This window comes from Mesorhizobium sp. M0601, assembly GCF_040320845.1.
GTDB lineage: Bacteria > Pseudomonadota > Alphaproteobacteria > Rhizobiales > Rhizobiaceae > Mesorhizobium.
Window position 1 is genome coordinate 1 of record NZ_JAMYQK010000028.1, and the last position, 84,645, is coordinate 84,645.

Sequence of the window (84,645 nt, forward strand, 5' to 3'; positions counted from 1 at the left end):
CATCGACTCAATCTCCTCTTACGACGAAGATTGAATCAGTGCTTCAGGACTGCTGCAACCCGGACTTTTTCAACACTATCGGTCGATTCGAGCCGTTGCGCGAAGGGCAGCTTTTGAGAAGCGCCATGAATGTCGCGATATTGGCGCTACCTACTCGTTCCCATCGACGAGACGAATGGCAGCATCCACCCTTCCCCCGGTCCTCGGCGGCGGACGCGATGAACGGCTCGATTGAGCCCGAAACGAACTTCTGTCACATCAGTAACCTGCCGCCACCTCCTCAAATTGCCGGCGAGCTCGGTTTGAGCCAGCGGACGGTAGACCGTCACGTTAGCGATCTCCTGACGCGGCTGAACGTGCGCACGCGCACGGCAGCCACCGCCTTTGCGGTCGAGCACGGCCTGATCGGCATGGGCGTATCTGGGTAATCTTACCCAAGCCAAAATTTCTCGCTGCGTGGGTATTTACGCCGAAGCGGGCAACCGTGGCGCGGGTCTAAACTTCGTGGCGTGGTAAAGGCCACAGGAGGTTTTCCCGATGCAAACGAATGATAACAGCATGAGCGGGCCGGGCGGTGTCTGGCTCGCCACCGGAACGCTGCTGCTGGCGGCTGCGCTCGTCTTTCACGGGCCACCGGACGCGGATTTGTCTGTTCAGATGCAGAATATCGCCGAGGGCCATGGGCGATGGGCTACGGTCCATTGGACGGCGGCAGCGGCGCTGTTCCTGATCGCCGGCGCTTCGTTCCTGAACCTGGCACTCAACCGCCGGGTCCGGCGTTCGCCGATGCTGAGTTCCGCCTGGATGGTGATGGCTCTCGGCGCCCTGACCACGTTCTCCACCGCAGTCGCCGAGGCATCGGTGGTCGCGGTCGCGGCCGACCGGGGTGACACCAACGCCTTCATGACCTGGTGGGCGTTTTCCGGCGGCATGGGTAACGGATTCTGGGCGCTCGCCCTGGCGACAGCGCTTGTCGCGTATCACGATGCCCGCGACAACGTTGGGATACTGCCCCGATGGGCCGCGATCGTCGGCTCGGCGTTCGGTATCCTTTCAGCAACCGGGTGGACACTCGGTGAGCAGCTCGGGATCGGCATCGGGGGTCCGATCTGGCTGATTTCCTCGCTTCTCATGTGCCTGTGGCTCGCGTGGTACGGGCTGTCCTCAAGCAGCGTCCGGTCGGGGCAAGCCACGGCGTAAAGCGCCTAATCCAGCATCATCTTGAGACAGGAGGAAAAAATGTCCCTTCAAACGAATGAAATCGAGGCGACGATCCACGACATCCACGAATTCTTCACCGACTGGGTGGCGGGCCGATGCCCTGGCGACGACGCGACGTTCAAGAAGAACGCGCTCGACCGGATCAGCGACGATCTGGTCGCCATCATGCCGGGCGGCAGGGCGTTCGGGAAAAATGATTTCGCAGGTTACATGAAGAGCATCTACGGATCGAATCCGGCCTTCCGTATCAAAATACGCGACATCCGGATCAGCCATCAAAGCGCCGACCTAGCGGTCGTGAACTACCACGAATGGCAACGCGACGCGAAGGACTCTGATCAACCGAACAATGGCCGGGTCACGACGATGGTGATCCGCGATCGCGGCTACAGCCGGGGGCCCGAGATCTTGCAAGTTCATGAAACCTGGCTCCCAGCCGATGTCGTTCAGTCCGCGGATTTCGCGTTCTGAGAAGCGTCGGTCCGAAACGGGCAGAGAAAGGAATTGCGCTGGAGGGACCATCGGCTCTGCCGGCGTCATGGAGCCAGAACTGTGCTTCTTTTCAGCCCGAATTGATCCACATTCAACGTCCGGCTAGCCCAGCGCAATCCGGCCATTCCATGTGTTCGCGTGGAGCGTCGGTTCGCCACCTATTGCTGCCGCTTGGTCGGCTGAACGCTTCGGCAGATCTTAGGCCCAGAGCGGACGCTAACCCGGCGCAAGATTTGGTCGCGAACAGCGCGGCCACGTCCGCAGGAGCCACGAAAGGAACCAGATCGGCGCTCTGGGGCAGGGATTTGGAAAGTATAATTACCTAAGTTTCTGGTACTTTGAGGAAGTTCGGATAGATCATCTGCGGGACATTCAACCGCAACCGGCCGGCAGGCTTTTCGGCAAAGCTTCCCGCATCCCTCATTGCGGCAAGGATGAGCTCCAGCGCCGGTCCTGCCTGGCTCAAAACCTCTCGCCGGCTTCAGTCAGGCTCGTCGCCCTCGTGGTCCGCGTCAGAAGGGTCGCGCTAAGCCGCGCTTGCAGTTGCCTGATCATCTTGCTGATCGCCGACGGCGAGACCCGAAGTGTCTTGGCCGCGGCCGTGAAGTTGGCCGGCGCCGCTGGTTCGCATGTTTCTTTGCGAACAGACGCCCGAAGCAGCGTTGGCCGCAGCCGACGATCCCGTCCCGGTCCCGGCCAAGAAACGCGGAAATCTATGCGAGGCCAATCTCTATGTCGCGGAGTTTTTACCGGCTCGACGGCCGTGACGATGAAGCCTTGCGGCGGTACCGGCTTGCGGAACGCGACTGCCCCCACGACTTCATCGAATATGTCGCAGCAGGCAATGCACTGCGCGCGCTCGGTGTGTCGCCATAGTGCGCCGCTGCGGATGATCCATTGTAGGCTCGAGCGCAACCTCGGCGCAAAGGCGACGGCAGGTTCGGTGCGTATTGTCGCTGCTGTCAATGCCGCAGGATCTTGCTCAGAAAAGCGCGGCTGCGGTCGGTCTTCGGGTTGGAGAAGAACTCATCCGGCGTGCCGCTCTCGACGATGGCGCCGGCGTCCATGAACACGACGCGCTGGGCGACCTTGCGGGCAAAGCCCATCTCGTGCGTCACCACCATCATGGTCATGCCTTCCTCGGCCACCGCGACCATGACGTCGAGCACTTCCGAGATCATCTCGGGGTCGAGCGCCGAGGTTGGCTCGTCGAACAGCATGATCTTGGGGCGCATGCCGAGGCAGCGCGCGATCGCCACGCGCTGCTGCTGGCCACCAGACAGCTGCGCCGGATAGGCGTTCACCTTGTCGGCGAGGCCGACCTTGGCGAGCAATTCGCGCCCGGCCTTCTCGGCTTCAGCGCGCGGGATCTTGCGGACATGGATCGGCGCCAGGGTGACGTTCTCGAGCGCCGTCTTGTGCGGGTAGAGGTTGAACGACTGGAAGACGAAGCCGATCTCGGTGCGCAGCCGCGTCATGTTGGTGGCGGGGTCGCCGAGGCGCTGGCCGTCGACCGTCAGGTCGCCGTCGCGGATCGTCTCCAGCCCATTGATGCAGCGGATCAGGGTGCTCTTGCCCGAGCCGCTCGGGCCGCAGACGACGACCACTTCGCGCGGCTCGACGCTGAGCTTGATGTCCTTCAGCACGTTGAGCGTGCCGAACCATTTGTTGACGCCGCGAAATTCGATCATGCCGGTTTGGTCATATTGCCGGACCCTTGAGGTTCGATGTCACAACTGCACCTCGCCATGCGCCGCGCCCATGCGTTGCTCCAGCCGGCGGGCCAGCATGATCAGGGGGTAACAGACGATGAAGTAACCGAGCCCGACCAGGAAGAAGACCAGCAGCCCATTGGGTACACGCTGCACCACCAGCCAGCCGACGCGGGTGAGGTCGGTGAGGCCGATGGCCGAGACGACCGAGGAATCCTTGATCAGCAGCACATATTGCCCGACCAGCGGCGGCAGCACGATGCGCATCGCCTGCGGCAGCACTACCTGGCGCATGCGCTGCCAGCGCGACAGGCCGGACGCAAGCGCTGCCTCGACCTGGCCGGTCGGCACCGAGCGGATGCCGGCGACGACGATCTCGCAGATGAAGCAGGCGGCCAGGTTGGTCAGCGCGATGATGCCGGCGGTGAAGGCGTCGAGCTCGATGCCGAGTTCCGGCAGGATGAAGAAGATCAGGAAGATCTGCACCAGGAACGGCGTGCCGCGGATCAGGTCGACCCAGGCGCCGATCGCGCCGCTGATCAACCGGTTGCCGCCGGTGCGCAGGATGCCGAGGCCGAAGCCGAGCAAGGTGCCCAGCACCAGGCTGATCAACGACAGCACCACGGTCATGCCGAGGCCGCGCAGCGCGAGAGGATAGCTGCCGGCGACGCTTTGCAGCTGCTGCCAGATCATGTCCGTGCCCCCGCGAGGCCGAGCCAGCGCCCGGAGAGCGCCGCCAACCCCTTCAGCCCGTAATAGAGCAGGAGGTAGAAGGCGGCGATGGTGATGAAACCTTCGGCCGGCATGAAGCGGTCGGAGGCGAGCAATTGTCCGGCGCGCGTCAATTCGGCGACCGAGATCAGCGACAGCAGGGCGGAATCCTTGACCAGCACGATCGCCTGTCCGAGCAGCGGCGGGATCGTCACCTTGAACGCCTGCGGCAGGATGACGAGGCGCATGCGCTGGACATAGGTCATGCCCGAGGCGACGCCGGCCTCGACCTGGCCGCGCGGGATCGACAGGATGCCGGCGCGGATGATCTCGGCGACATAGGCGCCGCTGTTCAGCGACAAAGCGAGAATGCCGACGACGAACTCGGGCAGGACGAAGCCGAGCCGCGGCAGGCCGAAATAGAGGAAATAAAGCTGCGCCAGCAGCGGCGTGGCGCGCACCGCGTCGATATAGGCCTTGGCCGGGACGCGGAACAGCCGGCCGCGCTGCAGGTTCATGGCGGCGAGCACGATGCCGACGGCGAGCGCGCCGGCAAAGGAGAGCACAGACAGCCACACGGTCGTGACGAGGCCCTGCCCGAACAGGGGCAGATATTCGACGATGGTGCGGAAGCTGAAGTTTTCGAGCATTTTGGACGGTGAATGGTGAATAGTGAATAGGGAATAGTGAATAGGGAATTGGGAATAGGAGCAGCAAGTAGCGAGTAGCGAGTAGCGAGTAGCGCTTTACTACTCCCTACTCCCTACTCCCTATTCACACTACTCAGTGATCCTTCTTCCAGGCGTCGGAATTGACCCAGTAATCGAGGTTCTTCTGCAGGCGGCCGTCGAGGCTGACCTGGTCGAGGAACAGGTTCATCCAGACCAGCAGGTCCTGCTCGTCATAGCGTGTGGCGAAGGCCAGCGGCTCTTTCGACAGCATGTCCGGCATGATGATGAAGCTGTCGGCGGGGTAAGCGGTCGACTGGCCCTTGACCGCCGAGACGTCGTTGACGCCGCAATCGGCCTGGCCGTTGTTGACGGCGTCGAGCAGCAGCGGGCCGCCGCCCTTGTAGCTCTTGATATCGGCGTCGGGGAAGGCGGCCTTGGCTTCCTTCTCGCCGGTGGCGCCGAGCAGCACGGCGATCTTGGTGCCCTTGGCCTTGCAGTCCTCGGTGGACTTGAAGGCGGTCCCAGCCTTGGTGAAGACTGTGCTGCCCGTGTACATGTAAGGCTTGGTGAAGGCGACCTTCATGCCACGCGCCAGTGTCGGGGTCATGTCGGCGACCAGAAGATCGGCCTTGCCCGACAGCAGCGCCGGGATCAGGCCGTCCCAGTCGAAGTCGAGGAAGGTGATCTTGACGCCCATTTCCTTGGCCATCAGTTCGGCGAGTTCGACCGAACTGCCGGTGCGTTCGCCGGCAGCACCCACCAGCGAGAAGGGCGGTCCCTGCGTCTGCACGGCGACGCGCAACTCACCGCGCTTGGTGATCTCGTCGAGCGTTCCCGCACTGGCGGCAGCGGTAAGGCCAGCGAGCGCAAGGCCGGCGATGAAAAGCTTGGCAATCTTCATTTGGGCATTCCTCCTTGTTTCGTTTGTTGTTCCACTTGTTATTTCACCCCATCGAGGTGCTTTTTGAGCGGCAGCGCCGTTGCCGGCGGCGACCACCGTTCGAAAATCCTTCAGTCCCAGCTCACCGTTTCGGCAACCTTGATGCCGCGCTTGGCCAGCTCATCGAGGAAGCGGCCATCGGGAACATGCAGCAGCGGGTTGAGCAGGCCGGGCGCGGCGATCTCGCGCCGTGCCAGCATCTGCGCCACAATGCTGGCGGGATAGCCGACGCCGAGGCTCATGCCGAATAGGCCCGAGGCGAGGTCGCGTTCGATGACCAGCTCCGAGGTCACCGTCTTGCGGCGGTCGCCTTCGCTGCCGACAAAGACGTTGCGCATCACGCAAAGGTCCTTTTCGTCGGCGCCATATTGCAGTTGCGGGCCAAGCAGCCGGCCGAGGAATTCGCGTGGGCTGGCACCGGTGCTTTGCACCTTGTCCTCGGACAGGAAGCCGAGCTGCTTCAGCGGCGCCCAGAACGCCGACCAGCCGGGCCAGCGAAGCGAATAGCGGCCGGAGCGCTGCAGCCCCTTAGCGGCGGCGAGCATGCCGGCATAATGCGGCGCGTCGCCATTGGGGAAGGCTTCGAGCCTGCCCAGTCCCGCCACCTCGATCTCGTGGATGAAACGATTGTCGTGCTGGCGGGCGGCCGGCACATCGACCCGTTTGCCGTCCTCGACCAGCACGCTGTCGCGGTTCTGGCTGACCAGAACCATGTCGAAATTCCAGCTCACCTTGTAGCGCAGCGGCTCGACCACCGCCTTCGGCTCGGGAATGCCGCCGCAGTAGGAATCGATCGCGGTGATGGTGTCGAACTGGCTGGCGGCGCGCGCGTAGAGCACCAGGTCGATGCCGGGGTCGAGCCCGCATTCGGTCACGATCGACACGCCGGCCTTTTCGGCCTCGGGAGCGAGATCGGCGATGGCCTTGCCGTAATTGGTGGTGACCAGCGGCGTGCGCGTCGCGATCGCCGCCTGCACCGCGTCGCGCATCAGCGGCTGCGGCAACAGGTCGATGACCGCATCGACGTCCTTCATCACCTCGGCCAGCGCCGGACCGATCGCGCCCTCCGGCACTACAAAACGCACGCGGGCAAGGTCGGTCAGGCCGCCGAGCCGCGCAGTGCCGCCGGTTGCAGTGTCGACGCAGACCACTTGCTCGACGCCGTCGCTGGCAACGAGGTCGGCGATAGCCGCCCGGCCTTGCAGGCCGAGCCCGCCGAGAACCGCGATCTTCATGCCATTTCCTTCCGCGTCTCGTCCGACCAGCAACCTTCCGGCAGGCTGACCCATTTGTTGCAGGACGCCATGACGACGAAAGTCTCGCTGCGCACGACCTCGCCCGGCTCGCCGGCGCCGGGGATCAGCTCGCTGGTGACGCGGTAGAGATCGGCGACATCGCCGGCCACGGTCACGTCGACGATGATGTCGAAGCGCCCGGTGACGACGGCGGCCGAGTTCACGAAAGGCAATTCGGAGATGCGCTGCGCCAGTTCCCGGGCCCGGCCGCGCCCTTGCGCGTTGATGCCGACGATGGCCGAGATCAGTTCGGGGCGCTCGGTCAGGTTGAGCAGCCCAACGATCTTGAGCAGGTTGCGGTCGAGCAGGTTGCGCAGCCGCATGCGCACCGTCGGCACCGAGATCGCCATCTTCTCAGCAAGGCGGTTGACGCCAAGCTGCGCGTCCTGCGACAGCAGCTTGACCAGTCGCCGGTCGGTCTGATCGAGATGTTCCCGCAAACGCTCAGGCTTTCATAAAAGGAAAGAAACAATTGGATTTTCTTTCAGATATGAAAATACCTTATGAGAGATTTTTAACAACGGCAAGAGCCATGTCATCCGCCATGGCTCTGTGCCTGTCGCAATTTTCGTCGAGTGCGCCACATTTTGTTCTTGCTTTGTGCCGGCAGCTATGCTATTAATTTGGATATGGCGCCAATTTGGCTCCAACGACCCGTCCTCCCGAGGCGGGTTTTTGTTTCCGGATCTTTTGAAGGTTCAGCGCCGCCGGTCTAAGATTGGCGGGACAGCGTGGTTCCGCGGAGCGCAGCCGCAACTCATGCCTTCACGTGACGGGCGGAAAGGCTCATCCGCGAAATGGCCAAAATCGGCTTTTCAACAAAACTGTAGCTGGCCAGGGAGACGGCAATGCAGGCGGTGACAATAACCATGCCAGCAAGCCATGGTGATACGCTGACGCTTGCAACGACAGGAGCGGTCGCAAGCAGCACGATAGGATGCGTCAGATAGAGAGAGTAGGAGGCATCGCCCAACCTTGCCAGCAGGCGAGGACCAAAAAGCCGGAAATAGCTTTCCAGGCTGATGCAACCGGCGACAAGGATCAAGGCCGGGATTCCCTGAGCAAGGGTTCGCGGCAAGTTGAAGCCAAGTACCATCACCAGCATGGACACGATGGCGAACACGAGCGCCGAGACACCCAGGACGGTAGGCAAACGCGCCAGTCTGCCGACCAGGTGGCCGAGCGCCATGCCGGCAAGGAACTCAAACAGGATTGGCGTGGTATAGAAAAACAGCACAGTGTCGGCGGCGGGTTTGAAGACGATGCGCGCCGCTACGGCGATTGCAAAGACAACGCCGACCATGGCCATTTGCGTCAGCGTGCCGAAACGCATAGTCGCTGCGAACAGAATGTAAAACAGGATTTCCAGATTGAGCGTCCAACCCACGCCAAGCACCGGTTGGACATAGCCTGTGACCGTATCGAGATAGGCTATGAAAAGCAGGCTATTGGTGATCTGCTCAAGAAACACTGCACGACTGGCAAACAACCAAAGTGCGGTGACCATGAGGAAGGTCATAACCCAATAGAAGGGAACGACGCGCGTGAAGCGCTGCATCAAAAAAGCACGGTGGTCGGCGCGTCTGTTCTCTGTCGAGAGAACCATTACAAAACCACTAATGACGAAAAACAGGTCGACGCCGCTGTTTAGAACGGGAATACGCAGATCGAGCATGCCCAGCGCGGCCGGAAGATGATAGATAACAACCATGAGAGCTGCTAGCCCCCGCAGTACCTGTATCGATGTATACTGTTGAATCCGACGCGGCGGAGCGTGATCATTCTGTGGAATGATGTTCATCAAAAAATGGTCCCCGGTGCAGGAGAGCATTAACATACGTGATCGTTGATGTGCCGATTAATTGTTGGTTTAATTAACACGTAAAGTTTTAGATACGTTTTATTGATATAGCGTGCCGCGACACTTATGCTCGGCCGACTTTGGCCTGCCTCGTTGCCAAACTTGGCATCTCCCCAGTGAAGAGGAGATTGGCCGTTCCCGCGTTAACGGCTGGACTCGAAGATAGCGACGGCTGCCGCTGTCAGCGCAGCGTTACTAGATGCTACTGTTCCATCAGGGAGCTCCTTGCCGTCTTCCAGTCCGACGCGCGTCGACCAACGGCGTTCCGCCGCCCGGTGCACGAAAGGCCAGACCGTGGCGTCGGCGCCGTGCAGCAGGATTGCCCGGCGCATTCCGGCGCCGTCGAGCACGGCGGCGATATCGTCGCTGATCTCCAGCGCAGCATCCGGCTCCTGCTCGGAGATTTCGATCAGGATCCGCAGCACGCGTTTGCCATGGTCGAGGCTCACCAGGCGTTCGGCGTCGGCGACGGAGGCAAGCCCCGCCTCGATGCCAATGCCGCGCTGGCGCAGACGCTCCATGATAGCGGGCGCGGCGTCTTCGCTGAGATTGACCGAGGCATAGTCGGGCAGCTCGCTCCAAGCGGCGATCGCGGCCAGCGTCCGCTCGTCGTCATTCTCGATCCAGGCGCCGGTCGACACGCCGATCAGCGTTCCAGGGCAGGCGCGACGAAGCGCTAGCACAGTCTGGTCCATCGCCGCCGGAGCCAGGCTTTCGCGACCGTCCAGCCCGCGGGCATGGACATGCAGTTCGGCCGCACCGGCGGCGACGCAGGTCGCACCGTCGCGCGCCATGGCTTCGGGATCAAGCGGCAGTCGCGGGTGAAAATCGGCGCTGCGCGCGCCATTGATGCAGGTCTGGACGATCATGCCGGGGGCAGTCCGGTTGCGGTTGCTGCCAGTCTAGCGCGGGCCAGTGAAAACCGGAATCGCGCTGGCGAAGGCTCCTGACATATGGACGCCGGCCGGCTTGGATCAGTCTGGCAGAATGCACCTCTATCGTGTTCGGATCAGTCTTCTTAGCAAACGAACATCCGTCGGGCAGAGTTACGGCGAAACACCCAACTCGCGTAATGCAGCGTTGGCGGCACGGTATTCGATAAAATTCTTTGGACAATGGCTGATGGTATGCCTGTAAAGCGATAGTGCCTGATCGCGTTGCCCTTTGAGCCGGCTGAGTTCCGCGTTGTAGAAACCGATCTCGCAAAACTTGCCGTGTTTCTTGGTTGGATCCGAGTCATCGGCGTCGTTCAATGTCGCGGTGGGCGTCTTTTCGCCAAGCAGCATTCGAACCACGGGCGCCGGCCACTTCGTCATGTCGAGTTTGGAAGCTGCCTCCCGCAAATGGCTCGCCGCGCCGTTGCGTCGCTCAACAATATCCAGCCATATGGCAAAATAGGCGTAGTCGGGCTCGAGAGCGGCCGCCTTTTCAAAGTCAGCCTGCGCCTTCGCCAGCGAGCCGGAATAGAAATAAAGAACACCCCTGTTTGAGTAGCTGTACGGATAATTCGGATCGAGCAGGATCGCCTGGTCGAAGTCAGCAATGGCTCGACCGTCGTCTGCCTTTCCCATCCAGGCAATGCCGCGGTTGTGGTAAATTCTTGGATTTTTCGGATCGAGACCAATCGCCCGGTCGTATTCGGCGATGGCCCGATCGGACTCACCTCGCTTGTTCCAGAGAAAGCCTCGGTTGTTGTAGGCGATGGCAAGTGTTGGGTCGATATCGATTGCGCGACTGTAGTCCGCGAAGGCGCGAATATCGTTCCCCTTTGCCACCCAGGCCAAGCCACGATTATTATATGCGAGGGCTTGTTTCGGGTCGAGCTTGATTACCTGGTCGTAGTCGGCGATGGCGCGATCATTGTCTCCCTTGCTAGCCCAGGCGATACCTCGATTGAAGTACGCGTTGGGGTCTTTCGGATCGAGGCTGATTGCCTTGTCGTAGTCGGCGATGGCGCGGTCATTGTCGCTCTTGCCTGACCAGGCCACCCCTCTGTTGTACCAGATGCTCTCATCGTTCGGATCGAGGCTGATCACTTGGCTGTAGTCGGTGATGGCACCGCCAAAATCGCCGCCCGTCAGCCGGGCGTTGCCGCGCCGGTAGTAGGCATGTGCGTTTTTCGGATCGAGGCTGATCACCTTGTCATAGTCGGCCAGCGCGCGCTCCTCTTCGCCCCTGCTGGTCAACGCATCGGCTCGGCCATTCAGGGAACCGACGTCGTTCGGGTTGAGCCTGATGGCCCGGTCGAAGTCGGCTATCGCGCGGTCGTCATCGCCTTTGCGTGACCAGATCAGCCCACGATTGTGGTAATTTCTGCCGTCTCCCGGATTGAGGCTGATTGCCCTGTCATAGTCGGCCAAAGCCCGGTCGTTCTCGCCCTTGAAGGTCCACGCGACGCCGCGGTTGTAGTAGGCATCGCCATATTTCGGGTCCAGGCTGATCGCCTTGTCCAGATCGGCGATTCCCTTGTCGTAGTCGCCCTTGAAGACCCAGCTGATGCCCCGGTTGTAGTAGCCGCTGGCGACGGTCGGTGCGATGCCGATGAACGCGCTGTAGTCGGCGATCGCGCGGTCATAGTCGCCTCGTTCCGTCAGGGCATTGCCGCGCTTGAAATAGGCAATACCGCGGTTTTCGAGGGGCTCTGTCGCATCCTCGATCATGCGCGTACAGGCGGCGATCCGCGTGCTTGCCTCGACCTCGTCGTCGCTGACGCAGTCGCTGCTGGCGGACAAGGCCGGGAGCGCCGAGACCAGCATGACGACGAGGCAAACGAGGAATTGCCGGACTGCCCCGTCCCCTTGTCGAACCCGTCCGATCAAATCGCCCCCCATCGCGGCAAGCCCCGCTGCATTGTATTCAACGAAATCCCCGAGACAATCGCTAACGAGTTACCCGGCAAGAAACGGGTGGTCCGCGCGCGCCGTTTCACCCATCTCAATGACAGAGAAGCTACAGGAGGCGAAAGCCATGACAATCCATTCGATAGGCGCGAAGGCGGCGGTGAAATCGGCGGAGCTGCGTGTTGCCGGATATGATTGGCGGGCGCTGGCCGATGAGCTGAGCGGCTATGGCTGCGCGGTGATGGAAAAGCTGCTGACGCCGCAGGAGTGCCGGCAGATTGCCGAACTTTATTCGGACGAGAGCCATTTCCGCAGCCATGTCCACATGGCGCGGCACGGCTTCGGCAAGGGCGAGTACCGCTATTTCCGTTATCCCTTGCCCGACTTGATCGGCGGCTTGCGCACCGCGCTCTATCCGCGCCTGGCTGCGGTCGCCAACGACTGGAACGAGCGCATGGGTATCGCGCAGCGCTATCCCGACGAACACGCCGCGTTCCTCGAGCAATGCCACGAGCAGGGCCAGACGCGGCCGACGCCGCTCCTGCTGCAATATGTTCCCGGCGACTTCAACTGCTTGCATCAGGATCTCTACGGCGATCTGGCGTTTCCGCTGCAGGTGGCGATCCTGTTGTCCGAACCCGGCAAGGATTTCACCGGTGGCGAGTTCGTGCTGACCGAGCAGCGTCCGCGCATGCAAAGCCGCGCCGAAGTGGTGCCGCTGCGCCAGGGCGATGCAGTCGCCTTCGCGGTCCACAATCGACCGGTCCAGGGCACACGAGGCAATTACCGGGTCAATCTCAGGCACGGCGTCAGCCGGCTCCGTTCCGGCATGCGCCACACCGTCGGCATCATCTTCCACGACGCCAAGTAACCGGGCCGCCCGGTCAAGCCCTGGCGACGATTACCTCGAAAAATCGCTGCGCACGATGCCGTGGCGCTGGAGCTTGTCGTAGAAAGTCTTGCGCGGAATCCCCAGCGCCTCGATCGTGCGCCTGACGTCGCCCTCGTTGCGGCCAAGCGTCTCGCGGATGATGTCGGCCTCGTAGCGCTCCAGCCGCTCCGGCAGCTTCATGGCGGTGTTCGACTGGGTCGGGGCAGGGGGTTGTGCTTCGGCGCCTTCCTCCAACCCAAGCACGAACCGCTCGGCGAAATGCGCCAGTTCGCGCACATTGCCCGGCCAGTCATGGTCGCTGAGATGGCGATGCACCGAAGCCGGCACTGCCGGCACCTGGCGGTGGAAACGGGCGGCGGCGCGCTCGGCGAAATAGAAGAACAGCAGGGCGACATCGTCGCGGCGTTCGCGCAGCGGCGGGATCGAGATCGTCACCACGTTGAGCCGATAATAGAGATCCTCGCGGAAAGCGCCGCGCTGGCGCGGATCACCGAGATCGACCTTGGCGGCGGCGACGACGCGCAGATCGACCGGCCGCACCTCGTTGGTGCCGAGCGGGGTGACCTCGCGCATCTCCAGCACGCGCAGCATCTGCACCTGCGTCGAGACCGGCATGCTTTCGATCTCGTCGAGGAACAGCGTGCCGCCGCTGGCGTGCTCGATGCGGCCGATCCGTTTCTTCTGCGCGCCGGTGAAGGCGCCGGCCTCATGGCCGAACAACTCGCTCTCGATGACGGTCTCCGGCAGCGTGCCGCAATTCAGCGCGACGAAATTGCCCTTGGCGCGGCGGCTCCAGCGATGCAGAAGGCTTGCCACCACCTCCTTGCCGGAGCCGGTCTCGCCGGTCACCAGCACATCGACGTCGGTGTCGGCGATCTGGCGTAGTGTGCGGCGCAGCCTGTCCATCGCCGGCGTCTGGCCGATCAGCGGCAGGCCGTCCTGCGCCTCTCCGGCCGCCTCGCGCAAGGCCCGGTTCTCCATCACCAGGCGGCGCTTTTCCGCTGCGCGGCGCACGCTCTGTACCAGCCGGTCGGCGGCGAAGGGCTTTGTGATGAAGTCGTAGGCGCCGTCCTTGATCGCCTTGACGGCCATGGCGATGTCGCCGTGGCCGGTGACGAGAATGACGGGAATGTCGGCATCCAGCCGCAGGATGCGGTTGAAAAGCTGCAAGCCGTCGATCTGAGGCATGCGGATGTCCGACACCACGACGCCGGCAAAACCGGCGTCGAGCCCGGCCAGCGCCTCAGCCGCCACCGCAAAGGCCGAGACCGAGAAGCCGGCAAGCTCCAGCGTCTGCACGGTGGCCTTGAGGAGATCGCGGTCGTCGTCGATCAGGATCACCGGCGCGGCATTGTCGTTCGTCATGATGGGTTACGCTGCTGTCTGGAGATGAATGGTGAAGCGGGTGCCGCTGTCGTCGCTCGAAACTTCGATGCGGCCGCCATAATCGGCGACGATGTCCTTCGAGATGACGAGGCCAAGGCCAAGGCCTTTTTCCTTGGAGGTGTTAAACGGCGTGAACAGCGATTTGAGGATCGCGGGTGGAATGCCCGGTCCGTTATCGGACACGCCGACCGTCACGCCGTCCGCGGTCTCCTCGACCGACACCTGCACACGAGCGTCGTCGCGGCCGTCGAGTGCTTCGAGCGCGTTCTGGAAGAGGTTGATCAGCACCTGTTCGAGCCGCACCCGATTGCCCATGACCTTGAGGCTCGGCGGCGGCAGGTCGATGGCCAATGCGTCGAGCCGGCCGGCAAAGCGGCTTCTCAACAGCATGACGGCGCCTTCGATAACACCACGTAATTCGACAGGCTCGGCGGCGGTGCGGCCCTTGCGGGCAAATGCCTTCAACTCCTCGGTGATTGAGCCGATGCGTTCGGTAAGGGCTGCGATAGCGCCGAGGTTTTCCTCGGCCGGCCCGGTCTGCTTGCGGTCGAGGAAGGTGCGGGCATTGTCGGCATAGGCGCGTATGGTGGCGACCGGCTGGTTGATCTCATGGGCGACGCCGGCAGCGACCTGGCCGAGGATGGCGAGGCGGTTGGCCTGGACCAGATCCTGCTGCACGATTTGGAGCTTGGCTTCCGTGCTGCGGTGGCCTGCTATCTCGGCCTGCAGCCGGTCGCGGGCGCGGCTCAAATCCTCGGTCCGTTCGACGACGCGGCGTTCGAGTTCGGTGCGGGCCGCCTGTTCGGCGGCAATCCGCATCTGCGCCGACTGCCGGCGCCACAACAGATACGCGGCAAGGCCGAGCAGCGGGACGACGACGCCGAGCGCCAGAAGCCGCATTTCGCGGACCGCGGCGGCGATCGGCGCTTCAGCCGGAATCAGATAGTCGAGCCGCCAGGGGGTCGAAGGGATCGGTGTTGAAAGGCTGAGATACTCCGCGTCGCTGCCGCCGGGCGTTACTGCGTGGACGATCGACACATCCGGGCTGAGCGCCTGCGCGTGCATGATCGGCAACGGCACAAGCGGCGCGTCGCCGAACTGTTGGCTGTCGCGGATCGCGGCTTGCTTAGGTGCGGCCAGCGGTGCGGTTGTCATGAAACGCCAGGACGGCACGCTGGTGATCAGCACGACGCCATTCTCGTCGCTGACATAAGCCGGGCGGTTCGCCTCGCGCCAGTCGGCTTCGAGCTGGTCGAACTCCATCTTGACGACGACGACGCCGAGCGGTGCGTCTGTGTCGCCGACGCGCCGCGAAATGTAGAGGCCGGGGCGCTTGCTGACATTGCCGAGTGCAAAATACTCGGCGGTTCCGGCCTGCATCGCGCCGGAGAAATAGTCGCGGAAACGGTAGTCATTGCCGACGAAGCTGATCGGCTCGCGCCAGTTGCTGGAGGCGACCGCCAGTCCATCGGTGCCGACGACATAGAGTACCGACGCCTTGGTGCCGGAGACCAGCCCCTCGAGCTTGCGGTTCAGCACATCGATTGCCGCGGCATTTTTCTGCGACAGCGCGTCACGCACTTGCTGGTCTGCGGACAAAAGCAGCGGCAGGGCGCGCGGGCTTTCGAGCACCGCGCGCAGCAGCGCGACCTTCAGATTGGCGTCGGTACGCCCCTGCGCCGCCAGGGTCCCGACCTCGGCGGTGCGGCCGTAAAGGCCGGCGCCGTAGAGCGCTGCCGTGACGATCAAAAGCGCGATGGCCGCAAACAGCAGCCAGGCTCGGCGCGCCCGCCTGGCGAGTTGCTCGGGCGTCGAAGACAAGGCACCGGCGGGGCGTTGCAGCATCGCCCATTTGTGCATGAATTCGCACAAAGCACAATTCGACCTATGCGGAGATTCGCACCTATCCATGCGTCCAGCACAGCGGACGTTTGCGAATGCTCAACAAAATCAATGATGAAAAGCTCTTCTGCGTATCTGGCACGACTGTTGCAAACACGAATTCAGCAGTCGCGAGGCTGCTGGTCTCAAAACAACTGCCCCGGGGAGTCGAGCTTTCGATCGGGGCGCCATGGAGGACGTTATGCAGACAGCAATCGCTGCCGCCGAGCCGCGCGGCAAACTTCCCTTATACCGGCATCTTTATGTGCAGGTGCTCGCGGCGATCGCCGCCGGCGTGCTGCTCGGCCATTTCTATCCCGAAACCGGCGAGGCGATGAAGCCGTTCGGCGACGCCTTCATCAAGCTGGTGAAGATGGTCATCGCGCCGGTGATCTTCCTGACCGTGGCGACCGGTATCGCCGGTGTCTCCGACCTGCAGAAGGTCGGCCGCGTCGCCGGCAAGGCGATGATCTATTTCCTGGTGTTCTCGACGCTGGCGCTGGTCGTCGGCCTGGTCGTCTCCAATGTCGTCCAGCCCGGCGCCGGCATGCACATCAATCCAGCGACGCTCGATACCGCCAAGGTGGCGGCCTATGCCGAGAAGGCGCACGACACTACCATCGTCGGCTTCCTGATGAACATCATCCCCGACACCATCACCGGCGCCTTCGCGCAGGGCGACATCCTGCAGGTGCTGTTCTTCTCGGTGCTGTTCGGTGTCGCCCTGGCGCTGGTCGGCGATCGCGGCCGTCCGGTCGTCGATTTCCTGCAGGCGCTGACCACGCCGATCTTCCGCCTCGTCGCCATCCTGATGAAGGCCGCACCGATCGGCGCGTTTGGCGCCATGGCCTTCACGATCGGCAAATACGGCATCGGCTCGATCGCCAACCTCGCCATGCTGATCGGCACGTTCTACCTGACCGCGCTGCTGTTCGTGCTGGTGGTGCTCGGCACTGTCGCCCGCTACAACGGCTTCTCGATCCTGGCGCTGATCCGCTACATCAAGGAAGAGCTGCTGCTGGTGCTCGGCACCTCGTCCTCGGAAGCGGCATTGCCGGGCCTCATGGCCAAGATGGAGCGCGCCGGCTGCAACCGCTCGGTGGTCGGCCTGGTCATCCCGACCGGCTATTCCTTCAACCTCGACGGCACCAACATCTACATGACGCTGGCGGCGCTGTTCATCGCGCAGGCGACCGACACGCCACTCACCTACGGCGACCAGATCCTGCTGCTCGCCGTCGCCATGCTGAGCTCCAAGGGTGCCGCCGGCATCACCGGCGCCGGCTTCATCACCCTGGCGGCAACGCTTTCGGTCGTCCCCACCGTGCCGGTCGCCGGCATGGCGCTGATCCTCGGTGTCGACCGATTCATGTCGGAATGCCGGGCGCTGACCAATTTCATCGGCAATGCGGTGGCGACAGTGGTGGTGGCACGCTGGGAGGGAGAACTCGACCAGACGAAGTTTGCCGCCGCCATGGCCGGCGACTTGCCGGAGGAAGTCGACCTGTCGCTGCCGGGTTTGCAGGCCGCCTGACCGTCCAGGCCACATGACCACAAGGCCCCGGAGGCGGTTCGCCGGCTTCGGGGCGACAGCGGCGGCGGTCGCGGCATGCCGCCTGAAACGCAACCTGAAGTGGCGCTATTTTCGACGCGGGGCTTGTTCCAGCCGCATTTGCAGGCCAGTATCCGCCGTGCCTTCATGGCACCGTCCGCTTCGCTCCCGACCTGATTGCGAGGCGAGACATTTCCGTCGGGCTCGGTTGCGACCCACCTTGGCCGAACGTCGGCGCTTTTGCTGCCGCCGACCCTGACCATGGCAGCAGCCTCGAAGGCAATGGCGGCCTCAGTACGAAGTCGCAACGCGAAACGTGACCCGTCTCCTCGTGGGAAGCGCAGGCTTTCTCCCAGGGAACTCGTTGCGCGCCAAGAGGGGCGCTTGAAGAGGGGGGCGGGCCCATGAGCGGGCCTTTGCCGAACCAAAGCAAGATGCGAGGTCAAACGCGATGCAGTCTGTCCAAAACAGGATTCCGGTATCCATCATCATCCCGAATTACAACTACGCGCGGTTCCTCAAACGCAGCATCGACAGCGCTCTCGAGCAGGACTACGCGGATGTCGAGGTCATCGTCGTCGACGATGCATCGCAGGACAATTCCACGACAATCATGGAATCTTATCGCGACGAGATCCTCGCATGCCCGCGAGCGCAAAATGGCGGACACGCGGCGGCATTCAACACCGGCTTCGCAGCGAGCTCGGGCAAGATCGTCCTGTTCCTCGACGCCGACGATTATCTCTATCCGACCGCCGTCTCCACCATTGTCGAAACCTGGGACGAGGCAACCGCCCAGGTCCAGTCCAGACTGCATATCGTCGACGAAGGACAGCGCATCAAGGATGTCTTTCCGCCGCCCGAATTGCCTTTCGACAGCGGCGACGTCATGCCGAAACTACTGCACAAGGGCCGCTATCAGACGACCGTGACCAGCGGGCTGGCCTTTGACCGCGCAACGCTCGAATCGATCATGCCGATACCGGAGCCGGAGTTCCGCCAGGGCGCCGACGGCTATCTGGCAACGCTGGCGCCGATGTACGGGCACGTCCAGTCCATCGACGAATGCCTCGGCGCCTACCGGATCCATGGCGCCAACCATTCAGTCTTCGGTGAAAAGCTCGCCGAGCGGGCACGCTGGCGGGTAACCCACGATTTCCGCCGCATGCAGGCGCTGTCGGACCAGGCTTCCGGGATCGGCCTGACCATCGTGCCGTCGGATGCTGTCCGCCACGATCCGGTCCACCTGGAAGAGCGGCTGGCGTCGCTTTGCACGGACAGAGACCGACATCCCGTGGCCGACGATTCCCGGCTGGCGCTCGGGGCGGCCGGCGCCGTCGCCAGCCTCGAAATGACCGCATCCCTACGGCGGCGCGCGATCCTTGCCGCCTGGTTCCTGTCGGTCGGGGTATTGCCGCGGAAAATGGCGACGGCGGTGCTGTCGTGGAAGCTTGATGCGTCGTCGAGGCCGGCATTTTTGAGCCGCCTGTCCAAGACCATCCGCCACGCCATGGGATAGTGGGTGGCGCTGTGCCACAACTCCGCCAGGTTTTCGGGAGGTCTGGCAACCCGGGTAGATTTCGAACAATATCATTATGGGTACGTGGCGCCCCAAGCGAAAGGACAACCAGCCCATGACCTCTTATGAGCCGATGCGTCCGATGGAGCGCTGCCCATCCCACCCTGGAGCGCTGCTTGACGACATTATCCCGGCAACCGGAAAGACCAAGGTGGAGATCGCCAATCTGCTCGGAATCTCGCGCCAGCAGCTTTATGACATCATCCGCGAAAAGAAGCCGGTGTCGCCGGCTGTCGCTGCCCGTCTTGGAAAGATGTTCGGCGACGGCGCCGCGATCTGGCTCAGGATGCAGGCCGCCTATGATGCGTGGCACGCGGAACGCGAGGTTGACGTCAGCGCCATTCCAAGGCTGCATGCTGCCTGAGATGCAATAGATCGGCCGAACCACCGAGGCTCTCACAAATCGATCACGGTCCTGCCTGCCTGGACCGGTTCTCCGGTTCGACGGCGCGCTCGACCAGGACATGCGCCGCCCGCGCGGCCTCGACGAACGCGTCCCTGGCGGCTTCGGTCCAGCGATCGTCGCTCATGGCGCGGCGGCATGTGCGCAGTGCCAAGCCGTGTTTGGCGCTGCCGGCGTCACGCCAGTGGGCTTCCAGCAACTCGACAGCCTGCCGTGCGTTGGAAATGTTGCGGATATCTCCCACGATGCCGACCGCAACCGCAACCGGCTTGGAAAACCATCCTTGGGTCATGGCGGAGCCTTCGACGTGTTGAACTACTTATAACGAAAATCGTAGCGCAAGGTTTCATTTGCGCCAGTCACCACGGCGTGAGGCGGCCCTCACTGCGCCGCGCGCAGCCTGACCACGACGCTGCGCGCCACAAGCACCAGCACGGTGATGACGATCAGGATCACCGAGAGTGCGGCGATCGCCGGGTCGATGTTGTCGCGCAGGCCCATCCACATCAAGCGCGGCAGCGTGATGGCGTTGACCGAGGTGATAAACAGGGTGACGCCGATCTCCTCCCAGGACAGCACGAAAGACAACAACGCCGCGGTGACGATGCCGAACTTGATGTTGGGCATGATGATGCGGGTGGCGCGCTCCCACACGGTGGCGCCGAGGCCGCGGGCGGCGAGGTCGATGCGGCGGTCGAGCTGGCTGAGCGACACCAGGATCAGCACCGTGGCGAAGGGCACCGTCATCACCGCATGCGCCATGACGACACCCAGCCAGGTGTCATAGCCGAAGAACGACGAGAACCCGGAGATCGAGGTCAGCAGGAAGTAGAGCGTGATTGCCGAGACCACCGGCGGCACCACCATCGGCAGCAGCACGAAACCGACCAATGCTGCCGTGAAGCGCGGCTGGAACATCCAGATGCCGAGGCTGAAGCAGAGCGCCAGCACGGTGGAAAAGGCGCTGCTGACGATGCCGATCCTGATCGAGAGCAGGATCGAATTGATCCAGCGCGGATCCTCGATCAGCGCCCGGTAATGGCGCAGCGACAATTCGCCCGACGGCATCGCCAGCATGCGGCTCGGCGTCAGCGATACCGGGATGACGGCGAGCAGCGGCAGCAGCAGGAACAGCGCGACGAGGGCGGCGAGGACCAGCGAGACGGGACCGGGGCGGTAGGTCGGCATCGCGCTACACCAGTTGCTTGGGTCTGATATAGCGGAACAGCAGCGCCATCAGCGCGCCGACAAACAGCACCAGCACGACACTGATTGCGGCGCCCAGGCCCCAGTCCGGGCTCTGGAAGATGCGAAGGTAGATCAGCTCGGCGATCATCACGCTGCGGCCGCCGCCGAGGATCGCCGGCGTGACGAAGAAGCCGAGCGAAAAGACGAAGACGATCAGCGCCGAGCCGATGATGCCGGAGCTGGTCATCGGCACGAATACCGACCAAAAGGTGCGCATACGGCTGGAGCCGAGGCCGCGCGCCGCCAGCAGCACACGGTCGTCGAGGCTGCGCATCGATGAGGCCAGCGGAAACACGGCGAAGGGAATGAGGAAATGCGTCATGCCGACGATAACGCCGAACTCGTTGCGCACCAGCGCCAGCGGCTCTGAGATGAAGCCGACCGCCTGCAGCCAGGTGTTGATCAGGCCGCGATTGGACAAAAGCGCCACCCAGCCGAAGGCGCGCGTCAGCACCGAGATCCAGAACGGCACCAGGATGCAGAACTCGGCCACGACGCGCTGCACCGGCGTGCCGCGTACCCAGACAACGGTGATGGCGTAGGCGGCGGCGACCGAAACGATCGTCACGATCGCGGCGATACGCAGCGTGCGGATGAAAACCGACTGCACCAACTGATCCGTGAGCAGCGCATTGTATTGGCCCAGCCCCGGCGTGGGCAGCGTAAAACTCCATTTAACCACGCCAAGGAATGGCCAGGCGTAAGCCAGCACAAGAAAGAGGAGCAGCGGCGCCATCAACAGCGCCGCGCCCATCCTGTCGGAGAGGTATGCTCTCATCCGGTTATCCCGGCTTATCAGGCGGAGATGATCTTCGTGTATTCGTCGAGTGCCGCCCCGTAGTTCTTGGCATACCAATCCATGTCGAGCGGGATCTGCTTCTTCATGTTCTCGGGATCGACCGGATTGATGCGCTTCTTGTCGGCGGGGATCAGCGCATCGGTGGCCGGGTTGGCCGGACCCTGGCCGAGCTTGTCGAACATGATGAGTTCCTTCTCCGGGTCCTGGGTGCTGGCGATGAACTTCATCGCCGCGTCCTTGCCGCCGGGATTGCCCTTGAGCACGGCGAGCGCGCCGGGCGAGATCAGGCCCTGGTCCCAGATGAACTTGATCTTGCCGCCGGAATCCTGCTCGATGAGCGAAGCCCGGGTCGACCAGACGATCGCCATCGAGGCCTCGCCATTGAGCAGCACGCTCTGGCTTTCGGCGCCGCCACCCCAATAGGCGACGACGTTTTCCTTGAAGGCGGCGATCTTGTCATGCGCGCGCTTGAGGTCGAGCGGGTAGAGCGATGCCGGTGCGATGCCGTCGGCGAGCAGTGCCGCTTCCCAGCTCGACACGCCCCATTTGTAGAGCGAGCGCTTGCCGGGGAATTTTGCCACGTTGAAGAAGTCGGCCATGCCGGTTGGTGCCTGGCTGCCGTATTTCTCGGCATCATAGGCGATGACATAGGAGAAGAAATAGGTCGAGGCGGCGTATTCCCAGCCGAAGCCCGGCCGCATCTTCTTCTTGTCGACGACCGCATAATCGATCGGCTCGAGCATGCCTTGGGCGCCGAGCGTGATGGCCGAGAACGGATCGACGTCGACCAGGTCCCAGGTCGGGGCGCCGCTCTTGAACTGCGCCGCGATCGCGCCTTCGGTCGGGCCGGAGCCGTCCATCTTAACGACAATGCCGGTTTCCTTGGTGAAGGCCTGGCCGTAAGCCGCGTCATAGGCGGTAATGGCGTCGCCGCCCCAGTTGACGAGCACCAGTTCCTTAGCCGCGGCAAAGGCGCCGGTCGAGCGCAGCAGCATCGGCGTGCCGGCCAGCACCAGTGCGGCCAGCTGCGTAAACTGCCGGCGCGAGATCTCGCCGCGCACTGCCCTGGCGGATAGCGCCTCGATGGAATTTTTCTTGGTTTGGTTTGTCATGTCAGTTCCCCTTTTTTGTCATTGATATTTCCTGAAAGTCAGCTTGGCGAATTCGCCGCGCCGATCGTCATTGTCCTCCGTTCGGAAGGAGGAAGCCTTTCTCCGCTGGCCAGGTCAGCCAGACGGAATTGCCCTTGCTGAGCGCGGAAGCGGCGACCTCGTTCGGCACAGAGATCGTCACCTTGGCGCCTTGCCGCGTCGTCAGATCGAGCCGCGTCGCAGCGCCGAGATAGGTCGAGGCGACGGCAGTCGCGGCAATGCCGTTCTCGCCTGTCGCGGCTTCGCGGGCGATCGACATGTATTCGGGCCGGATCGCCAGGATGGCGTCGCCCCGGACCTTCTCGGCCTTGCAGCGCATGCTGATCGCGCGGTCTTCGCAGAGGCCCGTCGAGCCATTGTTGGCCGGGCGTACGCCCTTCAGCGGCAGCATGTTGATTTCGCCCAGGAACTCGGCGACGAAGCGGTTGTCCGGCCGGTCGTAGACCTCGTCCGGCGCGCCGACCTGCAGCAATTTGCCGTGGTTGAAGATGGCGACGCGAGATGACAACGCTAGCGCCTCGCTCTGGTCATGGGTGACGAAGACGAAGGTGGTGCCGGTCTCCTGGTGCAACCGCTTCATCTCGGCCTGCATCTGGCCGCGCAGGCCCTTGTCGAGTGCTGAAAACGGCTCATCGAGCAAAAGTACGCCCGGCTCGAACACCAGCGCCCGCGCCAGTGCGACCCGCTGCTGCTGGCCACCGGACAATTGCGACGGCAGTTTCTTTTCGTGGCCCTTGAGCCCGACGCGCTCGATCATTTCGCCGACGCGGCGTTTGATCTCGGCCGCCGGTTTCTTTCGCACCTTGAGCGGAAAGGCGATGTTGGCCTCGACGCTCATATGCGGGAACAGCGCATAGCCCTGGAACACCATGCCGGCGGCACGCTGCTCGGCCGGCCGCTCGGTGATGTCGACGCCGTCGCTGTAAAGGCGACCGTCGGTCGGCTGAATGAAGCCGGCAAGGATCATCAGGAAGGTGGTCTTGCCGGAACCGGAGGGGCCGAGCAGGGTGAGGAACTCGCCACGGCCGATATCGAGCGTCAGATCGTCCAGCGCACGGAACGAGCCGAAGCTCTTGCCGATCCCGATTGCCTTGATCTCTGCGGCCCGGCCGGGTTGCTGCATCCTGCCCTTTCCTTAGCGTAGCCGAAATCGTAGGCAGGGCGGCGGCTCACCGCAACCGAATAGTTTTCGCCTGATCGGCAAATTTGATTCATCTATGCGCCAATCTCCCCCTCGAGGGGGAGATTAACGCTGGTTCTCCGACAGCTTCGACCGCAGCCACCGCCCAAACGCCTCCAGCACCGGATGCGCCGCCTTGGCGTGCTCGGAAACCAGAAAATACGAGCGCGGTGAATTGATCGCTATGTCGAAGGGGCGGACCAGCCGGCCTTCGCTCAGTGCCCGGCCGCTGGTCAGCTCGTCGCCCATGGCGATGCCCTGGCCGGCGATCGCCGCCGAAAAGACCAGGTTCATGTCGGAAAAGAAGATGCCGCCTTCCGGGTCGGGGTTCTCGACCTTGGACAGCGCCAGCCAGCGCGCCCAGTCCTCGGTATCGCCGAGATGCAGGAGATTGGCGCGCAGCACGTCGGCCGGCTTGGAGAAGCCGCCGATCTTGTTGAGCAGCGTCGGGCTGCACAGCGGCGTAAAGGAGATCCCGCACAACAGCTCGACCGCGCGGTTCGGCCAATTGCCGACGCCGAAGGCGATGAAGGCATCGGCCTCGGCATTGCTCACGTCGTCGAGACGGCGCGGCGTCAGGATGCGCAGCGCGACATCGGGGTACATCTGCCGGAACTCGCCGATATGGGTGCACAGGAACAGCGAGGCGAAACCCGGCGTACAACTGACGCTGAACGAGCCGCCGATGCCGGTGCCGGCATGGCGTGTCACCGCGTCGCCCAGCACCGTCAGCGCCTTGCGCACGTCGCTGGCATAGCGCTGGCCGCGCGGCGTCAGCGCCACGCCCTTGCCAATGCGCTCGAGCAGGTCGAAGCCGAGATCGCGTTCGAGCAGGCGAAGCTGATGGCTGACTGCGCTGCGGGTCAGATGCAGTTCGTCGGCGGCGCGCCAGACGCTGCCGTGGCGGGCAAAACTGTCGAGGGCGCGCAGCGCCTGCGTCGAGGGAATTCTCAAGAGGTGAACCGAATTTGCATGAGCCGGGAAAACATATCACTTTTTGGCGGAGCGCTTCACTGCTTTCTTTCCACCATGGAGAAACCGGTGACCTCCGCGCAAGCGACCGCACTTGCCTGTCTGGACGACATCCAGCCGTCGCTGTCGGCGTGGACGCGGACAATCTTCGACTTCGGCGAGACCGCCTGGCGCGAATACCAGTCGGCCGCCTGGTATGTCGAGCATCTGAAGCACGAAGGCTTTTCCGTCGAGGAAGGTTCTGGCGGCATGCCGACCGCCTTCTGCGCCCACTGGACCAATGGCGCGGGGCCGACCATCGGGCTGTATGCCGAGTATGATGCAGTGCCCGGCAATTGCCAGGATGCTGCGACGGTGAAGCGACCGCGCCCGGGCCTCGGCGAACAGGCTGGCGGCCACACCGATCCGCATTCCGGCCTCGGCATTGCCAGCCTCGGCGGGCTGCTGGCGACCAAGGCGGCGATGCAGCGCCACGGCATATCTGGCACGCTGCGCTTCACCGGCGAGCCGGCGGAGAAGGTGCGCGGGTCGAAGCCGATCCATGCCGCGAAGGGCTATTACGATGGGCTGGCGGGCATGGTCTCCTTCCATCCTTTTTATATGCTGCCGCTCTGCAATACCGCGCGCTGGGATACGCATTGCGGTGCGGCCTATGCGATGATCTACCGCTTTGTGTGCGACGAGCCGGAACATTGGGCGAGGGCGGCAGGCGGCGCAGCACCCATCCCGCAGGCGCATTCGGCAGTCAGGGCGCCCGGCGCCAACGACGCGCTCATGATGATGTACATGGCCTCCAAGGCGCTGCGCGATTCCATGCTGCCGCACCAGGGTGGCTGGTCGATCAGCGAGGCGATCCTGACGGCGGGCCAGGCGACCGCCGACAATCTGCCGGCCGGGCTGGCCGAGATCCAGTACATGATCCGCGTGCCGACGCTTGCGATGGCCGAGCAGGTCACCGCCGTGCTCGACCGCAATGCGGAAGCCGCAGCCAGGATGAGCGGCTGCCGCCATGAGCGGCACTGGGTGTCGAAGTCGCGGCCGGGGCTTGCCAACCACGCAATGGCCGGCATTGCCTTCGACGCGCTGGCGGCGGTCGGGCCGCCGTGCTGGGACAAGACGGCCAAGGCGATCGCCCGCGAAATCCAGGTCAATGCCGGCGGCGAGGCGACCGAGGAACCATTCATCGACGAACTGGAGCAGCTGATCACGCCGCAGGATGCAGAAGCGATCCTGCGCCGCGACTTGCCGCCGTCGCAGCTCAATTCGACCTCCGACGACTACACCGACATGTCGTGGCAGACGCCGACGGCGCGGTTCTACGTCGCCCGGCCGGCGCTGCGATCCGAGAACGGCCACGCGTTTCCGTCCTGGGCGATGAATGCGCTGGGCGGCATTTCTGCCACCATCGACCCAATGGTCATCTGCGCCGCAAAGACGGTCGCGCTGGCAGCACTTCGCCTGTTGGAAGACGATGCCGCGCGCAACGCGGCGATGGATGAATTCGTCGCCCGCACCGGCGGCGGCATCGGCGGCTCGAACTGGATCGCGCCGCTCTGCGACTACGATCCGCCAATCAGATTTCGCTGGCCGGAATACATCACCACCCCGCGCGGACGGGATTGGTGGATACCAGGCAACCAAGCCGCATGATCAACCAAGCCGCCCTTCACGAGGAGAAACCCCATGACCGTCCATGACCGCATCGTCGCCGAGGCGTTTTCGCTGCAGCACCGCAACCCGGCCGGCGGAACCAAGCCGCTGACCGCCTGGGGCTTCGCCAACGAGACAGACGTGCTGACCGACGTGCTGCTCGGCTCGCCGAATTTCCTGCGCCATCTCTCGACCAGCTCGCTGTCGCGCAAGCATCTGCGCGAAGCGCCATGCAACGTCCAGATCGCGCAGGCGCAGCACAAGGACCTGGTCGCCGCCTATGAGCATTTCGGTGTCAATATCCACTGGAACGAGCCGACGCCGGAACTGCCGATGCAGGTCTACTCGCGCGATTCCAGCGTCATGACGCCGTACGGCGCCATCATCACCGCCATGTCGCAATGGTGGCGGCGTGGCGAGAACTACGCGGCGATCCGCACCTATGAGAAGCTCGGCATCCCGATCTATGACATGGTCACCGCCGGCACGTTCGAGGGCGGCGACTTCAACGTCATCGAGGACGGCGTCGTGCTGATCGGCTGCGGTGGCGCCCGCACGCAGGAGGAGGGCGCGCGCCAGGTCCAGGCCTGGTTCGACAAGGAGGGCTGGGAGACCCGCATCGCCTTCATCGACGAGTATTACGTCCATATCGACCTGATGGTGGTGCCGATCGCCGAAAAGCTGACCGCCGTCTGCCTTGCCTGTACAGAGCCGGGCATCGTCGACTGGCTGAAGGGCAAGGGCCACGAGATCATCGACGTGCCGTTCCAGGATACTATGGCGCTCGGCTGCAACTTCATGTCGCTGGGCAAGGACAGGGTGATCGCCCCGACCTCGAGCCAGACGCTGATCGGCCAGCTCAAGGCGCGCGGCTTCGAGGTGGCGGCCATCGACATGAGCGAGATCTCGAAGACCGGCGGCGGCATTCACTGCATGGCGCAGGCGCTGAAGCGCGAGCCGGCCTGAGGGGCCGGCCTTTAGCCCGGCCGCTTGCGCGAAAGCGCCATTGTCAGCACCGTCGATCCCGCCTGGCTCGCGGCACGCGCCTACAGCACGATGAGCTTTCCCTTGTGCAGACGCCGGGCGCAACGATAGACGAGGTCGGCAGCGACCATGTCTTCCATCGCAATGCCCATCGCCTTGTAGGTGGTGATCTGTTGATCCGAAACGCGGCCCGGCGCGCGGTCGAGCAGCATGGCGCCAAGCTCGGTGCCGAAATCCGGGTCGAAGCCGGCAAGCTCGCAAGATCCGACCGGGGTCGGTTTGAATGCATCCTTGGTTTCGACAAAAAGACTGGATCTGCCGATGAGCTCGATCGGCATTTCACCGCCGGGCGGCGCCACCCCGACCGAGGAGACATGCGTGCCCGGCTGGACCCAGCCTGCGTCGATCACCGGCTGGTAGGAGTGGGTCGCCAGGCACACCACGTCGGAACTGCGCACTGCCGTCTCGAGATCGGCGACCGCCACCACCGACGGATGCAGCCGGGCAAGCGCTGCCGCATCGTCGAAGCTCTTCGAAGCGACACGGATTTCGGCAAAGTCGCGCACCAAGAGCAACAGATGCAGGTGCTGGTTGGCCTGCACGCCGGCGCCGACCACGGTCGCTATCCTGGCGTCCCTGCGGGCAAGCGTGCGCACCGACAGCACGGCGGAGCCGGAGGTCCGCACCGCGGTTATGAAGGTGCCGTCCATGATACAGACCGGCAGGCCGGACAGCGGATCAAACAGGGTGATGGTGGCGAGGTGGCTGGGCAGGTTCTTGGCCAGGTTGCCTTCGAAGACGTTGACGATCTTGACGGTCAGGTTCATGCCCTCCATCCAGGCCGGCATGGCGAGGCTGTAGCCGGCCCCGGGGACGTCGAGCTGTGGTCGGGGTGGATTGACGACCTTGCCTTGTGACAGCGCCTTGAAGCCGTCTTCCAGAACATCGAGAAGCTGACTGAGGTCGATGCATTCCATCACGTCGGTTTCGCTCAGCACCAGGATCTCGGTCGCTCCCTTGCTGATTTCTGCCGCACTCTTGCCGGCTGGGCTGAACGCTTCCTTGGTCATCCTGCACTCCTGTGTTCGAAATCGGCTCACCACGTTTGCTTTCAGCGGTGAGGGAAGCGCAGGCTATTGCGAGGTTTTATGTTGTGAAATACGTTGATTTCGGTGTCTCTGCGTGAAATCAACACGCAAATCCCTTAGATAGCGTGGATTGTGAAATGAGCGACCTCGACCAGATAGACCGCAGCCTGCTCCGGTTGCTCCAGGAAGACGGACGCCGGACGACGCTTGATCTTGCCGGGCGTGTCGGGCTGTCTCCGACCGGAACCAGCCAGCGGGTTAAGCGCCTGTTCCGCGACGGGTTCATCACCGCGGTCAGGGCCATGCTCGATCCGCGCAAGGTCGGCCGGGGAACGCTGGTGTTCATCGAGGTCCGGCTTGACCACACGGCGCCTCATGTCTTTGACCGCTTCGCCGAAGCCGTGGCGAAAGCTCCGGAGGTTCTGGAGTGCCATATGGTGGTTGGCGGTTTCGATTATCTGGTCAAGGCGCGGATCGCCGATATGGCGGTGTTCCAGGATTTCCTGCAGCGGGTCATCCTGCCGCTGCCCGGCGTGCGCGAAACGCACACGTTCGCCTCCATCGCCGATGTCAAGCCGAACGCCCTCTTGCCGGTGTGATCAGTGGAGGAGGATCAGAGCGACCTGCATCGCATCTTCGCCCAGGTGCAGAGATGCCGGAGACCGGCTCTAGCCTTGCTGGGTCAGCAGGTTTGCGTCGCGCGCGAGCCGCCACTCACCATCCGCCTCCTTGCGCAGGAGCGTCAGCGCAAATCCCGATCGATGGACCGGCTTCCCGTCCGGCGGAGTCGCGGTCATATTGATGCGGCTGCGGATGAAGGCCCAATTGCCGAGAAGTTGTAGTTCCACGATATCGCTCGTGCCGTCGATATGAACGCCGGCCGTCTCCCGCGCGGCTGCCGCGAAGATCTCCTTGTCGAAGGGTTCCCGGCCGGGAACCATGAAGATCGCGTCGTCCGTCATTAAGCTGAGGACGGTCGCGATGTCTCCACGCTTGCTCGCATCCATCCACGTCTCGACCAGCTTTCGGATTGCTTTTTCGTCGCCCGTCATCCGTTACCTCCCTGGCATCTCGCCGTCATCGATGGCGCACGGCGCTCCTTCCTCGCTGCTACATAGGGCTTAGATCGCTCTCGTCATCGATTGCAGTGCGTCGCGCCGCGGGTAGCACGGTCAGCGAGCCGGCAGGTTCGCGCCCTCCATGCCTATCGCCAGCCACCGGAGGCGGTGATGCGCTCGCCGGTCAGCCAGGACGCTTCGTCGGAGGCGAGGAACACCGCGACGCGGGCGACGTCGTCGGGCAGGCCGAAGCGACCGAGCGGCGTCATGGCTATAATCTGCTTCTCGAATTCGCTGCCGACGATGCCGATGCGCGCGAGGCCCTCGGTATCGATGCCGCCGGGCGCGATGGCGTTGACGCGGATGTTGCGTGCGCCGAGCTCCCGCGACATCGACAGCGTGATCGTGTCCACCGCACCTTTGGTCGCGGCGTAGACGAGCGAGTTCGGTTGCGGATTGCGGCTGGCGACCGAGCTTATGTTGATGATGCTGCCGCCGCCCGCGCCAAAATGGTTCACTGCTGCTTGCGTGGTCAGAATGATGCCCAACACATTGGTGTCGAACTCGCGGTGAAACTCGGCCTCGGTAACCGCTTCCAGCGGCTCGAATGCGAAGACTCCGGCATTGTTGACCAGTATGTCGAGCCCGCCAAACTCCAATTTCGCCGCCTCGAACAGGCGGCGCACATCAGCCGCTTGCGACACGTCGCCCTGGACGGCGACGGCGCGGCCGCCACGGTCCTCGATCTCGGCGACGACGCGGTCGGCGCCTTCCCGTGACGAGGCGTAGTTGACGACCACTGCGGCGCCGGCCGTGGCAAGACTCTTGGCGATGGCGGCGCCGATACCCTTGGAGGCGCCGGTGACGATGGCGACCTTGCCGTTCAGCTTGCTCATCAAATCTCTCCTTTGTTGACGATGAGCGGTATTTAATCATGATCGAAACGCGTATTATGGTGCCCACAATCCGTTCTTTCGTTCCTGGAATTCCGGAATGACCACCATCCTCGAAAAGACCGCCGGTCTCGTCGCCTTCGTCCGAACCGTCGATGCCGGCTCTTTCCATGCCGCCAGCCGGCTGGTCGGCTCCAGCCCGTCGGCGGTGTCGAAAAGCGTGGCGCGGCTCGAGCGCCGGCTCGGCGTCAGGCTGATCCAGCGCTCGACGCGTCGGCTCGGGCTCACCAGCGAAGGCCTCGCCTATTACGAGCGCGTGGCGCCACTGCTAAGGGCGCTGGACGATGCCGAAGACATCGTCCAGATGGCCGATACGGCGCGCGGCCTGCTGCGCGTTACAGCGCCGGTCGAACTCGGTCGCGGCCTGATCGCGGCATGGGCGCAAGCGTTCCTTGCGCAGCATGGCGAAGTGAAGGTCGAGCTCAGCGTCACCGACCGTCACGCCGATCTGATCCGCGAAGGCTATGATGTTGCCGTGCGCATGGGGGCGCTGTCGGACACGGGGCTGGTTGCCCGCAAGATCGCCAATCTGCCGATCGTGCTGGTGGCCTCACCGGCCTATGTCGAGCGGCGCGGCCGCCCGGCATCGGTCGAGGACCTACAGAATCATGATTTCGTCCGCCACCAGATGGCCGGCCGGCCTTATCCGGTCACGTTTGCCGACGGTACGATGATCGTGCCGGATGGCCGGTTAGACACCGACGACGGCGGCGCCATCCGCAATGCAGCACTTGCCGGTGCCGGCATCGCGCATCTCATGCAGTTTGCGGTGCAGGACGATCTCGACACGGGCCGCCTGGTCCGCATGCTGCCCGAGGTGGCGATGCGGACCATGCCGGTGCACATCGTCCATGCCTACGGGCGGCAGCTACCGGTCCGGGCGCGGCTGTTCGTCGACTTCCTGGTGGGCCAAATGGCGGCACTGACGCGATAGGGCAGACGCGGTCTGACGCAAGCACCCAGCTTTTGGCAGAGACCAACCGTGCCGGCCGGTGCGAACCACCCTTACCCGAAGCTAGAACGTGATCTTCACTGAATCGGCGCTGCGGTTGGCCGCGCCGTGGTGGACGGCCTCGATGTTGTTGCCGTCGGGGTCGAGCAGGAAGGCGGCGTAATAGCCGGGATGGTAGGATCGCTCGCCCGGCGCACCATTGTCGGTGCCGCCGGCCTCAAGCCCGGCCCTGTAGAAGGCATCGACCATCGCGCGGTCCTTTGCCTGGAAGGCCAGGTGGTGGCGGCCGGTCAGCTTTCCCAGGGCCGCCGGGCTGTCGGGGCTGGAGATGAACAGCTCGTCGGCCCAGAAATAATCATTGCCGGCGCCACCGATCGGTATGCCGAGCACGTTGAGAACCGCCTCGTAGAAACGACGGCTGGCCTTGAGATCCCTGACCACCAGATGGAGGTGGTCGATGAGACGCCCGCGATGAAGTTCCTGATTTGCCATGCTTGACAGCTCCTGATCGCCGGTTGGAAATCTAGCTTCGAATGGTGCGCGGTCAATCCAGAAAGCCGTGGAATGGCGCCATCGCGCCGACTGGATAAAAAATGCAACCGGATTGTCGGATTCATGACATGTCCAACGTCCTTCGGACGCAAGCGGCTCGGCGAAGCTCGAAAAGGTCGTGCCGTATCAACGCTTCCGGCATGGGAGAAAAGTGAAATGAGCCTTCCCTATCGTTGGGTTATCGTCGCGGCTGGCGCGCTGATGACCTGTGTCGCCCTCGGGGCGATGTTCTCGCTGGCGATCTTTCTCGAACCGATGGCGCTTGACACACAATGGTCGCGCGCCGGCATATCGAGTGCGATGACGCTGAACTTCCTGGTAATGGGCCTCGGCGGCTTCGCCTGGGGCGCCATTTACGACCGCTTCGGCGCCCGCATCGTCGTGATGACCGGCGCCGTGCTGCTTGGCCTGGCGCTGGTCCTGGCCAGCCGCACCGGTTCGCTGCTCGTTTTCCAGTTGGCCTACGGCGTGCTCGTCGGCCTCGCGGCAAGCGCCTTCTTCGCGCCGATGATCGCGCTCACCTCCGCCTGGTTCGACACGAACCGCAGCCTCGCCGTCTCGCTGGTCTCGGCCGGCATGGGCGTGGCGCCAATGACCATCTCGCCCTTCGCCCGCTGGCTGATTTCGGCCTACGACTGGCGCACCGCAATGTTCGACATCGGCATAACCGCGTGGGTGCTGCTACTGCCGGCCGCGCTTCTGGTGCGCCAGCCGCCCAAGCCCGCTGCCGACGGCGCTGCCCCAAGCGTTGTCGCCGAGGGTGCCGGCATGACGGTTCCGCAGGCGCTGCGCTCGCCGCAATTCATCGTGTTGGGACTGACCTTCTTTGCCTGCTGCGCGGCGCATTCCGGGCCGATCTTCCACATGGTGAGCTATGCGATGCTGTGCGGCATAGCGCCGATGGCGGCGGTCAGTATCTACAGCATCGAGGGCCTGGCAGGGCTGGGTGGCCGGCTGCTTTACGGCGTGCTTGCCGATCGGCTGGGCGTCAAGCCGGTGCTGATTACCGGGCTGGCCATACAGGCCGTGGTTATAGCCGCCTATCTGGCGGTCAGCGAGCTTGGTCAATTCTACACGCTCGCCGTCATCTTCGGCGCCACCTATGGCGGCGTCATGCCGCTCTATGCGGTGCTGGCGCGGGAATATTTCGGCCAGCGCATCCTCGGCACGGTGTTCGGTGCAGTAACCATGCTGTCCAGCCTCGGCATGGCTTTCGGCCCGCTCGCCGGCGGCATGGTGTTCGATGCCTATGCCAGCTATTCCTGGCTGTTCATCGGCTCGGCCCTTGTCGGGCTTGGCGCGATGGCGATTGCGATCGCCTTCCCGCCGCTGCCGCGCAGGGAGTTGCAACCGGCTTAAAGCAGGATCGGTGGAAAAGGGCGGCCGCTTGGATGGCAAGCGGCCGCGATCCAAAAATGGCTGGCAGTGTTTGTTCGGTATTATGAAACGCGAATTGCTATGCCCGCAGAGGCATCACCTCGGCGCCATCAAGCGTGTAGCGCGCATAGCGGAAATCGCGAATTCTCGCCAATCTGTCGCCGGCCCATTCCAGCAGGATAAAGTATTTTAGCCCTCCGGCCGAGTCGTCCGGATCAATCACAAGAATGGCTGGGTGCCGATCCACCAGGCCTGGAAGCAGCCGCCAATCGTGGATACCCGCGTAATTATGGAAGTACCGGCCCACTTTCGTGCGGCCACTCGCCCGGAGCCGGTTGACGAGGTCAAGCCGGACGTCCTCGGCCAGCATGTCGCGGATCGCATCGAAGTCGCGGGCGTTGAACCGCTCCACGTAGGCTGCCAGACGCGCCCGCTCGGGCTCGGCCAACACCGGCACAGGCCGATCGTCAGGCTCGCCGGAGACTTCGCGCAGGCGCAAACGGCCGCGATGCAGTGCGGCTTTCACCGCCGGAACGCTGCTGTCGATAATGTTGCCGATCTCTTCGATCGTATAGCCGAGCACATCCATGAGGATGACGCTGCTGCGCTGCGCCGCGGGCAGGCGCATGAAGGTCTGCAGGCTTGCGGCTGCAGTGTGCCGACCCTCGGCCGATATGCCGGGGTCAGGTATCGTGTCGATATCCTCGACGGCATGCGCGGCATCCACCCTGGCGCGACGGCGCAGGTGGTCGAGCGCTGCATTGTGCGCGATGCGAAACAGCCAGCCCTCGACATTGGCTATCGGCCCGGTCCCGGGGAACGCCTCAAGGGCCTTGACCGTAGCTTCCTGGACGACATCCTCGGCATCGATCACCGAACCGGTCATGCGGGCACAATAGCGGTGCAGTTTCGGCCGCAATTCGCCGAGCAGCCGATCAAATGGCTCCCGTCCTTCTGGGGTGCCGGTTGCGGATCCGGTCATCGCACAAGGATCAATTTCATGCGTATCTCCCAGGCAGGCGCCCGTCATCAGGCGCAGCGTCTTATAGACGCTCGACGATGGCAAAAGGATTCGGTCGAAAAAACTTTCTCTTGCTGGAATCCTTTGATGGTTCCTACGCGTCTCTGGATCACGGGCCCGTAACCTGGCGGGCCCTTTGTTCAAGCCGGAGGCGCCATAGTCATGAGCAAGCAAAGTGCGGGATCAACGAAGGTCTGGGTTCTCGCCCTCACGTCGATAGGCTCCTTGATGGTCGTTCTCGATGCGATGGTTGTGGCGACGGCATTGAGCACGATGCGGGTCGAGCTCGATGCCTCGCTGGAGACGCTGCAATGGACGATGAACGCCTATAATTTGAGTTTTGCCGTCCTGCTCATGACCGGGGCTGCGCTCGGTGACCGGTTCGGCCGCCGCCGTACGCTCGTTGCCGGGTTGGCGCTGTTCGTCGCAGCGTCGGTTGCCTGCGCGCTCGCTGGCAATGCCGGATTGCTGATTGCGGCCCGTGCGGTCCAGGGCGCAGGTGCCGCAATGGTCATGCCGCTGGCCATGGCGCTGCTGAGCGTCGCTTTTCCCCCGGAGGAGCGAGGCAAGGCGCTGGGTATCTTCAGCAGCATCACCGGCCTGGCCCTGATCATCGGCCCGATGGCGGGCGGTGCGATTTCCGAAGGGCTCTCCTGGCACTGGATCTTCTGGCTCAATGTCCCGGTCGGTATCGTTCTCATCCCGCTGGTGATGCGTCGGATTCCGGAGAGTCACGGGCCGGGCACGGCTATCGATGTCCTCGGCGTCGTGCTGGTAACTGCGGCGGCATTCGGAGTGGTCTGGGGCCTGATGCGCGGCAACATCGTGGGCTGGAGCAGCTCTGAAGTGCTGACGGCGCTGACGGCCGGGCTGCTTTTCGCCATCGCGTTCGTCCTTTGGCAGCTGCGTACCCGTGAGCCCATGCTGCCTTTGCGGTTCTTTCGGGCGCGCGCATTCTCCTCGGGGGTCGGCGCGAACTTCCTGCTTTGCGCCGCCATGTACGGGCTCGTGTTCCTGTTGCCGCAGTTTCTGCAGTTTGCCCAGAGCCGTGACCCGTTCGGCGCCGGCATGGGATTGCTGCCTTGGACCGCGACGCTTTTCGTGGTCGCACCGATCTCCGGCAGCCTGATCAACCGCGTTGGCGAGCGCTGGCTTGTCGTGGCCGGACTGATCCTGCAAGCGGCTGGAATGGCTTGGCTGGCTCAGATCGCCGCACCTGATCTGCCCTACGTCCAGCTAGTCGCCCCGCTGATCATTACCGGTGCCGGCGTGTCGATGGCCATGCCTGCAGCGCAGAACGCGGTTCTCAATGCGGTCGCCCGGCCGGAGGTCGGCAAGGCTGCCGGCACGTTCAACACATTCCGCTTCCTCGGTGGCGTATCCGGGATCGCGATCGCCGGCGCGGTGTTCGCCGGCACTGGAAGCTTCTCGTCCACCGACGCGTTCAGCGATGGCTTCACCTCGGCAATCGACGTCTCCGCTCTGCTCTCGCTCGCCGGCGCGCTCGTCGGATTGGGGCTCCCGGAGCGTCGCGCAGTGGTGCTCGCGAATGCCAGCAAGGAGGCGTAACTCGGAGGGGGAAGCTTGCGCTTGCTCCACTGTTGTCGCGTTAACAGCAGCCGCGCCAGCGCAGCAAAAAGGTCGCCGAGCGTCGGTTGCCGGCCGGTCCTGTGGGGGGCATCTGTGTCCAGACCCAGATCTTGCGCGCCCGTGATGGCGGCGAACATGCTGCATCGCAGCACCCTGCCGCCGATATCGGCGGGCCAAAGGGAGTGCGAGAAAATCGTCAAAAATGGACAATTCGGGCTGGTTCCTGCTGTTTTTTTGGCTTTTATTAGCCGTGCCTCACGTTCCTGTTTCAAATGTGTCAACTTTTTGTGTTGCGTTGCACAATGGTGGTCCTATTCTGCGCAAGGGGGGCGCTTCCGATTGGAATGCGCCGTGAACGAAGCCGCTATATTGACCGATTGGCAGTTTCGCCGTCCCGCCGGCGTACGTCACTAATGGGAAATGCGCGCGACACCCAATTGGACGCGCTGAGGGCCATCGCCGTGACGATGGTGCTGTATTCCCATTTCTTCGCGGCTGGAGGGTCCTCGTTCTGGGGCCATATCGGCGTGCGTCTGTTCTTCGTGCTGAGCGGCTTTCTGATCACCCGCCTGCTGCTCGAAGCCCGCTCGACCGCCGAATTCGAAACCGGACCGGCGCTGAAATCCTTCTATATCAGGCGGGCGCTGCGGATATTCCCGCCCTATTTCGCCGTGCTGGGTTTCGTCTGGCTGGTGGACCTGGAGCAGTCCAGAGGATCGCTGGCCTGGCATGCGTTCTATCTGTCGAATTTCTGGTACGCGGCGCAGAATGAATGGACGCCCTGGCTGCTCTGCCATTTCTGGAGCCTGAGCATCGAGGAGCAGTTCTATATCGCCTGGCCGCTGATCGTCCTGCTGGCGCCGCGCCAGCGCCTCGAAGCGATCTGCATCGGCGTTATCGTGCTGTCGCTGGCCTATCGGTTTTATTGGCCGATCGCTGGAACGCCTGGTTTGGCGCGCGACCTGCTGCCGCCGGCGTCGATGGATGCACTGGCGTCAGGCGCGCTGCTCGCCGCCTACCGGTCAAGAACAGCCGGCTTGCCGCAATGGCTTCGAGCTGGCTGGCCGGGGCTCGCCGCGGCGTTTTTCGTTCTGCAGTGGTTTGCGCCGGCGCCGGCAAATCCGGTGCAGGAATGGGGCCTCTGGCTGCTGTTGCAGATCCTGCCTGTCGCCCCTCTGGTGGTCATCGTTGCAAGCTGTTCGACGGGCATTGGCGGTCGCGTCGGAAAACTTCTCGAACTGCCGCCGCTGCTTGGTCTGGGCCGCATCAGCTACGGCGTCTATCTCTACCATCCCATAGTGCTGGCTCTGGTCGTCAAGTCGCAGCCGTGGATCCCGCTCAACGTCTCGGAGCAAGGGCCCGGGCGGTTTCTGGTGGCGGGAACGGCAACGCTCATGCTGGCTTCGGTCTCGTGTCTGCTTTTCGAGAAGCCGCTCAACAGCCTCAAGCGCCACTTCCCCTATGTTGCTGGAAAAGGCCGCGGCGCCATCCCGGCAGGCATGGACGTGGGCAATGCCGGATGGCTCGCGGCGGGAGCATATCCGGGCAGGCCGCTTGATGGTGGCACGTCACCCTTGCCGCGCAAGCTGCACCGAACCGATCGGAGCTGATCATGGCTGCTGCTCCCTTGGTTTCCGTTCTGCTGCCGATCTACAATGCCGGACCTTATCTCGCCGCTGCGCTGGGCAGCGTCCTGCGCCAGGATTACGAGCGTCTGGAGGTCATCGCCATCGATGACGGCTCGACCGACAACTCGCTGCAGATCCTGCAGAAATACCGCCAGGCCGACAATCGCATCTCGATCATCTCACGCGAAAACCGTGGCCTGATCGCAACTTTGAACGAAGGCCTGGCCGTGGCGCGCGGCGATCTGGTCGCCAGGATGGACGCCGACGACATCGCCTATCCCCAGCGCCTGTCGCGGCAGGTCGCGCTGTTCAACCAGCAGCCTGACCTGGCTCTATGCGGCGCGGGTTTCGATACCTTGCTCGGCAACCGCATCGTCAGGGGTTCGCCCGATCCGATATTCCAGGACAATATCCTGCGAATACTGTCGATGTTCTTCACGATCTTCATGCATTCCACGGTCGTCTACAACAGGAAGGTCATCGAAGAGAGCGTTCTATTTTATGACGAAAGCTACAAGCATGCCGAGGATTTCGACCTGTTCAGGCGGCTGACCGACCGCTACCCGGCGGCCATGATCCCCGAAAGCCTGATCGCCTATCGTATCCATGACGACAGCGTGACCAACAGGCACAAGCGCGAAATGCGCAGGACCCATTTGAAGATCGTCGCCGAGAACCTCGAGCGCGAAGGGCTCGCACAAGAGACGCAAGGCCTGCGCGACATCGGTGAGGTCCTGTCGATGGACACGGGTCGCCGTGCCGCCGAATGGATCCTTGCGCTGGAAGAAAGGATTTCGGCACTGCCGGCCGAGACGAGGCCGAGCTACCAGGCCGGCACGCTGAACCTGTTCTATTTCCTCTACCAGCTGATATCGGGGGAAAGGCAGCCGCTGCTGATGCACGAATTCCTGACGCGGACGGCGAAATGGAACCTCATCCGGCGGCGCGAGCAGTACGTGTTTCGGACCGGTGCCTTCGCGCCGCGCTTCAGTCTCGCCTCGATGTCGGTCACCAGGCAGGTGGATGCCCTGTCGCGGTATCTGCAGTCCGTGCCGGCCGCGGCGGTTTTGCCTTCGAACCAGTTGAGCTAGCAACGCATGTTCGTCAAATCGCACCAGCTCCAGCAGCGCGGCCGCTCGACGGTGCCGGCGGCCATGTCGCCGCGGCCGCAGCAAGGACCGGCGCTGGCGGTCAGCTTCATTGTCTGCACACGCGACCGTGTCGCCGTACTCGAGCCCTGCATCAGCTCGATCCAGGCCGCGTGTCGTGCCCATGCCGACTTTGCCGCCGAGCTGGTGGTTGTCGACAACGGCTCGACCGACAGCACGGCCAAACGGCTGGCCAGCATCGCCGAACTGTCGGACATCCCGTTCACCGCCATTTGCGAGCCGCGACCCGGATTAGCGGCCGCGCGCAACGCCGGGCTGGAGCGGGCGCGGGGCCGCGTGCTGGTCTTCGTCGACGATGATTGCGCGGTCCACAAGGATTATTTGCGCGATCTGCAGCGGCACTATGCGGCCGGCGAACGGGTCATCCGCGGCGGCCGCGTCGAGATCGGCGACCCCCGCGACCTGCCGTTCACTATCAAGCGGTCGCCGGTGCGCGCGCGGCTTACGCAGGATGTCCATCCCGGCGGCTTCGTGCTTGGCTGCAACATGACGATGCATCGCGATGTCGCCGCCCGTATCGGGCGGTTCGACGAACGGTTCGGCGCCGGCGGCCCGCTGCGATCGGCGGAGGATACGGACTATCTGGTGCGGGCGGTGCTGCTTGGGATTCCGGTCGAATACGTGCCCGACATGACCATCTATCACCATCACGGCCGGCGCGACCGCAAGGCCATCGAAAAGCTGCATCGCGACTACAGCATGGGCAATGGCGGGCTTTGCCTGAAGCATATCCGCCACGCGCCGTGGCTGCTTCGGCATTTCTACTGGTCGATGAGGGCGGCCTTGCGCGAACTGGGGAAAGGCCCGCTGTTCGACCGTGAACTCAAGCTGTCGCACTGGCCGATCATCGGCATGAACTTGCTGGGCGCGGCCAAGTTCGCGGTGCTTTTGCTGGCGAAATCCCCCGCGACGACGGAAATGCGACAGGAGCAACAGGCAAATGCCGAGGCAAGGTGATCCGCCATCATGCGACTGATGCCGCCCAGCCTGCCGATGCTGCGCCGCGCGCTCCGGCAAAAACAGTTGCGCCTGCTTCCGGCCGTGGTGGTGCTCGGGCTGCTCAGTGCCGCGCTTGAAGGCTTCGGCATCGGCCTGATCATCCCGTTGCTGAACATAATCATGGGGCAGGAGGGGCAGACCGGCATGGCCGGCTTTTCCGCCGTCTTCCAGCATGTCGGATCGAGTTTGAGCGAGCGCGACCGCCTGATCGTCATATCCGTCGCGATTCTCGGCTCGATCGTGCTGAAGAACCTGTTCGCCTTTGCCAACACGCTGCTGACCACCTTTATCTATGGCAAGGCAAGCCATTCGATCCGCAGCGCGCTGTCGGAGCGGCTGCTGCGGGTAGGCTATCCATTTTTCCTGCAGCAAAGCCCCGGACGGCTGCTCAACATCATCTCCAACGAATCCTGGCGGGCCTCGGATGCCATCCAGATCATGCTGGGGGCAATCGTCAACGCGTCGGCCGCAATCATCCTCCTGACCTTCCTGCTGCTCCTGTCGTGGCAGATGACGCTGCTGGTGACGCTGGGCCTGGCGCTGGTCCAGGTCGCGCACGCCGTGCTGTCGGCCAATCTGAAGGCGCCGAGCCGCAGCGTCGCCTCCCGCAACAGCCAGCTCGCATCGCAGATGCTGCATCTGGTGCATGCCGGGCGGCTGATCCGCATTTTTGGCCAGGAGCAACGCGAGAAAGCGGCTTTCGACCAGGCATCCGACGCGGTGCGCCGGGCGGCCTTCGTGCTTTTAACCCGCCAGGGAGCGTTGCCGCCGCTGACCGAGGTTCTGCACGCCATGCTGTTCCTGGCGGTGGTGATCGGCGCCTGGTTCGCCAATGTCAGCTTCCCGTTGATCGTCGCCTTCGTCATCCTGCTCTACCGGCTGCAGCCCTACATGCGATCGTTGCAAATGGCCTGGAGCCAGCTGCAGGGCCTCAGCGGATCGCTGGAAGAGGTGACGTGGATGCTGGACCCATCCGACAAGCCAGCGCCGCCGCAAGGCAGCGCAGCGTTCCCCGGGCTCAGCCAAGGCATCAAGTTCGAGGACGTCACCTTTACCTATTCCGGCTCGGAGCAGCGCGCGGTGGTGCTGCATGCGGCGAGTTTCGATATCCGTAGCGGCCGCTCGACCGCGCTGATCGGCCGGTCGGGCGCCGGCAAGACGACGATCGTCAACCTTTTGTGCCGCTTCGTCGAACCGGATAGCGGCAGGATCCTCGTCGATGGATCGCCGCTGGACCGCATAGACCCCGGCCAGTGGCGAAAGCACATCGCGCTTGCCAGCCAGGAGCTGGAGCTGGTCGACGGCACGATTTTCGACAACATCATCTACGGCCAGGACGCGGCCTCGGCCGATGACGCCGAGCGCGCGGCAAAACTGGCCGAAGCGCATGGCTTCATCGAGCAACTGCCGCAGGGTTACTGGACGGTCGTCGGCTACCGCGGCGTCAATCTCTCGGCGGGACAGCGACAGCGGATCGCGCTGGCCAGAGCGCTGGTGCGCGATCCCGATATCCTGATCCTGGACGAAGCCACCAATGCGGTGGACGGCCTGTCGGAAGCGGCAATCGTCGAGACGCTCAAGTCGCGGGCCGGCCGCCGCACTACCATCGTCATCAGCCATCATCGCAGCACCATCTCGTTCTGCGACGACGTCGTGATCCTGAGCCACGGCCGTGTGAAAAAGCAGGCGCCGTTCGCCGCGCTTGCGACGCTCAGCATGGACGAGCTTTACCAGCACGAGGCGCTGGAAGGCTGAGGGCGACCCCGCTGCGTGCGCGCGCTGGGAGGTCGTCTCGGATGTCAAGCCAGGTCAAGCATCTCAGGGGCAAGGAAGACCTCCGCCATACGTCTCTACGGGGTTTCTGGGATGATGAGTGATCCCGAGCTTACCCGCTTTTCATCTGGAGCGTACAGAACCAAGGGTCCGCCTGCCAAATCCAGCAATGGCAGGCGGACCCTAATCAGCGCATGAAGGGACTGATTCTGCGCCGATGTCTCCTCGAGGAGGTGACGCCATCAACTGAAGACGGGCGCAGTTGTTCCCGATGCCGGCCGTACACAAGACCATTGCGCAGGCAGGTCAGACTTAGGTCCCTGTAAACGCGCATCGCTGGCTGGAGTGAACATCGGATCGGCTCGGTGGTAGCGAAACTTCGGCCGGAGATAGATGCAGCCATTGGGTTCCGGGGCATGACCGGCTCGGCGCTGATCATGGGCGGCGATCGATCCCCGCACGACTGATGCCGAGGGGCGCTTGCAGTCCTGCGGAATACGCATCCACCGGCGCCAGTGAAGTTGTCCAAGCGGTACCGGCTCAGCGGTCGTCAAGCTGTTGCTAATATGCAGCACAGGCAGCGCTCTATGAACGGCGTCGCTTGGAACCGCTACCTCCGACCAACCGTTAGTGTCACAATGACAAACCAAAAAGTGAGGCTGATGATGGACCCGCTGCAAAACAACACGTTGGAGATCTGGTGTCTTGCGGCCGTTCCGCTGTCGCTGCTCCTTACGGTGTTATTAGCCGGACTTATCCTTTAGCCGGACCCAACGAGGCCGGCTGCGGACCGGGGCCTGGAAGATGAAAATGCCGGCTATTTAGGCACGCTAGGCGTCGCGGACACCCGTAGCACCAGGCTGTGGCAGCCTTTCCAACATTGCCATCATAATCGGCTCTTTCGACCGGTCCGGTCGGCGGCGATTGCTCGCAGGCCCGTTGCGAGGGCGAGCATGCGAGCTCGTACGTTTTTTACACAATCTCTGATTGGTGGACTCGCCCGCCGCCATCGACGTTAATTTTGCGTTAGCGACAGGAGGGGGGAGATCGCTAAAGGGAGGAAGAAAATGAAAGAAAACTACGATCTGACGATCGACTACGACGACGAACCTTACGACAACAAGCCTTATGATCTAGCCACATTCGCAAGGAAGCACGGGCTCAACATTCGAGCCGCCGAGCTTCTTCTTTTCGCCAAAGGCCCGTCTCGAGCGGCCTGCGATGCCGCGGCGAGGGCTTTTCTCGCGGCGGTAGCCGCACAAGCTATGAGACAATCGGCGCGGTAGGTCTCACAAAGCCATTGCTGACACGGTCTGCCGTGTCAGCAACCCAACGGACAGCGCTGGAAATTCCAGGCCGTTTCCAACAAGATGCCTGAGCATCCGGGAACGGCCTGAAAATGTGCAATCTCTACAACATCACGACCAGCCAGGAGGCCATCCGCCAGTGGACCCGCGCCTTGCGCGACATCCTCGGCAATCTCGAACCCTCCATCGACATCTATCCCAACCAGCCCGGCCCGGTGGTGCGCAACGCGCCGGACGGCGAACGCGAATTGGCCAATCTGCTGTGGGGCATGCCGACGCCACTGGAGCGGGTCAAGGGCAAGGCCGACTACGGCACCACTAATATCCGCAATCCGCAATACGGCCACTGGCAGCAATATCTCGGCATCGAGAACCGCTGCGTGGTGCCTGTCACCAGCTTCGCCGAGCCCAGCCCGACGCCCGGCGACAAGGACCCCGAGACCGGCATCCAGCGCAACTACTGGTTTGCACTCGGCGGGGACCGCCCGCTGTTCTTCTTTGCCGGCCTGTGGACGCGCTGGCATGGCCTTCGCAAGGTCAAGGACAGCCCTGCCGATCACCAGGTCTATGGCTTCATGACGACCCAGCCCAACGCGCTGATCGCGCCAATCCACGAAAAGGCGATGCCGGTGATCCTGACCACGCCGGAAGAAACCGAGACCTGGCTGACGGCGCCATGGTCGGAGGCAAGGCACCTGCAGCGCACGGCGCCCGATGACGCGCTGGTGATCGTCGAAAAACCGGCGACACAGATCAAGTTTCCGCAGCAGGCGCCGGCGCAAGGCTCATTGTTTTAGCGCTTGGTTTTAGCGCTTGAATTTCTGCAGCACCCAGATGTAGCCCTTGGGTGGATGGTCCTGGTCGATGAACTGCGTCTTCACCGTCGTGTCCTTGCGGGTGCATCGTTTGCACCTGAACCTGATCGCTTCCAGCGGCTTGCCCCAGCCCACCACCTGGGCCACGTCATTCGCCCTGAAGCGTCCGACATGGTAGCAATGGCCGCACTCCACGATGAGCAGCATGTTGGCCTTGGCGGCACGCCCAACGCTGTCCATCGGCCCGGCCATGGCTCATTTCCGGGTCGAGTAATCCTCGGGCAGCGGAAGCAGGCCAAGCTCCGCCATCCGGTAATCGGGCTCCTTCTCCGCGACGCTGGCCAGCACCTCGTGCAATTTCTCGACAAGCCCGCAAAGCTGCCAGAACAGCTCGCCATGCGCCTTCAGATGCAGTTGCGACGACAGCACCGTCTTGCGCAGGCTCAAAGTGTCCCTGATGATCGCCTCCGCATCCCTCGCCGACAGCCTGTCGAACCGGCTTTTTCGTCTGCCCATCGCGGCTCTCCTCGATTTGTGAGCAACCGCCCCGCCTGCTGACAAATAGGAAGGCATTCCTCGCAGAGTCAATTCGCTCTTGACATTTTTGTTCCCGTTTTGTTCAATCTCAACAGAAACTAATGGAGGCATCGAAGCGACAGCACGCCGCCTCAATGCCTCTTGAAATACTGCACCTCACGTTCGTGCTTTTCGGCGGCCTCGCGGGTATCGAAGGTGCCGAGATTGCGGCGCTTGCCGGTCTTTTCGTCCTTCTTGCGCGAATAGAGGCGGTATTTTCCGTCTTTGAGTTTTCTGATCATCTGTCACTCCCGAGCCGCTGCTTCCCCTTAAGGTTGCGCGCGGCTTGTTCGATAGCCGCCCTGTCGTTTCCCAGCCTGTCGATCAGCTCCTGCGCCTGTTCGCCCGATATGCCGGTTCGCACCGCCAGGGCCTCCACCGTCAAAACGTCGGAGCTCGCGACCTCGCGGGTTTCCGGCAGGGCATCGCCTGCCGTCAATGGCAGGGCTGCCTCCCTGTCGATCTCGGCCTCGGCCCGGTGCCAGTGCCGCTCGGGATCGCCATGGATCCCGCCTTCGCGTTCCCAGATCTGGTATGCGCGCTCACGAATCTTGTCTTCCCGGTCGTCGCCCATGTTGATTTCTCCTTTGGGTATCGGATGAACGCCGCGCCAACCCGAATGATCCAAGAAATCTGCGTGATCGTTGGGTGGGGTCGCACAAGGCGCTATGCACTGCGGCCGCCAGCCACCCCACGGCCTGCCTACTCGCACTGCCTGCGCGGCCCGCCCGAATACGGCTGATAGCTGTTGTCCTCCGGTCGATATGACCGGTAGCGGCTGAAGCAGTATTGCACGTGGTCGAATGAGAGCTCGGCGGAGCCGGGTTCATCCGATGGCGGGTAGCCCTCCACCGACGACGTATCGCTCGCCTCGAAATAGCTGCCGTCATCGGCGGCGCCGGTGTCGAAATAGGGCGAGATGCAGGGGCGCTGTTGTCCGCTGTAGGACGTGTAGCGGTTGTCGTCTGGCCGGTAGGAGCGATAGCGGCTGGCGCACCATTCGACATGGGCGGCGGGTAGCGTCTGCTGCTCTTCCACCACCGGCTTGATGGAGCCGGTGGTGTCGGGTGTCGAAGCTGCTGCGGTGTCGGCGGGTTTCGCGGTGCGATCAACTTCCGAGGTGCGAACGGGGACCGGGCGGGCCGGGAGGCGCTCGAGGCGCTGCGAGGCTGGGTTCACCGGTCGCGGATCCTTGGCCCACAGTTCGGCGACGCTGGAGGCCGGGGCGGCCGGCCGTACCGGCTTGGCTATTAGAAGCCAGGTGGCGAAGGCGAGACCGCTGGCGAATACGGCGAGCGTCAGCACGAAGCCGCCAAAGATTGCGAACAAGGCTTTCATGCCGCGCTCCTTCGCCTCCCGGTTAAGGAAATGCGGGGGCGGGGAATCCGGTTCCAGGAAAGAGCGGGGCAGGGGTCTTAGGCGGCTTTCAGTGCAGGCCGAATTCGCGCAGCAATTCCTCGCGGTAGCGCACGAAGCGGCTTTCGCTGCGCTCGCGCGGGCGGGGCAGGTCGATGTCGATCAGCCGCGCCGCGCCGCCTTTCTCCTTGGGCAGGATCAGCACCCGGTCGGCGAGGTAGATTGCTTCCTCGAGGTCGTGCGTCACCATCACCATGGTGACGTTCTCCTCGCTCCAGATGCGCGCCAGTTCCTCCTGCATGCCGATCTTGGTCATCGCATCGAGCGCGCCCAGCGGCTCGTCGAGCAGCAGGATTTCGGGCTGCACGGTCAAGGCGCGGGCGATGCCGACGCGCTGCGCCATGCCGCCCGACAGCTGCCGGGGAAAGGCATCGCTGAATTCGGCGAGGCCGACGAGCGCGATATAGAAGCGCGCCCGTTCCTCGGCCTCGGCCTTTGGCACGCCGCGCACTTCGAGACCGAAGGCGACATTGCCGAGCACGGTCAACCAGGGCAGTAGGCGCGGTTCCTGGAAGATCACCGCACGTTCGGCACCGACGCCGTGCACCGGCTTGCCGTCGATGGCGACGCCGCCGCTGTCGGCGGCCTCCAGCCCGGCAAGGATGCGCAGCAGCGTGGTCTTGCCCGATCCGCTGGCGCCGACGATGACAAGGCATTCGCCCGAGCGGATGTCGAGGTTGAGGGTCCTCAGAACAGCGAGCGAGCGCCCACTGATGCTGAACGATTTGGACAGGTCGCGTATGCTGACCTGACCGCCGCTTGTGCTGCTCATCGCGCGCGTCTCCCAACTGGTTGGTCGGTTGCCTTTGTCAGTTGGTCTTGGTTTCGCCCGGCCGGTAGAGGATGTCTGTTGCCTTCAGCTTGCCCTTTGGCAGGCGGCCGTCGCGCTCGAGCACGCTGACCCAGAAGTCGATGTCGCGGTCCGTCGCCTTGGCCCCCTGGCGCAGGCCGAAGCCGGTCCAGTAACGCGCCAGTTCGCCGTTTTCGCCGCGCTTGTCGAGGATTGTGGCGAGCACCTTGCGCGCTTCGTCGGGGTTCTGCAGCGACCAGTCGGAGGCGCGCGCCGATTGTTCGACGAAGTTGCGGGCGGCGTCCGGATGCGCGGCGATGAAGTCGCGCCTGAGCACGACGAAGCCGCCGGCCAGCTCGCCCAGCACGTCGGTGTCGTTGAACACGCCACGCACGCCGCCGTTGTCCACGAGGGCGCCGGCAAACGTCGCCTGCCAGTAGCCGAGCGCCGCGATGTCGACCTGACGGGAGCGCAAGGTCTGTTCGAGCTGCGGTCCGGGCACGACGACGAGATTGGCAGCATCCGGCGGCAGGCCGACGCTGTGCAGCGCCTCGCGCACGGTGTAGTCGAGATGGGCGCCGAGCGTGTTGACGGCGATGGTCTTGCCGGCGATGTCGGCGATCGATTTGATCGGGCTGTCGTCCAGCACGTAGAAGACGCTGCGCACCTTGCTGTTGATGCCGTTGCTCGGATAGGCGGCGACGAAGTCGTTGCCGCCGGAGATCGAGTTGATCACGGCTGCGGTTGCAGCCGAGCCGATATCGACGCTGCCGGAGGCCAGCGCTAACAATGATTCCGGGCCGCCGCCGGAATAGCCGACATTCTCGACCTCGATACCGAGGCCTTTGAAATAGCCGAGCTCGCCGGCCAGCTCATGCGGAGAGATGCTGCCACGGCTGGCGAGGGAGCGGAACTTCACTGGTTCCGCTTCGGCAAAGGCGAAGCGCGGCAGGCCCGCGGCGAGAAGGCCGGCGGCGAAGGGCGCGCCGGCAAGCAGGGAACGGCGGGAGATTTTCATGGTCCGGGTCTTTCCTGATTTGAGTTCTGGCCTGGTTGAGATTGGTAAGGGCGGGTGGTCAGTCGACGGCATTGCTCCAGCGGCAGAGCCGACGCTGCAGGCTGACCAGCGCCTGGTTTGCAATCAGGCCGAGGCCGGCGAGGATGACGATTGCCGCAAACATCAGCGGGATCTGGAAATTGTATTGCGCGTTCATCACCTGGAAGCCGATGCCCTTGTTTGCGCCGATCATTTCGGAAGCGATCAACAGCAGCAGCGCCGTGGTGGCGCTGAGCCTAAGCCCAACGAAGATCGACGGCACGGCGCCGGGCAGCACGACGCGACGGAAGACGGTGAGCTGCCTGGCACCGTAGACGCGGGCCATCTCCAGCAGTTTCGGATCGACCTGCTTGACGCCGCCGATGGTGTTGAGCAGCAACGGGAACAGCGTCGCCCAGAAGATGACGAACACCTTGGAGGCCTCGCCGAGCCCAAGCAGCAGGATAAATACGGGATAGAGCGCCAGCGCCGAGGTCTGGCGGAAAACCTGCAGGATGGGATCGAGCGCGGTTTCGACCGTGCGCACCTGACCCATGAACAGGCCAAGTGGGATGGCGACCAGCACGGCGGCCGCGAAAGCGAGACCGGCGCGCTGCAGGCTGATGGCGATGTCGCCGAGCAGAGTGCCGCCGACCAGCCCCTTCCAAAGTGCCGCGACAATCATGTCGATCGGCGGCAGCACGGCCGCGTTGACCCAGCCCGCGCTGCTCGACACTTGCCAGATTGCGAGGAAAGCGATGAGGACGCCGTAGCGCGACAGGAAGCGGATGCCCGCCCGGCCACCGAGGCGCAGGAAGTCCGTGCCGAGGCTTGTCGTGCTGTCGGGCGTGCCGAGGCTGGCGGCCTGTTCGATGTGCTGCAAGGTTGCCTCCTGCTTGGAAAATATCGGGCTTCTCGGGATTATTCGGCGGCCAGCACCGCCGAGCGGGCGGCGGTCCAGGGGTTTTCCGGCCGCCTGAGGCCGAGGTTCTCGCGCAGGGTCCTGCCTTCATAGGCGGTGCGGAACAGGCCGCGGCGCTGCAGTTCGGGGATCACCAGCTCGACGAAGTCGTCGAGCCCGCCGGGCAGCCAGGGCGGCAGGATGTTGAAGCCGTCGGCGGCTTCGTTGCCGAACCATTCCTCCAGCTGATCGGCGACCTGCGTGGCGCTGCCGATGACGGTATAATGGCCGCGGGCCGTTGCCACCCATTGGTAGAGCTGTCGGATGGTGAAGTTGTGCTCGTCGGCAATCTGGCGGATCAGCGCCTGGCGGCTCTTCATGCCTTCGGTCTCCTTGCTCGGCGGCAGTGGTCCATCGAGCGGATAGCCGGTGATGTCGAGCGTCTGGCCGGCCAGCCCGTTGAGCAGGGCGACGCCGTCTTCGGGCAGGATGAGATCGTTCAGTTGCTGGTACTTGGCGCGCGCTTCTTCTTCGGTGCGGCCGACGAAGGGTGCCACGCCCGGCATGATCAGCACCTGCTCGGGATCGCGGCCGACGGCCGCCACGCGCGCCTTGATATCGCGATAGAATTCCTGCGCCGACGCCAGGTTCTGATGGGCGGTGAAGATGACTTCCGCCGAGTGGGCGGCGAGCTCGCGACCGTCTTCCGATTGCCCCGCCTGCACCACGACCGGATGCCCCTGCACCGGGCGCGGCACGTTGAGCGGCCCTTTCACGCTGAAATGCGCGCCCTTGTGGTCGATGTCGTGGAGCTTGTCCTTGTCGTAGAAGCGCCCCGATTTCTTGTCGCGGATGAAGGCATCGTCCTCCCAGCTGTCCCACAGCGCCTTGACCGTCTCGACGTGCTCATGCGCGCGGGCATAGCGCTCGGCGTGGGCAGGCTGCGTCTCGCGATTGAAGTTGCGCGCGGTTTCGTCGCCGGCCGAGGTGACGACGTTCCAGCCGGCGCGGCCGTTCGACAGATGATCGAGCGAGGCGAATTTGCGGGCGAGCGTGTAGGGCTCCTCGTAGGTGGTCGAGGCGGTAGCGATGAAGCCGAGATGCGTGGTGAGCGGCGCCAGCGCTGCAAACAGCGTCACTGGCTCGAAGCCGGCGATCTTGGCATTGCCGCCTTCACGCGCGCCGAGGCCGACCGTCAGATTGTCGGCGAGGAAATAGGCGTCGAACAGGCCGCGCTCGGCGGTCAGGGCGAGCTGCTTGTGGAACTCGAAATTGGTGGCGCCGTCGGCCGGCGCCTCGGGGTGGCGCCAGGCGGCGATATGCTGTCCGCCGCCGGGCAGGAAAGCGCCCAGTTTGATTTGCCTGGATTTGGTGGATCTGGTCATCGCGGCGTGCTCCTGGACGGATCGGAAAGGGGATCTCGGGTCAGTGGTGCGTTCAGGCGGCAAGGCCGACGCCGTAGGGCACCCCGGTTACACGGCATGCCTCGGCGACCGCCTGCCGAGCGCGGGCGTGGATGGCTTCCGACATCAGCACGCCATTGGCAAAATCCTTGTCGGAGGCGTAGATCGCGGTCGGCACGGTCAGCGCCTCGAAGAAGCCGAACAGCGGCCGCAACTGGTGCTCGACGATCAGCGAATGGCGCTCGCCGCCGCCGGTCGCGGCGAGGATGACGGGCTTGCCCCTCAGCGATGACGGATCGAGCAGGTCGAAGAAGTGCTTAAAAAGCCCGGTATAGCTGCCTTTGAAAGTCGGCGAGCCGGCCACCAGGATGTCGGCGCCCAGCAGCCGTTCGACGATGTTGCGCGCCGCCGGGTCGAGGTCGCCGAGGCGCCTTGCCTGCGGCAGGGACGCGCCGAGATCCTCGATGTCGAAGACGGCCGAGGCCGCGCCGATGCTTTCGGCGGCCTGCCCGACAATGTGGCTGACGAACGCCTTGGTCTTCGAGGGCCGCGTCAAATTGCCCGACAGCCCCACCACGAGCTTTTTCGACATTCCTGGCTCCCTCTCAAGCGCTCTATTTTAGGATCTTGGGTCTAGCGATCTATGTTAAATCTAGAGAGTTTGTAGAATTAAGAGAGTGAGAAAATTTCAAAAGTAGCGCATTGGACGAACGGAGTTTGCGGCACATCGCCTGCAATTGGTTTATTCAATGCGCCGCAGCGCGCTGAAAACCCGCCACAGCGCCTTCAGCCGCGATGGCGCAGCGCGTCGGACAGAGCGCATGAAGCCGGCCGGATATATAAGGCAAGTCGCCCTCGGACGCTCCCGGCGCGACGTCGAGGAACTATGTCCCGATACCACAATCCTCGACGGCCTAGCGGTCCTCGGGGAGGATGCAAGCGAGGCACAGGCCACGGCGCTGGAGTGGCTCCGCAGCATGCAGTGAGTCAGGTCAATTTGATTCAAATCCGGCTGTGGATATTTGCTTTTGGCTAAATCGAGGCGGTCATCTTGCCGGCGGGCGGGCAACAGGGAGATGCCTATGACAAGCGACTTTGCCGCCGCACACCTGCACCTTGAACGAGCCTGCCACTATTTGAGCGGCGAGGACGAGACGAGCCGCACGGCTCGTGCGGCTCTGGATCTCCTGATCGATGCAATTGTCGCAGCGCAATACAAGCGGCCGGTGGGAGATGTTGTGGAGTTTCCAAGGCCGGCAAAGCTGGGGCAATCCGCAAGCGGGAACGGGTAGTCCAACTGGCGGCGTCCCTTGTCCTGCCGGATTTACATGAACCAGGTGGCCACCAGGCCGATCGTCGCCGAGAAGATGGCGGCGGTCGTTGCCCAACCGAGTATGTTGGTGCTGCGGCTGTTCACCTGCTCCCCCATGATCCTGCGGCTGTTCGTCATCAGCATGATGAGCAGCAGCAAGGGCGGTGTCGAGAAGCCCTGAACGATGCCGGACCAGACCAGCGCCTTCATCGGATTGAAGCCGAGAAAGTTCAGGCCAGCGGCGATCGCCGTAAAAAATCCGATGGCGAGGTAAAATTTGGGCGCCTCTCGAGCCCGGGCGTGCAGGCTGTTTTTCCAGCCGATGGCTTGTGCCACGTCATAGGCAGCGCCGGTGGTCATGACAGGAACCGCTAGGAAACCGACGCCGATCACACCTGCGGCGAACAGAACGCTTGCGGCCTGGCCGGCGAGCGGCCGCAGCGCCTCCGCGGCTTGCGCGGCCGTGTCGATATCGTGATGCCCCGCCTTGTAGAGCGTCGCCCCCGTCGACAGGATGATGAAATACATGATGAGATTTGAAAACATCATGCCGATGAGGATGTCCCGGCGCGAGCGGCGGAGTTCGCTGTCGGTAGCGCCCTTCCTTTGGCTGAGCGTTGTGCGCCCCTGGGCAATCTCCTCCTCCACCTCCTCATTGGACTGCCATGTATAGAGATAGGCGGACAGCGTCGTGCCGATGATGGCGACCAGGATCGACAGGAACTCGCGGTTGAATTCGATCCTTGGAAGCAGCGTTCCGCGCAGCACCGCCGCGGCGTCCGGCTTGGCCAGAATGGCGGCACCGACATAGGCGAGCAGCGCCAGCGCCAGCCAGCGAAAGATGTTGCGGATCAAAGTATAGGAGCCGAAAACCTGGAGGGCGAAGATGAGGGCGGCGACGAACAGCACGATCAGCGGAATGGGAAGCGGCACGAATATGTTGATCGCCGCCGCCATTCCACCAAGATCCGCCGCTGCCTCGATGGTGTTGCCGACGAGCACACCCAACAGCACCGACCAGAGCAGCCACCGCGGGTAGAAGTCCTTGATGACGTGGAACAATCCGCGCCCCGACACCTGGCCGAGCTTCGACGACAGATAGACGACCGCGTACATCATCGGCAACGTCACCGGGGCCGTCCAGAGCAGGTCGGGTCCGAAACGGGCGCCGGCACTTGCATAGGTGCCTATAGCGGAACAATCGTCGTCGGCCGCCCCTGTTATCAGGCCGAGGCCGAGCGCTCGTCCTATGCCGCCTTTGCCCTCCTTCGGTGGGATGGAATGATCGGAACCGGCCTGCCTCATTGCGACGGGACCGGGTTGCGAACGAAAGACGCGGCCTGCCATGCAATAATGGTAAGGATCGGTCGCGGCGCTGGTCTCATTTTGCTTCCTTCAACAACTTGCCCAAACCCGGCGTGCCATGACTTGTTCCGCGACGACGGGACAGGGGTTTTGTCTCAGGCAAAAAAGTTCGGGTTGACCGCTTCCGAACGCGAAGCGACTATCCGTTCGAGGCGAAGATCGCAGGAGGAAATGCAATGGACGAGCCCGGTCAGTGGCGCCACATGTCGAGCGCGCCAAGGGATGGCAGCAGAATCCTTGTCACGGTTCGGCCGTCTGAGCAGGGTCCGGCCGAGGTCGACATGGCTTACTGGGCCCGCGCCGATCAGTTCGGCAGCGAAGGCTGGCGTGCCTCCGACTCGTCTCCAGGACGCATCGTCGAATATGCCGAACCCGAACTGAAGTGCTGGATGCCGCTGCCGTCGGCCAATCTCAGCAAGGGATCGATGCCGAGCCCCTGGGAGGGCGAAGATGTGCCGCTGGTGGATGGCTCCGGGATATGAGCTAGCGGGAAGGTAGTTTTGATCGCTGGCGGGACAGCGCCTCCCTCTGTCCTGCCGGACATCTCCCCCAAGAGGCCCAAAGGGGCCCCAAGGGGGAGGATAGGCAGCTTCACTGTCGGCCCTCAGAACAGGAATGCAGCTGTAGCGGGGTTCGGGCCGGTGCGGCCTTCGGGCGAATCCATGCCCCGGATAAGCTCGAGGTCCTTCGCTTCGAGCTCGAAATCGAAGACATCGAAATTGGCGGCGATGCGGTCCTGGTGGATCGACTTTGGAATGACGATCAGCCCTTCCTGAAGATGCCACCTGACGATCGTCTGCGCCACCGACTTGCCGTGTTTCCTGGCGATGCTTTCAAGCGTCGGATCGCTCAACAGCCGGCCGCTGCCCAGCGGGCTCCAGCTCTCGATGCGGATGTTGTGGCTGTCGTGGAATTCACGTTTGTCACGCTGCTGGAAGCGGGGGTGGAGCTCGATCTGGTTGACGGTCGGCGTGACGCCGGTCTCGCCGATGATCCGTTCGAGGTGATCCTGGTTGAAGTTCGAAACGCCGATCGACTTGATCCGGCCTGATTGCCTGAGTTCGATCAGCGTCTTCCAGGCCTCGACATATCTGTCCTGGCTGGGCACCGGCCAATGGATCAGGAACAGGTCGATCTGTTCGATGCCGAGCTTGCTCATCGTTTCGTCGAAGGCGCGCAAGGCGGCGTCGCGCTGATGCGCGCCGTTGCGCAGTTTCGAGGTGATGAACAACTCGCTTCTCGGGACGCCGGCCGAGCGGATCGCCTGCCCGACACCTTCCTCGTTCTGATAGCCTTCGGCGGTGTCGATCAGCCTGTAGCCGGCCTCGATTCCCCAGCGCACCACCTTGGCGGTGATGGCTGGATCGACCTGCCACACGCCGAGGCCGATTTGCGGAATGGCGGAGTCGTCGTTCAATCTGATTTGTTCAGGTCTATTCAGGGTAATCTGTTCAGGCATGTTCAGGTCCTTCTGCATCGTTCCGCCCGGCGCAGGCTCTATCTAGTCTGAATGGCCGCCAAAGCCAGTCGATATCAGGAGAATGTGAGGAGACGGACGTGAAGCGCTGATCCTCCGCTTCGGGCCGACAGCTCTCTGTGACCCACGGGCTCCAGGGAACTCTATGCAGGATGACCCCACTATCGCGGATTCTGTGGTATTCTGTGACTATCCGAGGAGGCGACTGCGTTGACCAACAGCTTGGAAGCCGAAGGGGCAAGAGACTGGTCGCCCCTGCTGGTCGCGGCAGAACAAGGCGATGCGGAGGCGGTTCGATCGGAATTGGCGGCTGGCGCCGACATCAATCAGTCGGACGACGGCGGCTGGTCTGCACTTCACCTTTCAGCCCTCAATGACCGCACAGCTGTGGTGGAGGCGCTGATCGAAGACCCGGAAATCGACGTGAATGCCAGAAACAAGTGGAAGAGCACGCCCTTGAGCCTTGCGTCGGCCAAGGGACATTACGCGTGTATCTCAGTCCTCGTGAGACACCCCCAAATAGAGATCAACGCGCGAGCTGACTACTACGGCAGAACGGCTCTTATCGAGGCGGCGAAGAACGGGCATCTCGAAGTCGTCAAGTTGCTCGTGGAGAATGGCGCGGAAGTAAATCTGACCGACAAGACGGGGAGAAACAACGCGCTCATCGAGGCTATCAAGGGGCGGCACTACGAGATCGCGGCATACCTGCTGGATTCTGGGAAAGTGAGCTTTATCAACAAAGAGATGAGGCTAAACGCCCTGATCTGGGCTGGCAGCTGCCACAACCCTCAGCTTATCGAAAAGCTGGAAGCCGCGATCCACAGTTTCTTCGACGGCAAATAAGGGCCTCGCCCTTACTGTCGCGGGGCGCGTCCCTATCTCCCGTCACGTCGACGCGCTCGATGGCGCAAGCGGCCCCGCGGCGCTTCACATAAATTATTCAACCAAACGGTTGACTATCTCAAAGCGCGCGTCTATATTCAACTACATGGTTGAATTAGAGACACCCCAGATGGACGCGGTTTTTCACGCCCTTGGCGACGCCACCCGGCGGCACATGCTTCGCGATCTCGCCGATGGCGAGAAAACGGTAAGCCAGCTGGCGGAACCCTTCGTGATGTCGCTCGCGGCGGCTTCCAAGCACATCAAGGCGCTGGAGAACGCAGGGCTTATTCGTCGAGAGGTGAGGGGCCGCACGCATCTGTGCCGACTAGCCCCTGGACCGCTGGCCAGCGCCCATCAGTGGCTCAGCTTCTACGAGCGCTTCTGGACCGGTCGTCTCGATGTTCTCGAACGCCTTCTTCGCGAAGAGGACGCACGCAAAGCCCAGGATGAGTCCAGGAAATCGCCCAACCCGAAAGAAGGAGACGAGCAATGAACCAGATGAGAAGCATCGACGCCTATGGCGAGCTGAGCGAGCCCGCCACGTTCACCATCCAGCGCCTCTTGCCCGGCCCCATCGAGCGCGTCTGGGCCTATCTCACCGAGAGTGACTTGCGCCGGCAATGGATGGCCGCGGGCCAGATGGAACTGAAGGCCGGCAGCTCGTTCGAATTGGTCTGGCGTAACGACGAGCTGACGGACCCGCCTGGCCAGCGCCCCGCGGGCTTTCCCGAAGAGCATCGGATGGAGGGCCGGATCACCGAACTCGATCCGCCGCGCAAGCTTTCCATCACCTGGGGAAACACCGGCGGCGTCTCCTTCTTGCTGGAGGCGAAGGGTAGCGATGTGCTGCTCACCGTCGTTCATCGCCGCCTGCCGGAACGTGCAATCCAGCTCAACATCACCGCCGGCTGGCACATACACCTCGACCTGCTGGCCGCCCGCCTGGCGGGCAAGACGCCGACCTCGTTCTGGGACGGCTGGAGCCGCCTGCGGGAAGAATACGACCGCCGTCTGCCGGCCTGATGTAACTCGCGGCGGCTATCCCTGAGGTCGCCGCCAGCAACACGAAGCAACGCTGAACCGATGAAACGTGCTTGCATCCCGCAAGCCTGATGGAGGAAGTCATGCGCAAATTGATCGCTGGAATGAAGATTTCCGTCGATGGCAAGATGGAGGGGCCCGAGGGTTACGCCGACTGGGTCGACGCGTGGTCGGACGAATACGGCCTGACGCCGCAAATCGATGCCTGCCTGCTTGGCAGCGTCATGTATGCCGGCTACGAGCGCTACTGGAGCGCCATCCAGAACGAGCCCGACAAGCCGCTGCCGATGACCGGCAAATTGCCGAAGCCGGCCGAGCTAGAATGGGCCCGCTTCGCCGCGCAGACCCCGCATTATGTGCTGTCGAACACAATGACTTCGGCGGCCTGGCCAAAGACGCGCTTCGTGCGGAATTTCGAGGATATCGCTGCACTGAAACAGCAGCCCGGCAAGGACATCTACCTTATGGGCGGCGCCCGAATTACCGCGAGCCTTATCGATGCTGGGCTGGTCGATGAGCTCAGGCTCATCGTCTATCCGCTGCTCGCCGGTGAAGGAAAGCCGCTGTTTGGGACGGCGAGAAATCGTCGTGGGCTCGAACTGCGCAAGGTCGAACAGCTTTCGGACGGCCGCGTCGGGCTGGTCTATGGGATCGGCTAAAGCGCGTCGCGTTCGATCGGCCTCATGCGACGCGCTTTTTGCGCGGCATGCATTAGCGCCAAGGTCAGGCAACGACGCCGCGGCAGGCCCAGGCGACATTGGCAAAGGACCTCGGGCCGTCGGGCCGGCCGGCCTCGTAGGCGTCGCGCATGGCGGCGTCGGTGCGCGCCCGCTCTTCCGGGTCGAGCGTGGCCACATACTTACCGAGCGGCCCTTCGCCGGCGGCAATCGGCGCCCAGTAATCATCGAAATTTTGGTAGTCCATGCGGATCATCAACTGGGTTTCCGTAACGTCGCGGAGACCCTGTTCGACAAAGGTCCGTTTCATTTCACCCGGCTGCATCATCGGCTGCGTGCAATAGCGGGCACGCAGCTGGCGTCCGCCTTCACTGAGCACCGCCACCGTGTCGATCATCATGCGCATCCCCGGCATGCCGCCGAGATGGTCCCATACCGTCGCCGCGACGACGCCGCCCGGCCGCACGACGCGGCGCATCTCGGCGACTGCCTTGCCGGCTTCGGGCACGAAATGGAGCACGAGCAGGGCCAGGGCACGGTCGAACGCGCCATCCTCAAAGGGCAGGGCGCAGGCATCCGCCTGACGGATTTTTATCCGCGGATCGGTGTTGCGCCGGATTGCCTCCTCGACGAAAACGGCCGAAAAGTCGATCGCCGCGACCTCACCGAGGTCAGCGGCCTTGACGAGCGCGAAGGTCAGACTGCCGGTGCCGCATCCGACGTCGAGGATATTTTCGCCGTCCTTGAGGCCCGCGAAGCCGATGAACAGCGGCGCGAGCTTTTGGCTCCAGCGGCCCATGAGCTGCTCATAGCCGGCAGCATGGTGAACGTTGAAACTTGAAGTCATCGAAGCCTCCTCCCAAAGCCGTATGCTAGACTTCGGCAGCCGCTGACGAAAGGCACTTTTGGCGCGTGTTGGTTCGGCAGCCCGGAGCGCGCGAAGACATCGCCGGCCGCCTCGACCACCTATTCGGCGGGCAACCCGCGGCGCTTCCATTCGCTGCGCGGCACCGGATTTCCAACACGAAAGGCAAACGAAACGACTCTCGTCGCGTCCGGATCGACCTCGCAGCGAAAGCTCAGATCGTACCACTGTCCGTTTGCAGGGAACGGCGCACTGGCGACGTTCATGACCGTGCCGGCCTTCAGCCGATACTCAAGCAGGCTGTTTGGGAAATAGGGGGGCGACGCGTGCACCAATTGCTGTGCGAGTTCCGTGTTGCAGAGCTGACCGATCCGCACGGCGCGCGGCACATTTTTCATCGCGGTTGTCGCCACCGGATCACCGGTTGCTGATTTCGAGAACAATCTCTTCGCTTCCTGAAGCTTCAAGGGCCTTTGCACTTTGGCGACATCCGCTGGCTTGGGCTTCGGCGGCGGTGATGCGCCAGGCGACGGAGCCTGGTCTTTCCCCTCGACCGCTGTCACGGCAGGTGGCTGTGCAAGATCCTGGTTACTGGGAACTTGCGGCGCTGGCGGTTGTTCCGAACCATCCTCCGCACTGTTGCCGTCCAGAGACTTGCGAGGACCGGCGTCCTTCTCACCGAATTGGAAGACAGGTCTCTGCGCGGTGACCTCACGGCTCGTCGGCGTCTCGACCTTGGCTTCCGGCTGCTTTTCCGGCTTGGGCGGTTCAGCGGGGGACGGAGGTTTGGTTTTTTCCGGCGGTTTAGGCGGCGGCACGATATCAACTGCGATGGGCTGCTCCTTCTGCGGCTGCGGGGGCGACAGCGGCAGTGCGGACAAAAGAAGCGCGGCGGCGAGCAAATGCACGACCGCGGAGGCAGGCAAGGCCCACCCGAATACCCGGCGCTGATCCCGTATGTCGTCTCTCATTGTGACCGGTGTGTGGAATGAAATATTGGCGGCATCAAGCATCGATGCCGCCAGACGTCGAAATAACCTGTTGCGAATCGAAAGTCGGCGGCTGCAATGCGGCGCGGCATCCAATCGTGTGGCGTCGGCGTCCGCGCAGGGGACCGGGCCAGCAGCGCATGCATCAAGTCGTCATTTCAGGCGGCTAGCAGGCACGCCCTCCCGGCACGGTGTCGCCGGTTGAAATCACAGGGAAACCGATAGCCCGCCGTCAACCGCCAGCACGTGCCCGTTGACGTAAGCGGCAGCGTCGGAGGCGAGAAACACCACGGCTCCGCCGAGCTCCTCAGGCTGGGCCCAGCGGCCCGCGGGGGTTCGTGCCTCGACCCATTTGGTGAAGGCCTGGTCGTGCATAAGTGCGGTGTTGAGCTCGGTGGCGAAATAGCCGGGGGCGATGGCGTTGACGGTGATGCCGTGACGGCCCAGCTCAGCGGCAGTGGAGCGTGTCAGCCCGTGCAGGCCCGCCTTTGCCGCCACATAGGCGTGAATGGTGGGGCGGCCAAGGATCGCTGCGACCGATCCGGTGTTTATTATGCGCCCGAACTTGTTTGGCAGCATCAGGCGCACCGCGTCGCGCATCATGCGGAAGCAAGCCGACAGATTGACGGCAACCACATGGTTGAAATCCTCGTCCTGCCATTCGACCAGCGGTTTCCGATGCTGGATGCCGGCGTTGTTGACCAGAATGTCGAGGCGGCCGTGGCGTTCGACGATTCCTTCGAGCGACGCCCTTGAGATCGCCGCGTCGGTGACATCGAACGGCAGGGCTTCTGCACCGATCCTTTCGGCCGCCACGGAAAGGGCGGCCACGTCGCGGGCATTGACGATCACCGTCGCACCGTTTTCGGCAAGTGCCTTGGCCATGGCAAAACCAAGACCACGCGAGGCACCCGTGACCAATGCGACACGGCCCTTGAGCGAGAACAATTCCGGCATTGAGATCCCCTATGAAAAGGGCGGGAGTTTCCTCCCGCCCAAAAGCGCTATTTGGCGACGCAGGTGTCGGCTGTCTCCGGAGTGCAGACATCGAGGCCCGTGTAGGTCGGGTCGGCCGGCGGAGCCTTGCCCTCCTTCATGTCCTTCAGCGCCATCATCGTCTTGTAGCCCATCTCGAACGGCCGCTGACCGACCTGGCCAAGGGAGAAACCTTCCTTCATCTGGTCGATCTGTACCGGAAGCGTGTCGGCAACGACAAGGGCCAGGGCTTTCGAGGCGATCTTGTCCTTGTACGGTGCGACCGCGGCGCGGTTGGCGTCGGGAATGAACTGCGGGAAGCCACCGGTTGGGACGAATGCGTCGAGGTTCGGGTTTTTCGCCATGATATCCTCGAACTGTTGCACCGAAAGCGGGAAATCATCGTTGGTGTAGAGCGGACAGCCTTCGATTTCGGTCCAGCCGTTCTGGCCCGTCAGCCGATCCCCGGGCGAGGCCGCCGATTTGGTGCCCGAAAGCGTATCGCGAATGCCCTGCATGCGCTCGTTGTGGTTGGCCGCCGCGGCGCCGCCGGACTGGATGCAGATCGTGCCGCCTTTGGGCTTGATCTGCATGACAAGCTTGGCGAGGTTCTCGCCGATCTCATAATTGTGCGTGCCGATATAGGCAACGCGCAGATCCTTGTTTTCGGGCAGGAGATCGGAGTCCCAGGTGAGGACCGGGATGCCGGCTTCCTTGGCGGCCTGCAGCGCAACCGCCATCGCGGCGGCGTTCGATGGCGACACGGCGATGCCGTCCACCTTCTTGGCCACGAGATCCTGCACGATCTGCACCTGCTCGTCGCCGCCACCATGCTCGCCGGGGCCGATATACATGCACTCCACGGCGCCATTGGATTCGGCCTCGGCTTTCTTGCAGCCGTCGCGTGCCTGGTCGAAGAAAGGATTGTTCATGTTCTTCGGCACCAGGGCGAAGGTGTATTTCGCCTGGGCGCCGGAAACGGCAAGCACCATTGCGCCAAGCGCGACGGCGGCCGTCAGCAGATGTTTTTTCATGTGACGTTCTCCTCCTTGGTGTGATGTCCCGCAAGCCTCCCGCCGGCGGGTTTCTAGCGGCGTTTTTTGGGCATCAAGACTGCCAGCGACGCGGCGAGAATCGATTTGCCGCCCGTTTGCATGCCCAAGAGAACCGCAAGAACGATGAAGGCGCCGACGAAGGCACCCTGCCAGTTTGAATCGATGCCGGCCATCAGCAGCGCATTCCTGATCACCTCGAGGAAGGCCGAACCGATGATCGCACCGAAGGCCGTGCCGGCGCCGCCCATGAGGCTGGCGCCGCCAATGACTGTCGCGGCGATAACGCGCAGTTCGTAGCCCTGGCCCATGGCATTTATAGCCGAACCGTTATAGCCGAGGAGCAGGAGCGAGGCGAGCGCGGCGGTGAAAGCCGAGAAGACATAGGCCTCGAATTTAATCCAGTTGACCGGAACGCCGGTGAGCCGTGCCGCCTCCTCATTGCCGCCGATGGCGAAGAGATGCCGGGCCCAGGCTGTGAAGTTGAATACGAAGCCGACAATCAGGGCCAGGATCACCATGGTCCAGAACTGTGACGACAGTTCTGGTATCCAATGCGGTGCCCAGTCGTTCGGACCATGCCGCGGCCATTTCCACTGACCGATTGCCTTCACGATCGGAGCATCGGGCCCGAACTGGTAGAGCATCTGGTTGGCCGAGAATACGACCGCCAGCGAGCGCGCGACGGACAGCATGCCGAGGGTGACCACAAAGGACGGCATCCCGACATAGGCGACAAAGAATCCGTTGACCGCGCCACAGGCCAGACCGGAGAAAAGGCCCATGGCGAAGGCGACGTACCAGGGATAATGCCAGGTGAGGAACAGGCCGGCGACGATGACCACGAGACCCATGACGGAGCCGACCGACAGATCGATACCGCCGGTGATGATGACGATCGTCATGCCAAGTGCCATGATGCCGAAAGGTGCGAAATTGCGCGTCACATTGGCGACGTTTTCAGACGTGCCGAAGCTCGGCTCCATCGCAGTCATCAACATGACGAGCGCGATGAGCGCGATCGTCACCCAGAAGGGCTGACTTGAAATCACACGTTGGAGAACTGTTTTTTCCTTGGTCGGGACGAAATCCGACATGGCCGGCCGGCCATGTTCTTCGACTGAGCCCTGAACGCCAACTGACTCCTGAACACTATTCGCCACGGATGGCCCCCGTTATCAGTCCAGTGATTTCCTCGGGCGATGTTTTGTCGGCTGGCTTGTCGGCAACTTTCGAGCCCCGCCTGAGGACGATAATGCGATCTGCCACGGCGAACACGTCAGGCATTCGGTGACTGATCAGCATGACGCCGACTCCTTGTGCTTTGAGGCGTCGGATCAGTTCGAGTACTTCCGCCACCTGGCGCACGGAGATGGCGGCCGTTGGTTCGTCCATCAGCACCAGCTTGGCATTTGAAAGCCGGGTCCGCGCGATGGCGACCGCCTGGCGCTGCCCACCCGACATCTTCCTGACGAGGTCGCGCGGCCGGGTTTCCGATTTGAGTTCCTTGAACAGCGCTGCCGAGCGATCGATCATCGCCTGCTTGTCAAGAATCCTGATCGGCCAGAAGCCTTTCTTGATCTCGCGCCCCAGAAAGACGTTCTGCGCGGCCGTCAGATTATCGGCGAGCGCCAGGTCCTGATAAACAACTTCGATCCCCTTGGCGCGGGCCTGCACGGGCTGGTGGAAGTGGCACACCTCGCCCTCGACTACAATTTCGCCGTCGCTCGGAGGAAAATTCCCGGCCACAGTCTTGACTATCGTCGACTTGCCGGCGCCGTTGTCCCCCATCAGACCAACGACTTCGCCTCGCTCCACCTGGAAGCTGACGTCGGTCAGGGCCTGGATAGCCCCGAAATTCTTGGAGACGTGGCGAACCTCAAGCACCGGCATCGCGGTCCTCCCGGGACAACATTTTATCGGTCTTGTCCCTGGTCTATGCACAGCAGCTAATCAGCGAAACGTATTCAACACAATCATTTATTAGGTCAGGCATTTATTAGGTCAGGCCTCCCGGCAGTGACACGCGTCGTCTTAGGCCGTGACCTTGTAGCTGCTGCAGAACACCGAGGGCTCGGCCGGTCCTCAAGACAATCACCAGGCGATCCTCAGGCTTGCGCCGCTTCATATCCGTTTCGGGTGAAATGAGCAGGCATTTTGCGAGCGGTGCCAACGCCTCGGGTATGGAGCGCGGCAGAACACGGCTTTGCGTCATTCAAACACACGAGGACAGTGGCCAAGCCTGTCCCTAGCGTGCGTCGGCCAGAGCGCACGTCAGGAGATGAACCCGCATTCGGGGGAGGCGAGGGTCAAGTGTTGAAAATCCGCTCCTTGCCGGCGCTGCACGAGAGGGATATTCGGTCATGAATTTCAAAGGTTTGATCAAGCGTGCCGAGACAGTGGAGAGAGCGTTCAAGGAGCTCGAAACCGATTTGGCGGATGCGTTTAGCGAATGTCTCAATGTGGACGATCAGTCGCCGTTGAACGACGTCACTGTGCCGGATGAGACGGTATCGGATGAGAATCTCGCGGCAACGGATGACAGCTCGCAACTCGAAGCCAATGCGGACGCCTTCGAGACCGCACGACGGCTGTCCCCCCATACGCAAACCCGGCTGGCTGCCTTAAATGCGGTCGATGGGCTCTTTCACGACGCGCAGGAGTATCTGGGGGAGATCAATGCGAAACTGTCGGAGATCGCGACCTCGCATCATCTGACGGGCGAATTCCTGAAACTGCTCCACGGCGACATTCTTCGCGCCAACGAATTGGAGCTGGCAAATACCGGCCTGACCGCGCAGCAAAGGGTGCTGTCCGAACAGCTCCACGATGCAACCAGAAAGCAGCGCGAGCGCGACAGCGCTATCGAGGCCCTGCAGCAGCACGAGGCGAGCCTGGTCGAGGACAAGGAAGCACTTCGCGGCGCGCTGGCTGCGGCAAGGCTGGAACTCGTCGTCGCAGGCAATGCGAGCGCAAAACGCGAGGCCGAGTTCGGCGAGCTTGTCAAAACACTCTCGGCCAGAGCCGTCGAGGCCAACAGACGCTCGCGCGAGAACGAGATGCTGCGGGAGAAACATGTCAGCCTGTCGATCGACCTCGACAAGGCGCTGAAACGGGAGGCCGAGGCCCGGCACAGGCTGGACGAACTCTCGACTGTCCATGCCAATGACGCCGCGCAGCTTTCGGAACTGCTGGCCGCGCTTGGCAAGAGCGAGAAAGAGGAGATGCGGCTGCAGAAATCGCTCGATATGGCGCAGGCAAAGCTATCGGAAATAACGGAAGCGGCCCGCATCAGGGACGGTGACAGGGAAGCCGAACTTGCACGCAGTGTCGCGGAGATGACCGGCTTGCGTTCTGAAATCGAGGATCTTCGATCGCGACTGGAGGCCGCCTCCAACCACAACAGCGAAGCCGCCAGCGAGATCGCCAGGCTCAAGGCCCAAGCGAGCGACGCGGTGGCGGAAAAGCAAATTGTCGAGCAAAAATTGTCCGCTCTCACGAAGGAGAGCGAAAACGACAAGATGAACCTTTCCGCGGTCAGCGCGAATTTTTCGCAGCTTTCCCTGCAGCAGGCATCCGAACAGATACAGTTCGACGTCCAGCGGCAGGAATGCGAGGATCTGCGAGCCGAAGTCGCGTCGCTTCAAGCCCGGGTCAAGGAACTATTGCCCTATGAGCGGCTCCACAAGGCCACCAACGCCAGACCGCGTGAAGACGGCGTGGTCGAGATCACCGCCGCGGTGGCGGAGAAGGCCCGCGCCAGCAGGCGGCGCCTTCGCCTGCGCGCTGCTTCGTAGCTCAGGCGCGGCTGTCTGAATTTCGACTGGTGCGAAGCGAACATCCGTCGATGGAAGCGATCCTTGGGGCTGGCCTCCCCTGCGTCAGGCTGCAATAGTGCACGCCGGTGAGGCGGAGGGGGCTGAGCGTGCGGCTATTCACAAACCGGAACCACCTCCGTTGGAGGTTGGCCGTCATCGCAATCATGGTGCTTTCGCCGAAGGCGGCGTCGGCCGACACCATTACGCCCGACCGGGTCGCCGCGGCCATTGCGAAGCTCGAATTGCTTGCCGAAGGCGTCGTCGCGGATGGTAGCGTGCCCGGTCTGGCCATCGGCGTCGTGCACGGCGACGAGGTGATCTTCCTCAAGGGGTTCGGGCATCGCGAAGCCGGAAAACCGGAGATCGTCGATGCTGACACGGTCTTCCAGATTGCCTCGCTCTCCAAGCCGGTCTCCGCCACCGTCGTGGCGGCGCTGGTCAGCGACGGGATCGCTTCGTGGGATTCCAAGATCGCCGACCTCGATCCGGCTTTCCGGCTCGCTCAGCCCTATCCGACCAGCGAACTCACGGTCCGCGACCTGTTTGCGCACCGCAGCGGGCTTCCCGGCACCGCCGGCGACGACCTCGAGGACATCGGCTATGACCGCGCGGAGATCCTGCGCCGGCTGCGGTTCGCGTCGCCGTCATCGAGCTTTCGTGCGGGCTATTCCTACAGCAATTTCGGACTGACCGAGGGTGCGGTCGCGGCCGCGAAGCCGACGGGTAAATCATGGGAAGAGGTCGCCGAAGAGAAGCTCTACCGTCCGCTTGGAATGGCCTCGACCAGCTCCCGTCATTCGGACTTCATCAAGCACGCCAACCGCGCCGAGCTCCACGCCAAAATCGATGGCGCCTGGACCGCGAAGGTCCAGCGCTATCCGGATGCGCAGGCGCCAGCAGGCGGCGTCAGCTCCACCGCACGCGACCTCTCGCAATGGATGCGCCTTGTGCTCGGCAACGGGGTCTATGCCGGCAAGAGACTCATTGCCGCCGATGCGCTGGAACAGACACATATTCCCTTGATGGTTCGCGGCAAGAACCCCGTCTCCGGAGGCGAGGCCTTCTACGGCCTCGGCTGGAATATCGAATTCGGCCGGCACGGGCTGATCTGGGGTCATGCGGGCGCCTTCAGCACCGGCGCACGCAGTCTGGTGATGCTCTTCCCCGAGGAGAAGCTTGGCATCGTCGTCATCGCCAACGCCTTTCCGACAGGCGTGCCGGACGGGCTGTCCGACAGCTTCGCCGATCTCGTCTTCGACGGAACCCTGGGCAAGGATAAGATAAAGGCATGGAATGATATCTATGCGAGCATGTTCGGCCCGGTGATTGCGGCGGCCAAGGCCACCTATGCCGCGCCGCCCTCTCCAGCAAGTCCGGCCGAGCCGGCCAGTGCCTATGCAGGCCGTTACTTCAACGACTTCTTCGGCGAAGCTATTGTGTCGGGCGAAGGAGACGCTCTTGTCCTTAAGGTCGGGCCTGCCGGTGCGCGGTCTTATCCACTGAAGCATTTCAACCGCGACCTCTTCGTGACCTTCCCCGATGCCGAGATGCCGGACAGGCCTTCGGCTGTCAGCTTTGCCCTCGGCCCCGACGGCAAGGCGTCGGCCATGACCGTTGATTTTCTCAACGACAATCATCTCGGCACGCTGCGGCGCGTGGGGGATTAGCCACCGGCGGTGAGGGAGCCTATGCCGGGCCGAACTGAAGCAATTTGAAGCAATTGCCGCTTCCCGACTTCAACTGCGTCAGGAAGCCTTTCGACCGGTCGATCCATTCCTGGTGCGATCTGGCATCGGCTTCGATTTCATTGGCCGGTGCAAGCTTGACGAAGCCGCGCCCCGTGCTGAAAAGCCAGCACGCGCGGCCGAGAAACCGCCTGCTGCGCTGGCGCAGCAGATCGGCATCATAAAAGACGTCGAGCACCTCCTGCTTGATCTTCCGCTCCTTTTCGGGATTGGCAATCGCAACCTCGATCGGCTCGCCGCCGATCGCATCCTGCAGGTCCTTGTAATCCAGGGCGATCTGGGTAGTGGCATATTTGATGTCGCTCTCGTTCCGGACGATGTTGAACCAAAGCATTGGGTTGAGCTCGTTGACGACGAACGATGCTTCGAAATCGCGTGACAGATTGAGAATATCGAACCCCTGAACATCGACGTCGCGCTCGACCAGAAGGATCTGGGAAACCTGCTTGGCAAGCCCCGTTCCGTGGGCGCTGACAGCGGCGTTGTCACCGCCGTGTTCCGGACTGACATAGGCACCGCCATCATCCAGCAGCGCGTCGAATTCGCCGAGGGCCTCCACGACAGCGCTGCCGCGGGCAACACGCGCTGCCAGTTTGGCGAGAACCTGCTGGAGCTCCGTTTCGCGTTTGCGCTGGTCCTGATAATTCTGCTGAAAAAAGAAGATGAACAGGGACACGCCAATCCCGATCAGGATCACGCCCAGCTGCGAAAAGATATTGCGATAATATTCCAGCAGCTTTTCACGATGGCGTACGTCGTCACGCACACTGTGCGCCACGCGAAGATTGACGATCAGCGAAACGACCAGGAGCCCGGCGCCGACCAGGATCAGGCCACCGATCAGCAGGTAGCCATGTCGTGAGTTGAAGTCCATTGCTTTGCCGCGCTCCCGAAACCCCAGACAGCGCAGACTAATACCATTCCGCCTCAACACCTACGATCATCCCCACCATTCGGCCACTGTTCTTACAGCCAGGACTACGCTCGCCATCCGCCTCGTTTCGTGGCGGTCTTCTCGCAGCCGGATTCAGGCCGCGTGCTTGGAACCAATGACCGGCGAGACTGTTCAGCTATGACTTTGATACGACGCCGACGTGCCCGGCCGGCTGGGCATGCGGCGATCTTGAGGAGTTCTCATCATGAAGATTTCGTCCAGATTTCGTTCAGTCGCAGTTGCCGTCATCGCTGCGGCGGCAGTTAGCTTTGCCAGCGTCGCGCATGCCGACAGCGGTACGATCCGCTTCGCCGTCTACAAGGCGGCCTTCTTCATCGGCGGCTCCGGAGGCGAGGGCACACTGACCTTCCATGGTCGCCGATATCCGATCTCGGTCGGCGGCATCTCGGGCGGCCTCGCCTTCGGCGCCTCCAAGACCTATTTCAAAGGTACCGTGCGCCACATACGCCGCGCCCGGGATGTGACGGGGGTGTACGGTGCAGCGGGCGGTGGCGGCGCGCTCGGCAAAGGAGCCCAGGTGATCGTCATGACCAATGACAAGGGTGCCCAACTCGAACTCACGGGCATGCAGGTAGGCCTGCAAGTCAATGCCGATCTCAGCGGTATGAGCATCTCGCTGAAATGAAATAAGGACAGTCACTGCATTCGTTATTCCTTGGATGGGCCGGATTTGGCCGCTCCAAACCGCAGCCCATCCATCAGCAGCGACACCAATCGGCGCGAGCGATCGCGCCAGTCCTTGGTGTCCGGGGCCGAATAGATGCCGCCCAGCGCATGCAGCACGTCGGAGGCATCGACATCGCCGCGGATCGAGCCGTCGGCGACCGCAGCATCGATGAGCCGCCGCAAGGCGAGCGTCACCCTGCCGGAAACGTCGGAGAACAGGGTTGAGTTGGTCGTGAGCAGGATGCGCAGGCTTGTCGACAGCCCGCGCTTGGTGGCGATGTAGTCGACGAAGCGCTGCATCCATTGTTCGAGCGCCATGTCGGGCGCATGATCGCGGGCGAGTTCGTCGGCCGCCTGGCACAGTCCTTCCACTTCGCGCCGATAAACCACCTCGACCAGGTGCTCGCGGGTTGGGAAATGCCGGTAGAGCGTGCCGATGCCGACGCCGGCCTGGCGCGCAATCTCCTCCAGCGAGGCATCGACGCCTTGCGCGGCAAAGGCTTTTGCCGCGACCTCGACCAGAGCATCGCGGTTGCGCTGCGCGTCGGCGCGCAGCGGCTTTGCAACGGCGGCTTCGGTTTTGTCTCCAGAAATGACGGGCGGCTCCGCGGCCAATTTTTTCTCCAGTGCTGATCCGAAGCATACCCGGATAGGCAGGCCCCGTTTCAAGAACGCAGACGCTTCCACCTTCGTTACGTCTCCGACAAATATAATCGCAAGTAAATATAATCACAGGATCGAGTCTGGGCCGGCGTTCCGGCAGGCGAGGCATCTTGTCCGCCTCCGGTGCACGGCCGGTGGATGACGACGGAGGATATTTCCTCGCGGCCGGCACTCGTCATCTGTTCGGCCGATGCCGTGGGGCAAAAATGAGCCCATGTTGAGCACGATCCCCTCAGGATCATTGGACTGTCCTGCCCCTACAGACAGTTCAGAGAGCACCACCGGCTTGGGCCGGTGGTGCTTTTTTGTCTCCAGGCATGACGGCCGGCTGCCCTGCCAATTTCCTCCAATTTTGATCATTTTCGATCCTGGGCTTGAACAGGGCGGAGCAGGCCCTTAGGTAATAAGCGGAGGCGCCTCCGATTGTGGAGCGCCTTTCTCATGTAATCACGGGATCGGGTATGTCACGTCTTTCGACCTCCCAAGCCGCAGCCCTCCCGGAGCTCGCGCCAAGTCGAACCGACCCCCCCCTCTGCCCTGCCGGGCACTTCCCCCAAGGGGAAGATAGCCTTCACCTAGCCATAAGCTGATCTTGCCGCTCGCCGGCCGGGCACCAGATCATCCCCTCCCGCGTCAAGCAACTGGAGCCAGACGCCCCATGACAAGCAAAACCCGAACTCCAATCCAACTTCGAATCAACGGACATCGACATGAGCTGGAGGTCGAACCGCGCGTTACCCTGCTCGACGCCTTGCGCGACCATCTCGGCCTGACCGGCACCAAGAAGGGCTGCGACCAGGGCCAGTGCGGCGCCTGCACCGTTCATATCGACGGCCAGCGCGTGCTGGCCTGCCTGACGCTTGCCACTCAGGCTGAAAGCAGGGACATCACCACCATCGAAGGGCTTGCCGGGGAGGATGGCACGCTGCATGCGGTGCAGGCCGCCTTCCTCGAACAGGATGCCTTCCAGTGCGGCTATTGCACGCCGGGCCAGATCATGTCGGCGGTCGCCTGCATTCGCGAAGGCCATGCCGGCTCGGATGAGGAGATCCGCGAATACATGGCCGGCAATCTCTGCCGCTGCGGCGCCTATCCGCATATCGTCGCCGCCGTGCGCCAGGTGGCCATGGAGGCCGCGTCATGAGGGACTTTTCGTATCTCCGCGCCGGCTCCGTCGATGCAGCCCGTGAGGCAGCAGCACTTCCCGGCGCCATGCTTCTGGCCGGCGGCACGACGCTTGTCGATCTCGCGAAATGCGGCGTTGCCGAACCCGAGACCGTGGTCGACATCACCCATCTCAAGGGACTGGACACGATTGCCGTTGATGACCGGGGCGCCACGATCGGGGCGCTGGCCAGGATGAGCCGCGTCGCCGACCATGCCGATATCAAGAGCCGGTTCCCCGCAGTCTCGGAAGCATTGTGGCAGGCGGCATCGGCGCAGCTGCGCAACATGGCGACGATCGGCGGCAATCTGATGCAGCGTACACGCTGCCCCTATTTCCGCGATCCGGCAAATTTCCCCGCTTGCAACAAGCGCTCGCCCGGCAGCGGCTGCTCGGCGATCGGCGGCGTCACCCGCGGCCATGCCGTGCTCGGCACCAGCGAGGCCTGCGTCGCCACCTATCCCGGCGACCTGGCGGTTGCACTCGTCGCCTTCGACGCGATCGTCCATCTCGGCGACCGTCAGATCGCCGTCGATGATTTTTTCCTGTTGCCGGGCAGCACGCCCGAAAGGGAGCATGCGATCGAGCCCGGCGAGATGATCACCGCGATCGGCATTCCCGCTTCGGCGGCCGCCCGCCGCTCGACCTATCTCAAGGTCCGCGACCGCCAGTCCTATGAATTCGCCGCGGCAAGTGCCGCGGTCGGCATCGAATTCGAGGCCGACGGAAGGACGATCCGCGATCTGCGCGTCGCGCTTGGCGGCGTCGCCACCAAGCCATGGCGCGCCCTTGCCGTCGAAGAGGCGCTGAAAGGCAAAGTGCTCGAGCCGGAGGTCGTCAGGCAAGCCAGCCTGCTCGCCGTCGAGGCCGCCGTCGACCATGGCGCCAACCACTCCAAGATCGAACTGGCGCCGCGCGTCGTCGCCCGCGCCATCCTCAAAATGGGAGAAACGGCATGACCGTTCACGAGTTGAGAACAAGACCCGGCGATGCCAAACGCGGCGACGCTTCGGACGGTGCCGTCCTCGCCGACCAGGTCGGCGGCCGGCTGTCGCGCGTCGACGGCCCGGCCAAGATCACCGGTGCCGCCAAATACGCCGTCGAGCAGCAGCTCGAGGGGCTTACCCATGCGGTGCTGGTCGAGAGCACCATTGCCGCCGGCCGGGTGCGTTCGATCGACACGGCCGCGGCCAAGGCGTCGCCCGGCGTGCTGCTGGTGCTGACGCCCGACAATATCCTGCCGCTGAGAACCGCAACGGACTGGCTGGGCACGCCGCCGCCGGACGTCGCTTATTGCCCGCTGGCGCGCGACATCACCTTCAGCGGCCAGCATGTCGCGGCGGTGGTGGCCGAGAGTTTCGAGCAGGCGGTCGCCGCCGCGGCGCTGGTCAAGATCGCCTATGACGAGGCGCCGGCGATCGTCGACCTCAGCGATCCAAAGGCCGGCGACGGCATCCCCGTCGATGCGATGACCAAGGAATGGGGCGAAGCGGAGACAGCGTTCGCCTCGGCTCCGGTCAGGATCTGCAACGCCTACAACACGCCGCGCGAATACCAGGCGCCGATGGAGCCGCATGGCCTGATCGCAAAGTGGCAGGGCGACCAGTTGACGGTCTGGGAGCCGAGCCAATGGCTCGACGGCATGGCGCGGACCTATGCCGAATGGTTCGGCGTGCCGTTCGAGAATGTACGACTGGTCTCGCCCTATATTGGCGGCGGCTTCGGCTCCAAGGCGTTTGCCTATGGCTACGGCGCTGTAGCGGCAGTCGCCGCGAAAATGCTGGGACGGCCGGTGAAGCTGGCGGTCACCAGGCCGCAGACCTTCACCGCCTATGGCGGACGGGCGGCGACGCGCCAGACCGTGGCGCTCGGCGCCAACGCGGAGGGCCAGATCCAGTCGATCGTGCATCGCGGCGTCAACGAGACCTCGGTCGACGGCATGTGGGTCGAGCCGCTCGGCTCGGTCACCTCGGTCATGTACGCGACGCCGAATTTCTCGTCGCGGCAGAACGTCGTGCGGGTCAACACGGTGGTGCCGGGGGCATTGCGCGCGCCGGGCGAGAACCCGAGCGCCTTCGGCATCGAAAGCGCCATCGACGAGCTCGCCTATGAGGTCGGTATCGATCCGCTGGAAATCCGGCTCAGGAACTATGCCGAGCAGGACCCGCATGCGAAGAAGCCGTGGTCGACACGGCAGCTGCGTGAGGCCTTTGCGGCCGGCGCCGAAGCCTTTGGCTGGTCGAAGCGGAACCCCCGGCCGCGTTCGATGCGCGACGGCAACCAGCTGATCGGCTGGGGTGTCGCGGCAGGCACCTATCCGGTGCGGCGCGCCTATGGCGAGGCGGTCGTGCGCATTCTCGCCGACGGCTCGGTCGAGGTCGAAAGCTCATCGATCGACATGGGGCAGGGCACCTACACGATCCTGGCGCAGACCGCCGCCGAGGTGGTGGGCGTGCCGGCGGAAAACGTCGTCGTCAAGCTTGGCGATTCCCGCTATGCCCGTGCCGGCGTTACCGGCGGTTCGCGGCTGGCCGGGGTGATGACCGGCGCCGTCCACAAGGCGGCGAGTGCCGCGCTCGACCAGCTGATCGGGCTCGCCATCAGCGATCCGGCTTCGCCGTTCCATGCGCTGCAGGCCAACACGCTCGTCGTCGCCAATGGCCGCATCGCCTCGCCGCGCGGCAACGGCCCTGAGGTTTCGATCGCCGAACTGCTCAGCAGCGTCGGGCGCGAGCATATCGAGGCGAAGGGCGACACCATGCCGGCCAATTCGACGGTCGAGGACCGCTACAAGAACTACACCACCATAGCCATGGCGCTGCCACACACCGAGGGCGACTATTCCCGCCACAGCTGGTGCGCGCATTTCATCGAAGTCCGCGTCGACGAGGACTTTGGCACGGTTCGCGTTTCCCGCGTGGTGTCGGCGCTGGATTCGGGCCGGCTCTACAATCCCAAGCTCGCCGAAAGCCAATGGAAGGGCGGCATCATCATGGGCATCGGCCAGGCGCTGCTCGAGGAGGGCATCGTCGACCGCCGGCATGGGCGCATCGTCAACAACAATCTCGCCGACTATCTCATCGCCACCAATGCCGACATTCCCGACATCGAGGTGATCTCGGTCGGTATTCCCGATCCGCATTCCTCGGTGCTGGGCGGCAAGGGGGTCGGCGAGCTGGGCATCGTCGGCGTGGCGCCGGCGATCGCCAACGCGGTATTCCACGCCACCGGGAAAAGGGTGCGGGATCTGCCGATCACGCTGGAGAAGCTGATTTAGGCGGAGGTTGGGACTGTCGGCGCGTTGGCGATTGGCGAAAGCCGAGGTGACGACCGATCTCCCCACGAGAGGGGAGATCGGCAGCTTCAACGCTCTGCCTTTTTCAGGCTCACCACGACAGACTGAACGCGAGCTTGCCGAAATGCCGGCCGCCGGCTGCCATGTGGGCGTAGGCCTCGGTCGCCTGGTGCTGGCTGTAGACAGTGTCGATGACCGGATCGATACGGGCGGCGCCGATGGCCCGCGCCGCGTCGCACAGATCGGATACCGAACCGGTGTTGTTGCCCACCACCTTGAGTGCCTTGATGATGATCGGTAGCAGGTTCGTGGTGGCCTCGGCGCCGGTGACGAAGCCGATGGCGAACACCGTGCCGCCGGGCGCCGCGGCATTGATGGAGCGGGCGAAGGTGGCCGAGCCGCCGGTTTCGACGATCAGATCGGCGCCGAGGCCGTCGGTCAACTCGAGCACCTTGGCGTCCCAGTCCGGCGTCTCACGATAATTAATGAGATGATCCGCACCCAAGGCCTTGGCGCGCGCCAGCTTTTCGTCAGACGACGAGGTGATGATGACCGTGGCGCCGGCTGCCTTGGCCAGCTGCAGGGTCAGGATCGAGACACCGCCGGTACCGAGCAGGACGACGACCGACCCCGGCCCGGCATCGGCGGCGCGAAGCGCATTCCACGCGGTGGTGCCGGCGATCGGCAGCGTCGCTGCCGCTTCGAAGGACAGATGCGCCGGCATCGGCACGACGGCATTGGCCGGCAGCGCGACATATTCGGCGAGCGAGCCGGGCAGTGTCAGCCCGCGCATCTCTCTGGTCTCATAAGGCCGCGGACGGCCGCCGATCCAGCGCGGTTTTGCATGGGCGATGACGCGGTCGTTGATGGCGAGCCTCGACACGCCCTCGCCAATGCCGACGATCTCGCCGGCGCCGTCGACGACGGGAATGAGCGGAAAGCTCGGACCTGGATAGTTGCCGCTCGCTATCGCGACATCGACAAAATTGAGGCTTGCGGCGCGCAGGCGGATCAGCACTTCGCCGCGTTGCGGTTCAGGCGTGGGAACGGTGGCCGCGCGAAACGCGTCCAGTCTCGGGGCAGTCAGTTCGATCGCTTTCATGTCTCACTCCGGTTGATGGCCGATTGACGGGCCGGGATTGAGTGAAACTAGCTGCTGCGCTATTGGTATATAATCCTTGGCTTTTACATTTGAGCTCTGCACCTGATGCAGCAATCGCACGAACCGGCAGCATTGGTCGAAATGGCCGCCTTCGCGGCAATCGCTGAAGCACGCTCCTTCACCAGGGCGGCTGCTCGCATCGGCCGCGACGCGACGATCCTGTCGCGGCGCCTTGCCTCGCTGGAAGAGCGGTTGGGCGTGCGCCTGCTGCACCGGACGACACGAAGCGTGTCGCTGACCGAGGCAGGTTCGGAATTTCTCATCCGGGTCCGCGCCATCCTGGCTGCGGTCGACGAGGCCGAGGCTGTCGCGTCGGCGCATGCCGGCGGCGGGCCGCGCGGCGTGCTGCGGCTGGCGCTGCCCGGCTCGTTCGGGCGCATGTGGATCGGCCCGCTGCTGCCGCAGTTTCTCGCCGAATTTCCCGACGTTCGTATCGAGGCCGAGTTCTCCAACCGCTTCGTCGATCTCGTCGCCGAGAATTTCGATGTCGCCGTGCGTCTCGGCGCGCTGGAGGATTCGCGGCTGGTGGCGCGCAAGGTCGCTACACGGCGGCGGCTGCTGTGCGCCGCGCCGTCCTACCTCGCCCGCCGGGGCACGCCGACTGCGCCGGAGGCGCTGCTGGAACACAGCTGCCTGGGCTTCTCGGGTTTCCAGACCTTTCCGGCCTGGGAGATGACCGACAGTTCGGGTCGCCGCATCAGTATCGAGGTCTCCGGGCCGCTGGTCACCGACGACGCCGAGGTGCTGGTCGAAGCCGCCGTGCAAGGCGTCGGACTGATGATGAGCACGGATTGGCTGGTCGGACGCGAGCTCGCCGACGGCCGTCTGGTACCAGTGCTGGAGGACTGGACGCTTGCCGACGAGGGCGCTGTCTATGTCGTCATGCCTTCGGCCAAGGGGCAAGCCGCCAAGACACGTGCCTTCGCCGACTGGATCGGCAAACGCTTTGCGCCGGTCCCGCCGTGGCGGAGGTGAGGGTGGGTCGCGGCGCGTGGAGCGTCAGCGCCGTCTCTCGTAGAGGAAGGCGTCGGCGATCTATGTGAGACGACCCCCTCTGGCCGCTTCGCGGCCATCTCCCCCTCGAGGGGGGAGATTATGCGCTCAGCCGCCTCCGCCTCCACCACCCTGCTTGATGAAATGACCGAGCAGATCCATCGGCACCGGAAACACGACCGTCGACGAGCGTTCACCGGCGATGTCATGGAGAGCCTCGAAATAGCGTAGCTGCATGGCCTGCGGTGCTTCGGCCAGCATCTTGCCGGCCTCGACGAGCTTTGCCGCCGCCTGCTGTTCGCCGTCGGCATTGATCACTTTCGCACGCCGCAGCCGTTCCGCCTCGGCCTGCTTGGCGATGGCGCGGACCATGTTCTCGTTGAGGTCGACATGCTTGATCTCGACATCGGAGACCTTGATGCCCCAGGCATCGGTGCGCTGGTCGAGAATCTCCTGGATATCGCTGTTGAGCTTGTCACGTTCGGCCAGCATTTCATCGAGCTCATGCTTGCCGAGCACCGAGCGCAACGTGGTCTGTGCCAGCTGGTTGGTGGCGGTCATGACGTCTTCAACCTGGATCACCGCCCGCTCGGCGTCGACGATACGAAAATACAGCACTGCGTTGACCTTCACCGAGACGTTGTCGCGCGAGATCACGTCCTGCGGCGGGACGTCCTGGACCACCACTCGCAGGTCGACCTTCACCATCTGCTGCACGAAGGGGATGAGGATGATAAGGCCGGGGCCCTTGACCCCGGTGAAGCGGCCGAGCGTGAAGACCACGCCGCGCTCATATTCCCGCAGGATGCGAATGGCCGCGGATAGGAACATGACCACGACGAGCGCTGCTGCCAGATAGGCCACATAACCGATGATCATTGCCTTGCTCCATCGCTTCTCACATTGCGGCGCCGTATCGTCAGCACAAGATCCCTGACATCGGCCACCTCGACGCTGTCGCCCACTGCAAGCGGTTCGTCGGCTTTTGCCCGCCAGCGCTCGCCCCGGGCGAGCACGTGGCCCTCGCTGCCCTGCCAGTCGAGGACTTCCGCCGGCAGCCCCTGCATGGCCTGTGCGCCAACACGCGGAACGTTCTTGCGGGCCGCCCACAGATAGCTGCCGGTCAACAGCGCCAGGCCGAGCGTCAGGACGGCGGCGGTGCCGATAACGGCCCACGACATCTCGAAGCCGGGCCCCTCGATCCTGAGCAACATTGCTGCGCCCAGCAGAAACGCAGCCACGCCTCCCAGCCCAAGGACCACAGTCGGGTTCAAGGCTTCGACGACCAGGAAGATGATGCCAAGCAGCATCAAGGCAAGGCCGGCATAGCTGATCGGCAGGAGATTGAGCGCATAGAGTCCGAGCAGAAGGCAGATCGTGCCGATCACGCCGGGCGCGACCGCGCCCGGGCTCGTGAATTCGAAGACGAGGCCATAGACGCCGACCAGCATCAGGATGACGGCGATGTTCGGGTCCGTGATGACGGCGAGAAGCCGGATGAGCCAGCCTGGCTCGAGCGTTTCGACCGGCAGCCCTTTCGTCGCCAATGCCTCTTTTTTGCCGGCGATCTCGACGGTCCGGCCGTCGGCCAGTTGAAGCAGTTCGGTGGTGTCGCGGGCGACGAAGTCGATGACATGCTGCTGCAGCGCCGCGCCGGCCGACAGGCTGGCCGCCTCGCGCACGGCCTTTTCTCCCCATTCGGCATTGCGCCCGCGCAATTCAGCCAGGCTGCGGATCAGGGCAACGGCATCGTTCGTCGCCTTGGCGATCATCGCATCGCCCGCGGGTGCGTTCTTCTTGTCCTTGTCCGCCTCCGGGCCATCGTTCTTGCCGCCGGGAAACGATGGCAGCGGCCCGCCCATCTCGATCGGCGTTGCCGCGCCCAGATTGGTGCCGGGCGCCATCGCCGCCAGATGGGTGGCGTAGAGGATGTAGGTTCCGGCGCTCGCCGCGTGCCCGCCGGCGGGCGCGACATAGCCGATGACGGGAACCGGCGAGGCGAGAATGCCGGCGATCATCTCGCGCATGCTGGTGACCAGCCCGCCGGGCGTGTCCATCTGCAGGATGAGAGCCTGGGCATTTCGGTCCGCGGCCACCGCCAGTGCTTCCTCGAGCTGCCTGGCACTCGCCGGACCGATGGCGCCGTCTATCTCGACGCGCAACACAATTTTCTCCCGGCCGTCCGCCTCTCCGGTTGCTGAAGAGGGACAAACGGCCGCAACAGCCACGAAAGCCGCGGCAAGCAGGACCGCACGCGCGAGTTTCACGCTCAAAGCTCCACATCTAGGAATATGGGCTGGATTTTGCCGAAATCCATGACGCGGCGCGCGGCGGGTGACGCATCGCACGGTCCTGCTGGATGTCGGCCTGCTCAGCGGCGGCTACGGCACCGTAGAAGCTCCGCCAATCGGGCACGTTCCGCGTCTATGAAGATCCCGACGACATGCTGCGCCATGTCGACGAAGTCGGCGGCCGCACATGAAGGCGACCGGCGGGCTGTCGCCGTCATTCGATCACACCTATGTTTTGCGCATTGGAGCCATCTCTGGCGGGCTTCTATTGCGCGGCGTCCTCCTGGATTGTCTGTTCCTGGATACGGGCGGGTGCCCCGAGACACTGATCGTAGCCGATGGTGCAATTATTCAGACATTCGTTGCGCCCCTGGATGGATTTGACGCTGTTGTAGTCGATCGGCACAGCCTGGCATTTCTTCTGGCACGCCTGGTCCTTCTCGGCGCAATTCGTGCCGTGGCCCTTAGGGTACTTCTTCGTGGTCGCTTCAGCGTTCAATGGCATGACGGCCAGCAGCGCCAGCAGCGTCGGTATCAGTCGGAGCATACGCATGGATCCTCCCTTGCGCGTTAGACGCTCTACACTTGGAGGCAATGTTAGCGCGCCACTTCCGCTGGCCGCATCACCCGTGCGGGGGATGGACGGCAGCGGGGCCGCCGCTAGCCCAGGCAATTTCCCCGTGATCGGTTCTGATCGTCATCGCTCCGGCCGGCAGCCGATCACAAAACGCGACGACGTTCAGGCAATCATATCGCGCGCTGGGCACGATCAGGCCGTCATAATCGAGGAAATGCGCGGCCTCGCCGATGTCTTGCGACCTCGGATATTCGGCGTGCTTTTCCTGATACGAAAGCTGCCCGTAGCGCGCGGTGTCGAGGCCAAGGGTCTGCAAGGCTGCCAGGTCGAGCAGTCTGAGCGTCCGGTCCAAAGCAAGATCGATCTCGAAGAGATTGTATCTGACGCGCGAAGGGATCACTGGCTGCCCCCGCGTCAGGTGGAATCTCATCTCGCTCAAGGCACCTTCGCGCTCTTGCGAGGTGTAGAGCACGTCGAACGTTCCATCGTCCCAACGGCCGCCGGAGCTCGAGCACTGGATCGGGCTGCGGCCCTGGCGCACCACACGCCAAACCGTCCCGGAGTATTCGACCGGAACCATTTCCTCGATAGCATCGATGAGCCGACTGTCTCGTCTCATCCGCCCGGCGATCGCCAATTACAGAAAGACCTCGTTCTCAAGCCGGTCGATGACTTTGAGCACGTCGAGGGCGCGGTCGTCGTGAATGAGATCTATCGCCCTTTCACCGTTCAATTGCGGGTGGCGAGCGTAAAGCCAGGTGCGGATATCGCTTGGCTCGTAGAATTCCTGCAGTCGGCCGACGATATAGTGCAGGTCCGACAGAATGAGCTCGCTGCGCGGCTGGGGCTTGATGTCGCCGGCCTTCCACCTCGAAACCGTGGCCTTGGACACGTCGGTGATGTTTGCAATATCGGTTCCCTTGAGGCCGCCAAACGTACCCAATTCGTCCAGGAATCTGGGAACCGCCCGCAACGCAGTAGCCATGTTTTCTCTCCGGCTTCCAAGCCAGCTTCGCCCATGCGTTTCAGCCCTGACACTTTGACTGCATCGGCGCATTTCAGTTTCACAAATGGAAAATATGAAACAGAGATGCAAATGTCAATTGCCGCTTCGGTTCAAGGGGCCTCCAGTGCCTGGTCGCTCAGGCCTGAAGCAGCGCCAGCTCTTCGGCGCTCAGATGGCGTGCCTTGCCCTTGGCAAGGTCGCCGAGTTGCAGAGATCCGATCGCGATCCGTACCAGGCGCAGCACCTCGATATCGTGGGTGGCGAGCAGCCGGCGGATGTGGCGGTTGCCGCCCTCGTCGAGCACGATCTCCAGCCAGGCGGTGCTGGTGCCGCTTCCACTCGATCGAAAATCAATCGCCTGAATTGCTACAGCGCCCTGGTGTCGCCGGTAATGCCACGGGACAATTTGTTTTGTATAGTCCTTGATGCCACGTGGCCGACGATGGTTCGATGACTTGGGAAGGGAAGATCATGCGAAGCGGATTGGCGAAATTCGTCGTGGCGGGTTGCGTCGCCGCTCAGGTCGTCCTGCAAGCGGCGCAGCCGGCGTTTGCCGCGCCGTGCGGCTGGACAGCGAAACTGGAGGAAGAGGAGGGCGGCAAAGTGCTGATGGCGTCGGTCTGCGGCGGATCGAATGGCGGCGCCCAGCTGACGCTGGCCTGTTTCGGCAAGCCGACGCTGAGCTATGATTTGGGCGACAGCGGTCCGCAACTGGAACCCGGCATCGCTTCGTTCGCGTTCAAGGCCGGCGGCAAGGCGGTGACCAAGACGCTTCAACTCGAAGAAATGTACAACACCTTCACCGTGGAATTGAGCAGCACCGACCCGCTGTTGGCCCTGCTGCGCTCCAAGGGCGAGGTCACGGTCGCCTCGGGCAAATATGGCGAGAACAGCTTTCCGCTTGCCGGCTCATCCGCCGCCATCGGCAAGGTGCTGGCCCAGTGCGGCAAAGCCAAGGCTTCTTCCGACAATGACAACTGATGAGCCCCTTACATTTCAATTTGAACCGCGCGAGACGTTGGTTGCGAAGATAGAGCGTGATCCCGCTAACCTCGATCCCTGGACAGGGCTTGTCGAACCGGAGGCCGAGGAAAGCAGCCTGGACACCGCGGTGTCGGTTCTCTTGCGGGCAATTGATGCTGTATCCGACAGGGAACAGCTTTGGCGGGCAGCTGCCTGACTATCGAGTCGCCGCCAGCCGGCTAGGCCTGAAGCAGCGCCAGCTCTTCGGCAGTCAGATGGCGTACCTTGCCCTTGGCAAGGTCGCCGAGTTGCAGAGATCCGATCGCGATCCGTACCAGGCGCAGCACCTCGATATCGTGGGCGGCGAGCAGCCGGCGGATATGGCGGTTGCGGCCCTCGTCGAGCACGATTTGCAGCCAGGCGGTGCTGGTGCCGCCGCGCAGCAGCTCGATCGACCGGGCCGCGAGCAATTCTCCGTCGACGGTCGCGCCGGCGCGCAACCGCGCCAGCATGGCCTCGTCGGGCAGCGCGCCGATCTGCACGTGATAGGTCTTGGCGACATGCGAGGCGGGATCGAGCAGGCGCTGCGCGAAGCGCGTGTCGTTGGTCATCAACAGCAGGCCTTCGCTGGCCTTGTCGAGGCGGCCGACGGGCGAGACGAAAGGCAGGTCGAGGCCTGCCAGGCAATCATAGACGGTGCCGCGGTCCTGCGGGTCGTCACGAGTGGTGACCAGCCCGCGCGGCTTGTTGAGCATCAGATTGACCTTGCGCTCGGCGGCGACGCGGCGGCCGTCAACCTCGATGCGATCGCGGCCTGGATCAACGCGCATCGAGCCGTTGCGCACGATCTTGCCGGCGACCCGCACGCGCCCCTCGGCAACCAGAAGCTCGGCCTGCTTGCGCGAGCACAGGCCAAGCTTCGACAGCGCGCGACAGAGGCTGACGCCGGGAGGATTGGCTGCGGGGGCAGGGCGTTGCCGGGCAAGGTTCGGTCGTGGCGACATGGCGTTGTCTGTGGATTCTTGTATACGAGCATCCCACTATAGCCGGCCGCCGGCTATGTCCACGGAAGGGAACTGCATATCGTTTGCGTCGTGCGCAGCGGCTGCGAGGACTTGCATGAAAACAGCCATTCGCCTTTGCCTGCTGCTCGCCTTGTTGCCGACATCGCCGGCGCATGCCGGCTGGCAGGCAGTCGAGAAGGTCGAGACCTATGCCATCTCAGGGCAATCCGGCCCGGAGCTCTACGCCTCGATCGGCGGGCGCGGGCCGCTGCTCGGCGAACGCCGCGTCATCGCGCATACCAATTTCAAGCTGACCTGGGTGAGGGACTACCAGCCGCAAGGCGACGCCTGCGTGCTGGTGTCGGCGCGGCCGAAGCTGATCATCACCTACACCTTGCCGAAGCCGGCCGCGCGGCTGCCGGGCGCAATCCAGAAGAACTGGGAGGTTTTCGCAGCCGGCCTTGCCGCCCACGAGAAGGTGCACGGCGCCAGCATCGTCGACATGGTGCACAAGATCGAGGCGGCCACGATCGGCCTGACCGTCGCCGATGACCGCGGCTGCAGCAAGATCAGGATCGAAGTGACGAGACGGCTCGCCGGAATCTCGCAGGCACAACGGCAGGCGAGCCGCGATTTCGACCGGGTCGAATTCGGCCCGGGCGGCAAGCTGCGGCAGCTTGTGTTCACGCTGATGACCGGCGGATGACGCTGCGGGGGCGGCGCAGGGTACCACCTTGCGGCCTCACGCCTGCGCGGTCGGATAGAGCGTCAGGATGTTGACGTTGACCCTTGGCGGCTGGCTCACCGCATAAAGGATGGCGGCGGCGATGTCCTCGCTTTCCAGCTGCTCCATGTCGCCCAGCCTCTGCTCGACCGCCTGGCCGTCCTTGCCGATCTCGCGGCGCAGCGATTCCGCCATCGCGCTCACCGCGTGCTTGGTGCCGGAATAAACCACCGAAGGGTGGATATAACGGCCGGTGCCGGACGAGACCACGACGATGTGGCCGGCGCCTTGCCGCTGCATCGACGGCAGTGCCGCATGGATCGGATAAAGCAGGCCCAGGATGTTGACGTCGACCATCCGGCGGTATTCTTCCGGCGTCGTGTTGCGGAACGGCGCGGCGACGCCGACCCCGGCAACCGCAAGCAGCATGTCGAGCCGGCCGTAATCCTGCTGGACCCGCTCGACCATCGCCGTGGCTTGCGTTTCGTCGGTGACGTCGACGGCAATCGGCAGTGCCGCGCTGCCGGTCTCACGGATCCGCTTCGCCAGATCGTCCAGCCGCTCGGCGCGCCGCGCGGCAATCGCCAGCGTGGCGCCCTCGGCCGCCAGCGCCAGGGCGGTGGCCTCGCCGATGCCGGAAGAGGCGCCAGTCACCAAGGCGATCTTGCCGCTCAGTTTTCCTGTCTGCATCTTTTTCTCCTGACGCTTTGGACCGGCCGTGAAGCTAGGGCGCGGACATTCTGGAACAATGCTGATCGAAAAACCGAATGCACCGTTAGGGTTTTGGCCCCAGCAAGCCCACGTCTGCGCACGAACGGGCCTTGACGCGACCGGAGGTGTTGCGTCTTGATACGGGGGCTGCGGGGCTTCGCATGAAAACAGCTGATCGACTACGTCTGCGGGTGGCTTGTTTGCATGCGACGCTTGCGTGCACCCCCGCGATCCTCTCGCGACCGACAGGTCTGAGCGCCAGATGAAGGTCCTCGTCGTCCATTGCCATCCCTGCGCCGACAGCTTCAGCGGCGCGGTGCGCGACACGGTGCTGGAGACGCTTGCCGAAAGCGGTCACCAGGTCCACCTGCTCGACCTCTATGCGACCGGCTTCGATCCGGTCATGCGCACGCAGGAATGGCGCGGTTACCACGACAAGGCGGCGAACCTGCAACCGGTGCACGAACATGCGCAGGAGCTGCTCTGGGCGGAGGCGGTCGTCTTCATCTATCCGACCTGGTGGTATGGCCTGCCGGCGATGCTGAAAGGCTGGCTGGAGCGCGTGCTGGTGCCGGGCTTCGCTTTCGAGATGCCGACGGCACGACGCGGCCCGCGGCCCAAATTGCGGCACATACGCCGGGTGATGGCAATGACCACATGTGGCGCCACGCCGCTGATGTCGTGGATCATGGGACAGCCCGGCCGGCGGACCCTGCTGCGCGGCTTCCGCTCCGTCTGCCATCCGCTGTGCCGGACCAAATTCCTGGCGCTCTACCGGATGGACAGCGTCTCGGCCGCCGGACGCCAGGCGCATCTGCAGCGGGTCAGGAAAGCGGTTGCCGGTCTTGGCCGCGCTGATGCCGTTGCCGCCACGGTGCCTGGCTGATCAGCCGTGTGAGCCGTCGCCGGCGCGGGCAATCGCTTTGGACGGGCGATTGCGCCAGGTTGGTGTTGGAGACGGCCAGTTGTCGAAGTCGGCGCCGCCCCTCATCGCCCTGCCGGGCGTTTCTCCCTGTAAACGGAAGGGCAATCGAATATGGACTTGACGGACCCACCTACCGAACGCTGCAACGCCTGAAACGAAAAACCCGCCTCGGAGGCGGGTCGTTGGGAGCCAATTAGCACCATACCCAAATTAGTAGCATAGCTGCCGGCACAAAGCAAGAACAAAATACGCCGTGGCGATAGAAAATCCGAATTCCTGCTCGTCCGAGGTCGCTGCTCAGAACGATTGCAAACTCGTATTCCTTCGCCCCACTTGGCATCTCCCGCAGGGGGCAGGGCAAATCGCATGTGGATTCTTACGAAGAAGGGACCCCCACCCCTAATCCCTCCCCACAAGGGGGAGGGAACGCTGCCGCGTGCCTTTACTTCCCCTTGGCGCCGAAAGGCAGGCAATTTGCCGAGGTCAGCGCCAACGAAAGTCTCCCTCCCCCTTGTGGGTGTTTGGACCGGAGACATCGCGAACAGGTGTGCGAGGACATCGCGAACAGTTTGGCGCGCTTTGCGCCGGGAGGTTCGGGATGCCGTTCGAGGACACGAGCGCGATGAAACAGAAGCTGGAATTTGTCAGGTTGGCGAGCGCGCCGGGAGCGAATGTGAGCGCGTTGTGCCGGCGCTTTGGGATCGGTCGGACCGTGGCTCACAAGTTGATCGCGCGCTATCGGACGGAGGGCGAGGCCGGGCTTTTGGAGCGTTCGCGCCAACCGCTCTCGAGTCCCAGGCGCAGCGCCTGGGAGGTCGAAGCAGCGGCGCTTTCGGTGCGGGCGGCACATCCGGCCTGGGGCGGGCGCAAGATCGCCCGGGTCCTGGCGCGCCAGGGGATTGGCTGTCCGTCGCCCTCGACGGTGACCGGCATCTTGCGTCGCAACGGCGTCGAGCTCGGGGCGCTGGGCGGCGGGGCAAAGCCCTTCATCCGCTTCGAGCACGAAGCGCCCAACGATCTGTGGCAGATGGACTTCAAGGGTCATGTGCCGTTGCGCGCCGGGCGCCTGCATCCGCTGACCGTGCTCGACGACCATTCGCGGTTCTCGATCGTGCTGTCGGCCTGCTCCGACCAGACCACCGAAACCGTGAAAACGCGCCTGATCACGGCCTTCCGCCGCTATGGCCTGCCCTTTCGTATCGCCACCGACAACGGCCCGCCTTGGGGCGATGGCGGCCGCAACGACTTTACCCTGCTCGGCGTCTGGCTGATCGAAATCGGCATCGCCATCGGGCATTCCAGGCCGTTTCATCCCCAGACGCTGGGCAAGGAGGAGCGCTTTCACCGCACGCTCAAGGCCGAGGCGCTGCAGGGACCGCCGTTCGAGAACCTGGCGGCGGCCCAGCGGGCCTTCGACCGCTGGCGCCACATCTACAATCCTGTTTCATAACACCCATCTGTCTATGTCGTTGAAGTGAATAGGTTTTGCTGATCTGGATGCGATCCCGTGGGGTATT

At 63.4% G+C, this 84,645-nt stretch carries 87 protein-coding genes and 2 pseudogenes; 37 read left to right on the forward strand and 52 right to left on the reverse strand.

Annotation, left to right across the window (positions count from 1 at the left end; translation table 11 throughout):
* From NKI41_RS22315 to NKI41_RS22325, 3 genes are all read left to right on the forward strand, one after another.
* The coding region (locus NKI41_RS22315) for a response regulator transcription factor (RefSeq protein ID WP_352685232.1) at positions 1-428 on the forward strand (428 nt) is incomplete at its 5' end.
* 130 nt (positions 429-558) lie between these two features.
* Positions 559-1,200: a hypothetical protein gene (locus tag NKI41_RS22320; protein WP_352685233.1), complete on the forward strand. Its 642-nt coding sequence runs from the start codon at positions 559-561 to the stop codon at positions 1,198-1,200.
* 39 nt (positions 1,201-1,239) lie between these two features.
* The gene (locus NKI41_RS22325) at positions 1,240-1,692 is read left to right on the forward strand and encodes a nuclear transport factor 2 family protein (RefSeq protein ID WP_352685234.1); all 453 of its coding nucleotides are present in this window, start codon (positions 1,240-1,242) and stop codon (positions 1,690-1,692) included.
* A 483-nt stretch (positions 1,693-2,175) separates the two neighbouring features.
* On the opposite strand, the gene NKI41_RS22330 is transcribed toward NKI41_RS22325, so the two are convergent.
* Positions 2,176-2,268, reverse strand: a complete 93-nt coding sequence (locus tag NKI41_RS22330; RefSeq protein WP_352685235.1) for a LysR family transcriptional regulator — start codon at positions 2,266-2,268, stop codon at positions 2,176-2,178.
* A gap of 177 nt (positions 2,269-2,445) precedes the next feature.
* On the opposite strand from NKI41_RS22330, the gene NKI41_RS22335 reads away from it, so the two are divergent.
* Positions 2,446-2,589: a hypothetical protein gene (locus tag NKI41_RS22335; RefSeq protein WP_352685236.1), complete on the forward strand. Its 144-nt coding sequence runs from the start codon at positions 2,446-2,448 to the stop codon at positions 2,587-2,589.
* A gap of 86 nt (positions 2,590-2,675) precedes the next feature.
* On the opposite strand, the gene NKI41_RS22340 is transcribed toward NKI41_RS22335, so the two are convergent.
* The 9 genes from NKI41_RS22340 to NKI41_RS22380 form a co-directional block, all read right to left on the reverse strand.
* Positions 2,676-3,404 (reverse strand): amino acid ABC transporter ATP-binding protein, encoded by a 729-nt coding sequence (locus tag NKI41_RS22340; RefSeq protein ID WP_352685237.1) that lies wholly within the window; start codon positions 3,402-3,404, stop codon positions 2,676-2,678.
* Between the two features lie 39 nt (positions 3,405-3,443).
* Positions 3,444-4,118, reverse strand: a complete 675-nt coding sequence (locus NKI41_RS22345) for an amino acid ABC transporter permease (protein WP_352455417.1) — start codon at positions 4,116-4,118, stop codon at positions 3,444-3,446.
* Positions 4,115-4,786 carry an amino acid ABC transporter permease gene (locus tag NKI41_RS22350; protein ID WP_352451492.1) on the reverse strand — a complete coding sequence of 224 codons (672 nt, stop codon included), beginning with the start codon at positions 4,784-4,786 and terminating at the stop codon, positions 4,115-4,117. Before NKI41_RS22350 ends, NKI41_RS22345 begins: the two co-directional genes overlap by 4 nt.
* Positions 4,787-4,919: 133 nt before the next feature.
* Positions 4,920-5,708: an ABC transporter substrate-binding protein gene (locus tag NKI41_RS22355; RefSeq protein ID WP_352569105.1), complete on the reverse strand. Its 789-nt coding sequence runs from the start codon at positions 5,706-5,708 to the stop codon at positions 4,920-4,922.
* Positions 5,709-5,818: 110 nt separating this feature from the next.
* Complete coding sequence (locus NKI41_RS22360; RefSeq protein ID WP_352685238.1) at positions 5,819-6,982, reverse strand: saccharopine dehydrogenase family protein; 1,164 nt, start codon at positions 6,980-6,982, stop codon at positions 5,819-5,821.
* Entirely contained in the window at positions 6,979-7,482 is a 504-nt protein-coding gene (locus tag NKI41_RS22365; RefSeq protein WP_023677254.1) for an Lrp/AsnC family transcriptional regulator, read from the reverse strand. Before NKI41_RS22365 ends, NKI41_RS22360 begins: the two co-directional genes overlap by 4 nt.
* 317 nt (positions 7,483-7,799) lie before the next feature.
* Positions 7,800-8,843, reverse strand: a complete 1,044-nt coding sequence (locus NKI41_RS22370) for an acyltransferase family protein (protein ID WP_352685239.1) — start codon at positions 8,841-8,843, stop codon at positions 7,800-7,802.
* 203 nt (positions 8,844-9,046) lie between these two features.
* Positions 9,047-9,772 carry a 3-keto-5-aminohexanoate cleavage protein gene (locus NKI41_RS22375; protein ID WP_352685240.1) on the reverse strand — a complete coding sequence of 242 codons (726 nt, stop codon included), beginning with the start codon at positions 9,770-9,772 and terminating at the stop codon, positions 9,047-9,049.
* Between the two features lie 177 nt (positions 9,773-9,949).
* Entirely contained in the window at positions 9,950-11,734 is a 1,785-nt protein-coding gene (locus NKI41_RS22380; RefSeq protein ID WP_352685241.1) for a tetratricopeptide repeat protein, read from the reverse strand.
* A 136-nt stretch (positions 11,735-11,870) separates the two neighbouring features.
* On the opposite strand from NKI41_RS22380, the gene NKI41_RS22385 reads away from it, so the two are divergent.
* Entirely contained in the window at positions 11,871-12,614 is a 744-nt protein-coding gene (locus NKI41_RS22385; protein ID WP_352685242.1) for a 2OG-Fe(II) oxygenase, read from the forward strand.
* Between the two features lie 30 nt (positions 12,615-12,644).
* On the opposite strand, the gene NKI41_RS22390 is transcribed toward NKI41_RS22385, so the two are convergent.
* Positions 12,645-14,000, reverse strand: coding sequence for a sigma-54-dependent transcriptional regulator (locus NKI41_RS22390; RefSeq protein ID WP_352685243.1), 1,356 nt, complete (start codon positions 13,998-14,000; stop codon positions 12,645-12,647).
* Between the two features lie 6 nt (positions 14,001-14,006).
* Positions 14,007-15,866 (reverse strand): sensor histidine kinase, encoded by a 1,860-nt coding sequence (locus tag NKI41_RS22395; RefSeq protein ID WP_352685244.1) that lies wholly within the window; start codon positions 15,864-15,866, stop codon positions 14,007-14,009.
* 238 nt (positions 15,867-16,104) lie between these two features.
* On the opposite strand from NKI41_RS22395, the gene NKI41_RS22400 reads away from it, so the two are divergent.
* The 3 genes from NKI41_RS22400 (at position 16,105) to NKI41_RS22410 (ending at position 19,397) form a co-directional block, all read left to right on the forward strand.
* The gene (locus NKI41_RS22400; protein ID WP_352685245.1) at positions 16,105-17,436 is read left to right on the forward strand and encodes a dicarboxylate/amino acid:cation symporter; all 1,332 of its coding nucleotides are present in this window, start codon (positions 16,105-16,107) and stop codon (positions 17,434-17,436) included.
* A gap of 469 nt (positions 17,437-17,905) precedes the next feature.
* Positions 17,906-18,973: a glycosyltransferase family 2 protein gene (locus NKI41_RS22405; RefSeq protein WP_352685246.1), complete on the forward strand. Its 1,068-nt coding sequence runs from the start codon at positions 17,906-17,908 to the stop codon at positions 18,971-18,973.
* 115 nt (positions 18,974-19,088) lie between these two features.
* On the forward strand, positions 19,089-19,397 hold the full coding sequence (locus tag NKI41_RS22410; RefSeq protein WP_352451482.1) for a HigA family addiction module antitoxin: 309 nt from the start codon (positions 19,089-19,091) through the stop codon (positions 19,395-19,397).
* 43 nt (positions 19,398-19,440) lie between these two features.
* On the opposite strand, the gene NKI41_RS22415 is transcribed toward NKI41_RS22410, so the two are convergent.
* The 6 genes from NKI41_RS22415 to NKI41_RS22440 all read right to left on the reverse strand — a co-directional run bounded on the left by NKI41_RS22415 (position 19,441) and on the right by NKI41_RS22440 (position 24,768).
* The gene (locus tag NKI41_RS22415) at positions 19,441-19,728 is read right to left on the reverse strand and encodes a DUF982 domain-containing protein (protein ID WP_352685247.1); all 288 of its coding nucleotides are present in this window, start codon (positions 19,726-19,728) and stop codon (positions 19,441-19,443) included.
* An 89-nt stretch (positions 19,729-19,817) separates the two neighbouring features.
* Entirely contained in the window at positions 19,818-20,624 is an 807-nt protein-coding gene (locus NKI41_RS22420; RefSeq protein ID WP_352685248.1) for an ABC transporter permease, read from the reverse strand.
* Between the two features lie 4 nt (positions 20,625-20,628).
* The gene (locus NKI41_RS22425; protein WP_352685249.1) at positions 20,629-21,462 is read right to left on the reverse strand and encodes an ABC transporter permease; all 834 of its coding nucleotides are present in this window, start codon (positions 21,460-21,462) and stop codon (positions 20,629-20,631) included.
* Positions 21,463-21,479: 17 nt separating this feature from the next.
* The gene (locus NKI41_RS22430; RefSeq protein WP_352685250.1) at positions 21,480-22,595 is read right to left on the reverse strand and encodes an ABC transporter substrate-binding protein; all 1,116 of its coding nucleotides are present in this window, start codon (positions 22,593-22,595) and stop codon (positions 21,480-21,482) included.
* Between the two features lie 67 nt (positions 22,596-22,662).
* Positions 22,663-23,757, reverse strand: coding sequence for an ABC transporter ATP-binding protein (locus tag NKI41_RS22435; RefSeq protein WP_023677270.1), 1,095 nt, complete (start codon positions 23,755-23,757; stop codon positions 22,663-22,665).
* A gap of 123 nt (positions 23,758-23,880) precedes the next feature.
* Positions 23,881-24,768 (reverse strand): LysR substrate-binding domain-containing protein, encoded by an 888-nt coding sequence (locus NKI41_RS22440; protein ID WP_023677271.1) that lies wholly within the window; start codon positions 24,766-24,768, stop codon positions 23,881-23,883.
* Positions 24,769-24,843: 75 nt separating this feature from the next.
* Between NKI41_RS22440 and NKI41_RS22445 the strand changes: the two genes are divergently transcribed.
* Positions 24,844-26,436: a zinc-binding metallopeptidase family protein gene (locus NKI41_RS22445; protein WP_352685284.1), complete on the forward strand. Its 1,593-nt coding sequence runs from the start codon at positions 24,844-24,846 to the stop codon at positions 26,434-26,436.
* 33 nt (positions 26,437-26,469) lie between these two features.
* Positions 26,470-27,402 (forward strand): dimethylarginine dimethylaminohydrolase family protein, encoded by a 933-nt coding sequence (locus NKI41_RS22450; protein ID WP_352685251.1) that lies wholly within the window; start codon positions 26,470-26,472, stop codon positions 27,400-27,402.
* A gap of 80 nt (positions 27,403-27,482) precedes the next feature.
* On the opposite strand, the gene NKI41_RS22455 is transcribed toward NKI41_RS22450, so the two are convergent.
* Positions 27,483-28,490: an ornithine cyclodeaminase family protein gene (locus tag NKI41_RS22455; RefSeq protein ID WP_352685252.1), complete on the reverse strand. Its 1,008-nt coding sequence runs from the start codon at positions 28,488-28,490 to the stop codon at positions 27,483-27,485.
* A 155-nt stretch (positions 28,491-28,645) separates the two neighbouring features.
* Here NKI41_RS22455 and NKI41_RS22460 point away from each other — a divergent pair, with 155 nt between their 5' ends.
* Complete coding sequence (locus tag NKI41_RS22460; RefSeq protein WP_023677275.1) at positions 28,646-29,107, forward strand: Lrp/AsnC family transcriptional regulator; 462 nt, start codon at positions 28,646-28,648, stop codon at positions 29,105-29,107.
* A 69-nt stretch (positions 29,108-29,176) separates the two neighbouring features.
* On the opposite strand, the gene NKI41_RS22465 is transcribed toward NKI41_RS22460, so the two are convergent.
* Together NKI41_RS22465 and NKI41_RS22470 are read right to left on the reverse strand one after the other, a co-directional pair.
* On the reverse strand, positions 29,177-29,560 hold the full coding sequence (locus tag NKI41_RS22465; protein ID WP_352685253.1) for a YybH family protein: 384 nt from the start codon (positions 29,558-29,560) through the stop codon (positions 29,177-29,179).
* Positions 29,561-29,712: 152 nt separating this feature from the next.
* Positions 29,713-30,462 carry an SDR family NAD(P)-dependent oxidoreductase gene (locus tag NKI41_RS22470; RefSeq protein WP_023677277.1) on the reverse strand — a complete coding sequence of 250 codons (750 nt, stop codon included), beginning with the start codon at positions 30,460-30,462 and terminating at the stop codon, positions 29,713-29,715.
* Between the two features lie 97 nt (positions 30,463-30,559).
* Here NKI41_RS22470 and NKI41_RS22475 point away from each other — a divergent pair, with 97 nt between their 5' ends.
* Complete coding sequence (locus tag NKI41_RS22475; RefSeq protein WP_352541215.1) at positions 30,560-31,453, forward strand: LysR family transcriptional regulator; 894 nt, start codon at positions 30,560-30,562, stop codon at positions 31,451-31,453.
* 81 nt (positions 31,454-31,534) lie between these two features.
* On the opposite strand, the gene NKI41_RS22480 is transcribed toward NKI41_RS22475, so the two are convergent.
* Complete coding sequence (locus tag NKI41_RS22480) at positions 31,535-31,963, reverse strand: VOC family protein (RefSeq protein WP_352685254.1); 429 nt, start codon at positions 31,961-31,963, stop codon at positions 31,535-31,537.
* 216 nt (positions 31,964-32,179) lie between these two features.
* On the opposite strand from NKI41_RS22480, the gene NKI41_RS22485 reads away from it, so the two are divergent.
* Positions 32,180-33,382: an MFS transporter gene (locus NKI41_RS22485; protein ID WP_352501274.1), complete on the forward strand. Its 1,203-nt coding sequence runs from the start codon at positions 32,180-32,182 to the stop codon at positions 33,380-33,382.
* A 97-nt stretch (positions 33,383-33,479) separates the two neighbouring features.
* Here the strand turns inward: NKI41_RS22485 and NKI41_RS22490 are convergent, their stop codons facing one another.
* A complete protein-coding gene (locus NKI41_RS22490) occupies positions 33,480-34,382 on the reverse strand; it encodes a sigma-70 family RNA polymerase sigma factor (protein ID WP_352685255.1) in 903 nt (300 codons plus the stop codon).
* 201 nt (positions 34,383-34,583) lie between these two features.
* Here NKI41_RS22490 and NKI41_RS22495 point away from each other — a divergent pair, with 201 nt between their 5' ends.
* From NKI41_RS22495 to NKI41_RS22525, 7 genes are all read left to right on the forward strand, one after another.
* Positions 34,584-35,990, forward strand: a complete 1,407-nt coding sequence (locus NKI41_RS22495) for an MFS transporter (protein ID WP_352685256.1) — start codon at positions 34,584-34,586, stop codon at positions 35,988-35,990.
* A gap of 434 nt (positions 35,991-36,424) precedes the next feature.
* Complete coding sequence (locus NKI41_RS22500) at positions 36,425-37,621, forward strand: acyltransferase family protein (protein WP_352685257.1); 1,197 nt, start codon at positions 36,425-36,427, stop codon at positions 37,619-37,621.
* 2 nt (positions 37,622-37,623) lie between these two features.
* A complete protein-coding gene (locus tag NKI41_RS22505) occupies positions 37,624-38,730 on the forward strand; it encodes a glycosyltransferase family 2 protein (protein ID WP_352685258.1) in 1,107 nt (368 codons plus the stop codon).
* Positions 38,731-38,736: 6 nt separating this feature from the next.
* Positions 38,737-39,765 (forward strand): glycosyltransferase family 2 protein, encoded by a 1,029-nt coding sequence (locus NKI41_RS22510; protein WP_502901231.1) that lies wholly within the window; start codon positions 38,737-38,739, stop codon positions 39,763-39,765.
* A gap of 9 nt (positions 39,766-39,774) precedes the next feature.
* Positions 39,775-41,562 (forward strand): ABC transporter ATP-binding protein, encoded by a 1,788-nt coding sequence (locus NKI41_RS22515; protein ID WP_502901232.1) that lies wholly within the window; start codon positions 39,775-39,777, stop codon positions 41,560-41,562.
* A gap of 1,085 nt (positions 41,563-42,647) precedes the next feature.
* Positions 42,648-42,866 (forward strand): hypothetical protein, encoded by a 219-nt coding sequence (locus tag NKI41_RS22520; protein ID WP_292659780.1) that lies wholly within the window; start codon positions 42,648-42,650, stop codon positions 42,864-42,866.
* Between the two features lie 113 nt (positions 42,867-42,979).
* Positions 42,980-43,684 (forward strand): SOS response-associated peptidase, encoded by a 705-nt coding sequence (locus tag NKI41_RS22525; RefSeq protein WP_352685259.1) that lies wholly within the window; start codon positions 42,980-42,982, stop codon positions 43,682-43,684.
* 9 nt (positions 43,685-43,693) lie between these two features.
* Here NKI41_RS22525 and NKI41_RS22530 read toward each other — a convergent pair whose 3' ends face one another.
* From NKI41_RS22530 to NKI41_RS22580, 11 genes are all read right to left on the reverse strand, one after another.
* Positions 43,694-43,954 carry a hypothetical protein gene (locus NKI41_RS22530; protein WP_352685260.1) on the reverse strand — a complete coding sequence of 87 codons (261 nt, stop codon included), beginning with the start codon at positions 43,952-43,954 and terminating at the stop codon, positions 43,694-43,696.
* 3 nt (positions 43,955-43,957) lie between these two features.
* Positions 43,958-44,218 (reverse strand): hypothetical protein, encoded by a 261-nt coding sequence (locus NKI41_RS22535; RefSeq protein WP_352621365.1) that lies wholly within the window; start codon positions 44,216-44,218, stop codon positions 43,958-43,960.
* Between the two features lie 152 nt (positions 44,219-44,370).
* A complete protein-coding gene (locus NKI41_RS22540) occupies positions 44,371-44,520 on the reverse strand; it encodes a hypothetical protein (protein WP_023677295.1) in 150 nt (49 codons plus the stop codon).
* Positions 44,517-44,852, reverse strand: coding sequence for a DUF2934 domain-containing protein (locus NKI41_RS22545; RefSeq protein WP_352685261.1), 336 nt, complete (start codon positions 44,850-44,852; stop codon positions 44,517-44,519). Before NKI41_RS22545 ends, NKI41_RS22540 begins: the two co-directional genes overlap by 4 nt.
* A 128-nt stretch (positions 44,853-44,980) precedes the next feature.
* Positions 44,981-45,616 (reverse strand): BA14K family protein, encoded by a 636-nt coding sequence (locus NKI41_RS22550; RefSeq protein ID WP_352685262.1) that lies wholly within the window; start codon positions 45,614-45,616, stop codon positions 44,981-44,983.
* 88 nt (positions 45,617-45,704) lie between these two features.
* Complete coding sequence (locus NKI41_RS22555) at positions 45,705-46,466, reverse strand: ABC transporter ATP-binding protein (RefSeq protein ID WP_352472198.1); 762 nt, start codon at positions 46,464-46,466, stop codon at positions 45,705-45,707.
* Between the two features lie 37 nt (positions 46,467-46,503).
* Positions 46,504-47,502 carry an ABC transporter substrate-binding protein gene (locus NKI41_RS22560; protein ID WP_352685263.1) on the reverse strand — a complete coding sequence of 333 codons (999 nt, stop codon included), beginning with the start codon at positions 47,500-47,502 and terminating at the stop codon, positions 46,504-46,506.
* A gap of 58 nt (positions 47,503-47,560) precedes the next feature.
* Positions 47,561-48,403, reverse strand: coding sequence for an ABC transporter permease (locus tag NKI41_RS22565; RefSeq protein ID WP_352685264.1), 843 nt, complete (start codon positions 48,401-48,403; stop codon positions 47,561-47,563).
* 38 nt (positions 48,404-48,441) lie between these two features.
* A complete protein-coding gene (locus NKI41_RS22570) occupies positions 48,442-49,806 on the reverse strand; it encodes an LLM class flavin-dependent oxidoreductase (protein ID WP_352685265.1) in 1,365 nt (454 codons plus the stop codon).
* Positions 49,807-49,858: 52 nt separating this feature from the next.
* A complete protein-coding gene (gene msuE, locus NKI41_RS22575; RefSeq protein WP_352685266.1) occupies positions 49,859-50,416 on the reverse strand; it encodes an FMN reductase in 558 nt (185 codons plus the stop codon).
* Between the two features lie 732 nt (positions 50,417-51,148).
* Positions 51,149-52,441: an Nramp family divalent metal transporter gene (locus tag NKI41_RS22580; RefSeq protein WP_352685267.1), complete on the reverse strand. Its 1,293-nt coding sequence runs from the start codon at positions 52,439-52,441 to the stop codon at positions 51,149-51,151.
* A gap of 236 nt (positions 52,442-52,677) precedes the next feature.
* Between NKI41_RS22580 and NKI41_RS22585 the strand changes: the two genes are divergently transcribed.
* Positions 52,678-52,983 carry a hypothetical protein gene (locus NKI41_RS22585; RefSeq protein WP_023677305.1) on the forward strand — a complete coding sequence of 102 codons (306 nt, stop codon included), beginning with the start codon at positions 52,678-52,680 and terminating at the stop codon, positions 52,981-52,983.
* 122 nt (positions 52,984-53,105) lie between these two features.
* Here NKI41_RS22585 and NKI41_RS22590 read toward each other — a convergent pair whose 3' ends face one another.
* Positions 53,106-53,960 (reverse strand): aldo/keto reductase, encoded by an 855-nt coding sequence (locus tag NKI41_RS22590; RefSeq protein WP_352685268.1) that lies wholly within the window; start codon positions 53,958-53,960, stop codon positions 53,106-53,108.
* Between the two features lie 228 nt (positions 53,961-54,188).
* Here NKI41_RS22590 and NKI41_RS22595 point away from each other — a divergent pair, with 228 nt between their 5' ends.
* From NKI41_RS22595 to NKI41_RS22610, 4 genes are all read left to right on the forward strand, one after another.
* Complete coding sequence (locus NKI41_RS22595; RefSeq protein WP_352685269.1) at positions 54,189-54,824, forward strand: ankyrin repeat domain-containing protein; 636 nt, start codon at positions 54,189-54,191, stop codon at positions 54,822-54,824.
* A gap of 145 nt (positions 54,825-54,969) precedes the next feature.
* Positions 54,970-55,359, forward strand: coding sequence for an ArsR/SmtB family transcription factor (locus NKI41_RS22600; RefSeq protein WP_023677309.1), 390 nt, complete (start codon positions 54,970-54,972; stop codon positions 55,357-55,359).
* Entirely contained in the window at positions 55,356-55,889 is a 534-nt protein-coding gene (locus NKI41_RS22605) for an SRPBCC family protein (protein WP_352685270.1), read from the forward strand. Before NKI41_RS22600 ends, NKI41_RS22605 begins: the two co-directional genes overlap by 4 nt.
* A 101-nt stretch (positions 55,890-55,990) precedes the next feature.
* Positions 55,991-56,566, forward strand: coding sequence for a dihydrofolate reductase family protein (locus NKI41_RS22610; protein WP_352469189.1), 576 nt, complete (start codon positions 55,991-55,993; stop codon positions 56,564-56,566).
* 64 nt (positions 56,567-56,630) lie between these two features.
* Here the strand turns inward: NKI41_RS22610 and NKI41_RS22615 are convergent, their stop codons facing one another.
* The 6 genes from NKI41_RS22615 to NKI41_RS22640 all read right to left on the reverse strand — a co-directional run bounded on the left by NKI41_RS22615 (position 56,631) and on the right by NKI41_RS22640 (position 62,358).
* The gene (locus NKI41_RS22615; protein WP_352685271.1) at positions 56,631-57,431 is read right to left on the reverse strand and encodes a class I SAM-dependent methyltransferase; all 801 of its coding nucleotides are present in this window, start codon (positions 57,429-57,431) and stop codon (positions 56,631-56,633) included.
* A gap of 119 nt (positions 57,432-57,550) precedes the next feature.
* Complete coding sequence (locus NKI41_RS22620) at positions 57,551-58,462, reverse strand: DUF930 domain-containing protein (RefSeq protein ID WP_352685272.1); 912 nt, start codon at positions 58,460-58,462, stop codon at positions 57,551-57,553.
* Positions 58,463-58,645: 183 nt separating this feature from the next.
* Positions 58,646-59,395, reverse strand: coding sequence for a glucose 1-dehydrogenase (locus NKI41_RS22625; protein WP_352685273.1), 750 nt, complete (start codon positions 59,393-59,395; stop codon positions 58,646-58,648).
* A 47-nt stretch (positions 59,396-59,442) separates the two neighbouring features.
* Positions 59,443-60,447 (reverse strand): sugar-binding protein, encoded by a 1,005-nt coding sequence (locus tag NKI41_RS22630; RefSeq protein ID WP_352489989.1) that lies wholly within the window; start codon positions 60,445-60,447, stop codon positions 59,443-59,445.
* Between the two features lie 53 nt (positions 60,448-60,500).
* Positions 60,501-61,562 (reverse strand): ABC transporter permease, encoded by a 1,062-nt coding sequence (locus NKI41_RS22635; protein ID WP_352685274.1) that lies wholly within the window; start codon positions 61,560-61,562, stop codon positions 60,501-60,503.
* A 55-nt stretch (positions 61,563-61,617) separates the two neighbouring features.
* Positions 61,618-62,358: an ATP-binding cassette domain-containing protein gene (locus NKI41_RS22640; RefSeq protein ID WP_254819718.1), complete on the reverse strand. Its 741-nt coding sequence runs from the start codon at positions 62,356-62,358 to the stop codon at positions 61,618-61,620.
* A 470-nt stretch (positions 62,359-62,828) separates the two neighbouring features.
* On the opposite strand from NKI41_RS22640, the gene NKI41_RS22645 reads away from it, so the two are divergent.
* Positions 62,829-64,262 (forward strand): coiled-coil domain-containing protein, encoded by a 1,434-nt coding sequence (locus NKI41_RS22645; RefSeq protein ID WP_352685275.1) that lies wholly within the window; start codon positions 62,829-62,831, stop codon positions 64,260-64,262.
* Positions 64,263-64,447: 185 nt separating this feature from the next.
* Positions 64,448-65,950 carry a serine hydrolase gene (locus NKI41_RS22650; protein ID WP_352472204.1) on the forward strand — a complete coding sequence of 501 codons (1,503 nt, stop codon included), beginning with the start codon at positions 64,448-64,450 and terminating at the stop codon, positions 65,948-65,950.
* 19 nt (positions 65,951-65,969) lie between these two features.
* Here the strand turns inward: NKI41_RS22650 and NKI41_RS22655 are convergent, their stop codons facing one another.
* Complete coding sequence (locus NKI41_RS22655; RefSeq protein ID WP_352472182.1) at positions 65,970-66,902, reverse strand: hypothetical protein; 933 nt, start codon at positions 66,900-66,902, stop codon at positions 65,970-65,972.
* Between the two features lie 265 nt (positions 66,903-67,167).
* Between NKI41_RS22655 and NKI41_RS22660 the strand changes: the two genes are divergently transcribed.
* On the forward strand, positions 67,168-67,608 hold the full coding sequence (locus NKI41_RS22660; protein WP_352685276.1) for a lipid-binding SYLF domain-containing protein: 441 nt from the start codon (positions 67,168-67,170) through the stop codon (positions 67,606-67,608).
* Positions 67,609-67,631: 23 nt separating this feature from the next.
* On the opposite strand, the gene NKI41_RS22665 is transcribed toward NKI41_RS22660, so the two are convergent.
* Positions 67,632-68,264 carry a TetR/AcrR family transcriptional regulator gene (locus NKI41_RS22665; RefSeq protein WP_023677324.1) on the reverse strand — a complete coding sequence of 211 codons (633 nt, stop codon included), beginning with the start codon at positions 68,262-68,264 and terminating at the stop codon, positions 67,632-67,634.
* A gap of 706 nt (positions 68,265-68,970) precedes the next feature.
* Here NKI41_RS22665 and NKI41_RS22670 point away from each other — a divergent pair.
* Genes NKI41_RS22670 through NKI41_RS22680 form a run of 3 tightly spaced genes read left to right on the forward strand, consistent with a single transcriptional unit; the run spans position 68,971 to position 72,754 of the window.
* Positions 68,971-69,456 carry a (2Fe-2S)-binding protein gene (locus NKI41_RS22670; RefSeq protein WP_352489999.1) on the forward strand — a complete coding sequence of 162 codons (486 nt, stop codon included), beginning with the start codon at positions 68,971-68,973 and terminating at the stop codon, positions 69,454-69,456.
* Complete coding sequence (locus tag NKI41_RS22675) at positions 69,453-70,436, forward strand: FAD binding domain-containing protein (protein ID WP_352685277.1); 984 nt, start codon at positions 69,453-69,455, stop codon at positions 70,434-70,436. The genes NKI41_RS22670 and NKI41_RS22675 overlap by 4 nt, the downstream gene beginning before the upstream one ends.
* The gene (locus NKI41_RS22680) at positions 70,433-72,754 is read left to right on the forward strand and encodes a xanthine dehydrogenase family protein molybdopterin-binding subunit (RefSeq protein WP_352541191.1); all 2,322 of its coding nucleotides are present in this window, start codon (positions 70,433-70,435) and stop codon (positions 72,752-72,754) included. Before NKI41_RS22675 ends, NKI41_RS22680 begins: the two co-directional genes overlap by 4 nt.
* 109 nt (positions 72,755-72,863) lie before the next feature.
* Here the strand turns inward: NKI41_RS22680 and NKI41_RS22685 are convergent, their stop codons facing one another.
* Entirely contained in the window at positions 72,864-73,874 is a 1,011-nt protein-coding gene (locus NKI41_RS22685) for a zinc-dependent alcohol dehydrogenase family protein (protein WP_352541190.1), read from the reverse strand.
* Between the two features lie 105 nt (positions 73,875-73,979).
* On the opposite strand from NKI41_RS22685, the gene NKI41_RS22690 reads away from it, so the two are divergent.
* Positions 73,980-74,909 (forward strand): LysR family transcriptional regulator, encoded by a 930-nt coding sequence (locus NKI41_RS22690; RefSeq protein ID WP_352685278.1) that lies wholly within the window; start codon positions 73,980-73,982, stop codon positions 74,907-74,909.
* A gap of 126 nt (positions 74,910-75,035) precedes the next feature.
* On the opposite strand, the gene NKI41_RS22695 is transcribed toward NKI41_RS22690, so the two are convergent.
* Positions 75,036-75,806, reverse strand: a complete 771-nt coding sequence (locus NKI41_RS22695; protein WP_352685279.1) for a slipin family protein — start codon at positions 75,804-75,806, stop codon at positions 75,036-75,038.
* Positions 75,803-77,194: an NfeD family protein gene (locus NKI41_RS22700; protein WP_352541189.1), complete on the reverse strand. Its 1,392-nt coding sequence runs from the start codon at positions 77,192-77,194 to the stop codon at positions 75,803-75,805. The genes NKI41_RS22695 and NKI41_RS22700 overlap by 4 nt, the downstream gene beginning before the upstream one ends.
* A gap of 88 nt (positions 77,195-77,282) precedes the next feature.
* On the opposite strand from NKI41_RS22700, the pseudogene NKI41_RS22705 reads away from it, so the two are divergent.
* Positions 77,283-77,409, forward strand: a pseudogene (locus tag NKI41_RS22705) (HAD family hydrolase); the annotation flags it as partial.
* Between the two features lie 74 nt (positions 77,410-77,483).
* Here the strand turns inward: NKI41_RS22705 and NKI41_RS22710 are convergent.
* From NKI41_RS22710 to NKI41_RS22725, 4 genes and pseudogenes are all read right to left on the reverse strand, one after another.
* Complete coding sequence (locus NKI41_RS22710) at positions 77,484-77,771, reverse strand: hypothetical protein (RefSeq protein WP_352494411.1); 288 nt, start codon at positions 77,769-77,771, stop codon at positions 77,484-77,486.
* 70 nt (positions 77,772-77,841) lie between these two features.
* Positions 77,842-78,432: an RES family NAD+ phosphorylase gene (locus tag NKI41_RS22715; protein ID WP_352685280.1), complete on the reverse strand. Its 591-nt coding sequence runs from the start codon at positions 78,430-78,432 to the stop codon at positions 77,842-77,844.
* A complete protein-coding gene (locus NKI41_RS22720; RefSeq protein WP_254819704.1) occupies positions 78,433-78,780 on the reverse strand; it encodes an antitoxin Xre/MbcA/ParS toxin-binding domain-containing protein in 348 nt (115 codons plus the stop codon).
* A gap of 157 nt (positions 78,781-78,937) precedes the next feature.
* Positions 78,938-79,132: pseudogene (locus NKI41_RS22725) on the reverse strand (pseudouridine synthase); the annotation flags it as partial.
* Positions 79,133-79,272: 140 nt separating this feature from the next.
* Between NKI41_RS22725 and NKI41_RS22730 the strand changes: the two are divergent.
* On the forward strand, positions 79,273-79,782 hold the full coding sequence (locus NKI41_RS22730) for a hypothetical protein (RefSeq protein ID WP_245274855.1): 510 nt from the start codon (positions 79,273-79,275) through the stop codon (positions 79,780-79,782).
* Between the two features lie 221 nt (positions 79,783-80,003).
* Here the strand turns inward: NKI41_RS22730 and NKI41_RS22735 are convergent, their stop codons facing one another.
* Entirely contained in the window at positions 80,004-80,768 is a 765-nt protein-coding gene (locus tag NKI41_RS22735) for a pseudouridine synthase (protein ID WP_352685281.1), read from the reverse strand.
* 115 nt (positions 80,769-80,883) lie between these two features.
* On the opposite strand from NKI41_RS22735, the gene NKI41_RS22740 reads away from it, so the two are divergent.
* A complete protein-coding gene (locus NKI41_RS22740; protein WP_352541186.1) occupies positions 80,884-81,474 on the forward strand; it encodes a DUF922 domain-containing Zn-dependent protease in 591 nt (196 codons plus the stop codon).
* Between the two features lie 36 nt (positions 81,475-81,510).
* Here NKI41_RS22740 and NKI41_RS22745 read toward each other — a convergent pair whose 3' ends face one another.
* Positions 81,511-82,182: an SDR family NAD(P)-dependent oxidoreductase gene (locus NKI41_RS22745; RefSeq protein WP_352685282.1), complete on the reverse strand. Its 672-nt coding sequence runs from the start codon at positions 82,180-82,182 to the stop codon at positions 81,511-81,513.
* 283 nt (positions 82,183-82,465) lie between these two features.
* On the opposite strand from NKI41_RS22745, the gene NKI41_RS22750 reads away from it, so the two are divergent.
* Together NKI41_RS22750 and NKI41_RS22755 are read left to right on the forward strand one after the other, a co-directional pair.
* A complete protein-coding gene (locus NKI41_RS22750; protein WP_352614374.1) occupies positions 82,466-83,089 on the forward strand; it encodes an NAD(P)H-dependent oxidoreductase in 624 nt (207 codons plus the stop codon).
* A gap of 661 nt (positions 83,090-83,750) precedes the next feature.
* Positions 83,751-84,578: an IS481 family transposase gene (locus NKI41_RS22755; RefSeq protein WP_352685283.1), complete on the forward strand. Its 828-nt coding sequence runs from the start codon at positions 83,751-83,753 to the stop codon at positions 84,576-84,578.
* The last annotated feature ends 67 nt before the right edge of the window (positions 84,579-84,645 follow it).

Coding starts and splice junctions, on each gene's coding strand:
- NKI41_RS22495 (WP_352685256.1), top strand. CDS start 34,584: ATGAGCAAGCAAAGTGCGGGATCAACGAAGGTCTGGGTTCTCGCCCTC.
- NKI41_RS22360 (WP_352685238.1), bottom strand. CDS start 6,982: ATGAAGATCGCGGTTCTCGGCGGGCTCGGCCTGCAAGGCCGGGCGGCT.
- NKI41_RS22605 (WP_352685270.1), top strand. CDS start 55,356: ATGAACCAGATGAGAAGCATCGACGCCTATGGCGAGCTGAGCGAGCCC.
- NKI41_RS22635 (WP_352685274.1), bottom strand. CDS start 61,562: ATGTCGGATTTCGTCCCGACCAAGGAAAAAACAGTTCTCCAACGTGTG.
- NKI41_RS22465 (WP_352685253.1), bottom strand. CDS start 29,560: ATGACGGGCGACGAAAAAGCAATCCGAAAGCTGGTCGAGACGTGGATG.
- NKI41_RS22585 (WP_023677305.1), top strand. CDS start 52,678: ATGGACGAGCCCGGTCAGTGGCGCCACATGTCGAGCGCGCCAAGGGAT.
- NKI41_RS22480 (WP_352685254.1), bottom strand. CDS start 31,963: ATGGCAAATCAGGAACTTCATCGCGGGCGTCTCATCGACCACCTCCAT.
- NKI41_RS22580 (WP_352685267.1), bottom strand. CDS start 52,441: ATGAGGCAGGCCGGTTCCGATCATTCCATCCCACCGAAGGAGGGCAAA.
- NKI41_RS22720 (WP_254819704.1), bottom strand. CDS start 78,780: ATGGCTACTGCGTTGCGGGCGGTTCCCAGATTCCTGGACGAATTGGGT.
- NKI41_RS22625 (WP_352685273.1), bottom strand. CDS start 59,395: ATGCCGGAATTGTTCTCGCTCAAGGGCCGTGTCGCATTGGTCACGGGT.
- NKI41_RS22600 (WP_023677309.1), top strand. CDS start 54,970: ATGGTTGAATTAGAGACACCCCAGATGGACGCGGTTTTTCACGCCCTT.
- NKI41_RS22390 (WP_352685243.1), bottom strand. CDS start 14,000: ATGACGAACGACAATGCCGCGCCGGTGATCCTGATCGACGACGACCGC.
- NKI41_RS22735 (WP_352685281.1), bottom strand. CDS start 80,768: ATGTCGCCACGACCGAACCTTGCCCGGCAACGCCCTGCCCCCGCAGCC.
- NKI41_RS22340 (WP_352685237.1), bottom strand. CDS start 3,404: ATGATCGAATTTCGCGGCGTCAACAAATGGTTCGGCACGCTCAACGTG.
- NKI41_RS22490 (WP_352685255.1), bottom strand. CDS start 34,382: ATGACCGGATCCGCAACCGGCACCCCAGAAGGACGGGAGCCATTTGAT.
- NKI41_RS22655 (WP_352472182.1), bottom strand. CDS start 66,902: ATGGACTTCAACTCACGACATGGCTACCTGCTGATCGGTGGCCTGATC.
- NKI41_RS22330 (WP_352685235.1), bottom strand. CDS start 2,268: ATGATCAGGCAACTGCAAGCGCGGCTTAGCGCGACCCTTCTGACGCGG.
- NKI41_RS22525 (WP_352685259.1), top strand. CDS start 42,980: ATGTGCAATCTCTACAACATCACGACCAGCCAGGAGGCCATCCGCCAG.
- NKI41_RS22675 (WP_352685277.1), top strand. CDS start 69,453: ATGAGGGACTTTTCGTATCTCCGCGCCGGCTCCGTCGATGCAGCCCGT.
- NKI41_RS22610 (WP_352469189.1), top strand. CDS start 55,991: ATGCGCAAATTGATCGCTGGAATGAAGATTTCCGTCGATGGCAAGATG.
- NKI41_RS22685 (WP_352541190.1), bottom strand. CDS start 73,874: ATGAAAGCGATCGAACTGACTGCCCCGAGACTGGACGCGTTTCGCGCG.
- NKI41_RS22535 (WP_352621365.1), bottom strand. CDS start 44,218: ATGGGCAGACGAAAAAGCCGGTTCGACAGGCTGTCGGCGAGGGATGCG.
- NKI41_RS22450 (WP_352685251.1), top strand. CDS start 26,470: ATGACCGTCCATGACCGCATCGTCGCCGAGGCGTTTTCGCTGCAGCAC.
- NKI41_RS22345 (WP_352455417.1), bottom strand. CDS start 4,118: ATGATCTGGCAGCAGCTGCAAAGCGTCGCCGGCAGCTATCCTCTCGCG.
- NKI41_RS22405 (WP_352685246.1), top strand. CDS start 17,906: ATGCAGTCTGTCCAAAACAGGATTCCGGTATCCATCATCATCCCGAAT.
- NKI41_RS22690 (WP_352685278.1), top strand. CDS start 73,980: ATGCAGCAATCGCACGAACCGGCAGCATTGGTCGAAATGGCCGCCTTC.
- NKI41_RS22415 (WP_352685247.1), bottom strand. CDS start 19,728: ATGACCCAAGGATGGTTTTCCAAGCCGGTTGCGGTTGCGGTCGGCATC.
- msuE (WP_352685266.1), bottom strand. CDS start 50,416: ATGTCGAAAAAGCTCGTGGTGGGGCTGTCGGGCAATTTGACGCGGCCC.
- NKI41_RS22485 (WP_352501274.1), top strand. CDS start 32,180: ATGAGCCTTCCCTATCGTTGGGTTATCGTCGCGGCTGGCGCGCTGATG.
- NKI41_RS22755 (WP_352685283.1), top strand. CDS start 83,751: ATGAAACAGAAGCTGGAATTTGTCAGGTTGGCGAGCGCGCCGGGAGCG.
- NKI41_RS22515 (WP_502901232.1), top strand. CDS start 39,775: ATGCGACTGATGCCGCCCAGCCTGCCGATGCTGCGCCGCGCGCTCCGG.
- NKI41_RS22470 (WP_023677277.1), bottom strand. CDS start 30,462: ATGAGCAAGCTGAACGGCAAGGTCGCCATCGTCACCGGCGCCTCCAAG.
- NKI41_RS22355 (WP_352569105.1), bottom strand. CDS start 5,708: ATGAAGATTGCCAAGCTTTTCATCGCCGGCCTTGCGCTCGCTGGCCTT.
- NKI41_RS22670 (WP_352489999.1), top strand. CDS start 68,971: ATGACAAGCAAAACCCGAACTCCAATCCAACTTCGAATCAACGGACAT.
- NKI41_RS22560 (WP_352685263.1), bottom strand. CDS start 47,502: ATGAAAATCTCCCGCCGTTCCCTGCTTGCCGGCGCGCCCTTCGCCGCC.
- NKI41_RS22710 (WP_352494411.1), bottom strand. CDS start 77,771: ATGCGTATGCTCCGACTGATACCGACGCTGCTGGCGCTGCTGGCCGTC.
- NKI41_RS22335 (WP_352685236.1), top strand. CDS start 2,446: ATGTCGCGGAGTTTTTACCGGCTCGACGGCCGTGACGATGAAGCCTTG.
- NKI41_RS22695 (WP_352685279.1), bottom strand. CDS start 75,806: ATGATCATCGGTTATGTGGCCTATCTGGCAGCAGCGCTCGTCGTGGTC.
- NKI41_RS22660 (WP_352685276.1), top strand. CDS start 67,168: ATGAAGATTTCGTCCAGATTTCGTTCAGTCGCAGTTGCCGTCATCGCT.
- NKI41_RS22540 (WP_023677295.1), bottom strand. CDS start 44,520: ATGATCAGAAAACTCAAAGACGGAAAATACCGCCTCTATTCGCGCAAG.
- NKI41_RS22375 (WP_352685240.1), bottom strand. CDS start 9,772: ATGATCGTCCAGACCTGCATCAATGGCGCGCGCAGCGCCGATTTTCAC.
- NKI41_RS22570 (WP_352685265.1), bottom strand. CDS start 49,806: ATGACCAGATCCACCAAATCCAGGCAAATCAAACTGGGCGCTTTCCTG.
- NKI41_RS22630 (WP_352489989.1), bottom strand. CDS start 60,447: ATGAAAAAACATCTGCTGACGGCCGCCGTCGCGCTTGGCGCAATGGTG.
- NKI41_RS22455 (WP_352685252.1), bottom strand. CDS start 28,490: ATGACCAAGGAAGCGTTCAGCCCAGCCGGCAAGAGTGCGGCAGAAATC.
- NKI41_RS22370 (WP_352685239.1), bottom strand. CDS start 8,843: ATGAACATCATTCCACAGAATGATCACGCTCCGCCGCGTCGGATTCAA.
- NKI41_RS22445 (WP_352685284.1), top strand. CDS start 24,844: ATGGAGAAACCGGTGACCTCCGCGCAAGCGACCGCACTTGCCTGTCTG.
- NKI41_RS22550 (WP_352685262.1), bottom strand. CDS start 45,616: ATGAAAGCCTTGTTCGCAATCTTTGGCGGCTTCGTGCTGACGCTCGCC.
- NKI41_RS22730 (WP_245274855.1), top strand. CDS start 79,273: ATGCGAAGCGGATTGGCGAAATTCGTCGTGGCGGGTTGCGTCGCCGCT.
- NKI41_RS22530 (WP_352685260.1), bottom strand. CDS start 43,954: ATGGCCGGGCCGATGGACAGCGTTGGGCGTGCCGCCAAGGCCAACATG.
- NKI41_RS22650 (WP_352472204.1), top strand. CDS start 64,448: ATGGTGCTTTCGCCGAAGGCGGCGTCGGCCGACACCATTACGCCCGAC.
- NKI41_RS22395 (WP_352685244.1), bottom strand. CDS start 15,866: ATGCTGCAACGCCCCGCCGGTGCCTTGTCTTCGACGCCCGAGCAACTC.
- NKI41_RS22430 (WP_352685250.1), bottom strand. CDS start 22,595: ATGACAAACCAAACCAAGAAAAATTCCATCGAGGCGCTATCCGCCAGG.
- NKI41_RS22500 (WP_352685257.1), top strand. CDS start 36,425: ATGGGAAATGCGCGCGACACCCAATTGGACGCGCTGAGGGCCATCGCC.
- NKI41_RS22590 (WP_352685268.1), bottom strand. CDS start 53,960: ATGCCTGAACAGATTACCCTGAATAGACCTGAACAAATCAGATTGAAC.
- NKI41_RS22745 (WP_352685282.1), bottom strand. CDS start 82,182: ATGCAGACAGGAAAACTGAGCGGCAAGATCGCCTTGGTGACTGGCGCC.
- NKI41_RS22475 (WP_352541215.1), top strand. CDS start 30,560: ATGACCACCATCCTCGAAAAGACCGCCGGTCTCGTCGCCTTCGTCCGA.
- NKI41_RS22750 (WP_352614374.1), top strand. CDS start 82,466: ATGAAGGTCCTCGTCGTCCATTGCCATCCCTGCGCCGACAGCTTCAGC.
- NKI41_RS22460 (WP_023677275.1), top strand. CDS start 28,646: ATGAGCGACCTCGACCAGATAGACCGCAGCCTGCTCCGGTTGCTCCAG.
- NKI41_RS22400 (WP_352685245.1), top strand. CDS start 16,105: ATGCAGACAGCAATCGCTGCCGCCGAGCCGCGCGGCAAACTTCCCTTA.
- NKI41_RS22380 (WP_352685241.1), bottom strand. CDS start 11,734: ATGGGGGGCGATTTGATCGGACGGGTTCGACAAGGGGACGGGGCAGTC.
- NKI41_RS22350 (WP_352451492.1), bottom strand. CDS start 4,786: ATGCTCGAAAACTTCAGCTTCCGCACCATCGTCGAATATCTGCCCCTG.
- NKI41_RS22510 (WP_502901231.1), top strand. CDS start 38,737: ATGTTCGTCAAATCGCACCAGCTCCAGCAGCGCGGCCGCTCGACGGTG.
- NKI41_RS22620 (WP_352685272.1), bottom strand. CDS start 58,462: ATGCTTGATGCCGCCAATATTTCATTCCACACACCGGTCACAATGAGA.
- NKI41_RS22555 (WP_352472198.1), bottom strand. CDS start 46,466: ATGAGCAGCACAAGCGGCGGTCAGGTCAGCATACGCGACCTGTCCAAA.
- NKI41_RS22545 (WP_352685261.1), bottom strand. CDS start 44,852: ATGGGCGACGACCGGGAAGACAAGATTCGTGAGCGCGCATACCAGATC.
- NKI41_RS22740 (WP_352541186.1), top strand. CDS start 80,884: ATGAAAACAGCCATTCGCCTTTGCCTGCTGCTCGCCTTGTTGCCGACA.
- NKI41_RS22520 (WP_292659780.1), top strand. CDS start 42,648: ATGAAAGAAAACTACGATCTGACGATCGACTACGACGACGAACCTTAC.
- NKI41_RS22420 (WP_352685248.1), bottom strand. CDS start 20,624: ATGCCGACCTACCGCCCCGGTCCCGTCTCGCTGGTCCTCGCCGCCCTC.
- NKI41_RS22325 (WP_352685234.1), top strand. CDS start 1,240: ATGTCCCTTCAAACGAATGAAATCGAGGCGACGATCCACGACATCCAC.
- NKI41_RS22640 (WP_254819718.1), bottom strand. CDS start 62,358: ATGCCGGTGCTTGAGGTTCGCCACGTCTCCAAGAATTTCGGGGCTATC.
- NKI41_RS22320 (WP_352685233.1), top strand. CDS start 559: ATGAGCGGGCCGGGCGGTGTCTGGCTCGCCACCGGAACGCTGCTGCTG.
- NKI41_RS22410 (WP_352451482.1), top strand. CDS start 19,089: ATGACCTCTTATGAGCCGATGCGTCCGATGGAGCGCTGCCCATCCCAC.
- NKI41_RS22425 (WP_352685249.1), bottom strand. CDS start 21,462: ATGAGAGCATACCTCTCCGACAGGATGGGCGCGGCGCTGTTGATGGCG.
- NKI41_RS22385 (WP_352685242.1), top strand. CDS start 11,871: ATGACAATCCATTCGATAGGCGCGAAGGCGGCGGTGAAATCGGCGGAG.
- NKI41_RS22615 (WP_352685271.1), bottom strand. CDS start 57,431: ATGACTTCAAGTTTCAACGTTCACCATGCTGCCGGCTATGAGCAGCTC.
- NKI41_RS22680 (WP_352541191.1), top strand. CDS start 70,433: ATGACCGTTCACGAGTTGAGAACAAGACCCGGCGATGCCAAACGCGGC.
- NKI41_RS22645 (WP_352685275.1), top strand. CDS start 62,829: ATGAATTTCAAAGGTTTGATCAAGCGTGCCGAGACAGTGGAGAGAGCG.
- NKI41_RS22435 (WP_023677270.1), bottom strand. CDS start 23,757: ATGCAGCAACCCGGCCGGGCCGCAGAGATCAAGGCAATCGGGATCGGC.
- NKI41_RS22505 (WP_352685258.1), top strand. CDS start 37,624: ATGGCTGCTGCTCCCTTGGTTTCCGTTCTGCTGCCGATCTACAATGCC.